This window comes from Flavobacterium sp. M31R6 (assembly GCF_013284035.1).
Classification (GTDB): Bacteria; Bacteroidota; Bacteroidia; order Flavobacteriales; family Flavobacteriaceae; genus Flavobacterium.
Genome location: NZ_CP054141.1, coordinates 115343 through 230685 on the forward strand (window position 1 = coordinate 115343; position 115343 = coordinate 230685).

The 115343-nt window shown below is 33.8% G+C and carries 98 protein-coding genes and 4 tRNA genes (2 of these 102 running past the window's edge); 59 read left to right on the forward strand and 43 right to left on the reverse strand.

Features of this window, described 5'->3' with window-relative positions; all coding sequences use genetic code 11:
- On the forward strand, nucleotides 1–1106 hold the end of the coding sequence (locus HQN62_RS00495) for a TonB-dependent receptor (RefSeq protein WP_173502919.1). Its footprint begins 1309 nt before the window's first position; the window shows 1106 of its 2415 coding nt (coding positions 1310–2415); its start codon lies beyond the left edge, outside the window; it ends in the stop codon at nucleotides 1104–1106.
- Between the two features lie 66 nt (nucleotides 1107–1172).
- On the opposite strand, the gene HQN62_RS00500 is transcribed toward HQN62_RS00495, so the two are convergent.
- From HQN62_RS00500 to HQN62_RS00540, 9 genes are all read right to left on the reverse strand, one after another.
- A tRNA-Asp gene (locus HQN62_RS00500) sits at nucleotides 1173–1246 on the reverse strand.
- Between the two features lie 260 nt (nucleotides 1247–1506).
- Nucleotides 1507–1580 (reverse strand) — tRNA-Asp (locus HQN62_RS00505).
- A gap of 86 nt (nucleotides 1581–1666) precedes the next feature.
- Nucleotides 1667–2593 carry a DUF58 domain-containing protein gene (locus tag HQN62_RS00510; RefSeq protein WP_173502920.1) on the reverse strand — a complete coding sequence of 309 codons (927 nt, stop codon included), beginning with the start codon at nucleotides 2591–2593 and terminating at the stop codon, nucleotides 1667–1669.
- A gap of 215 nt (nucleotides 2594–2808) precedes the next feature.
- Nucleotides 2809–3126 carry a thioredoxin gene (gene trxA, locus HQN62_RS00515; RefSeq protein ID WP_077377586.1) on the reverse strand — a complete coding sequence of 106 codons (318 nt, stop codon included), beginning with the start codon at nucleotides 3124–3126 and terminating at the stop codon, nucleotides 2809–2811.
- Between the two features lie 300 nt (nucleotides 3127–3426).
- On the reverse strand, nucleotides 3427–4365 hold the full coding sequence (locus HQN62_RS00520) for an outer membrane beta-barrel protein (protein ID WP_116796916.1): 939 nt from the start codon (nucleotides 4363–4365) through the stop codon (nucleotides 3427–3429).
- Between the two features lie 178 nt (nucleotides 4366–4543).
- A complete protein-coding gene (gene dnaE, locus HQN62_RS00525; RefSeq protein ID WP_173502921.1) occupies nucleotides 4544–9067 on the reverse strand; it encodes a DNA polymerase III subunit alpha in 4524 nt (1507 codons plus the stop codon).
- Nucleotides 9068–9297: 230 nt separating this feature from the next.
- Nucleotides 9298–11673 carry a DUF2309 domain-containing protein gene (locus HQN62_RS00530; protein WP_173502922.1) on the reverse strand — a complete coding sequence of 792 codons (2376 nt, stop codon included), beginning with the start codon at nucleotides 11671–11673 and terminating at the stop codon, nucleotides 9298–9300.
- Between the two features lie 2 nt (nucleotides 11674–11675).
- Nucleotides 11676–13109, reverse strand: coding sequence for a proton-conducting transporter transmembrane domain-containing protein (locus tag HQN62_RS00535; protein ID WP_173502923.1), 1434 nt, complete (start codon nucleotides 13107–13109; stop codon nucleotides 11676–11678).
- A 22-nt stretch (nucleotides 13110–13131) separates the two neighbouring features.
- A complete protein-coding gene (locus HQN62_RS00540; protein ID WP_173502924.1) occupies nucleotides 13132–13437 on the reverse strand; it encodes a hypothetical protein in 306 nt (101 codons plus the stop codon).
- Nucleotides 13438–13539: 102 nt separating this feature from the next.
- On the opposite strand from HQN62_RS00540, the gene HQN62_RS00545 reads away from it, so the two are divergent.
- The 9 genes from HQN62_RS00545 (at nucleotide 13540) to leuB (ending at nucleotide 22241) form a co-directional block, all read left to right on the forward strand.
- A complete protein-coding gene (locus HQN62_RS00545) occupies nucleotides 13540–14463 on the forward strand; it encodes a LysR family transcriptional regulator (RefSeq protein ID WP_116796911.1) in 924 nt (307 codons plus the stop codon).
- A gap of 528 nt (nucleotides 14464–14991) precedes the next feature.
- Entirely contained in the window at nucleotides 14992–16386 is a 1395-nt protein-coding gene (gene leuC, locus HQN62_RS00550; protein WP_173502925.1) for a 3-isopropylmalate dehydratase large subunit, read from the forward strand.
- 164 nt (nucleotides 16387–16550) lie between these two features.
- A complete protein-coding gene (gene leuD, locus HQN62_RS00555; protein ID WP_116796909.1) occupies nucleotides 16551–17147 on the forward strand; it encodes a 3-isopropylmalate dehydratase small subunit in 597 nt (198 codons plus the stop codon).
- 54 nt (nucleotides 17148–17201) lie between these two features.
- Nucleotides 17202–17522, forward strand: coding sequence for an antibiotic biosynthesis monooxygenase family protein (locus HQN62_RS00560; protein WP_254454462.1), 321 nt, complete (start codon nucleotides 17202–17204; stop codon nucleotides 17520–17522).
- Nucleotides 17523–17537: 15 nt separating this feature from the next.
- Nucleotides 17538–18242: a class I SAM-dependent methyltransferase gene (locus HQN62_RS00565; RefSeq protein WP_217362504.1), complete on the forward strand. Its 705-nt coding sequence runs from the start codon at nucleotides 17538–17540 to the stop codon at nucleotides 18240–18242.
- A 4-nt stretch (nucleotides 18243–18246) separates the two neighbouring features.
- On the forward strand, nucleotides 18247–19038 hold the full coding sequence (locus HQN62_RS00570; RefSeq protein ID WP_173502927.1) for a methyltransferase domain-containing protein: 792 nt from the start codon (nucleotides 18247–18249) through the stop codon (nucleotides 19036–19038).
- 11 nt (nucleotides 19039–19049) lie between these two features.
- Nucleotides 19050–19556 (forward strand): GNAT family N-acetyltransferase, encoded by a 507-nt coding sequence (locus HQN62_RS00575; RefSeq protein ID WP_173502928.1) that lies wholly within the window; start codon nucleotides 19050–19052, stop codon nucleotides 19554–19556.
- Nucleotides 19557–19600: 44 nt separating this feature from the next.
- A complete protein-coding gene (locus HQN62_RS00580; protein ID WP_173502929.1) occupies nucleotides 19601–21124 on the forward strand; it encodes an alpha-isopropylmalate synthase regulatory domain-containing protein in 1524 nt (507 codons plus the stop codon).
- Between the two features lie 55 nt (nucleotides 21125–21179).
- Complete coding sequence (gene leuB / locus HQN62_RS00585) at nucleotides 21180–22241, forward strand: 3-isopropylmalate dehydrogenase (RefSeq protein WP_116796905.1); 1062 nt, start codon at nucleotides 21180–21182, stop codon at nucleotides 22239–22241.
- Nucleotides 22242–22355: 114 nt separating this feature from the next.
- On the opposite strand, the gene HQN62_RS00590 is transcribed toward leuB, so the two are convergent.
- Both HQN62_RS00590 and HQN62_RS00595 read right to left on the reverse strand, forming a co-directional pair.
- On the reverse strand, nucleotides 22356–22718 hold the full coding sequence (locus HQN62_RS00590; RefSeq protein ID WP_111408102.1) for an RNA recognition motif domain-containing protein: 363 nt from the start codon (nucleotides 22716–22718) through the stop codon (nucleotides 22356–22358).
- Between the two features lie 270 nt (nucleotides 22719–22988).
- Nucleotides 22989–23468 (reverse strand): DUF6252 domain-containing protein, encoded by a 480-nt coding sequence (locus HQN62_RS00595; RefSeq protein WP_173502930.1) that lies wholly within the window; start codon nucleotides 23466–23468, stop codon nucleotides 22989–22991.
- A 197-nt stretch (nucleotides 23469–23665) separates the two neighbouring features.
- Here HQN62_RS00595 and HQN62_RS00600 point away from each other — a divergent pair, with 197 nt between their 5' ends.
- From HQN62_RS00600 to HQN62_RS00615, 4 genes are all read left to right on the forward strand, one after another.
- Nucleotides 23666–24223 (forward strand): 30S ribosomal protein S16, encoded by a 558-nt coding sequence (locus HQN62_RS00600; protein ID WP_116796903.1) that lies wholly within the window; start codon nucleotides 23666–23668, stop codon nucleotides 24221–24223.
- Nucleotides 24224–24237: 14 nt separating this feature from the next.
- Nucleotides 24238–24762: a ribosome maturation factor RimM gene (gene rimM, locus HQN62_RS00605; protein ID WP_116796902.1), complete on the forward strand. Its 525-nt coding sequence runs from the start codon at nucleotides 24238–24240 to the stop codon at nucleotides 24760–24762.
- Nucleotides 24763–24815: 53 nt separating this feature from the next.
- The gene (locus tag HQN62_RS00610) at nucleotides 24816–25529 is read left to right on the forward strand and encodes a tRNA1(Val) (adenine(37)-N6)-methyltransferase (protein ID WP_173502931.1); all 714 of its coding nucleotides are present in this window, start codon (nucleotides 24816–24818) and stop codon (nucleotides 25527–25529) included.
- 378 nt (nucleotides 25530–25907) lie between these two features.
- A complete protein-coding gene (locus tag HQN62_RS00615) occupies nucleotides 25908–27320 on the forward strand; it encodes a carbohydrate porin (RefSeq protein ID WP_173502932.1) in 1413 nt (470 codons plus the stop codon).
- Nucleotides 27321–27465: 145 nt separating this feature from the next.
- On the opposite strand, the gene HQN62_RS00620 is transcribed toward HQN62_RS00615, so the two are convergent.
- Nucleotides 27466–27852: a hypothetical protein gene (locus tag HQN62_RS00620; RefSeq protein WP_173502933.1), complete on the reverse strand. Its 387-nt coding sequence runs from the start codon at nucleotides 27850–27852 to the stop codon at nucleotides 27466–27468.
- Between the two features lie 426 nt (nucleotides 27853–28278).
- Between HQN62_RS00620 and HQN62_RS00625 the strand changes: the two genes are divergently transcribed.
- The 3 genes from HQN62_RS00625 (at nucleotide 28279) to HQN62_RS00635 (ending at nucleotide 31117) form a co-directional block, all read left to right on the forward strand.
- Nucleotides 28279–29457, forward strand: coding sequence for an acyl-CoA dehydrogenase family protein (locus HQN62_RS00625; RefSeq protein WP_077374064.1), 1179 nt, complete (start codon nucleotides 28279–28281; stop codon nucleotides 29455–29457).
- A 92-nt stretch (nucleotides 29458–29549) separates the two neighbouring features.
- A complete protein-coding gene (locus HQN62_RS00630; protein ID WP_173502934.1) occupies nucleotides 29550–30332 on the forward strand; it encodes a DUF3050 domain-containing protein in 783 nt (260 codons plus the stop codon).
- Nucleotides 30333–30376: 44 nt separating this feature from the next.
- Nucleotides 30377–31117: an SGNH/GDSL hydrolase family protein gene (locus tag HQN62_RS00635; RefSeq protein WP_116796897.1), complete on the forward strand. Its 741-nt coding sequence runs from the start codon at nucleotides 30377–30379 to the stop codon at nucleotides 31115–31117.
- A 3-nt stretch (nucleotides 31118–31120) separates the two neighbouring features.
- On the opposite strand, the gene HQN62_RS00640 is transcribed toward HQN62_RS00635, so the two are convergent.
- The 7 genes from HQN62_RS00640 to trmB form a co-directional block, all read right to left on the reverse strand.
- On the reverse strand, nucleotides 31121–31438 hold the full coding sequence (locus HQN62_RS00640; protein WP_111408112.1) for a 2Fe-2S iron-sulfur cluster-binding family protein: 318 nt from the start codon (nucleotides 31436–31438) through the stop codon (nucleotides 31121–31123).
- A 51-nt stretch (nucleotides 31439–31489) separates the two neighbouring features.
- Entirely contained in the window at nucleotides 31490–31963 is a 474-nt protein-coding gene (locus tag HQN62_RS00645) for a hypothetical protein (RefSeq protein WP_116796896.1), read from the reverse strand.
- A gap of 294 nt (nucleotides 31964–32257) precedes the next feature.
- Nucleotides 32258–32497: a NifU family protein gene (locus tag HQN62_RS00650; protein ID WP_111408114.1), complete on the reverse strand. Its 240-nt coding sequence runs from the start codon at nucleotides 32495–32497 to the stop codon at nucleotides 32258–32260.
- 85 nt (nucleotides 32498–32582) lie between these two features.
- The gene (locus HQN62_RS00655; protein WP_116796895.1) at nucleotides 32583–33710 is read right to left on the reverse strand and encodes an Mrp/NBP35 family ATP-binding protein; all 1128 of its coding nucleotides are present in this window, start codon (nucleotides 33708–33710) and stop codon (nucleotides 32583–32585) included.
- Nucleotides 33711–33986: 276 nt separating this feature from the next.
- Nucleotides 33987–34319, reverse strand: coding sequence for an MGMT family protein (locus HQN62_RS00660; RefSeq protein ID WP_116796894.1), 333 nt, complete (start codon nucleotides 34317–34319; stop codon nucleotides 33987–33989).
- Nucleotides 34320–34325: 6 nt separating this feature from the next.
- The gene (locus tag HQN62_RS00665; RefSeq protein WP_116796893.1) at nucleotides 34326–34961 is read right to left on the reverse strand and encodes a LysE family transporter; all 636 of its coding nucleotides are present in this window, start codon (nucleotides 34959–34961) and stop codon (nucleotides 34326–34328) included.
- A gap of 60 nt (nucleotides 34962–35021) precedes the next feature.
- On the reverse strand, nucleotides 35022–35696 hold the full coding sequence (gene trmB / locus HQN62_RS00670; RefSeq protein WP_116796892.1) for a tRNA (guanosine(46)-N7)-methyltransferase TrmB: 675 nt from the start codon (nucleotides 35694–35696) through the stop codon (nucleotides 35022–35024).
- Between the two features lie 273 nt (nucleotides 35697–35969).
- Here trmB and HQN62_RS00675 point away from each other — a divergent pair, with 273 nt between their 5' ends.
- Nucleotides 35970–37562: a L,D-transpeptidase family protein gene (locus HQN62_RS00675; RefSeq protein ID WP_173502935.1), complete on the forward strand. Its 1593-nt coding sequence runs from the start codon at nucleotides 35970–35972 to the stop codon at nucleotides 37560–37562.
- 5 nt (nucleotides 37563–37567) lie between these two features.
- On the opposite strand, the gene HQN62_RS00680 is transcribed toward HQN62_RS00675, so the two are convergent.
- Together HQN62_RS00680 and HQN62_RS00685 are read right to left on the reverse strand one after the other, a co-directional pair.
- Nucleotides 37568–38080 (reverse strand): nuclear transport factor 2 family protein, encoded by a 513-nt coding sequence (locus tag HQN62_RS00680; protein ID WP_173502936.1) that lies wholly within the window; start codon nucleotides 38078–38080, stop codon nucleotides 37568–37570.
- 13 nt (nucleotides 38081–38093) lie between these two features.
- Nucleotides 38094–40553 carry an AsmA family protein gene (locus HQN62_RS00685; RefSeq protein WP_173502937.1) on the reverse strand — a complete coding sequence of 820 codons (2460 nt, stop codon included), beginning with the start codon at nucleotides 40551–40553 and terminating at the stop codon, nucleotides 38094–38096.
- 308 nt (nucleotides 40554–40861) lie between these two features.
- Between HQN62_RS00685 and HQN62_RS00690 the strand changes: the two genes are divergently transcribed.
- Both HQN62_RS00690 and HQN62_RS00695 read left to right on the forward strand, forming a co-directional pair.
- Nucleotides 40862–41398 (forward strand): porin family protein, encoded by a 537-nt coding sequence (locus HQN62_RS00690; RefSeq protein ID WP_116796888.1) that lies wholly within the window; start codon nucleotides 40862–40864, stop codon nucleotides 41396–41398.
- 192 nt (nucleotides 41399–41590) lie between these two features.
- On the forward strand, nucleotides 41591–43090 hold the full coding sequence (locus HQN62_RS00695) for a L,D-transpeptidase family protein (protein WP_173502938.1): 1500 nt from the start codon (nucleotides 41591–41593) through the stop codon (nucleotides 43088–43090).
- Nucleotides 43091–43349: 259 nt separating this feature from the next.
- On the opposite strand, the gene HQN62_RS00700 is transcribed toward HQN62_RS00695, so the two are convergent.
- The 8 genes from HQN62_RS00700 to HQN62_RS00735 all read right to left on the reverse strand — a co-directional run bounded on the left by HQN62_RS00700 (nucleotide 43350) and on the right by HQN62_RS00735 (nucleotide 50517).
- Nucleotides 43350–43664 carry an HPF/RaiA family ribosome-associated protein gene (locus HQN62_RS00700; protein WP_173502939.1) on the reverse strand — a complete coding sequence of 105 codons (315 nt, stop codon included), beginning with the start codon at nucleotides 43662–43664 and terminating at the stop codon, nucleotides 43350–43352.
- Between the two features lie 170 nt (nucleotides 43665–43834).
- Complete coding sequence (locus HQN62_RS00705; RefSeq protein ID WP_173502940.1) at nucleotides 43835–44296, reverse strand: hypothetical protein; 462 nt, start codon at nucleotides 44294–44296, stop codon at nucleotides 43835–43837.
- Nucleotides 44293–45066 carry an HNH endonuclease gene (locus tag HQN62_RS00710; protein WP_173502941.1) on the reverse strand — a complete coding sequence of 258 codons (774 nt, stop codon included), beginning with the start codon at nucleotides 45064–45066 and terminating at the stop codon, nucleotides 44293–44295. The genes HQN62_RS00705 and HQN62_RS00710 overlap by 4 nt, the downstream gene beginning before the upstream one ends.
- A 186-nt stretch (nucleotides 45067–45252) precedes the next feature.
- Entirely contained in the window at nucleotides 45253–46260 is a 1008-nt protein-coding gene (locus HQN62_RS00715; RefSeq protein WP_173502942.1) for a PDDEXK nuclease domain-containing protein, read from the reverse strand.
- A gap of 145 nt (nucleotides 46261–46405) precedes the next feature.
- Nucleotides 46406–46927: a threonine/serine exporter family protein gene (locus HQN62_RS00720; RefSeq protein ID WP_116796881.1), complete on the reverse strand. Its 522-nt coding sequence runs from the start codon at nucleotides 46925–46927 to the stop codon at nucleotides 46406–46408.
- Between the two features lies 1 nt (nucleotide 46928).
- Nucleotides 46929–47702, reverse strand: a complete 774-nt coding sequence (locus HQN62_RS00725; RefSeq protein WP_111408129.1) for a threonine/serine exporter family protein — start codon at nucleotides 47700–47702, stop codon at nucleotides 46929–46931.
- 520 nt (nucleotides 47703–48222) lie between these two features.
- Nucleotides 48223–50331 carry a prolyl oligopeptidase family serine peptidase gene (locus HQN62_RS00730; RefSeq protein WP_254454513.1) on the reverse strand — a complete coding sequence of 703 codons (2109 nt, stop codon included), beginning with the start codon at nucleotides 50329–50331 and terminating at the stop codon, nucleotides 48223–48225.
- 112 nt (nucleotides 50332–50443) lie between these two features.
- A tRNA-Ala gene (locus HQN62_RS00735) sits at nucleotides 50444–50517 on the reverse strand.
- A 126-nt stretch (nucleotides 50518–50643) separates the two neighbouring features.
- Between HQN62_RS00735 and HQN62_RS00740 the strand changes: the two genes are divergently transcribed.
- Genes HQN62_RS00740 through HQN62_RS00755 form a run of 4 tightly spaced genes read left to right on the forward strand, consistent with a single transcriptional unit; the run spans nucleotide 50644 to nucleotide 54824 of the window.
- Nucleotides 50644–51402 (forward strand): enoyl-CoA hydratase/isomerase family protein, encoded by a 759-nt coding sequence (locus HQN62_RS00740; RefSeq protein ID WP_173502944.1) that lies wholly within the window; start codon nucleotides 50644–50646, stop codon nucleotides 51400–51402.
- 2 nt (nucleotides 51403–51404) lie between these two features.
- Entirely contained in the window at nucleotides 51405–51575 is a 171-nt protein-coding gene (locus tag HQN62_RS00745) for a hypothetical protein (RefSeq protein WP_165818112.1), read from the forward strand.
- A gap of 23 nt (nucleotides 51576–51598) precedes the next feature.
- Nucleotides 51599–52603, forward strand: a complete 1005-nt coding sequence (locus tag HQN62_RS00750; protein WP_173502945.1) for a hypothetical protein — start codon at nucleotides 51599–51601, stop codon at nucleotides 52601–52603.
- Nucleotides 52563–54824 (forward strand): hypothetical protein, encoded by a 2262-nt coding sequence (locus tag HQN62_RS00755; protein ID WP_173502946.1) that lies wholly within the window; start codon nucleotides 52563–52565, stop codon nucleotides 54822–54824. The genes HQN62_RS00750 and HQN62_RS00755 overlap by 41 nt, the downstream gene beginning before the upstream one ends.
- A gap of 141 nt (nucleotides 54825–54965) precedes the next feature.
- Here HQN62_RS00755 and HQN62_RS00760 read toward each other — a convergent pair whose 3' ends face one another.
- Nucleotides 54966–55649 carry a ComF family protein gene (locus HQN62_RS00760; protein WP_173502947.1) on the reverse strand — a complete coding sequence of 228 codons (684 nt, stop codon included), beginning with the start codon at nucleotides 55647–55649 and terminating at the stop codon, nucleotides 54966–54968.
- A 96-nt stretch (nucleotides 55650–55745) separates the two neighbouring features.
- On the opposite strand from HQN62_RS00760, the gene HQN62_RS00765 reads away from it, so the two are divergent.
- The 5 genes from HQN62_RS00765 (at nucleotide 55746) to HQN62_RS00785 (ending at nucleotide 61677) form a co-directional block, all read left to right on the forward strand.
- Entirely contained in the window at nucleotides 55746–57287 is a 1542-nt protein-coding gene (locus tag HQN62_RS00765; protein WP_116796854.1) for a glycine--tRNA ligase, read from the forward strand.
- Nucleotides 57288–57596: 309 nt separating this feature from the next.
- Nucleotides 57597–58406, forward strand: a complete 810-nt coding sequence (locus HQN62_RS00770) for a LytR/AlgR family response regulator transcription factor (RefSeq protein WP_173502948.1) — start codon at nucleotides 57597–57599, stop codon at nucleotides 58404–58406.
- 175 nt (nucleotides 58407–58581) lie between these two features.
- Complete coding sequence (locus tag HQN62_RS00775; RefSeq protein WP_116796851.1) at nucleotides 58582–58839, forward strand: hypothetical protein; 258 nt, start codon at nucleotides 58582–58584, stop codon at nucleotides 58837–58839.
- Nucleotides 58840–58936: 97 nt separating this feature from the next.
- The gene (locus HQN62_RS00780) at nucleotides 58937–60982 is read left to right on the forward strand and encodes a tetratricopeptide repeat-containing sensor histidine kinase (protein WP_371811626.1); all 2046 of its coding nucleotides are present in this window, start codon (nucleotides 58937–58939) and stop codon (nucleotides 60980–60982) included.
- Entirely contained in the window at nucleotides 60982–61677 is a 696-nt protein-coding gene (locus tag HQN62_RS00785; RefSeq protein WP_116796850.1) for a response regulator, read from the forward strand. The genes HQN62_RS00780 and HQN62_RS00785 overlap by 1 nt, the downstream gene beginning before the upstream one ends.
- A gap of 68 nt (nucleotides 61678–61745) precedes the next feature.
- On the opposite strand, the gene thiL is transcribed toward HQN62_RS00785, so the two are convergent.
- The gene (gene thiL, locus HQN62_RS00790; RefSeq protein ID WP_173502949.1) at nucleotides 61746–62792 is read right to left on the reverse strand and encodes a thiamine-phosphate kinase; all 1047 of its coding nucleotides are present in this window, start codon (nucleotides 62790–62792) and stop codon (nucleotides 61746–61748) included.
- A 584-nt stretch (nucleotides 62793–63376) separates the two neighbouring features.
- Nucleotides 63377–67435 (reverse strand): T9SS type B sorting domain-containing protein, encoded by a 4059-nt coding sequence (locus HQN62_RS00795; protein ID WP_173502950.1) that lies wholly within the window; start codon nucleotides 67433–67435, stop codon nucleotides 63377–63379.
- A 182-nt stretch (nucleotides 67436–67617) separates the two neighbouring features.
- Between HQN62_RS00795 and HQN62_RS00800 the strand changes: the two genes are divergently transcribed.
- Nucleotides 67618–68550: a 1-phosphofructokinase family hexose kinase gene (locus HQN62_RS00800; protein ID WP_173502951.1), complete on the forward strand. Its 933-nt coding sequence runs from the start codon at nucleotides 67618–67620 to the stop codon at nucleotides 68548–68550.
- A gap of 115 nt (nucleotides 68551–68665) precedes the next feature.
- Here the strand turns inward: HQN62_RS00800 and HQN62_RS19075 are convergent, their stop codons facing one another.
- The 4 genes from HQN62_RS19075 to lepA all read right to left on the reverse strand — a co-directional run bounded on the left by HQN62_RS19075 (nucleotide 68666) and on the right by lepA (nucleotide 71102).
- A complete protein-coding gene (locus tag HQN62_RS19075) occupies nucleotides 68666–68893 on the reverse strand; it encodes a type II toxin-antitoxin system RelE/ParE family toxin (protein ID WP_173505491.1) in 228 nt (75 codons plus the stop codon).
- Nucleotides 68836–68967, reverse strand: a complete 132-nt coding sequence (locus HQN62_RS18995) for a hypothetical protein (protein WP_256412590.1) — start codon at nucleotides 68965–68967, stop codon at nucleotides 68836–68838. The genes HQN62_RS19075 and HQN62_RS18995 overlap by 58 nt, the downstream gene beginning before the upstream one ends.
- A 3-nt stretch (nucleotides 68968–68970) precedes the next feature.
- Nucleotides 68971–69192: an addiction module protein gene (locus tag HQN62_RS00810; RefSeq protein WP_173502952.1), complete on the reverse strand. Its 222-nt coding sequence runs from the start codon at nucleotides 69190–69192 to the stop codon at nucleotides 68971–68973.
- Between the two features lie 113 nt (nucleotides 69193–69305).
- Nucleotides 69306–71102 carry a translation elongation factor 4 gene (lepA, locus tag HQN62_RS00815; protein ID WP_100432924.1) on the reverse strand — a complete coding sequence of 599 codons (1797 nt, stop codon included), beginning with the start codon at nucleotides 71100–71102 and terminating at the stop codon, nucleotides 69306–69308.
- Nucleotides 71103–71543: 441 nt separating this feature from the next.
- Between lepA and dusB the strand changes: the two genes are divergently transcribed.
- Nucleotides 71544–72536: a tRNA dihydrouridine synthase DusB gene (gene dusB / locus HQN62_RS00820; RefSeq protein ID WP_116796843.1), complete on the forward strand. Its 993-nt coding sequence runs from the start codon at nucleotides 71544–71546 to the stop codon at nucleotides 72534–72536.
- 82 nt (nucleotides 72537–72618) lie between these two features.
- Here the strand turns inward: dusB and HQN62_RS00825 are convergent, their stop codons facing one another.
- Nucleotides 72619–73818, reverse strand: a complete 1200-nt coding sequence (locus HQN62_RS00825) for an ABC transporter permease (protein WP_116796842.1) — start codon at nucleotides 73816–73818, stop codon at nucleotides 72619–72621.
- A gap of 3 nt (nucleotides 73819–73821) precedes the next feature.
- Nucleotides 73822–74214: a 30S ribosome-binding factor RbfA gene (gene rbfA, locus HQN62_RS00830; RefSeq protein WP_100432845.1), complete on the reverse strand. Its 393-nt coding sequence runs from the start codon at nucleotides 74212–74214 to the stop codon at nucleotides 73822–73824.
- A 259-nt stretch (nucleotides 74215–74473) separates the two neighbouring features.
- On the opposite strand from rbfA, the gene mce reads away from it, so the two are divergent.
- The 8 genes from mce (at nucleotide 74474) to HQN62_RS00870 (ending at nucleotide 80710) form a co-directional block, all read left to right on the forward strand.
- Entirely contained in the window at nucleotides 74474–74875 is a 402-nt protein-coding gene (gene mce / locus HQN62_RS00835; protein WP_173502953.1) for a methylmalonyl-CoA epimerase, read from the forward strand.
- A gap of 136 nt (nucleotides 74876–75011) precedes the next feature.
- Nucleotides 75012–75085 (forward strand) — tRNA-Ile (locus tag HQN62_RS00840).
- Between the two features lie 166 nt (nucleotides 75086–75251).
- Nucleotides 75252–75980, forward strand: a complete 729-nt coding sequence (locus tag HQN62_RS00845) for a hypothetical protein (RefSeq protein ID WP_173502954.1) — start codon at nucleotides 75252–75254, stop codon at nucleotides 75978–75980.
- A gap of 92 nt (nucleotides 75981–76072) precedes the next feature.
- Nucleotides 76073–76360, forward strand: coding sequence for a helix-turn-helix transcriptional regulator (locus HQN62_RS00850; RefSeq protein WP_143376224.1), 288 nt, complete (start codon nucleotides 76073–76075; stop codon nucleotides 76358–76360).
- A gap of 101 nt (nucleotides 76361–76461) precedes the next feature.
- Entirely contained in the window at nucleotides 76462–77640 is a 1179-nt protein-coding gene (locus HQN62_RS00855; protein ID WP_173502955.1) for a VapE domain-containing protein, read from the forward strand.
- Between the two features lie 250 nt (nucleotides 77641–77890).
- Nucleotides 77891–78715, forward strand: a complete 825-nt coding sequence (locus tag HQN62_RS00860; protein WP_173502956.1) for a toprim domain-containing protein — start codon at nucleotides 77891–77893, stop codon at nucleotides 78713–78715.
- 226 nt (nucleotides 78716–78941) lie between these two features.
- Nucleotides 78942–79460 carry a BfmA/BtgA family mobilization protein gene (locus tag HQN62_RS00865; RefSeq protein WP_173502957.1) on the forward strand — a complete coding sequence of 173 codons (519 nt, stop codon included), beginning with the start codon at nucleotides 78942–78944 and terminating at the stop codon, nucleotides 79458–79460.
- Nucleotides 79460–80710, forward strand: a complete 1251-nt coding sequence (locus HQN62_RS00870; protein ID WP_173502958.1) for a DUF5712 family protein — start codon at nucleotides 79460–79462, stop codon at nucleotides 80708–80710. The genes HQN62_RS00865 and HQN62_RS00870 overlap by 1 nt, the downstream gene beginning before the upstream one ends.
- Nucleotides 80711–80867: 157 nt before the next feature.
- Here HQN62_RS00870 and HQN62_RS00875 read toward each other — a convergent pair whose 3' ends face one another.
- From HQN62_RS00875 to HQN62_RS00885, 3 genes are all read right to left on the reverse strand, one after another.
- Nucleotides 80868–82325 (reverse strand): hypothetical protein, encoded by a 1458-nt coding sequence (locus tag HQN62_RS00875; RefSeq protein ID WP_173502959.1) that lies wholly within the window; start codon nucleotides 82323–82325, stop codon nucleotides 80868–80870.
- A gap of 27 nt (nucleotides 82326–82352) precedes the next feature.
- Complete coding sequence (locus HQN62_RS00880) at nucleotides 82353–84092, reverse strand: hypothetical protein (RefSeq protein WP_173502960.1); 1740 nt, start codon at nucleotides 84090–84092, stop codon at nucleotides 82353–82355.
- Nucleotides 84093–84238: 146 nt separating this feature from the next.
- Nucleotides 84239–84643, reverse strand: coding sequence for a helix-turn-helix domain-containing protein (locus HQN62_RS00885; protein WP_173502961.1), 405 nt, complete (start codon nucleotides 84641–84643; stop codon nucleotides 84239–84241).
- 180 nt (nucleotides 84644–84823) lie between these two features.
- Between HQN62_RS00885 and HQN62_RS00890 the strand changes: the two genes are divergently transcribed.
- The 11 genes from HQN62_RS00890 (at nucleotide 84824) to HQN62_RS00940 (ending at nucleotide 105145) form a co-directional block, all read left to right on the forward strand.
- A complete protein-coding gene (locus HQN62_RS00890; protein WP_173502962.1) occupies nucleotides 84824–85384 on the forward strand; it encodes a hypothetical protein in 561 nt (186 codons plus the stop codon).
- 35 nt (nucleotides 85385–85419) lie between these two features.
- Nucleotides 85420–87036 (forward strand): hypothetical protein, encoded by a 1617-nt coding sequence (locus tag HQN62_RS00895; RefSeq protein ID WP_173502963.1) that lies wholly within the window; start codon nucleotides 85420–85422, stop codon nucleotides 87034–87036.
- A 32-nt stretch (nucleotides 87037–87068) separates the two neighbouring features.
- Nucleotides 87069–87422 carry a hypothetical protein gene (locus HQN62_RS00900; RefSeq protein ID WP_173502964.1) on the forward strand — a complete coding sequence of 118 codons (354 nt, stop codon included), beginning with the start codon at nucleotides 87069–87071 and terminating at the stop codon, nucleotides 87420–87422.
- 246 nt (nucleotides 87423–87668) lie between these two features.
- The gene (locus tag HQN62_RS00905) at nucleotides 87669–90857 is read left to right on the forward strand and encodes an Eco57I restriction-modification methylase domain-containing protein (RefSeq protein WP_173502965.1); all 3189 of its coding nucleotides are present in this window, start codon (nucleotides 87669–87671) and stop codon (nucleotides 90855–90857) included.
- Nucleotides 90854–92650 carry a hypothetical protein gene (locus HQN62_RS00910; RefSeq protein ID WP_173502966.1) on the forward strand — a complete coding sequence of 599 codons (1797 nt, stop codon included), beginning with the start codon at nucleotides 90854–90856 and terminating at the stop codon, nucleotides 92648–92650. The genes HQN62_RS00905 and HQN62_RS00910 overlap by 4 nt, the downstream gene beginning before the upstream one ends.
- 304 nt (nucleotides 92651–92954) lie before the next feature.
- Nucleotides 92955–94286: an SIR2 family protein gene (locus tag HQN62_RS00915; RefSeq protein WP_173502967.1), complete on the forward strand. Its 1332-nt coding sequence runs from the start codon at nucleotides 92955–92957 to the stop codon at nucleotides 94284–94286.
- Complete coding sequence (locus HQN62_RS00920; protein WP_173502968.1) at nucleotides 94279–96198, forward strand: ATP-binding protein; 1920 nt, start codon at nucleotides 94279–94281, stop codon at nucleotides 96196–96198. The genes HQN62_RS00915 and HQN62_RS00920 overlap by 8 nt, the downstream gene beginning before the upstream one ends.
- Before the next feature lie 69 nt (nucleotides 96199–96267).
- Nucleotides 96268–98163, forward strand: coding sequence for an SIR2 family protein (locus tag HQN62_RS00925; protein ID WP_173502969.1), 1896 nt, complete (start codon nucleotides 96268–96270; stop codon nucleotides 98161–98163).
- 66 nt (nucleotides 98164–98229) lie between these two features.
- Nucleotides 98230–100095: an ATP-binding protein gene (locus HQN62_RS00930; RefSeq protein ID WP_173502970.1), complete on the forward strand. Its 1866-nt coding sequence runs from the start codon at nucleotides 98230–98232 to the stop codon at nucleotides 100093–100095.
- Between the two features lie 242 nt (nucleotides 100096–100337).
- Nucleotides 100338–104024, forward strand: coding sequence for a YobI family P-loop NTPase (locus tag HQN62_RS00935; RefSeq protein WP_371811627.1), 3687 nt, complete (start codon nucleotides 100338–100340; stop codon nucleotides 104022–104024).
- Nucleotides 104025–104248: 224 nt separating this feature from the next.
- On the forward strand, nucleotides 104249–105145 hold the full coding sequence (locus tag HQN62_RS00940; RefSeq protein ID WP_173502972.1) for an Abi family protein: 897 nt from the start codon (nucleotides 104249–104251) through the stop codon (nucleotides 105143–105145).
- A 1062-nt stretch (nucleotides 105146–106207) separates the two neighbouring features.
- On the opposite strand, the gene HQN62_RS19055 is transcribed toward HQN62_RS00940, so the two are convergent.
- On the reverse strand, nucleotides 106208–107434 hold the full coding sequence (locus tag HQN62_RS19055; RefSeq protein WP_173502973.1) for a site-specific integrase: 1227 nt from the start codon (nucleotides 107432–107434) through the stop codon (nucleotides 106208–106210).
- 592 nt (nucleotides 107435–108026) lie between these two features.
- On the opposite strand from HQN62_RS19055, the gene HQN62_RS00950 reads away from it, so the two are divergent.
- Entirely contained in the window at nucleotides 108027–108233 is a 207-nt protein-coding gene (locus HQN62_RS00950) for a hypothetical protein (RefSeq protein WP_116796840.1), read from the forward strand.
- A 34-nt stretch (nucleotides 108234–108267) separates the two neighbouring features.
- On the opposite strand, the gene HQN62_RS00955 is transcribed toward HQN62_RS00950, so the two are convergent.
- Nucleotides 108268–108855, reverse strand: coding sequence for a riboflavin synthase (locus HQN62_RS00955; protein WP_173502974.1), 588 nt, complete (start codon nucleotides 108853–108855; stop codon nucleotides 108268–108270).
- Nucleotides 108856–108913: 58 nt separating this feature from the next.
- Between HQN62_RS00955 and pdxA the strand changes: the two genes are divergently transcribed.
- The 8 genes from pdxA to HQN62_RS00995 form a co-directional block, all read left to right on the forward strand.
- Nucleotides 108914–109963, forward strand: coding sequence for a 4-hydroxythreonine-4-phosphate dehydrogenase PdxA (gene pdxA, locus HQN62_RS00960; protein ID WP_173505492.1), 1050 nt, complete (start codon nucleotides 108914–108916; stop codon nucleotides 109961–109963).
- Between the two features lie 84 nt (nucleotides 109964–110047).
- Nucleotides 110048–110596, forward strand: coding sequence for a YceD family protein (locus tag HQN62_RS00965; RefSeq protein ID WP_173502975.1), 549 nt, complete (start codon nucleotides 110048–110050; stop codon nucleotides 110594–110596).
- 9 nt (nucleotides 110597–110605) lie between these two features.
- Nucleotides 110606–110803 carry a 50S ribosomal protein L32 gene (gene rpmF / locus HQN62_RS00970; protein WP_100432852.1) on the forward strand — a complete coding sequence of 66 codons (198 nt, stop codon included), beginning with the start codon at nucleotides 110606–110608 and terminating at the stop codon, nucleotides 110801–110803.
- Nucleotides 110804–110975: 172 nt separating this feature from the next.
- Nucleotides 110976–111974, forward strand: a complete 999-nt coding sequence (locus tag HQN62_RS00975; RefSeq protein ID WP_116796836.1) for a beta-ketoacyl-ACP synthase III — start codon at nucleotides 110976–110978, stop codon at nucleotides 111972–111974.
- A 22-nt stretch (nucleotides 111975–111996) separates the two neighbouring features.
- Nucleotides 111997–112476 (forward strand): acetyl-CoA carboxylase biotin carboxyl carrier protein, encoded by a 480-nt coding sequence (gene accB / locus HQN62_RS00980; protein ID WP_116796835.1) that lies wholly within the window; start codon nucleotides 111997–111999, stop codon nucleotides 112474–112476.
- 88 nt (nucleotides 112477–112564) lie between these two features.
- Nucleotides 112565–113911 carry an acetyl-CoA carboxylase biotin carboxylase subunit gene (accC, locus tag HQN62_RS00985; protein WP_116796834.1) on the forward strand — a complete coding sequence of 449 codons (1347 nt, stop codon included), beginning with the start codon at nucleotides 112565–112567 and terminating at the stop codon, nucleotides 113909–113911.
- A 467-nt stretch (nucleotides 113912–114378) separates the two neighbouring features.
- On the forward strand, nucleotides 114379–114879 hold the full coding sequence (locus tag HQN62_RS00990) for a hypothetical protein (RefSeq protein ID WP_173502976.1): 501 nt from the start codon (nucleotides 114379–114381) through the stop codon (nucleotides 114877–114879).
- Nucleotides 114880–115338: 459 nt separating this feature from the next.
- Nucleotides 115339–115343 carry the 5' end (the start) of a helix-turn-helix domain-containing protein gene (locus HQN62_RS00995; RefSeq protein WP_254454463.1) on the forward strand. 904 nt of this gene lie beyond the right edge of the window, so 5 of the gene's 909 nt are visible here — the first part of the coding sequence; the start codon lies at nucleotides 115339–115341; its stop codon lies beyond the right edge, outside the window.

Genomic DNA, 115343 nt, shown 5'->3' on the forward strand with positions numbered 1-115343 from the left:
TCAATAAAAAAATAAAATTTGATGCCGGTGTAAAAGGGTCTTTTTCCAATTTCGTCAATAGTGTAAATGTGGATAATCTGCAAGGAGAAAATTGGGTTCCCGACCCAACATTGACAGACAAAAGTCATTTGGACGAAAAAATTGCAGCAGTCTATTCTGCTTTTGAGTACACCATAAACGACAAAACAAGTTTGAAATTTGGGTTACGTTATGAATACACCGATTCTCAATTGGATACCGATACTCAGGGAAAAGTTGTAGACAAACAATATGGGATTTTTTTTCCGAGCGTTTTTTTAAGCCGAAAATTCAATGATGACTTTAATATGAATTTATCATATTCGAAAAGGATAACCAGGCCAACTTTTAATGATTTAGCTCCTTTTGTGATTTTTATAAACCCAACTACCTTTTTTTCGGGAAATTCGGCATTGCAGCCTGCAATTTCAAACTCATTCAAATACGACATTAATTACAAATCAACGATACTCTCTTTTCAATATACCGATGAACAATCTTCTATCGCAGCTTTTCAAGAACATATAGATGAAGATACAGGTAGACTCATTTTTACAGCAACCAATTTAGATTATACAAAATCACTTTCCATCACATTAGGACTGCCCATAAAAGTTAATGAGTGGTGGAAAATGCAAAATAATTTAATCTACATCAACCAAAAAATTAAGGGATTATATAATGGAGATACCGTTCACTTAGCTTTAGGAAATTTTCAGGCAAATACAACCCAATCCTTCAAAATAACAAAAACAATTTCAAACGAAACAACAATCTATTATTACGGCCCGAGTCTTTTTGGTACAGCAAAATTTGACGCTGTAGCTGGAGCTGATATCGGATTTCAGAAAAAATTCAATGAAAAATGGGGCACCTTAAAATTTTCGATAAATGATCTCTTTGATTCCAATAAATTTACAGGAGGAACAGATTTGCCAGATCAAAATATAAAAACCCATAACAAATTTGACTTTAGTAACAGAACTTATCTTCTTACTTATTCAAATACATTTGGAAACAGTAAATTAAAATCATCACGAGAACGCCAAACTGGATCTGAAGACGAAAGAAACAGAGTCAACAAATAGAATAAAACTAATTTTACATCCATAAAAAAAGCCTTTCCGTTAAGAAAGGCTTTAAACAATATGTTGCGGTCTGGACGGGACTCGAACCCGCGACCCCATGCGTGACAGGCATGTATTCTAACCAACTGAACTACCAAACCTTGTTTTATTGCGAGTGCAAATATACAATAGATTTTCGTTTACGCAACTATTTTATAACACTTGTATCAAAAAAAATATAACCCATTTAGAATCAACAACTCCCTTAAAATCAAAAAAGCTATCCACAAAGTGGAAAGCTTTTCATTGGTCTAACTACAAACCGGTCTCGTCATATAGGACGAGAAACAACACAACTAGCTTTAGATACCGTATTTGGGCAAAAAAGCCTTTCTGTTACGAAAGGCTTTTCCCAATATTGCGGTCTGGACGGGACTCGAACCCGCGACCCCATGCGTGACAGGCATGTATTCTAACCAACTGAACTACCAAACCTCTGCTTTATTGCGGTGGCAAAGATACAATAGATTTTCATTTACACAAGCCTTTTATTAGAGAATTTTAAAAAAATCTCCGCCTTACTACCCAAACTTTTGTTTTTCAATCAGGTAGGTCGTTAAAATTTTTTCAAAACTTTCGCCAACTCCCACAGGAATGTACTTTATTTTGTTTTGAGCACAGGTCAAAGCCAACTTTTTGAAGTAATCACCCACCTGTTTTTCGTATGCTGACTTCACATTATCGGCAAAAATGACTACCTCATCTTCCGTTTCTACATCAATAAACTTCCTAGGCGCATTGTCAAAATCAAATTTAAGCTCCGTTTCGTTGTCTACAACATGAAATAAAACCACTTTGTGCTTATCGTGTTTCAAATGTTGCAAAGCATTAAAAAGATCTTCTTCGTTTTCGGACTGAAACATGTCGGTAAACAAAATTATCATCGAACGACGATGGATTTTCTCGGCTATCTGATGCAAATAGGTAATCGTATCTGTCTGCTTTTTCTCTTTTGAGTTATCCAAAAGCTCCTCAAGCTTGTTCAAAATCATTCTATGATGGCGATCGCTTCCTTTTTCCGGCGCATAATACTCATAACTATCCGAAAACACACTTAATCCAACAGCATCACGCTGCTTTTTCAACAAATTCATTAAAACCGCCGAAGCCAATACTGAAAAACCTATTTTACTTTCGTAAAACTGCTGATTGTCCTTCAATTTAGGATAATGCATCGACGAGGAATTGTCAATAATAATATGACATCTCAAGTTAGTCTCTTCCTCAAAACACTTGGTGTACAATCGATCGGTTTTAGCAAACAACTTCCAATCGATGTGTTTGGTGCTCTCCCCTACATTATACACTTTATGCTCGGCAAATTCAGCCGAAAACCCATGAAACGGACTTTTGTGCATACCCGAAATAAAGCCTTCCACCACTTGATTGGCCAACAATTCCAAATGCTGAAAACTGGATATCTTTTCTACTTGCGATTCGATCTTCATATTCCAAATGTATAAAAAAGTTTAAACGTTTAGGATTATTACCCAATTAAATTCAAAAGTCAGATTTCATCTTGCCTGTTTATCTCGCACAGGCGGAAAGGCGCAAAAAAAACAAAGAAGCACTTTGCGTCTTTGCGCCTCTGCGAGAAATATCAAAACACAAAAAAGGCTTGACTAACGCCAAACCTTTTTATATAAATCATAATCGTTTCCGATTACAACAATGCGTCTAAACTATCTGCATACGTTTGTTTTGGAGCCACTCCTACTTGTTTCCCTACTACTTCTCCATTATGAAAAACCAATACTGTTGGAATATTTCTAACACCGTATTTTGCAGCAAATTCTTGGTTTGCATCTACATCAACTTTACCTACAACCACTTTACCTTCGTACTCGTTGCTAAGTTCGTCAATGATTGGTCCAACCATTCTACAAGGCCCACACCATGCTGCCCAAAAATCTACCATTACTGGTTGTGTCGATTTCAAAACTACTTCTTCAAAAGTAGCATCTGTTATTGCTAATGCCATACTATTTTTTATTTTATGTTTAAATGCTTTTTGTTTTAACTAGGGTACAAATTTAGAAATTAAAAACCAACCAAATACCATTCCCAAATTAGTTTTCATTATAAATGTATTACTAATTGCTATTTTAAAATTGATTTGGAGCTATTTCCCGCTGTACACTATATCTATTGTCCCGAACACCGGGACAACAGGATGCCGTTTCCATCGGGGCTAGGGCTTCAAGGATTTCAAGAACTTTTTTAGGTAATAAAAAAAGACCCTCTTTTCAGAAGGTCTTCATTCTATTTCAATTGTACTTGATTATAGACTGTATTTCAATCCAAAAGTCATTCCTAATCCACTAATTCCAACATAAGAACTAATATCATCAGTTGATTTAGTACTATCAAAACCAGCAGCGTTTGTTACTTTACTATTTGAAGTAGTATTAATTTGATCTACATAGTTAACATGACTAGCAGAGTAAGAAGCATCAGCACGGAAACCAGTAGGAGTATTTAATTTATCTACACCATTTTCAGTGTATTCTTTTGTTTCTTTAGTTTTCCCATGAACAGTAAAGTTACGGTATTCCAATTCAGCAAAAAGAGAAATGTTTTTTCCTAATTTATAAGATGTTCCCAAAGCAGCCATAAATCCAACAGTTGGATTTGGCAACACTACGTCTTTCGCATAAGTATTTGTTGTTCCAAGTGGATTAGTATAGGTTCTTTTTGTTTCGATTGTTAAATCTCCAACTACAGGAACAATAACACCTACTTTAGTGTAAGGCTCAAATCCTTTAGTTTCACCTAAAAACAAAACAACCGCAGGAGCTAAATCAAAAGCAGTGATATGTCCTTCAGCAGTACCTGTTACAAAAGTTGGACCAGCAGCCACTAATCTGTTAACAGTTTTAACCATAGTTTTATCATTTCCTGCAAAATAATTAAATCCCATCTCAACACCCAAACGTGGTGAAAAACGATATCCTACATTTAAACTTGTACGGAATCCTTCTCCAAAAGAACCGTGATTTGTTTCTCTAGAAACCAAAGTAGTTCCGTTTGCAGCATACACATCAGTGTTTGGCAATGCACCAGAAACAGTTGGAAACTCTGTTGCAGCCGTTTGAATAAAATAAGAACCTCCTAATTTAAAATACCAAGTTTCTGGCTTACTGTCTGCAGTACTTGTAGTTTGCCCTACCATAGTCATTGTAGAGACTAATAATCCGAATAATAATAAACTCTTTTTCATGATTTTTTGTTAATTAATTTGCGCAAACTTAAAATAATTTTGACTATTCTTTAAAATCACTTTAAGCGCCTCAACACCCAATTAACACTATTTTTAATACTTGATGCTATTTTTTACTATGCGTGCATAATTTTAACTAAAAAACATACTATACGATTGAAAATTTAACTTTTAAAAATCAATTTAATTTAAAATTAATCTGCATTTTTTCCAATTCAAACAATAATTCATTCGAAATTTGAACTTTTAGCTTTCTGCTCGGCATCGATAATTTGGTCACTACTTTTATTTCTTCCACTTCTGTGACTGGCTTTATTTCAGCCACTTCAGCTCCTTCTTCATTTTCATCCACAAAAGATTCCTCTTCATTTTCAACAAACTCAGGAGTAGCCTCAACGATTCGCTTTATTTTTTCAAGCTCCATAATTTCAAAAGCAACCGTATTGTCTCCTCTATGATCTTGAAAAAGACGATTCAGTTTATGGATAAATTCAGTCTCAATATCTTTTACATTCAACAAAAGAATCAACTTTTTGGCAAACGTGCTCAACACATCCTGCAAGTATTGCACCAGTACAAATTGCATTCTAGGATCTGTTTTTTTACCCGTATCTTGATTTACCCAACCTTCTTTTATCATTACCTTCATGAAAGTAAAATTGTTTTGAATAAAGAAATGCCTAAACTTCAAATACTCTTCCCCAAAAATCTTGAATTCATAACTCTCGTCATAACCCTCCAAAACAAAGGTTCCCCATCCTTTTCCATTCTTGGCCACACGATGCTGTACATTGGTAATGATTCCGCCGAAAGTCAAGTTCTTGCCCACATACGCTTCCATATTTTTAAGAGCTTCTAACTTGGCATTGCAAAAATATTTCATCTCAAATTTGTAATCATCCAGCGGATGCCCAGAAATATAAATTCCAACCACCTCTTTCTCTTTGGCCAGTTTTTCCATAGTACTCCAGTCTTCACAAGGAGGCACCACCGGCTCTGCAATCTGTACATCGCTGGTCTCACCAAACAAACTCACCTGTGATGAGTTTTCATTCTCCTGAAATTTGGATCCGTACTTAATGGATTTTTCATAGAATGTAATTCCATCACCTTCATCATGGAAATATTGGGCCCTAGTCGTTCCTTCGAACGAATCAAATCCTCCCGCCAGGATTAAGTTTTCCAATGCTTTTTTATTTGCTGCGCGCAAATCAATACGTTTGGTCAAGTCAAAAATAGACTTATATTTTCCGTCTTTTCTGTTTTCTACAATAGTTGCCACAGCACCTTGTCCCACTCCTTTTATGGCCCCCATTCCAAACCGGACAGCATAATCATCATTTACCGTAAACTTATAAAATGATTCATTGACATCCGGTCCAAGAACTTGCAATCCCATACGCTTACATTCTTCCATAAAGAAAGAAACCTGCTTGATATCACTCATATTATTGGACAAAACCGCCGCCATATATTCCGCAGGATAATGGGCTTTTAGATAAGCCGTTTGATAAGCGATCCAAGCATAGCAAGTGGAGTGTGATTTATTAAATGCGTAACTCGCAAAAGCTTCCCAGTCTTTCCAAATTTTTTCCAAAACTTTGGCATCGTGACCTTTCTCCGCTGCCTGGGCAACGAATTTCGGTTTCATTTTGTCTAGTACGTCCTTTTGTTTCTTACCCATCGCCTTACGCAAAACGTCAGCCTCACCCTTGGTAAACCCTGCCAAAGATTGGGACAAAAGCATCACCTGCTCTTGGTAAACTGTAATTCCGTAGGTTTCCCCAAGATATTCTTCACAGGCATCTAAATCATATACGATAGGTTCTTCTCCATTTTTTCTTCGAACGAAGGAAGGAATATATTCCAAAGGTCCCGGACGATACAAAGCATTCATCGCAATCAAATCCCCAAAAACTGTGGGTTTCAAATCCTTCATGTATTTTTGCATTCCGGGTGACTCGTATTGGAATATACCAACCGTTTCACCTCTTTGGAACAGCTCATAAGTCTTGACATCATCAATTGGAAAAGTATCGGGATCGAGCTGAATTCCGGTTCTGTACTTTACCAATTTTACGGTATCTTTTATCAAAGTTAGGGTCTTCAGACCCAAGAAGTCCATCTTTAGTAATCCGGCACTTTCAGCAACCGAGTTGTCAAATTGGGTTACATATAAATCCGAATCTTTAGCCGTAGTAACCGGAACGAAATTGGTAATATCCGATGGCGTGATGATTACTCCACAGGCGTGAATACCCGTATTTCGCATTGAACCTTCCAATATTTTAGCCTGCCGAATGGTTTCTCCCGCTAAACTATCTTCATTGGCAATGGCAATCAGTTCTTTTACATTTTCAAACTCGTCCGATCGTAATGCTTTTTTGACATCCTCTTCTTTTTCAGAAATAAAACGGGCCAAATTCCACTTGGAAGGCATCATCCCTGGAATCAGCTTCGCAATTTTATCGGCTTCAAAAAGTGGCAAATCCAATACACGAGCCGTATCACGAATGGCTGATTTGGTTGCCATTTTACCGTAGGTGATAATCTGCGCCACCTGATTGGCTCCATATTTATTGATTACATAATCCATTACACGACCACGACCTTCGTCATCAAAATCGATATCAATATCGGGCATAGACACACGATCCGGATTCAAGAAACGCTCAAAAAGCAAATCATACTTGATTGGGTCAATATTGGTAATTCCTAAGCAATAAGCTACCGCCGAACCCGCCGCAGATCCACGGCCGGGACCAACCGAAACATCCATTTCTCTTGCTTTGGCAATGAAATCCTGAACAATCAAGAAATACCCAGGATAACCCGAATTGGAAATGGTCAATAACTCAAAATCCAATCGTTCTTGAATCTCGGGAGTTATTTCGCCGTATCTTTTTTCGGCACCTACCATCGTAAGGTGACGTAAATATTTATTCTCGCCTCGAACACCACCATCCGCCTCATCTTCTGGTACCACAAACTCTTGTGGAATATCATATTTAGGTAGCAATACATCGCGATACAGAGAGTAAATTTCGACCTTGTCAACAATTTCCTGAATATTGGTGATGGCATCAGGCAAATCGGCAAAGAGTTTTTTCATTTCCTCTTCCGACTTATAATAGTATTCCTGATTAGGCAAACCATAACGATATCCACGACCACGACCAATTGGTGTCGCTTGTTTTTCACCATCTTTTACACACAACAAAATATCGTGCGCATTGGCATCTTCCTTATTTAGATAATAGGTGTTATTGGTGGCTATTAATTTTACATCATGCTTTTTCGAAAATTCAACCAATGTTTGATTTACCCGATTTTCATCCTCTTGATTATGACGCATTATTTCAAGATACAAATCGGTACCAAATTGTTCTTTCCACCAAATCAAGGCTTCTTCGGCTTGGTTCTCGCCGATATTCAGAATTTTACTCGGAATCTCTCCGTATAAATTTCCGGACAAAACCATAATGTCTTCCTTGTATTTTTCTACAATCGCTCTATCAATTCTAGGCACATAATAAAAACCTGCTGTGTATGCAATAGAAGCCATTTTGGCCAAATTATGATATCCTTTTTTGTTTTTGGCCAACAAAACTACTTGATAACCATTGTCTTTTTTGGATTTGTCCAAATGGTTTTCACAGATATTAAATTCACAACCTACAATAGGCTTGATTTCGGTTTCCGTTGGCTCTTCCCCATTTTCGATCAACTCCTTATTTTTGGCAGAAGCCGATTTGTTGTGATTCATTATCGCACTCACAAAATGGAATGCTCCCATCATATTTCCAGTATCGGTCATTGCCACGGCAGGAAATTTGTTTTTGGCTGTAATCGAAACCAAAGCACCAATAGCGATAGTCGATTGCAAAACCGAAAACTGTGTATGGTTGTGTAAATGCGCGAAAGACGCATCTATCAATACTTTTTTATTCTCTGTAAGTTCTTCTTTGGAAACCGAAACGGCTTGTTTTTCTCCAAATTGCAATCGGATTCTTTCGGAAGCTTCTTTTAGGTTAATGTGTTTTAAACCTATCAGCTCAATTTCATGTGGATTTTTACTTTTGAAATCCTTGAAATAACCTACCTCAACATCAAGCTCTTCTTTGGTAAAAATATCCCTGCGGATTAATTCCAGAAAACAACGTGTCGTGGCTTCAACGTCGGCGGTGGCGTTGTGCGCTTCCGCAAAAGGAACGTTGAACAGATAACTATGTAATTCTGTTAATGTAGGCAATTTGAATTTTCCACCACGTCCTCCGGGTAATTTCAATAACGAAGCAGTAACCTCGGTACAAGTATCCAGAATAGGCATTTCTCCCATAGGCGAAGCAACCCCCATTCGGTAGAATTCACAACCCATAATATTGATATCAAAACCTAGATTCTGACCCACAATAAACTTGGCTTTGCCTAAAGCAACGTTGAATTTCTCCAAAACTTCGGCTAAAGAAATACCCTCGGCTTCGGCCAATTCGGTCGAAATACCGTGAATTCGCTCGGCATCATAAGGAATATTAAAACCCTCAGGCTTTACCAAATAGTCCTGATGCTCGATGAGTTTCCCCATATCGTCATGCAACTGCCACGCGATTTGAATACATCTTGGCCAGTTGTCGGTGTCAGAAATGGGTGCGCCCCATTTCTTGGGTAATCCTGTGGTTTCGGTATCGAATATTAAGTACATAATTGCAAATGAAGTGATTGTAATTTTCTACAATTACAAAAAGTGAATTTCAAAATTAGTCTTTTTTTAGGGTATAGAAATGGGTAAGTTATCAACAAAAAAATAAAAAACTGAAACAATACACAATCGAAACTTATCCTGTTACTTAGCCATCCAGATTTGATTACTTTAATAAAAAAAAACTGTTTCAAATTTTTATGAAACAGCTTTTTTTTTACAGATTATATTTTTTAAACACTAAAAACTCCTGCTTCTTTTTTGGCTTTATTTCTTTTAGAGGCAAGGTTCCAATTTAGATTTTTTTGATATTGATAAATTGTGTTTTCCTCCAAAGGATTCATCACCATCAAATAAATCCATTGGTTATCCAGTAATCTTTTTATATTTTCATTTCTAGAAACAATTTCGGTTACTCTTGTTAAAGGCGCTTGGATGATTACCGACAATCGCAAAGGCTGATGGTACATTTCTTTATCTGATTGTCTTAAAGATTGTAGTGGGAGCCCCATTTTTATGTCACCACCATTTCCTTGCACCACTGCAAACTTACCCGTAATATTATGCGTTATTTTCGAACCTCCTCCAAAAACTTCATTATCAACCGTCGAAAAATAATAGTGATTATTTATCCATTGTGTAACGGTCATAGGGCCTTGCATAATGTTTTCAAGTGCTGATCCGCCTGCATCCGTTTCCCAATTATAAGAGTTTAGAAAACAACGTCCATCCAGATTATGATTTTTGGTTAAATTTCTTGGCCCTATAATAAATCCTGCGTTTTTTGCCAAACCCCATTCCGGTCTGGTTTCGCCCCAGTCATTAGCTTTTTTTTGCGCTTGCTTCACACTGTCCTCTGTTTTGATGCCAAGACGTTCTTGGGTAGCAGTAAGTTGTGCTTTTGCCAAATTAAATTTTAATTTTTCTACCCATTTTTTATGCAGATCCGGAGTTTCAGCGTCAAACAGCACAATTTCATCTGTAGTTGTATTGTGTTCTCCTCCAATAAAAGTGGTAGTCCCAGGGATTAGGATGTTATGATTTTCGAGAAGAGTCTTTCTGACTTCTGGCAAATTAGCGAGTTTGGCTAACATTCTGGCGTTATTCCTTCCGGGACTCGCAGCACATGCTCCACAATCTAAACTCGATCCAAAAGCGTTGTTAGCGGAATGGCTTCCATGCCCAATAAAGACAATGATTGGCGCAAATTCCTGCCATCCCATTATATCAAATGCTGATTTTACGATGGCTGCTTTTTCTGTTAATGAAATGTTTGGCTCGCTGTCTTCATTGTGATTACATCTTTTTTTAATTTCTGGAGTACAAATAGATTCATGGCCCTGGGCACCTTTTTGGGTTATTCTATATAAGTAAGCTGGTGCAATTGTTCTGGCTATTAAAGATATTCCGTAAAAAAAACCTGAACCTTCAACATAGCCAAAGGCAGATGGAAGCATATTTTTCATTCTTTTTAGAAAATATTCCTTAAAGTTTAAAATCTGATTCTTTTTTTGGTACGCCTGGAGTTTTGCCACATTTCCTTTTGGTGCGACTTCGGAAACTTTATACGCTGAATTTACAATAGGCGGACATGCTTTATGTATTATTCCATTATTTAGATTCTCATAATCCATTGCGATTCCAAAAAAACCTGCATAACCAAATGTTTCATAATTTCCTTTATTTTCTATATTTCTTCGAATTAATTCTGACCTTGTATCAATACAAAAAACCAGCTGGGCATCTGGAATTTGTTTTTTTGTTTGCGATTCCGACGTACTTATCTGTTGATTTCCTAACAGTTTCACAAGGCCACTTTGAAAACTTTTCTCCCATGCTTTTAACCATATATAATGTAATTTTGTAGTGGAAGAATTTACAAGAAAACTACTTTTTTCAGGTTCAATAACTGCTTTTATTTTTTGGGCTATCCAAAGTCTGACGCCTAAATAATCTTGTATATTTATAGGATAAACTTCTTGCCATTGTGAATTTGAGTCCGTTCTATGATTAATATATCCTGTCCAGCCAGGCAATGACGCTAAATGAAAAGTGCAGATTGCAATAAACTGTTTCTCACCATATTTATTTAATAATTCATTTAAAACTTCGATACTTGTTTTAGGAATTTCTGCCAAAGCCGTTTTTGGCATGTAGGTATCATAAACGGCTAATTTTCGCCATGCTCGATAAAAGCCTTCACTTTTATTGGGCATTTCCCATTCTGCCAAACCTTCGTCCAAAAACGCCGCTAACCACTTTGCCAAAATGCAGTCTAAATTATTATTGGAATTTATTTGGACAGTTTTTTTATACAGTTCCATTTGTAGCAAATATTCTTCTGGAGAGGCTAAAAGCTGGTTTTCTGCTAATAAATTTCGAAGTATCTTTTCATTAATTTCCCCTTTTTTCCATGCCTGACGAAAAAATGCCGCCTCTGGGTAAACATTGGCATCCAACAATTTTTCGGCTTGCTTTACAGCTTCTTCAAATGGCATTTGCTCATAACCTGCTAAAGGATTTGACGTAACAAACGAGTATAATGGCCAAGTTTTTCCAATAACTTGTGATGCTTCTGCTATACATTTTTGAATAATTGGATTCTCCATAATTATTTAGATTTAAACATTAAAACAGTTTTTTTAGACGGTTGCGTGATGTTCAGCAGTTTTACATATGCCTTTGGGTATTTATAGTAGATTCCTAATTTCATTATAAAAAACCCTGTCAGAAAAATAACTCCAAATATTATTTCTATTAAAGACAGCGGGACAGGAACTTCGCTCATTGGCATATCGTGCATCAATTCTGTAATTACTTTATAAATGAGGGCGTATATTGTTATTCCAGATAAAAACAGCAGCGGAGGCAAAATTGTTTTTTGTATTACACTTAAGCTTTGTTCTTTGACAATGTTGTACGTTGCTTGTCCAACCGTTATGGCAACAATAAGTGTTAAAAAAATACCACTATTCATTTTGATTCCTTTTCCAGTAAGATAAGCAAATATAAATGCGCCTAAAATACCCCAGAAAAGTACAATTACAGCTTGCAAAGGTTTTATTTTGACTTGTACTGGCCTAGACGGTCTGGCATACCCTATTTCTTCTCCTGCTGATAAAAACAAATAGGATTTGTAAAATCCGTGAAGAATTAAATGAACAACAGCTGCATTAAAAAATCCTAATCCGCATTGCATAATCATAAAACCCATTTGGGCAATCGTCGAACAGGCTAATTTTTGTTTCACATTTACTTGCAGCAGCTTTGCAAATTGTGCAATTACTGCCGCTAAACCTCCGACAACAAATAGAATAATCAGCGTATTTGATGCAAATAACAGGACTGAGAATAAGGTTAATAAAATTCCAGAACCATTTACAAATCCTGCGTGCATCAAGGCCGAAGCAGGTGTAGGTGCAGTCATTGCTGAAAGCAGCCACCGGTGAAATGGATATATTGCCGACTGAATGAGTGCTGCTGTAATAATACATAAACCTGACAATAAAGTGATGTGCTGCGGCAAACTGTTTACCTTAACAAGAATACCACTTAAAGTAAAACCTCCCGTTTGGAAAGCCAACAATAAAACTCCTGCACTCAAAAAGAAACTTCCTGCTGCAAAATATCGGAATGCGAATTTTGATGCCTCTCTTGCTTCGCCCCATCTGGAATCTACTCCAATTAACTGCGACATAAAAACTCCCATTAAAAACCAAGTGATTAATAAAAGTGCAATATGGTTTGCCATCACAAAAACCATAATAGACAAGGTAAAGCCTAAAGATAGCATTGAAAATTTAGTGTGGTATCTGAATCCTTTCAAGTAATTTTTTGAATAGTTGCTGATAAGGGCACTAAAAAAAGTTACCAGTGTCCAGACGAGCAATGTAAAACCATTAATTCTTAGAATATTGCCATACTCCCATTGGGAAACATTTGGATAAGTGCAAATTAGATAAGCCAGATTGCCCAGAAACAATAAACCCAGAAAATAGGACAGTATCGTGTTGATAAATTGAGGCTGTTGGTTTTGAGGTATCATTTTAAATTTTTATAATTAATTTTTATATAATGCTGATTTCAAGAATTCCATTTATAGCTATAGTGTTATGGTAGTTTTTAGCATTTAGCATAAACGTTTGGATTACGGTCTTTTCTTTTTCAAGCTGTTTAATCCGTTCTTCTATTTCCCCTAAATTATTTTCATGATTCTGTTCCCATTTTTGAAGTCTTTGTTTTTGATGAAAATTTATTTTTTCGTCAATCAGCGACATCATAATATCTGAAGCGTCAGAAACGGTAAAATCTCCTTTCACCAATTGAATTGTTTGCTTCATTTTGTCCGTTTTAGTTAATCCATTCGTGCTCATAGTTTTCTTTTTAATGATTAAACTTTTTATCTGGCACAAAGGTTACTCCTTTTGTTTATAAATTTTTATTTATATTTGTTATGAAATCCATAAACAATTTTTATGAATTATACTTTGCATCAACTACAAATATTTTTAAAAATTTGTCAAATACAGAGCATTACTAAAGCTTCCGAAGAGCTTCATCTTACTCAGCCAGCAGTATCGATACAATTAAAAAATTTTCAGGACCAATTTCCCATTCCGCTAACAGAAGTAGTAGGAAGAAAACTGTATGTGACGGAATTTGGAAAAGAAATAGCCCAAGCTGCTGAGAAAATAATAGAGGAAGTAAATGCTATAAATTACAAAACCTTAAACTATCAAGGCGAGCTTTCTGGAAGATTAAAACTTTCAATTGTCTCTACGGGTAAATATGTTATTCCATTCTTTTTATCCGAATTTATAAGACTAAATCCTGGAGTAGAACTTATTATTGATGTAACTAATAGATCCAGGGTTTTGGAAAGCTTAGAATCGAATGAAGTAGATTTTGCATTGGTATCGGTTTTGCCAAAAAAATTAAAAGTCAAAAATATTGAACTGATGCAAAACAGTCTTTACTTTATTGGAAGCAGTCAATTAAATTTTAAAAAACCAAATGACAAAAAAAACCTATTCGAAAATACACCTATAATATATAGAGAACAAGGTTCTGCAACCCGGACTGCCATGGAAAAATTTATTACTGCCAATAAATTTTCTGTTCGGAAAAAGATTGAACTTACTTCGAATGAAGCGGTAAAACAAGCAGTACTCTCTGGATTGGGATGCTCTATTATGCCTTTGATTGGCATAAAAAATGATTTAAAAAATAATGATTTGCAAATTATACCCGTAAAAGGACTTCCGATTATTACAACCTGGAACTTGATACAGCTCGAATCTAAAAAACTATCACCTGTTGCCTTAGCTTATCTTGATTTTGTAAATTCTAAAAAAGAAGAAATCATAAAGGAGAAATTTGCTTGGATAAATGATTATTGAACTTAATCAATTGCGTGTTTTATTCTAATTAATATAGAAACATATCTGCAATATTTTTTTAAAATATTTACTTAATATCAACTTTTGGATGTCGTAGTATTTGCGTTGAAAAAAGTGCTTTTTTAAAGTGCTTTTTTCCTAAAAAAGGAAAAAAGCACTTCTTAAAAACAAAGGAAACATCAAAATATATAACTGACATTTGTTACTGTTTTATTTTAAAATGTTACATTTTTTACATCAAAAACCGTTATTTTATAATACAATAGCGATAAATTTGCCAATTATTAAAAACAACAATAAACTAAGTGTTAGTTGTTCGATTAAAAAAAATGTATCGACTGTTGCAAATAGTACCCTTTCCAAAATAAAGCAGTAATAGTTTGCTCTTCAAAATACAGAAATGTTTGGGTATCGTATAAAACGAAATATTGCAATTGACGGCAACATATCTTTTTTTTACTTTTGAACTTCGATTATAACAGCATCAAGTTACTATTGTTATAACAATTACAATTAAAAAAAAACAAAATGAGTACTACATTATTCGACAAAGTATGGGATTCGCACGTGGTGCGTAAAATAGAAGATGGACCAGATGTGTTTTTTATTGACCGTCATTTTATTCACGAGGTGACTAGTCCTGTTGCTTTTTTAGGTTTAAAAGAAAGAGGTATCAAGGTATTGTATCCTGAGCGTACTTTTGCAACGGCTGACCACAACACTCCTACTATAAACCAACACTTACCTGTTGCTGATGCTTTATCTGCCAACCAATTGAAAGCGCTGGAAGACAATGCAGCTGAATATGGTATTTCACACTGGGGATTGGGACATCAAAAAAATGGTATCGTTCACGTTGTAGGTCCTGAAAACGGAATTACATTACCGGGTGCGACTATTGTTTGTGGTGACTCACATACTTCTACTCACGGTGCTTTTGGAGCTATTGCTTTTGGTATCGGAACTTCAGAAGTGGAAATGGTATTGGCTACTCAATGTATTATGCAGCCTAAGCCTAAGAAAATGCGCATCAATGTAAATGGAACTTTAAGTAAAGGTGTGGGACCAAAAGACGTTGCATTATATATCATTTCACAATTGACTACTTCAGGCGGAACTGGATATTTTGCGGAATATGCCGGAAATGTTTTTGAAGAAATGTCAATGGAAGGTCGTATGACCGTATGTAACTTGAGTATCGAAATGGGTGCCCGTGGTGGTATGATTGCTCCTGACCAAAAAACTTTCGATTTCTTAGAAGGTCGTCTATATGCTCCAAAAGGAGAAGCTTGGACAAAAGCAGTTGAGTACTGGAAAACTTTAAAAACCGATGCTGATGCCGTTTTTGATGCAGAATTGAACATCGATGCAGCCGATATTGAACCAATGATTACTTATGGTACAAATCCTGGAATGGGAATTGGTATCACAAAACATATTCCAAACGCCAACCAAGTGGAAGGTGGCGAGGAAACTTATAAAAAATCTTTAGCCTATATGGGCTTCAACGAAGATGACGTGATGATTGGGAAACCAATTGATTTTGTTTTCCTAGGAAGTTGTACTAATGGTCGTATTGAAGATTTTAGAGCTTTTACAGAAATTGTCAAAGGAAGAAAAAAAGCAGATAATGTTACTGCTTGGTTAGTTCCAGGTTCTCACGTTGTTGAAGCACAAATCAAAGAAGAAGGTCTTTTGGACATACTTACAGAAGCTGGTTTTGTATTGCGTCAGCCAGGTTGTTCAGCTTGTTTAGCAATGAACGACGATAAAGTTCCTGCCGGAAAATATGCGGTAAGTACATCAAACAGAAACTTCGAAGGTCGTCAAGGTCCCGGTTCAAGAACGCTATTGGCTAGCCCAATTATGGCTGCCGCTGCTGCCGTTACAGGAAAACTGACAGATCCAAGAGATTTGTTTTAAAAGATTTGAGATTGAAGATTAACGATTTTTGATTTCAGATTTCGTTAATCCACAAATTTCTTTTACAATACACAATTTAGATTACACAAAATAACATTAACGTTTTTCGATATCATTTCCCTTACGGCAAATCTAAAATCGTTAATCAAAAATCAAAAATCACAATGGCATACGATAAATTTAACATCCTTACGAGTAGTGCAGTGCCTCTACCAATAGAAAACGTGGATACCGATCAAATCATTCCTGCTCGTTTCTTGAAAGCTACTAAACGTGAAGGTTTTGGAGATAACCTTTTCAGAGACTGGAGATACAATGGAGACGATACTCCAAAAGCAGATTTCGTTTTAAACGATAAAACATACAGCGGAAAAATATTAGTGGGCGGAAAAAACTTTGGTTCGGGTTCTTCAAGAGAGCACGCAGCTTGGGCAGTTTACGATTACGGATTCCGTGCTGTTGTTTCTAGTTTCTTTGCAGATATCTTCAAAGGAAACTGTTTGAACATTGGTGTTTTGCCAGTTCAAGTAAGCCCAGAATTTGCTGAAACTATTTTCAAAGCAATCGAAGCAGATCCAAATACAGAATTGGAAATTAATTTGCCTGAGCAAACCATTACGCTTAAAGTAACTGGTCAAAAAGAATCTTTTGACATTAATGGATACAAAAAGAACAATATGATTAACGGATTTGATGATATTGATTACTTGCAAAACATTAAAGAAGAAATCACAGGGTTTGCAGATAAACTGCCTTACTAAAAAAAAAAATACAATTAGTTAAGAAACCCGACACATTTTTTAAATCTGTCGGGTTTGTATATAAAAATAGATATGGTTTTAGAAATGGCTGTTTTGCAGGTAATAAAAGGAAAAGAGCAAAATTTTGAAAGAGATTTTGCAGTTGCCAGCCATTTTATAGAATCGATTCCAGGTTATGCAAGTCATAGTTTGAGAAAATGCATTGAGGAGGAAAATAAATATCTTTTATTGGTTAATTGGAAGAAATTAGAAGACCATACTGTTGAATTTAGAGAATCAGAAGCCTATCTAGAATGGAAAAAATTGTTACATCATTATTACAATCCGTTCCCTATTGTGGAGCATTATGAAATAGTTTTGGAGAACAAAAAATAATTTTAAATCATGGACATGAAATCAACATTATCTGAAATACAACAGCGTTTTGACAATGAAGTAGCCCGTTTTTCTAATTTAGAAACAGGCCAAATCAGTACAGTTGATGCCACTTTGAGTTTAGAATTATTGACCCAAGCAGCTAGTGCCTGTTGTCCTGATGCCAAACAAGTTTTGGATTTGGGCTGTGGTGCGGGTAATTACACTTTAAAATTATTAGGGCTTATTCCCGATTTTGACTCCACTTTGATTGATTTGAGTCAACCAATGTTGGATAAAGCGAAAGAAAGAATCTTCAAAGCTTCAGAAGGAAAAATCACTACTATTCAAACTGATTTTTTGAATATGGAATTGCCGGAAGATTTTTTTGATATTGTAGTAACGGGAGCGGCGATGCACCATTTAAGATCTGATGAAGAATGGGAAACTGTTTTTTCTAAAATATATAAAAGTCTAAAAAAGGGAGGTTGTTTTTGGATTTCAGATTTAATAAAACACGATCATCCCGCAATTGACCAATTGATGTGGAAGCGTTATGCGGAATATTTAGAAGGTGTAGGAGGAAAAGCCTATCAAGAAAATGTGTTTGCTTACATTGCCAAAGAAGACACACCTCGTTCTGTAATCTATCAATTGGATGTGTTGAAAAAAGTAGATTTTTCGTATGTCGATGTTTTACATAAAAACAGTAATTTTTCTGTGTTTGGAGGTATAAAATAAATTTATGAAGGAGAACAAACACATACATAGAGACAATCAAGAAGCTAATAAAGTATACAATGACAGAAGTCTAGCAAATGACTACAGACATCTATCCTCTATTTTAAAACCAGGAATGAAAGTTTTAGATATTGGCTGTGCAACAGGTTTTATTTCAAAAGACATTGCAACTATAGTTGGAGAAAACGGAAAAGTTATTGGAATTGACAATACCGAAAGTTTAATTTTAAACGGAAGGGAATCGCATAAGGAAATAAAGAATTTAGAATTAATTTATATTGATTTATTTGATTTCAATCCAGAAGAAAAATTTGATTTAATTGTTTCTGCCAGAGTATTGCAATGGTTGAGTAATCCAAAAGAGGCTTTATTAAAAATGAAATCACTTTTGAAACCAAATGGTCAAATTTCAATTTTGGATTATGATCACACGAATCTAAATTGGAATCCGCCACCGCCAGAAAGTATGCAGACTTTTTACGATACGTTCTTGAAGTGGAGACACGATGCTGGAATGAATAATAGAATTGCCGAAGATTTGCCACATTTATTAGAAGAAGCAGGTTTTCATTCTGTCGAAAAAATAAATTCTGATGAACTTTATAATGACGAACGTTCAGATTACAAATCGAAAATAGGGATTTGGTCAAAAGTGGCAGGTTCACTTCAAATGGTAGAAGAAGGTTATTTGGACAATGAATTAAGATTGAAGGCCATAGAAGAATACAACCGTTGGATAGAAACCAAAGCGATTTCTATGACAATGAAATTAAATGAAGTGCGAGGAAAAATATAAAATTTTTAATAATGAATTTCAAACCCAGCACGATTGAAGATATAGACAGCATTTTTGAATTTTATGATATGGCAATAGCCTATCAAAAAACTAAGTTCAACAAACAATGGCAAGGTTTTGACAGAGCATTAGTGGAAAAAGAAATTGATGAAAACCGCCAATGGAAAATTATAATTGATAATGAAATTGCTTGTGTTTTTGCGATAACATTCGAAGACAAAAGCATTTGGAAAGAAAAAAATATCGACAAAGCCGTTTATTTTCATCGAATTGTGACGCATCCAAAATTTAGAGGTCATCATTTTGTAGAAAAAATAATCGATTGGGGATTGCAATTTGCAAAAGAAAATAATTTGGATTTTTTGAGAATGGATACTTGGGGAGATAACGATTCCTTAATTGAATATTATCAAAAATGTGGTTTTAATTTCCTTGGAGTTATCACCCCAGATTATGAAGGTTTACCCAAACATTATACAGGAATAACATTGAGTCTATTTGAAATTAAAGTAGAATAGTAAAAACATATAATACCCTTTTTAAAAGGAATACAAAAAGCAATATGGAAAAAAGAAAAATTGAAATAATGGATACTACACTTCGCGATGGTGAACAAACCTCGGGAGTATCTTTTTCTGCTGCAGAAAAGTTAACCATTGCGCAATTATTGCTAGAAGAACTAAATATTGACCGTATCGAAATTGCATCAGCTCGTGTAAGTGAAGGTGAATTTCAAGGTGTAAGCGGAATTATGTCTTGGGCTGAGGAGAAAGGATATACGGACAGAATTGAAGTATTGGCTTTTGTAGATGGCGGAATTTCTATCGAATGGATGAAAAAAGCTGGAGCCAAAGTTCAAAACTTATTGACCAAAGGTTCTTTAAATCATTTGACCCATCAATTAAAAAAAACACCGGAACAGCATTTTGCCGAAATTTCACAATCTATTGCTTTAGCAAATGAAAACGGAATTTCTACCAATGTCTATCTGGAAGACTGGAGCAACGGTATGCGTAATTCTCCTGAATATGTTTTTCAATATTTGGATTTTTTGGTAACACAACCCGTTAAAAGAATATTATTACCCGATACTCTAGGTGTTCTTATTCCATCGGACACTTTTGATTTTATATCTAAAATCACTGCAAAATACCCCAACATTCATTTTGATTTCCACGCTCACAACGATTATGATTTAAGCGTTGCCAATGTGATGGAAGCTGTAAAAGCAGGTATCAATGGATTGCACGTTACCGTAAACGGAATGGGAGAACGAGCTGGAAATGCTCCGCTTGAAAGTACTGTTGCTGTGATTAATGATTTTATGCCCGAGGTAAAAATCAATATCAAAGAATCCTCATTATATTCGGTAAGCAAACTTGTTGAAACATTTACTGGCTATAGAATTCCCGCCAACAAACCTATTGTAGGTGATAATGTTTTTACACAAACTGCAGGAATCCACGCGGATGGAGACAACAAAAACAATCTGTATTTTAACGATTTACTTCCAGAACGTTTTGGAAGAAAACGAAAATATGCTTTAGGAAAAACATCCGGCAAAGCCAATATCGAAAAAAATCTTCAAGAATTGGGATTGAAACTAAACCCCGAAGATTTAAAATTGGTAACTCAACGAATCATCGAATTGGGAGATAAAAAAGAAACTGTTACCAAAGAGGATTTGCCATACATCATTTCAGATGTATTGGACAGTCAGTCTTATGAGGAAAAAATAGTAGTAGAATCGTATGTATTGGTTCACGCTAAAGGATTACGCCCTTCGACTACTTTATGTTTAAAAATCGATGGTGAAGTTTTTGAAGAAAATGCACAAGGTGACGGTCAATTTGATGCTTTTATGAATGCTCTTTCCAAAATTTATAAAAACAAAAAGATGATTTTGCCTAAATTAGTCGATTATGCGGTTCGTATTCCTCCAGGCAGTAGCTCGGATGCGTTATGCGAAACCATCATCACTTGGACCAACAACGGAAAAGAATTTAAAACAAGAGGACTTGATTCCGACCAGACCGTTGCAGCTATCATTGCCACTCAAAAAATGTTAAATGTGGTGGTGATTTAAAATAAAATTACAATTGAAAAAAATCTATTAAAAATATAATTAAAAATTAACAACAATGAAATTCAACATTGCCCTTTTAGCCGGAGACGGAATCGGACCAGAAGTAATTAACGAAGCAGTTAAAGTTTCAGATGCCATTGCCAAAAAATTCAACCACGAAATCACTTGGACACCTGCTCTTACAGGTGCTTGTGCTATTGATGCCGTTGGTGTTCCTTACCCAGACGAAACTCATGAAATTTGTATGGCTGCCGATGCTGTTCTTTTTGGAGCTATTGGACACCCAAAATACGACAACAATCCAAGCGCACCTGTTCGTCCAGAACAAGGTTTATTGTTAATGCGTAAAAAATTAGGTTTGTTTGCCAATGTACGTCCAACCTTTACATTCCCTTCATTAATTGACAATTCTCCATTAAAAAGAGAACGTATCGAAGGAACTGATTTGGTTTTCTTAAGAGAATTAACTGGAGGAATTTATTTCGGAGAAAAAGGAAGAAGAGACGACGGAGAAACTGCTTTTGACAATTGTGTGTACACTAGAGCTGAAGTTCAACGTTTGGCAAAAAAAGGTTTTGAACTAGCAATGACACGTTCTAAAAAATTGTGTTGTGTGGACAAAGCCAATGTACTAGAAACTTCTCGTTTGTGGAGAGAAACTGTTCAAGCCATGGAAAAAGATTATCCAGAGGTTGAAGTTAGTTATGAATTTGTTGATGCAGTTGCAATGCGTTTGGTACAATGGCCAAACTCTTATGATGTATTAATCACAGAGAATTTATTTGGAGACATTTTGACTGATGAAGCTTCTGTTATTTCAGGTTCAATGGGATTAATGCCATCAGCATCAGTTGGGGAACACACTTCATTATACGAGCCAATCCACGGATCTTATCCACAAGCAACTGGACTAAACATTGCCAATCCATTGGCTACTGTTTTATCAGCTGCAATGATGTTTGAAGATGCATTTGGATTGAAAGAAGAGGCCGATGCAATCAGAGCCGTAGTCAACAAATCATTGGAACAAGGAATTGTAACCGAAGATTTAGTTGCAAAAGGATCAAAAGCATATTCTACCAGTGAAGTAGGTGACTGGTTGGTAGCAAATTTGTAGATATATTATTAATAGAGGTGCACTGAAGTGCGCCTCTATTAATACAAAATGGAATAGAACAAAAAAGGTGTCAATTTACATTGACACCTTTTTAATATATGATTGAAAAAAATATTAATATCTTCCTCCTCTGTCTCCACCACCACGGTTATCTCCACCACGGCTGTTTCCACCACCATAACCTCCGCGAGAATCACCTCCACGGCTGTTGTTAAAACTTCTTCTTTCGCCTTCTGGTTTTGGTTCAGATTTGTTTACAACGATCGCACGTCCTTGAACAGTAGCTCCGTTCAATTCGTCAATTGCCTTTTGAGCTTCATCATCATTTGTCATTTCAACAAAACCGAATCCTTTACTTCTTCCTGTAAATTTATCTGTGATAATTTTAACTGAATCAACTGCTCCGTAAGCCTCGAAAGACTCTCTTAAATCTGCTTCCTCAATACTGAATGGAAGACTTCCAACAAAAATATTCATAAGTACTTATTTATAATAATTGAAGCAAATGTACTCTATTTTTTTTCTAAACAACTATAAATTAGCTTATTTATGATATTATTTATGATATGCCCCCATTTTACTTTTTGACAAAACTCTATTTCAACAATGAAAAACTAACTTTTATTCCTTTATTAATTTAAGAATCAACCTAAATAGTTTCTCCAAGTCTCACAATTATTTTTTTTAAACAAAAAATATAATTCATTTTCTTTTGATTCCGAATCAATTTTTGCACTTAAAATATTTTTATTTTGTGGCTAGTGTTAATGGTACTTTGTAAAAAATCCCTTTTTGAAAATTTACATTTGGATTCGTCGAAAGATCTGCTGACACGTTTAATGCATTAAATTTAAATTCACCCGTAATAGTATGGTTTACCGCGTCTAATTCAGTGATTACAATTTGTCCATCACCACTATTTATGCCAGTTGAAAAAACAGTCTTTACATCCCCAACTTTTTCAACCAATGTTGCTTTATTAGCAAGGTCAATACCTAAAGGATACGTTTTAACCGATGTTGCCGAAGCTTTCAAGGTTAAAACTTCGTTTTTTTGATAGGCCTCTATAGTCAAAGAACCATCAGCAGCTTGAACAGCGGTAAATAAAGTGGCTCTCCAAACCACATTGTCTTTTAATCCTTGAACAGCAGGATTATTAAATTTAACTTGATCCTCGCAGGATACTAAAATAAAAAACAGGGCTATAATCGAAAAGAACCTACTCATAAAATTGATTTTGATTCACAAAAATAAAGGTTTTGGAGCTCATTTGCGAGTTTTCTTATTCAAAAGAAAACTAAAAAAACAGCTAACAAACTATTAATCATTAAAATAATAAACTTTTTAGATAGTTTCGATAAAAGATGTATCTTTGCACCCTTAATTAATCGAGGTCGAGTACCTCAAAATTTAATCATACGATTATGTCAGTAAAAATTAGATTACAAAGACACGGAAAAAAAGGAAAACCTTTTTACTGGGTTGTAGCTGCAGATGCACGCTCAAAAAGAGATGGTAAATACCTAGAAAAAATTGGTACTTACAATCCAAACACAAACCCTGCAACTATCGATTTAAATCTTGATAGCGCAGTAAAATGGTTGCACAATGGTGCACAACCAACTGATACAGCAAAAGCTATTCTTTCTTACAAAGGTGCTTTATTGAAACACCACCTAGATGGAGGTATTCGTAAAGGTGCTTTGACTCAAGAACAAGCTGATGCAAAATTAGCTGCTTGGTTAGAAGCTAAAGCTGGAAAAGTTGATGCTAAAAAAGAAGGCTTAACTAAAGCGCAAGCTGATGCTAAAGCTAAAGCTTTTAAAGCAGAACAAGAAGTAAATGCAAAACGTTTAGCTGCTGCTGCACAAGCTGAAGCTGATGCTATTGCTGCTGCAACTCCTGCTGTTGAAGAAGAAGTTGTTGCTGAAGCTGAAGAAGCTCCTGCTGCTGAAGAAAATAACGAAACAACTGAAGCATAATTTAGAAGGCGAAAATGCGTAAAGAAGATTGTTTCTATTTGGGTAAAATCGCCAAAAAATTTAGTTTCAAAGGGGAAGTTCTTGCTTATTTAGACACGGACGAACCTGAGTTATACGAAAACTTGGAATCAGTGTTTGTTGAATGCAACAAACACTTGGTTCCTTTTTTTATTGAAAACAGCTCATTACACAAAAATGATTTCCTCAGAATTCGTTTTGAAGATATCAATACCGAAGAGGAGGCCGATACACTACTAGGAAACGACCTGTATCTTCCTTTGAAAATGTTACCTAAACTTTCAGGTAATAAATTCTACTTTCATGAAGTTATTGGCTTTGAAGTAGAAGACAAACGTATTGGATATGTTGGAGAAATCCAATCCATCAACGACACCACTGCTCAACCTCTTTTTGAAGTACTCAAAGGAGATACCGAGATTTTAATCCCAATGATTGACCATTTTCTTGTAAAAATTGACAGGGAAAACAAAAAAGTAATTATGGATTTACCGGAAGGATTGATCGAAATGTACCTTTAGAAAGTTTAATCGGTAATTTACCTATTCGGTTAATCGAAAAATCTAAAATCTTTATGTCTAAATTCCAATTCAAACAATTTTCTCTGCAACAAGATCGTTGTGCAATGAAAATTGGAACTGATAGCGTATTATTGGGGGCATGGACTCCGATAGAAAACAATCCTTTTAGCATTTTGGATATTGGAACCGGAACCGGAATTATAGCTTTGATGCTGGCGCAAAGAAGTTATGCCGAGCAAATTGATGCACTTGAAATTGACGAAAATGCTTATGAACAAGCTGTGGACAATTTTGAAAATTCACCTTGGGGAGATCGTTTATTCTGCTTTCACGCTGGAGTGGATGAATTTGTAGAAGAACCCGAAGATGAATATGACTTAATCGTTTCCAATCCTCCCTTTTATACCGAAGATTACAAAACTGAAAACCCACAACGTGATTTGGCTCGTTTTTCTGATGCTTTGCCTTTTGAAGATCTAATTGAAGCAGCAGCATTACTACTTTCTGAAAATGGAATATTTAGCGTTATTATTCCTTTTAAGGAAGAAGAAAACTTTATAGCTATTGCCAAAGAATACGAATTACACCCCATTAAAATCACTAGAGTTAGAGGCAATCTGACTTCGGATATCAAGCGTAGTTTATTGGCTTTCAGCCGAAATGAAAGTGACACTATTTTGACAGATGAACTGATTATCGAAACAGGCAGACATATCTATACTCCTGAATACATCGAATTGACAAAAGACTTTTATTTGAAAATGTAGTCTTTTTTAATTTTCACATCTTCCCTTGTCAATTCAAAATATTATTCTCGTTTTAGCCCCTTGACAGCATCCTTTTTTGAACACGCCAAACTGATTTTCATTCAAAAAAATAGTTACGCTACAATACTTCACTATAAACTATTTTTGTTTTTTTGTGAGAAAACGAGTTATCTTTCCGTATCAACCCTTTACTATTAAATGTTAAAATTTTACAAAAAAATTCATATATTTGATTGGATTGAAACAAATTAAGACTTTCACATTGTCATTATATAACTCATAAAAACAATTTCAGGACAGGTTTAGTAGTCATTAATACAAAACCACAATAATCAATTTTTAAAAAGTAGCTAAAACTCATCTTAAAAATAGAACCGAATGAAAAAACATTTACTTCTCATAACTTTTTTTTTATTGTCACTAAAATTTTTTGGTCAAAGTCCAGCACCAACTATTTCTAATAAAAAATTTTCAATTGGAAGCTACGGGCGAGCAGGAATAGCGTATAGTCTTGGAGCTCCAGACACTGAATTTCCACAATCTCTCAATTTAAATGGGATGGGATCTATCGGAGGTAGATTTGAAGAAAACGATTATTTTGAGTTAGCTGCTGCAATGCACTTTACTCCAACTATTGCCAGCAATGACACTACCCGAATTAATGTTCAGGCACGATTTGCATTTTATACTACTCAAGGTCAATTAATAGGAAACGTATCCAACAAGTCTATTGGAGGAATTACAACCGCTTTACCTGAATTATTTGCCGAAGCCAATAATATAATGGGCACTAATTGGAGTATTTGGCTAGGAGCACGATTATTTCGAGGTGATGATATACATATTATTGACCATTATTATTTTGATGATCATTCAGGGCAAGGTGTTGGAATAAGACACAAAAACACTCAGTTTTCTGTAATTTTTACCGGTTCAATAGATACTACATCGACATTACCTCCCAATTTCTACCTTAACATTGTGAATGGAACTCCTTCCTTGGGATTACGCAACAGATATGTCTCTATATTAGAACATACCTTAATAACTAAGAAAGGTTATGTAAAATTACTAGGTGAATTTCAAAGACTCCCTTCAGGAACTTCTAAAGACGCAACCACAAAATACAATTACCCTGCTGATATTGGCTATGTTGTTGGTGCCAAATATTTTAAAAACATTTCATCCAAATTACCGGGTTCCTTTAATGCGATAAGTGCCCGTTATGGTACCGGAATTGCCAATGGTGGTGATGGAGGCAGTAGTAAAACTTATATAACTTATGGAGGACCAAACTTGGAAACAAATAGTTTCAGAAAAGCCTATTCACTTGCCCTTACAGAAACTTTTTTATTGAATTTTAACAAAAATTATTCTCTGAATGGATATGCAATTTATACTAAAAGCAGAGGCGCTAGCGACAGTCTAAACACCACTACAGATTATCTGGGCAAACAAATATTATTCAACAGAAAACAGGATATCGCTTTTGGAGCAAGAGGCACTTGGTACATCAAAAATTGGTTGCATTTACTTCATGAAGTTGATCTGGCTTGGCGAAAGGACGGTACGCAGGATTTTGCACAAATGACCAAATTCACTATTGCTCCAACATTAGTCCCAACATCAGAGCGAGATGTTTGGGCAAGACCGCACTTTAGATTTGTTTATAGCATAGCGCATTATAACAAATTTGCATCCAACAACCTCTACTCACCATACCTGACTCAAAGTGGTATCAAAAGCTGGGGACAATATATAGGGGCCAAAGTTGAGTGGTGGATATGGTAAATAAGAAAACCCTAGCATCTTGAGATTAAAAAATCACAAAATTACTAGGGCTTAAAATTAATTACAACAAAATTCATTTTGTCAAAATCATGCAGTAGGTTTAAAACATAATTTCTTGACTTAAAGATTCTTGATATGCTATTCACTACTTTGCTATGCAGAATGTGCTTTCTGGATCAACATCTCCATCTGGTATATTTTTACAATGAAAAGTTCTTTTAATCGTAAAACAATCACCATCTATACTCATAACATCTACCGCTATCCTATCACCAACCTCGATTTGACTCTCCACACTTTTTTTAGTACAAGTGACTTCATATTGACAATCAGTCACCCACTTTACACTCCATGACATTTGTAACACTCCATTATCATAACTTTCTTGAGTATTGCCTTTTATTACAAAAGTTTTTTTAGGATAATCTGGGTTGTATGCTTTTATGTTTTTCAATTTAGCACAATCTAAGGCTTGTGAATACCCTATTGCTCCTACTACTAGAAATAAAATAAGTACAATTTTCTTTTTCATAATTTTGATTTGGGTTAATTTGAGGGAAAAATAAAGAATTAAAAACTATTCATTTATTTAGCAATATTACAAAATTGTGTAGCTCAATCCAACACTTCCTCTTCACTTTCTTGATATAACATAACTACCTGTTAATCTATAATATACATCACAATACTGTGTATTAGATTACTTTTTTAATAAAATAAAAATAGTTTATAACGGAAATAATGTTTGAAATTCTTTAATTATTTTAAACTAATATTTCCTTCATCAGCTCCAGCTGTTTGACTGTAAATTATTTTAGCATTACGAAACGCTTTTAAATACATTACCATATACTCAGTTCTATCAAATTATTTTTTCTATAAAAATTATTTTATAACAATTTATTTTAGTTTTGTTATATTTCTTTATGTAGATTTGTAACAATAAAACCGTTATATCATGAGACCAGATTTATTCCAAGCCCCAGATTATTACAATCTAGATGATTTATTAAGTGAGGAACACAAACTTGTTCGTGACTCCGCCCGTGCTTGGGTAAAACGTGAAGTTTCTCCCATTATAGAAGAATATGCCCAAAAAGCTGAATTTCCAAAACAAATTATAAAAGGACTCGGTGAAATAGGTGGTTTTGGACCTTATATCCCCGTAGAATATGGTGGAGCAGGGTTAGATCAAATCTCTTATGGGCTAATTATGCAAGAGATTGAACGAGGTGATTCAGGTGTTCGTTCAACTTCGTCAGTACAATCTTCGTTGGTAATGTACCCTATTTGGAAATATGGAAATGAAGAGCAAAGAATGAAATATTTACCAAAATTAGCCACAGGAGAATTCATGGGTTGTTTTGGTTTGACCGAGCCTAATTATGGTTCAGATCCAGGAAGTATGATTACTAATTTCAAAGATATGGGCGACCATTATCTTTTGAATGGTGCGAAAATGTGGATTTCGAATGCTCCATTCGCAGATATTGCCATTGTTTGGGCAAAAAATGAAGAAGGAAGAATACACGGATTAATCGTAGAACGTGGAATGGAAGGTTTTACAACTCCTGAAACGCATAACAAATGGTCACTTCGCGCTTCCTCTACTGGAGAATTGATTTTTGACAATGTAAAAGTACCAAAAGAGAATTTATTACCTAATAAATCTGGATTAGGAGCACCGTTAGGTTGTTTGGATTCTGCTCGTTATGGAATTGCGTGGGGCGCTATTGGTGCTGCAATGGATTGTTATGACACTGCTTTGCGTTATGCCAAAGAAAGAATTCAGTTTGACAAGCCTATTGCGGGAACTCAATTGCAGCAAAAGAAACTAGCCGAAATGATTACCGAAATCACCAAAGCGCAATTACTAACTTGGAGACTTGGAGTTCTAAGGAATGAAGGAAGAGCAACCACTGCCCAAATCTCTATGGCTAAAAGAAACAATGTAGACATGGCAATTCATATTGCCCGTGAAGCTAGACAAATGTTAGGAGGAATGGGAATTACCGGAGAATATTCCATCATGCGCCATATGATGAACCTAGAATCAGTAATTACATATGAAGGAACTCACGACATTCATTTATTGATTACAGGAATGGACATCACTGGAATTCCTGCTTTCAAATAGAACTAAACAACTATTAAAGTATTTATAAAATTGATAGTCAAAGCTTCTTGGTAACGAGAAGCTTTTTTAATTTTACACTAAAAAGAAACTCAATGAATATTGCAACAATCAACTCAGGCATTCAAACGCAAAAACAACAATTATTAAACCATTCTTTATACAAAAAAATAAATACTCTTGAAGATTTACATCACTTCTTAGAAAACCATGTATATGCAGTTTGGGATTTTATGTCTTTGTTAAAAGCTTTGCAAAATAAATTAACCTGTACTTCAACACCTTGGTTTGCGACACCAAATCCTGAAACCAGATATTTAATCAATGAAATTGTGCTGGCAGAGGAAAGTGATTTAAGCATCGACGGTCGACGTTTAAGCCATTTTGAAATGTACATAGAAGCAATGCAAGATTGCGGTGCCAAAACAATTGGTATTGAACTTTTTTTAGAAGAGGTTAATTCACTTCACAATATATTTGTTGCCATCAAAAAAAGTGATCTACATCCAAATATAAAAGAGTTTCTTGACTTTACGTTTAGAGTTATTGAAGAAGGCAAACCGCACAAAATAGCCGCAGCATTTACCTTTGGTAGAGAAGATTTGATTCCGAAAATGTTTACAGAAATCTTAAAAAATTTTCAGTCCAAATTCCCTGATAATGATTTAAGTAAATTACTTTATTACTTTGAAAGACATATCGAATTGGATGCTGATGAGCATGGCCCAATGGCAATGAAGATGATTACCGAACTATGTGGTGAGGATTCAAAAAAATGGTCGGAAGTGGAAGAAATTTCGATTCTGGCTTTAGAAAAAAGAATAGGTCTTTGGGATGCTATTGAAGAACAAATTCTCCTAAAAGCCGAAATGGTTTAATAAAATAAGTAACCTAAGAATCGTTTAATTGTAATTTCCTAAAAATGGTTTATACATTGAAAATATGCGTATTATTCTTAAGCCTTCTTTTGATAGATTGCCAATCTGACAATACTGATATAAAATCCGTTGCGCCCTCACAAAACCCTAAACCAACTCAACTAACATTGGCCACTAAATCAGAACCCATTAAATATTTGGCTTTGGGAGACAGTTATACAATAGGGCAAAGTGTTTGTGAAACCTGCCGATTTCCAGAACAATTAAAAGCCAAGCTCTATAATTTAAACACTCGAAATAGCATTTCGTTAAACATAATTGCAAAGACAGGATGGACAACCAGTAATTTAATATCGGCAATAAACAGTCAAAATCCAAGTAATGATTATGACCTAGTTACTTTACTCATTGGGGTGAATAATCAATATCAAGGGAATTCTTTTTCTGAATATGAAAAAGAATTCCCTGATTTAGTAAATAAGGCTATTTTATTAGCAAAAGGTGACAAAACAAATTTAATAGTAGTCTCTATTCCAGATTATGCATACACGCCATTTGGCAATGGAAATAAAAGAGTATCTACAGAAATAGATCAATATAATTCTTATGCACAAAACTATTGTGCAGAAAACAGCATAATATTCGTAAACATTACAGACATAACCAGACAAGGCTTATCAAATCCTAGCCTAGTTGCATCAGACAACTTACATCCTTCTGAAAAAGCATATACTTTATTCGTAGAACGCATTTTACCAAAAGCAGTCGACGTTTTACAAAATTAAATATTAATTCTCTGGGGCCAATTCCAATTCCAAGCCTTCGAGACTCTCGGTAATCGGGATTTGACAACCCAAACGACTATTTGATTTTACATAAAAAGCTTCAGATAACATAGCTTCTTCATCATCACCCATAGCCGGCAACGGAACATCATTAAGAACATAACATTGGCAAGAAGCGCACATTGCCATTCCCCCGCAAGTTCCCTCAACCGGAAGCTCATAGGCTTTGCACAATTCCATTATGTTCATCGCCATATCTGTTGGGGCCTGTAATTCATGAACAACTCCTTCTCTATCTTTAATTTTTATTAAAACGTCCATTATATAATTTAACTTTTATTAAAAAAATCGAAGCTGTTTAAAACTTCGATGTTAATCTTTTACTGTAAGATCTAGTGCGTAATCTTTATTATTTTCGTTATTATGAATTTTCAAACCAATAACATCAGCTTGATTCACTACGAAAGTGACTTTCACAGCGGGCGTATAAGATCCTTCAAAAGTTTTAAATATTAACTTTCCCTCATACGTTAAATTCAACAAACCATTTTTTTCCGTTTTTGTTTTAGTCAATATTTGCGAATCTAAAACTGCTGTAATATATGCGCTTTTATCTAACATTTTAGCCTTGCCCCCGCTTAATTCAGTCAAAAATTCAGCATTGGCAATCTTTAATTGTCCCTGTCTATTTGACGATATATCAACCATTGAAGAAAAGTTTAATTCAGTCCATTCTTCATCAACATTAACATACGTTTTGGACACATATGCCTCTTGAATTGGTTCTTGGGCATAATTTTTATAGAAACACAGAAATAGAATAATTAATAAGTACTGCTTTTTCATAATTCAAATTTTATAGGTTAGTGCTACAAATGTAAATTTTTATTTGAATTTTCAAATAAAAAAATCTTGAATTATTCACATTGTTTTTTGCGCAAAACAAAATAAACAGCGATTTTATTGGTAATTCATTAATAATAATCTTTAAAAAAAACCTTTTCGTTGATTTTTAACAAGTATGAACCATCTATTTAACAAGAGCGAACATGACTTTTATCATTTTATACTTGGCTTTTTTTTATTAAAGAGTCATTTTTAAGATTAATAAAAACAAACAATATTCTATTTTTCAATGCATTACATAATATTAACAACCGTTTCTATTTGAGGGGCATACTTTTTAATGGTAGTCTCCACTCCGGCTCTTAACGTCATCTGATTCACACTACAACTTGTACACGCTCCTTCAAGGCGCACTTTTACGTGTTTTCCTTCATCAATTGAAATAAGCGTAATGTCTCCACCATCTGAATTCAGAAAAGGTCTGATTTCTTCCAGTGCTTTTAGAACATTATTAGTTAATTCTTCTGTTTTCATAAGTTGATATCTATTATTCTTTTTCGGTCTACCGATATTTTCAGGAATTAATCACACATTAGTGATTGCTATTCATCCTTCAATATTATTTCTTAACAGCCGAACATCCGGCCATTGTAGTGATTTTGATTGCTTCAGTAGGTTCCAAATTTTCATTTCTATTGACAACTTCACTAACTACGTTTCGTGTTATCTCGTCAAAAACATTTTCAATAATAGAACCTGTTTGTAATGCCGCTGGACGTCCATAATCTCCCGCTTCGCGAATAGACTGTACAATTGGCACTTCTCCAAGAAAAGCAACTCCTAGATCCTGAGCAAGATCTTTAGCTCCCTCTTTTCCAAAGATATAATATTTATTGTTAGGCAATTCTTCTGGTGTAAAATAGGCCATGTTTTCTATAATTCCCAAAACAGGAACATTTATCGCTTCTGATAAAAACATGGAAACTCCTTTCTTGGCATCTGCCAGTGCAACAGCTTGTGGAGTACTAACCACAACAGCACCAGTAACAGGCAATGATTGCATAATTGATAAATGAATATCTCCTGTTCCAGGTGGCAGATCAATTAACATGAAATCTAATTCCCCCCAATTGGCATCAAAAATCATTTGATTTAGCGCTTTAGAAGCCATCGGACCTCTCCAGATTACAGCTTGACTTGGCGAGGTGAAAAATCCGATAGAAAGCATTTTTACTCCATAACTTTCAACAGGTTTCATCTTCGATTTCCCGTCAACCTCTACCGAAATCGGCTTTTCATTTTCGACATCAAACATGATTGGCATCGATGGACCGTAAATATCAGCATCCAATATCCCTACTGCAAATCCCATTTTAGCTAATGTTACCGCCAAATTTGCCGTAACAGTAGATTTTCCTACACCTCCTTTTCCTGAAGCAACTGCAATAATATTTTTTATCCCTGGTATAGCTTTTCCTTTAATTTCATTCTTTTCTGGAACTTCTACTTTTATGTTTACTTTGATTTTAGCATCTGGAGACACTAATTCATGTATCGTTTTTCTAATGTCATCTTCAGCTCTTTTCTTGATGTGCATTGCCGGTGTATGCAATAACAAATCCACAACAACTTCATCTCCAAAAGTAACCACGTTTGCAATAGCGCCACTTTCTACCATATTTTTACCTTCACCAGCAATAGTTATTGTTTCTAATGCCTTAAGAATATCTTTTCTATCTAATTTCATGCGTAATTATTATTTTTTTATTTGGAACATGTAGTACCTTCTCCAATCTATTTATCTTTTTTGAATCGGGCGATTTCATTATAAATGGTTTAAAAAAAGGCTGTCTTTATTTAAACTAATTTTAGATTGCAAAGATAACGGATTAAGTTCTTATTCTAAAGGATTTGAATTGGATTTATTGATAGTGGTTGATAATAACATCTATAATCTCAACAGTCATTTTTGCAATCCTAAAATCCTTAAAAAACAATAACTGCGAATAGAAGTAATACCGAATTAAACCTTCATTTCAGGATCCCAAAAAACGGACTTAAAATTCATGATTTGATTATCCTCAACAACAATACCCTCACTTTCCAGTAATTGTTGCATTAGATTCGTTCCGTCAAAATGGTGTTTACCTGTTAACAATCCTTTTCTGTTGACCACTCTATGTGCAGGAACATCTTCAAGATTATGTGCTGCATTCATTGCCCAACCTACCATTCTGGCAGAACGCGCAGCCCCTAAAACTTTGGCAATTGCGCCATAGGAAGTGACCTTTCCGTATGGAATTTGTCTGACGACAGCGTAAACTCTTTCAAAAAAATTATCGTTTGTTGCTTCCATTTTGTTTTATCCAAAATATCCTTTAATGAGTTTGAACAGTGTAACTATCGAAACTAACCCAGTAATTGAACCAATAATATAATTTCCATTATTGATTAAAAAAGAGGATTTTGCTTCCCTTTTCTTGAAGTATATGATGTAGAGATAAAAAACCAGAAAGGAACCTGCGACTACTCCTCCCACAAAAGCAAAAATAAAAGATTCTAAAAAATAAAAATACCCATACGTAGAAAGTGTAATGGACACGAAAACATAATATGGAATGGGGAATAAATTCAATGCCGACAGCAACATTCCCAAAAAAAACCGATTCGTTTTACTGCGAACTTTGGTTTCCGATTTAGGCAATTTTGGTTTTTTGGCTTTCCAAAAAAAATAAATGGTCAGTGCAATAAAAATAAATAGTCCAATTTCTTGAAGACTACTGATAATATCCGGACGGCTATTAATAAAATTAGCAAATAATAAAGCTAAAAATGTCTGAAAAAAAACAATTATTGTAGCACCAATAGCGAAAGAAATGGCCTCATTCCTACCGTCTTTTAAGCTTACTTTTGCAGCTGTCATATTAATCAAACCAGGAGGTGTAATACCAATTGCTGCAACAATAAATCCGAGAAAAAAAGGCAATAGTAGAGTCATACTTAGTTTGCATTTTCAGTTTGCAGTCTCAGCTTACAAACTGAAAACCATCTTAGAAAACTATTTGATTTTAAAACGAATATACGTAATTGCTTTGTTAATTTCCAAATATTGCTTCTCATAAAATGTCTGAAAAGCAGTAACTTCTTCAGGACTTCCCTCATTTACATACACATTATGATTAGCATACAAAACCTCATGTCCTTCTCCATGAAGCAGTCCCAATGTGTAGCCATGCATGAACTCACTATCGGTTTTAAGATTGACAACTCCTTCCTTCTTCAAAATTTTCTTGTACAATTGCAGAAATTCTGAATTAGTCATTCTATGTTTTGTTCTTTTGTATTTTATTTGGGGATCTGGAAAAGTAATCCAAATTTCATCAACTTCATTTTCAGCAAAAATATGGTTGATTAATTCGATTTGAGTTCGAATAAAAGCCACATTTTGTAATCCTGTTTCAACCGCAGTTTTTGCACCACGCCAGAAACGAGCTCCTTTGATATCGATTCCCACGAAGTTTTTATTTGGGTATCTCTCGGCCAATCCAACAGAATATTCTCCTTTGCCACAACCCAATTCAAGTACCAATGGATTTTCGTTTTTAAAAAAATCCGAATTCCACTTCCCTCTTAGCGGAAACAAATCTCCGACTACCTCTTCTCTTGTTGGTTGAAAAACATTAGTGAATGTTTCGTTTTCCTTGAACCTTTTTAATTTATTTTTACTTCCCACGATATATTTGCTATTTCGGCAAAATTAAGGAATTATTTAAGACCGAAAACTTTGATGAAGAAAAAATGAAGATTTAAATCATGCCCTAATATTTTTAAGCAGAACTTCTTTATACCTAAAAAACATATTCAATCTCCTACTTTCAAGCCCTTTTTTTGAACCAAAAAAAGAGATGCTGAAAAAAACAACTGAAATTATTCAACAGTAAACTTCAACTACATTCACTTTTAGCTAAAAATATATTTATGTACCTTTATGTAAAATAATCTTTTGATGAAAAAAAAAGTTTTATTAATAACAATTATAGCATTGACTCTTTCCCTCGTTTCTTTCTACCGTTACAGCGAAGAAATTCTAACGGCTGAAGACACTTCTTCTGCCCAAACACAACAGTTCACAAAAATTAATATTGACAGAGCTACCATTGCTCGTTTTTTCACCCAATACCCTTCTCTAAAAAAATACCAACCAGATGTTAATACCATATACGCAAAAAGAAAATTTAAGCCGATTTGGTATAATCGCACAGAACTTATCGAATTTGCCAATGTACTATATGCTAAAGTAAATCTTCTTGATGAGGAAGGATTAAATTCTCAATTACCCTATAAAGATAAATTTGACAAGATTTTTGATCAAAACTCAGCTGATAAACCTTCCCAAACCGATACCGAAATAATGCTATCCACCGTATACGTTTTTTATGCCCAAAAAGTATTTCATGGAGTGGACACAAAAAAAATACAGGAAACTGGGTGGTTTATCCCTAGAAATAATATTTCTTATGTAAATCTTTTGGATTCTTTATTAGTTAATCCAGAATTACTAAGTAAAAATGAAAATCTGGTATTTAACCAATACTATAAACTTCGAGATGTTTTAAAGAAATACCGACAAATAGAAAAAGAAGGCGGTTGGAATCAAATAGACTCGATTTCTGAGGCACAGGAATTGAAACCAAATGACAGCTCCAAAATCATTGGTCAAATAAGACACTGGCTTACCATTAACGGGGACTTAAAACGAGATTCCAAACTTAATGTGTACGATGATGAGATGATGGCCGCTATATTGAATTTTAAAAAAAGGAACGATTTTAAGGTTAATTATCCCATTACCTATAGACACATCAGACAAATGAACATTCCTGCCGAAGAACGCATTAAAATCATCATGATAAACATGGAACGTTGCAGATGGATTGATCCAAAATTGGCCAGAGCCAATGAATATATAATTATAAATATTCCATCCTTTAAATTAATTTATAAAAAAAACGGCAAAAAGGAACTGGAATCGAATGTGTTTTTAGGTCAAATCATTACCGAAACAGTAGTTTTTAGTGCCAATATGAGCAGTATTGTGTTTAGTCCCTATTGGAATATCCCCAAAAGCATTGTTGAAAGTGAACTAAAAATACAAATAGAACATGACAAAGATTATCTGGCCAAAAACAATATAGAATGGAACAACGGTAACCCCAGACAAAAACCCGGAATAAATAATTCTTTGGGACTCGTTAAATTTGTTTTTCCAAATTCCAATAACATCTATCTCCACGACACGCCAGCCCGAAGTCTATTCGACATGGAATACAGAACATTTAGTCATGGCTGCATTAATTTAGAAAAAGCCAAAGAATTGGCCATCTTAATTTTAAAAGATGACCCCGACTGGCCTATTGACCGGATCAATGATGCAATGAAAGGGGTAAAGGAAACCACTTGTATACTCAAACATAAAATCCCAATCCATATTGGCTATTTTACAGCTTGGGTTAACGATTCTGGAGAGATCTGTTTTTATAATGATATCTATTTAAGGGATGACCATCTGGCAGAATTAATATTTTCAGAAACACCCTAATGTCATTATTGTTTCTTTGCCTGAAGATTTTTTATCACGACATCCTCAATCCCTTCTTTAATTTTCACCACTTCATTTGTATTCTCATTTGGAACGGTCATAGACAAAACATAGTGTTTAATTTTCCATTCTTTACCTGTCTTTATCAAAACACCAGAACCTCTACAAATTTTCATTTGAGTATTCAACAGTTCGTCAAACCAAGCCAGTTTACCTGATTTATCAAAATAAATGTGACGCTCCAATGCTTTAAAGTCCCAAGCTTTGCCTCTGTCAAAATAAGGTTTTGCAAAGGCCTTAAAAGCTTTCAAATCCCAATTTTCGGTTGGATCTGTTCCGATGTAAATCGCATCATCTGTCATCATTCCAAAATAGACTTCGGCATTGGCCTCTGCCGCAGCTTTGTGCCAAGCATCAAGGGTTCTGTTTACCTGTTCTTTTTCACCGGATTCTTTATAGTGCAAAGAATCAAAACTCACTAATGTCAATACTGCTAAACTTAAAAAGAGTGCTCTCATATTTTTACTTTTTTTATTTCTTTGGAAGACTTCCCATTTTAATTTTCATTTCACCATTTTTCCCGTCCACAACCAACAAATGCAACACTATTCCTTTGTATCGTTTGGCTTCTCTTTCTTTTAGATCTTTAATTTTATAATCATCCTCTGGATTTCTTAACGGAATCGTCAACCCTAAATTAGTTCCTTTCTTGAATGAATAAATACCCTCAACATCAAAATTCAGCACATTTGAACTCACTTTAAAATAATCAACATTTACAAAGCTACCGCTCATATTCAATCGTCCTGACAAATCATTAAAAACAATATGTTTTACATCTCTGTTTGGAAAAGCAAACTTGCCAATTTTTATTATTGGCATAAAATTGTTCAGTTCCCCTTTTTTGATATCATAATACAAATTTCCTTTAGCCGAATCGTCAACCAAATCTCCATTTTGAGTCATTTTTACCGACATGTCAGCCGTTGCCGAAAGATTTCCTTTTATATCATTAGGCTGAAAGGATGTAATTCCGAAATTTTTGAAAGATGTTAAAAATTGAGGAATATCAACCGTTGCAATGTTTACATTTGTTTTTACATCAAATAAATTACCGTTTGGAATTAACTGGGAAGCAAATGTGATTTTGCCTCCACAGGATTCAATTGCTCCTTGTTTGACAAAAAATTGTCTATTCTTGGCCACAATAATAATTTTGGCATTCTTGGCCGTCAAATTAGAATACACCATCTTGTCAAGATTCAAATTTAAAACCACTTGACATTTTTCAACAAGCGTTATCCGTTTTTTAATATCTGATTTGCTGGCTACTTTTTTAACTTCATTCGTTTTTTGACTATGGGCCAAAACACTTATGAATTTTTTCACATCCATAAAAGGGCTGTTGATATTCAAAACAGCCACCATTTTTGCAGGATCATTATAATAGAGATTAAGAAAATTATCAATTTTCCCATCTAAGAAAAAAATATTTTTATCTCTTTGGTACTTAATATTTCTAATAAACAATGCCTGGTCCGTAAAATCAAGAAGAACATTGGTTTGAAAAGTAATATTCTTAGATCTTAAAAGCATATTAGCCTTTTCTATATTCACTTTCCCCGTAAAACGAGGTTTTGAAATTCGCAAAGCCACAATATCAACATTGAATTTAAAATCGACGTTTGCCGTTCCTCCATTAAACTTTATAAATTGATCACCAAAAATATTTCCCAATTTCTCGACATCAAACTTAGAATGCAAGTCTCCTGTTGCAATCGGTTTTTCTAAATTATTAATTGCTGCATTAGGAATAACTACTGGAATCCCCTTGTAGTTTCCTGTGAAATTTTTAATGATAACAGCCGAGTTGATGTCATTATTCCCTAAACCGTTCTTGAAATTATTGATATATCGTCCTTCAAAACTACACTCTTTGGTTTCCCCTTCTGAAGAAACCAAGACATTATCCTTGATTTGGGCATCCACAATAATTTCGGGATCTCCTTCTGCATTCATGTCGCCAATAATACTACATTGGGCATCAAGAGGCTTAGTTATATTAAAATGATTTAGAATTTTAAACAAATGTGGATCCAACAAATGAGCGGCATTCAGCCATAAAATAGTCGTTTTTATGTTGATATTCATTATTGGATGATCCTTGTTCAGACCAAAACTCGCTTTGATGTCAAAATCATCGTCGCCAATCCCAAGCCCTTCAGTAACTACGTCAATTTTATTTTTCGCCTTAGAGAATTGAACTGCCAGTTTTCCTTTTACTCTTTTGTCTTTTATAAAACTTCCGTGTTTGGTATTGAAAGCCATGCTTTTTGCAAAAACATCCAGAAACAAATCTGTTTCCCAGCCATCATCTTTATAATTTATTTTACATTTTAAAGAATTCACCTCAAAGTGGAACAATTTATTTCTTTGTAAATTTTGGGAAATAAAAACTACATTCTTAAAATCAACTTCTCCGATTTCAGTTTCAGTTTTGCTTTTTGGCTCATTTGTTTTGGGTTTTGGTTTAAAAATATTCGAATTGGAAACGCCATTTTTATCTTTAAACAAATCGATTTTAGTATCAATCAAAACTACTTTTTCTATATCCACTTTTTTATGCAATAAACTCAGCACATTCAATCGCACTTCGATTTCTTCCGCCTTAAGCACACTCCTTTTATGAACGGCATACAAACTGTCCTGCAGTTCAACTTTTTTCAAAACCACCGTAAAATTGGGAAAACCTATCAAGAATTTGTAGCCCACATCTCCAATACTGGCATGCCCCGAAATATTATCATTAATTTTCTGATTGATTTCGGTCATTATGTGCTCTTTATTTTGAGTAAAATAAATCCTCAATCCAATAAAGAAAATAAGTATTAACCCTAAAAAACCAACAATAAAAAAACCGGTTCTTTTTAAAATCTTTTTAAATCTAGTTGTCTTTGAAAATTCTTTTCCTTTTTCTATAAATTCTTTCATACCAGTTATTTAAAATTTTATATATCTATATAAAAAAAATTGCTTTTAAATATTTTGAATTGAATAATCCGCAAAACAACTCGACCTGTATCAAAGTTAACATAATATATTACAAAAACGAACGTTATATCTTAAAAACTTTAACATTGTAGTGCAAGATACTCAACTATTCAAACACTGTCTTTGTCCAAATTATCGCACCTATTTAAAGGTGTTTTTGTAGTATATTGATGAAAAAATTGAAAAATTGTACTACTTTTGATGTCAACAAACTCTATAAATGAGTTACTAATTTAAAAACAAAAAATATGCGATCATTAAAAATTTTACTGTTAAGTGCTTTCATAGTATTAGTATCTAATGCAGTTTCAGCACAAGCTTGGGGAATTAGAGCAGGAGCCAACTTTTCTGATATTAGTGGAAATGGCTGGAATACAGACGCCAAAACTGGTCTTTATGTTGGCGTTTACAAAGAAATTCCATTGATAAAAAGCTTGCTTTTCATACAGCCTGAAGTACAATACTCACAGGAAGGATTTTCAACTAAAAATGCAAAAGACACAAAAATAGATTATCTTACTGTGCCTGTTTTAGCAAAAATTTATGTTGTTAAATTATTAAGCTTTGAAACCGGACCTCAATTTGGATTTGCAGTTTCAGACAATGTAGACTATACTGATGTAAACAGTTTTGTGCCTTCATGGGCTTTTGGTACGTCTCTTAACCTACCTTTAGGATTATCTATAAATGCTAGATACATCACAGGTTTGGATGACACGTTCGATAATCCAACGCTTTCAGGAAAAAACCAAGTTTTTCAAATTGGTGCCGCTTTCCAATTTTAAAAAAACACCAACCTACCACCTAAAAGTTGCCTTAAAGTTCATTTCTTTAAGGCAATTTTTTTTGTACATTTATAGTTGTGTCTCAAAAAAAACTTTCTTTATGAGAAAATCTCTTTTGTTGCTTATCCTATTTATTTTCAGTTTCTCCTTTTCTTCTATTTCCTGTAAAAAAAGGAAGATCCCGTTCTAAAATTGCCTCATAAAATCAGTGCTTTTAACAAAGTAAAAAGCCTGTCTCCATTTGACAGCACTCTGGTCAGCTCCTTTTTTATAAAACATCCGAAACTACAAAAATACCAAGAAGAAACAACCGAATTGTATCGAAAACGCAACTATCAATACATTTGGTTTGACTCCAAAGGCATACTGGAAGTTAGTCATTTGCTGTATAATAAATTAAACAATATGGAAGATGAAGGAATAAAAGCCGCCATTCCATACAAAGAAAATCTGGACACGCTTTTTCAGAATGCGACCGAAAATCAAAGCGCGAATGTCAATGATGAATTATTGATTACATCGCTTTATTTTTTTTATACCCACAAAGTTTTAAAAGGAATTGACGATAAAAAAATTGCCGAATTGGGTTGGTATTTACCCCGAAAAAAACAATCCTACGTTAATTATTTGGATTCAATAATTGCCAACCCTTCCCTAATTGACAAAAACGAAAAAGAAGTATTGAATGAGTATTACAGCCTCAAAGAAGTACTCCATAAATACAGAAAGATTCAAAAAAACAATTCTTGGAATCCCATAGAACTAGATTCCAGTCGTACTTCCTTGAAGCCTGGAGATTCTTCTCAAACTATTGCCCAAATCAGACAACGGTTGTTCATACTGGAAGACATAGCAGCAGACTCAAAAAGCACCCTATATGATGACACCCTTTCTGTTGGAATTCTGAAATACCAAAAACGAAATGGCATAAAAGAAAACCAAACGATTACACAAAAAACCATAGCCTCTTTGAATGTTCCAATAGAAAATCGGATCAAAACCATTATGGTCAATATGGAACGCTGTCGATGGATTGATGCCGATGTTGCTAAAGCCCCAGAATTGATAGTGGTAAATATCCCATCCTATCGATTGACTTTTTTCAAGGAAGGAAAACCTGTTTTAACCTCCAATGTGGTCGTGGGAAAAGACATGAACAAAACCGTCATTTTTAGTGCCGATATGCGTTATATCGTTTTTAGTCCCTATTGGAACGTTCCCAAAAGTATTATCGCAAAGGAGATTAAACCCGGCATAGCCAAAAACCCAAACTATCTGTCCAAACACAATATGGAACGGTATAATGGAGGTATTAGACAAAAACCCGGACCAAAAAACTCATTGGGATTAGTGAAGTTTCTGTTCCCAAACAACAATTCCATTTACCTGCACGACACCCCTTCCAAAAACTTGTTCGATGAAGAAAAAAGAGCTTTCAGCCACGGCTGCATACGAGTTGCGAAACCAGTAGAGTTGGCTAATGAAATACTAAAAAACGATAAAAACTGGACACCCGAAAAGATTGATGCCGCCATGCATAAAGGCAAAGAATCCTGGTACAGGCTCAAGAATAAAATTCCGGTGTACATTGGTTATTTTACTGCTTGGGTGGATAACGAGGGGGTTATTCATTTTTATGACGATGTGTATCAAAGAGATGATCGATTAGCAACGATGTTGTTTGAAGAATAGTTTTTTTGACAGACCAAATATTGATTAAACCTAGAATAAGCATTACACTTTATTTCGTAGAGAAACGCGAAGAACCCGCAAAGTTTCGCAAAGTTTTTTAAGTTCAATCTCAAGGATTCATTTTTTTCTTTGCGCATCTTTGCGTCTCCTTTGTGAATCTTCGTGACATCTATTCCTATTGCGGTATCTCAGTTAAAACAACAAAGGCTGTCCCGAAAGACAGCCTCAATTTATTCTATTTATTTATGTTTTTAATTGCTTAATGCGCTTTCTGCTTATCGAATGTAGTGTTGAGTACTTTTTTGATTTTATCCAAAGCTCCGTTGAATGCTTTTTCGATAGAATCGGCGTGTTCTGTAACGGCAATAGGCTGCATATTGGCTGGACGCGCTTCAATAAGACAACGCTTGTCGTTTACCCCAGATTTCGCACTGTTTTCATCCCCAAAATGTACTTCTACACGAGTCACTTTGTCATCAAAACGGGATAATACTCTTGTTATTTCAGTAGAAAAATAAGATTCTAATCTTTCGCTTCCTTCTACATTCTTGTCTGTGTTGATTTGTACTTTCATATGTCTATTATTATTAATTTTTAATGCTTATTCTCAAAGTTAAAAATTATTCCCTAAAACGGTCCCGTTTTAGTAAAACATTATGAAAGAAAAAAGTTGTTTTTTGATTTAAAGACAGAAGTGTCTGAAAAAGAAATTTAGTTACTATTTGGCTGGATTTAAATAAAGTATCATATTGTAGAATACTTAATTTCAAAATAATTTTTCATCGCCTTTTGCATAATGGCTTTATCAAGTTTAAGTAATTCCTCTTTTACATCCCAATCTTTAATCATTTCTTCATCTTTTATATCAAGTTCTTCGCCTTCCAATTTTCTAGTTAAAATATCGCTTAATAAAATTTGGTCGCAAGAATAATAATTTGGATAATAAGTTTCTATGAAAGGCCAGTAATTCACATTTCTTTTTCCAATTTCTGATATACTATTTTTATCAAAAATAGGTTTAATAAAATGTACATTTTCGAGTGCAAGGACACCTGTATACTGAGCTACAAATTCAAAATCATCCAATAGTGTCCCAAAAGATGAAGCAATCAAATATTTTTTTATCGCATCTTCTTTTGAAATTCCTCGTTCATTTCCTTTATGCTGACCATTCTTGTAAATAGCAAATAATTTCAGTTCTTTCATTTCTCGAAAATAGTATCAAGATGATATTCTAAAAATTCTTTTCTTGGCAAATATTTTATTCCATCAATAATTCTTTGATTTTCAATCGTAGCAAAATGACTTTGATAAAACGAAGTCTCCTTTTTCTTTTTTATGCCAGTTGACAATATCACTTGGTAGTTTGAATTTATACCAATCAATCCTTTATCGAATGCTTTGTCGTAAAGGGCAGAAAGACAAATTCCGTTTTCAGGATTTAGTCTTTCGTTTTCATTTTTTGACCAAGGAACAATATGGCTTGCCAATAATAATTCAGGAATATCAATTCCAGTAATGGCGCATTTGGTGGTGTAATTAGTTAAAACCATTTGCCTGAAAACAGATTGGTTCACTCTAGTTTTTACTTCTCGAATCACGTTTTCTCCTTTTAGTCCTTTTAAGTCGAAAAGAATTTCTTGATATTTGTTTTCTATTGAAGTATTTTCTTTTTGAGCCAGAATTTGTTCACTTAGAAAAACTAATTCTTCTTGATTATGAAAGAATTCGTCCCAAATTGGTTTTACTTGATTCATCCCTCCTTTTAAACCTCCAACTCCTCTTTGTTGATGATATGGATCTATACTTGCAAAATTTCCTAATCGCATTCCAATCGAACTCGGTGTTCTTCCTAAAATATTTGCCAAAGCAATAACTTTTGGATTACCCTTATGTGTTTTCCCAAATTCAATTTTTAAATACAAATTAAAAGCAAGTATTAATTCTTCTCGAGTCCAAAGATTTTTTTGTGCCATATTGTTATTTAATCGGTTATAAACAAATATAAATCTTTATACTCATAGTTTATAAAAATAGTTTTGCGAGGACAATTGACCTGCTTACAATTGTCCTCATTCATAATTAGTTTTCAACGTGTTTTCAGACCAAAAAAAACGCCAATCTTTCGACTGGCGTTTTAATACATATTACTCTTTTTATAGTTATTCTTTTGTTTCGTCAAAATTTTCTAGCTCTTTATTGACTTCATCTAATAGTTGTTGCTCCGTAGGCAAATACAATTCGTATTGACTCGCCACTATGGTTTTATTATTTTCGGGCAAAGTAAATTTCACAACACCATCATTTTTTGTGGCACATAGTAAAATTCCAATTGTTGGATTTTCGTGAGCCAGCTTTTCCATCCGATCATAATAGTTTACATACATCTGCAATTGCCCTATATCCTGATGCGTGAGTTTATCTGTTTTGATTTCGACGATTACAAAACATTGCAAAAGTCTATTGTATAAAACTAAGTCTGTAAAAAATTCATCACCCTCAATGTGAATCCTTTTTTGTCTTGCCACAAATGAAAAACCGTTACCCATTTCTAATAAAAACTCCTGTAAATGGGTTATTATGGCTTGCTCCAAATCTTTTTCGTAGTAAGAAGCTTCCCGTTTTAAGTCTAAAAACTCTAAAAACATGGGGTCTTTTATAATCTCTTTAGCATCCGAAGGCAGTTTTTCGTTTTTGGCCACGGCAAGCACACTTTCTTTATCGTTGCTTATCAAAAGGCGTTCCCAAAGATTACTGCAAATTTGGCGTTCGAGTTGTCTTGATGTCCAATTGTTCTTAACGCTTTCGGCACTATAAAAATCTCTTTTGTCTTGATTATCAATAGAAATAAGTAATTTATACTGCGTCCAACTCAATTGCGTCCGCAGTGCGGACGCAATTGGATAAGTACGATAAAACTGTCGATACCGTTCTAATTGTCTAACCGAAAAACCACTTCCATAATCTGGCTGTAATTGTTTGGATAGAAATTTAATCAAATATGCCCCGTAATCCGCTCTGTCTTTCCCTTGTTGTTCTTCCTCAAAAATACGTCGTCCAATATGCCAATACATGATCGTACGCTCATTATCAACAGCCCTAACGGCTTTGTCTTTCGCATTTGCTATTATTGCTTTTATGTCAGGAATTATAGATTGATTCTTTATCATTTAGAGTGAATTTATTTACAATAATACAGAAAAAATTTATAAAACATAAAATAATTGCTTCTCTTTAAACAAATTACAAATGAATACCCATCAACAAAAAACGCCAATCTTTCGACTGGCGTTTTGGGTTCACAAAAGGCTTATTTTAAATTTCTTCTTCTAAGTTTTCGAGTTGTTTTTCTAAAACTTTATCCGCTTTGATTCGCTTCACGGTTTCCTTACGGGTGATGAGTAGCGGGATGGCGACCCCTGCGGCCAAAGCCAAGATGATAAAACAAGCTGAAAGACCGTTCTTGACGGTTTCAAAAAAGAGTTTGGTATAGACATCCGGATCTTGTTCGGCAGTTAATTTCATTACTCCTACCATGGCTTTGTAGGCAAAAAATCCTGGTATCATAGGGATCAATGCCGGAAGCGCAAAAGTCATGGGTGGCGCTTTGCGATAGTGTGCCGCCAATACACTAGAAAAACCGATAAGGCTCGCACCGCATAAAGCCGCGAAAACCAACCCAACTTCGAGTGATATTAAATAAAATTTGAGCAATCCGCCCAAGGCTGCGATGATGTATATAACTCCTAAAGTACGGCGAGGCACATTGAACAAAACGGCAAAACCGATACCTGCACAACCCAACCATATTCCTTTTTCTAATAATGCAAAATCCATTTTAGTGTAAATTAAAAATTAATAATGAAACCATCAATCCCAAAGCAATGGCAAAGGCGATGACCAAAACATTTACGCCTCTGGTGGTTCCGTTTAATATATTTCCGTCAATCAGGTCCGAGAAGGAATTGATCATAGGTACGCCGGGAATTAAAAACAACACCGAAGTGGATAAGGCATGTATAAATTCTCCTTCGGGATTTAGAAACGAATAGAGCCCTACCAAGAAAGAAGAGGTTAAGGCCGCAAAGAAAATGCATACATAAAAATTGAATTTGAGTTTCATGGTTTCCTGTCTCACAAAAAGCCCCAAGAAACTTCCGGAAAAGCAAAGTATCATTTCGATTAATCCACCACCGAACAATCTACAAAAGGAAGCTCCTGCCAAGGCCACCAAAAACAAAACTGCAAACCTTGGATATAATGGTTTTCGGTCTAGCAATTTCATTTCTTTATTGATGCGCTCCACGGACCATTTTTCTTCCACAATTTTCCAACTCATCGTACTGATATCCGAAATGAGATTAAAATTGAGGTGCATATTCGGCACCCATTTTACACTGGTAAACGTTTTGATATTGTCTTTATAGGTTAAAGTAATCATCAAAGCATGATTGGTAATCATTAAATCCGAATCGCAGCAAAAAGCACCTGCTATTCTGCTAATGGTGACTTTGACACGTTCGGTATTGGCTCCTGAAACCATGAGTAAGGAACCTATTTCCAGGAGCATTTCTCCCAGTTCATATTTGTTTGGTTTTGCAACTAATTCCATATAAATGCGGTTGTTAATTTTACTCTCAAATTTAAGGATTTAACCCCTTAAAAAGACTGATTTATAACCCTAAAACCTTAATTTATTTGGAGAATAAATAACAAGTGATTTCTATCGATTTCGCTTATGGTTAAGGGCAAAAAAAGTATCAAAAATGGAGTTGGTTTGATGTTTTTGGAGCTACTATTTGGTTTTTTGGAGGCTTTTTTACGAGTTATAAAACACAAAAAACGTCAGACTGACGACTGATGTTTACCAAAAGCGTATTTTTTTGGGTGTTATTTTATCTAATTATTGCTTTTTTTAGGGTTAAAAGAGGATATTTTAATCTTTTGGATAAATAAAATCTTCTTATGAAAAGGGATGCCCTAGCCCTGATGGAAGCGAAAAGCCTTTTGAAATAAAATGCCCTTTTTCTTGAATAAAAAGAGCGACCAGCGGAAGTTCCTTTTTATTCTTAGAAAAAGGGCGTTTTATGAAAAAGCTTGCAGCGTACAGCAGGATCAAGCTCCTTATTAAACTATGGATTACTTATTGTTGACAATGTTGTAAATCCCATATTATAGAGTGTGAAAGCTTGGATGTCGCAGATTTCCTGAATGGTTGCTGCGAGTGATTTTCCGGCGCCGTGGCCTGCGTTGATATCGATTCGGATTAAAACGGGATTGGTTCCTGTTTGTTTTTCCTGCAACTCGGCAGCAAATTTAAAGCTGTGTGCTGGAACTACCCTGTCGTCGTGATCGCCCGTGGTGACCAGAGTGGCGGGATATTGAACTCCTGGTTTCACATTTTGAACTGGGGAATACGATTTTAGGTACTCAAACATTTCCTTGCTGTCTGCCGAGGTTCCATAATCGAAAGCCCAACCGGCTCCAGAGGTAAAGGTATGGTAGCGCAACATGTCCATCACGCCCACGGCCGGCAAAGCGACTTTCATCAAATCGGGACGCTGTGTCATGGTAGCGCCTACCAATAATCCGCCATTGGATCCGCCACGGATGGCAAGATAATTAGGAGAGGTATAGTTTTGTGCAATCAGGTATTCGGCTGCAGCTATGAAATCATCAAAGACGTTTTGTTTTTGTGTTTTGGTTCCTGCATCGTGCCATTTTTTGCCATATTCTCCACCTCCACGCAGGTTGGCGACTGCATAGATACCGCCATTTTCCATCCAAACGGCATTCGAAATACCAAAGCTTGGCGTCAGGCTAATGTTGAACCCGCCGTATCCATAAAGAATGGTTGGGTTGTTTCCATCGAGTTTCAGTCCTTTTTTGTGGGTGATTATCATTGGGACTTTGGTTCCGTCTTTGGAAGTATAAAACACTTGGGTAGAAACATAATCCTCGCTTTTGAAATCTACTTTCGGCTGATCATACACTGTAGATTTTCCGGCTTTTGGCTCAAAAGAATAAATAGTTCCCGGTGTAATATAATTGGTAAAAGAATAATAAAGTATTTTCTCTTCTTTCTTGCTTCCAAATCCAGTGGCTGTTCCTAATCCCGGTAATTCAATTTCGCGCACTAATTTACCCGAGTAATCGTATTGCTTCACAATCGATACGGCATCTTTCATATAATTGGCGAAGAAATAACCAGCTCCTGTTGTTGGTGTCAACACATTTTCGGTTTCAGGGATAACATCTTTCCAGTTCTCTGGTTTTGGATTGCTAATATCAACACTCACAATGCGTTTGTTGGGTGCGTTTAAGTCGGTTTCTATAAATAATTTTCCGCCTTCGTTTTCTATGATGTTGTTGTCACTGTTAAAATTATCCACAATCGTTATAATAGGACTGTTGGGTTTGGTCAAATCCTGAATATACAATTCGTTTCCGTAAGTGGAATTGGCAGCCGTAATCACTAAATAATGGTTGTCCTCGGTTACACTTCCGCCTACATAACGACGTTTTTGGTCTGCGCCAAAAATGACTTGATCGTCTTTTTGTGCCGTTCCTAATTTATGGTAATACAATTTATGTTGGTCGGTTTTGGCTGATAGTTCGCTTCCCTCTGGCTTGTCATAACTGGAATAGTAGAATCCTTCGTTTCCTTTCCAAGATACTCCGCTAAATTTAATATCAACCAAGGTGTCTTCCAATTTCTTGAAGTTGTTGACATCCATCAAGATTACTTTTCGCCAGTCACTTCCACCTTCGGAAATGGAATAGGCTACTTTCGAACCGTCTTTAGAGAAATCAACTCCTCCTAATGAAGTTGTTCCTAGTTTTGAAAATGTATTTGGATCAAGGAAAACTTCTTCCTTGCCTTTGGAATCTTTACGATACAAAACAGCTTGATTTTGTAATCCGTTGTTTTTGTAATAATAAATAAAATTTCCTTCCTTGAATGGAGCGCTTATTTTTTCGTAATTCCACAATTTTTCGAGCCTCGCTTTTAATGCGTCCCTAAAAGGAATTTGCGATAGATAATCGTAGGTCACTTTGTTCTGTTCTTTCACCCAAGCACCTGTTTCCGCCGATTTGTCGTCTTCGAGCCAACGGTAGGGATCGCTTACTTTGGCATCGAAATAAACATCAACCGTTTCCCCTTTTGCAGTTTTGGGATAAGTTATTGGAGTTGGTTTTTGGTTTTGCCCCAAAGAAGCCAATGAAGAAGATACAGCCATCAGAAATAGGATTTTTTTCATAAATTATTAGGTTAAGTACCTAACAAAAATAGGGAAAGTTTTTTCAGAACAAGACATAAAAAAAACCCAAACAATGTTTGGGTTTGATATGTGGAGAATATCGGATTCGAACCGACCACCTCTTGCCTGCCAGGCAAGCGCTCTAGCCAAATGAGCTAATCCCCCAACGATGCCGCAAATATAACATATAATTATAGGAATATGCAAATTTCAAAAAGACTATTCTTTAAATCCAAAAAAAATAACATTTTGCTTCGGTTACTTTTTTAACTTTACATCAAAATACACCTTATGCTTACACCTGATAAAAACGGAACACTCTTAACAACCATAGAAAACAAAATCGCTACGGTGCAGTTTGGTCATCCCGCTAGTAACTCTTTCCCCAGAGTATTGTTGGATCGATTGACCAATGAACTTACTTTTTTGAGTGATAATCCCGAAATTTCAGTAATTATTTTAAAAAGCGAAGGTGCCGGGGCTTTTTGTGCGGGCGCTTCCTTTGATGAATTGCTGGCAGTAAGTACTCTTGATGAAGGTACTCGTTTTTTTTCTGGATTTGCCAATTTGATTAATTCCATGCGCTCTTGCAAAAAAATAATTATAGGACGCATTCAAGGAAAAGCTGTAGGCGGCGGTGTTGGCATTATTGCAGCTTGTGACTATGTAATTGCAACCCAAGAAAGTGCTGTCAAATTATCAGAATTGGCAATTGGAATTGGCCCATTTGTGATAGAACCTGCCGTAAGCAGAAAAATTGGAAAAACAGCAATGTCCGAAATGACTTTGGCCGCACACGAATGGAAAGCCGCATCCTGGGCTCACCAAAAAGGATTATATGCCAAAGTAATGGAAACTCAGGAAGAACTGGACCTTGAAATAACCGCTTTCTCTAAAAAATTATCCCATTACAATCCAGAAGCACTTGCCGAAATGAAAAAAGTCTTTTGGGAAGGAACTGCACATTGGGATAAACTTTTAAAGGAAAGAGCAGCCATTTCCGGTAGACTAGTCTTATCCGATTTTACAAAAAACGCTTTAATTAAATAACAATGACTGCTTTCATTTTACTCCTTCAAAAGGTAAACATTAACGAAAAAATTAAAAATGCTCCCAATGATGGCTATCAAATTGGTGTTCTTATTGGTTCCTATCTGCCTTTTGTTATATTGGTTTTATTAGCCTATTGGACTTACACTCGAGCCAAAAACAGAAAAGAGTAACCCCTTTGAAAAACAATTTCTCTTTGAAAAAAATAATTCTTTTTGGCGTTATCCTCTGTCTCTTTATTTCCTGCCAACAACAGGAGAAGCCTACAATCTCTTTTTATTATTGGAAGACCATTTTTAGGCTTTCGCCAAAAGAAAAAAACACCTTGACTACAAACGAGGTTAAGAGACTTTACATTCGGTATTTTGATATTGACTTAAGTCCACAAACTCAAAAACCATTTCCAAGGACTCCTATTCGTTTTGAGAATACAACTTCTGGTTATGAAATCATTCCCGTTGTGTATATCAAAAATAAGGTGATGCTCGACAAGAAATTAAATGTGTTGGATTTGGCTCAAAAAACAAATAGTTTCATTCAGCAAATCAACTTAAAAAACAATATTACCATTCAGGAAATCCAAATCGATTGTGATTGGACTCTTGAAAGCAAAGACAATTACTTGCGATTTATAGATGCTTTTAAGAAGATTTCCAATAAAAAACTATCGGCAACCATTCGACTCCATCAGATAAAATATTTCAAGAAAACAAAAATCCCAAATGTAGACCGCGGCGTCCTTATGTACTACAATATGGGTAAAATAGCCACCGATTCTTTAAATTCGATATACGATTTAAGCATTGCCAATCGTTATTTATCAAGTTTAAAAAACTATCCTTTACCTATAGATATTGCATTGCCTATTTATTCATGGGGAATTCACATAAGAGACGGTAAAATAATTGGTTTAAGAAACAAAATTAATGTCAAAAATCTAAAAAATAACAGTAGTTTTGTTCTTACAAAAAAGAATTGGTTTGTAGTTGCACATTCCGATTTTAAAGACGGTGTTTTTTACAAAAAAAATGACCAAATAAAAATAGAAACAATATCAGAAAATGATTTGCTTGAAATGGCAAATAACCTTGAAGAAAATACAGTTCAAAATCCAAAAGAAATTATCTTTTATGATCTTGACGAATTCAATTTAAAAAATTATGAAGAAGGACTTTTTGAAAAAATTATTGATTGCTTTTAGCGCCCTTACTCTTTTAGTTTACGGTACTATTTATGCCTGTGCAGATGGAGATTGGGGTTGGTCATTTGACTCCAACTTCACGCCAGAAACCTTTGTGGACAAGTCCTACTCGCCTCTTTTCTTATCTACTGATATTTTTTATGGAATTGGTTTTGACACTGAACATCGCACACGATTTAACTCCGAGAATATAAAAGACTGGTCGACGTATCTAGAAGGTAAAATAAACGAGAAAGACTTAACTTTTTTCCTGACTGACTCAAGCAGTACAGATGTAGCCGATTTGAACATTTATTATAAGAAAGGAAAAACAAATAAATGGACTGAAAAATGGAGTAAAAAATTTGAAATAAACGATAGTAAAATAAAGAACTTTCTATTGTTTTTGAATGATGCCCAAATTGTTGAAACCTATTCTACGCAACAATTCGATTCTTGGAATTATGACGAAACAACAAAACCTCAGCTTTTAACTGATACTAATTGGATCAAATCAATAGAAAAAAAATACGGTGACACTAAAGATCCTTTCCTAAAAAACAGGTATTGGTTTCTGGCCATAAAAGCTAGTTTTTACAGTGACAAACAAGTAAACGGAGTTACTTTCTTTAACCAAACAGAAAAATTAGCGCCCAAAAACACTCTATATTACAGAGCATTGGCCTATATCGCAGGAATTGAATACAAGCAAAAACATTATGCCAAATCCAATTTTCTTTACAGTCAGGTTTTTGACAAATGCCCTTCTATGAGAGTGGTTTCGGCCTATTGCTTTCATCCACAAGAACAAAAAGACTGGAAACAATCTTTGTCAATGGCTAAAACCGATGATGAAAAAGCAGCACTTTGGGCCATACAAGGCTATTACAATGACGATGAGAAAGCCATAGCCGAAATCTATAAACTGCAGCCAAAAAACCAACACCTTGATTTTTTATTGACCCGATTAATCAATAATCAGGAAAATAAAATAGATCAATCATTCAAAGACAAAACTGTTCTTGAAAACAAAAAAAGAACCAAGGACAGCATCAACAAATCGACTATCAATCTGGTTACCAAAATTGCAGAATCGGATAAAACATCCAAACCTTATTTATGGAATGTGGCTGCTGGTTATCTGGAAACACTAAACGGAAATTTCAAACAAGCTGATAAAGATTTTGACAAAGCCGAAAACAAAATGCCCAAAACCCCTTTGGCCATTAATCAAGTACGATTGTTACGTTTTGTAAACAACCTCAGCAAAATCGACCAACTGAATCCAGAAAACGAAAAAACCATCTTGGCTGATTTATCTTGGTTGTATTTTGAATTGCCTGAAGACTCTGTTGAAAATTTCCGTTATGAAAATGCTTCCGCATGGAGCAAAAACTATTTGGCAGCATTATACCGCTCTCAAAAAAATACCGTAATGACCGAAATTTTCAATCACGATTCCGGTTTTTATGACAATGAGAAACAACTTCTCGAGATGAAGGCTTTTTTATCCAAAACAAACAAAACCGAAATCGAAAAAATTGGCGCTTCTTTTTACGAAATTAAACTGGCTGATATTAACTATTTTCAAGGAGTTAAAGCCACTTTTGCAAACAAAATCCCCGAAGCCATTGCGTTTATGAAACAATCGGATAAGCTCCAAAACACCGTTTTTTATGGAAATCCATTTCTGGGCAACATCAAAGACTGCCACGATTGTGACCATCAGGCCCCTCAAAAAAAGAAGTACAGTATGCTTGATTTCCTAACCATTATCCAAAAAATGCAGGACAATGTGACCAAACAAGTCGATGTGTACAATAATAGTCTTTTACTTGGAAATGCGTTTTACAACATCACGCATTTTGGCAACGGCCGACTGTTTTATGAAGGTAATATTGCCGGATACGGTTCTACTCCCGACTTTTTCAGAGATCCAATTCGAGACATGATTACCAATAGTTCTTTGGCGAAAGCCTATTATGAAAGAGCATTTTTAGCTGCTAAAAACAATGAACAAAAAGCCAAAACTCAATACATGATGGCCAAATGTGAACGAAACGATTATTACAACAAAAAATACTATTCGCTTAATTTATCCACTTGGGATATCCAAGACGACCAAACCAATTTTATAGCTTGGCAGGGCTTCAAAAACATAAAAGCCAATTACTCAAAAACCAAATACTATAAAGAAATCATCAACGAATGCGGCTATTTCAAAACCTACGCCCAAAAATAGACGAGATTTCACGCAAGGATTTTACTTAATCTGTCTCTCGCAAAGGCGCTAAGACGCAAAGAAAATGGGTTTAAACTTTGCGCCTTTGCGTCTCTGCGAGAAAAATAATCTCAAACTTAAGAGAGTTATATTCAAGAAAAATCAAGAATGCGCCATTGCCATGCAAACAATGCTAATCTTGGCCCCTGGAATTTTCAGTAATGCTTTTGAACAGGCTTCGAGAGTGGCGCCTGTAGTCAGCACATCATCAATCAGCAGATAATGTTTATTAGCATCTTCTTCCGTGAACGCAACATCAAAAACCGCTTCAATACCTTCCGTTCTTCCCAAAAGGTTTTTCTTTGATTGTGTTTTAGAATACACTTTCCGCTTTAGAATGGTGTCGTTCAACGGAATTTTAAAATTCTCGGACAAGGCCAGTCCAAAATTCGTAACCTGATTATACCCTCGTTCTTTCAAACGTTTTTTATGCAATGGAACGGGAATAATAACATCAACATCCTTGACAACTGAACAGTCTTTTAAATCGGATGCATACCATTCGCCCAAAAAACTTCCTATTTCTTCATGGCCTTTGTATTTCAAATTATGAATCAGCTCCTGAACCATTCCTTTCTTATGAAAATACAATAATGCCGAAACATGTTCAACCGGTATTCGACCATAAAACTTTTTGAATGCTTCATTTACGGGGTTCAAATGATGGTTCGTCAGAGGTAATTCATGTCGGCAAACCGTACAAATTATATATTCATTAGTACCTATAAATGATTTACAGCCAGCGCAAACCTTTGGAAAAAATAAATTAATCAAGGAATTAAGCATAAAAAAATTGATTTATCCATAAAAATAAGAAAACCTCCTATTCAAACTTCATTTTTTTTCTTTTTTTAATTTCCCTTTTTATATTTTTGCATCACTATGGCAAAACAAGAAGATTTATTTAAGAATGTAGTTTCGCACGCAAAAGAATACGGATTTATTTTTCCGTCAAGCGAAATATACGATGGTTTAAGTGCAGTCTATGATTATGCACAAAACGGAGTAGAATTAAAAAAGAACATACGCGAATATTGGTGGAAATCGATGGTTCAAATGAACGAGAACATCGTAGGATTGGACGCGGCAATATTGATGCACCCAACAACTTGGAAAGCATCTGGTCACGTTGATGCCTTCAACGATCCATTAATAGATAACAAAGATTCCAAAAGAAGATACAGAGCCGATGTTTTGATTGAAGATTATGCTGAAAAGTTAAATCTAAAAGCTAAAAAAGAAATCGAAAAAGCGAAAGCGCGTTTTGGAGAGGCTTTTAATGAACAAGAATTCATCACAACCAATGCTAGAGTCGTAGAATATCTATCCAAAGAAAGAGAAATTCTGGAAAGAATGGGACGTTCTTTAGGAGCTGGTGACTTGGAAGATGTAAAAGCATTAATCGAAGAACTGGAAATTGCAGATCCTGAAACAGGTTCTAGAAATTGGACTGAAGTGCGTCAATTCAACTTGATGTTTGGCACCAAACTAGGAGCTTCTGCAGATACGGCAATGGATTTATATTTACGTCCTGAAACGGCACAAGGTATTTTTGTAAATTTCTTGAACGTACAAAAATCAGGAAGAATGAAAGTTCCTTTTGGAATTGCCCAAACAGGAAAGGCATTCAGAAACGAAATTGTTGCTAGGCAGTTCATCTTCCGTATGCGTGAGTTTGAACAAATGGAAATGCAATTTTTTGTGCGTCCAGGTGAAGAAATGCAATGGTACGAACATTGGAAAACCACTCGTTTAAACTGGCATTTATCTCTAGGATTAGGAAGAGAAAACTATCGTTTTCACGATCACGAAAAATTGGCTCACTACGCTAATGCAGCTGCCGATATCGAATTCAATTTTCCTTTTGGATTCAAAGAATTAGAAGGAATTCACTCGAGAACTGATTTTGACTTAAAAGCACACGAACAGTTTTCAGGCAGAAAATTACAGTATTTTGACGCTGAATTGAACCAAAACTATGTTCCTTATGTAGTAGAAACTTCTGTTGGTTTGGACAGAATGTTCTTGGCTGTTTTCGCTACTTCCCTAAAAGAAGAAACGCTAGAAGACGGGTCAACCAGAACAGTATTAAAATTACCAGCAGTTCTAGCGCCAACAAAAGCTGCCGTTTTACCTTTGGTTAAAAAAGACGGCTTACCTGAAATTTCCAAAAAAATCATTGATGATTTAAAATGGGATTTCAATGTGGCCTATGATGAAAAAGATGCAGTAGGAAGACGTTACAGAAGACAAGATGCGCTGGGAACTCCATTCTGTATTACAGTGGATCACCAGACAATTGAAGACCAAACGGTAACCATTCGTCATAGAGATACGATGAAACAAGATCGTGTAGCTATTGCCGACTTAAAATCAATCATCGAAAATGAAGTTTCGATGAAAAACTGGTTAATGAAAATGTAATCATTTCATTATAATATATAAAAAGTGCTTCTCAATTGAGAAGCATTTTTTTTGCTTATAAATCATTGAAAAACACTTATCATTAAGCGTATACATTTAATTAACAACTGGATACAATTTAGTTTTTAAACAATTTTTAGCCAAATTGTATTGAAAAAAGATAAATTTGACTACTTTTATTTCGATTTATAACACAATTATCTATTTTTTTACTTCAGTCATTCTATTCTTTTTGGAGCATTATTTAAAATAAGAAAGTTATAAATTTAAAAAAGACAAAAATAAAGCATTAAAATTAAGTTTTAAAAAATGAATTACACCTACATTATTATAGATGACGACCCAGAAAGCGTTTTGAAAACAAAGGCAATTGCCAGCGAATTTTCGGAATTAAATTTTCTTGCTTCCACTGATAATTATGCTGATGGCGTAAATCTAATTTTAGAGCATATGCCCAAGCTCATCTTCTTAGAAATAGATCCAATCGATAAAAACAGTAATCTCTCCTTACAACTAATCAATGGATTAATGATGTATTTAAAAGAATTACCCAAAATTGTCATTACCACAAAGAAAAAAGATTTTGCTTTCGACTGTATCAAATATGAAGTCATCGATTATTTATTGAAACCCTTATTAGTTATCGATTTTGTAAAACTGATTCATAAATTAAATAAAATAAATACAGAAGACGAAGTTGTTCTTGTTCAAAATCCAAATGCCCGAGAAAAACGAAATCTAGAAAATGTAGAATCAAAAAACAACAAAAAATCATTTATCCTATGCGTCAAATCCTATGGCGACCATAGATATATTGATTCTGATGAGATATGTTATTTTCAAGCCGACAATAATTCTACCGATATTCATTTAAAAAACGGCGAAATGATAACGGCTTTCAAGACACTGAAACATTTTGAAACCGTCTTGACCAATCCTTTTATACGAATCCACAATAGTTATATTGTAAATCGGAATTTTATCTCCAGAATTCATACCGGAAACTCTTTGTGCTACATCAAGAAAACCACAATAAAGCTTCCATTCTCGAAATCTTACAAAACCAATATTGACTTTATAATTAGTGAATTTGCCAATGAAAATTATATCGAAACCTAAGAAATAGTCGTTTGCCCTGAATTGCTATCCATTCACTATCAAACGAATACCATTGACCATAAACGCCTTTTTTTGAATTGATTATTGCGGCTTCCTGTTTAGTTTTACAAAAGAATTCCAACACAAACGGAATTAAAAACGTAAAAAATAACAACAACATAAAAGCCCAAAAATCATGAAAAAAGCTATCTTAACTATCGGATTATTTACATTAGTATTGGCAACAACTTCATTTGCTTCTCCAAAAATTTCAACTTCTTCAATTGCTGATAATGCAGTAATTACATCAATTGATGGGAATGGAGGACAAGATTCAGGAAGAACTAGAAAATTAGATTATATCGGTAATTCTTCTAACTCTGCGATGAAACAATTATCCGATATTGATGGAAATGGAGGGCAAGATTCTGGAGGAGGAAAAAAAATAGACTAAAAAAGATTTTAAATAATAAGAAAGGCTGTCATTTATTTGGCAGCCTTTTTTTTATATGAAAAGTTTTAGTATTTTTGATTCAACTCAAATGCTCCAATTGAATAAAATTAACTACATACTAATCCTTTTTTTGGTTATTTTTTTTGGTTGCAACAAGAAAAAAGTTGCTATAGAAAACTCTAATCCTAAAAAAGACAGCCTTCCTATTTATCTTACTCTGGCTAATGACGACCATTTGCCTTTTACTTATAAAAAAAAATACAATCAAAAGGCATTTGATATTATTATGAATCAAAAAGATGATTCCATTAATAAAATTAATCTCTTTAAGGTTGCCAATCGCTATTACAATATGAACGATTGGAATGGTTACCGTGAAACTTCCAAGCTTATTTTGGAACGTTCTCAAAAAAGTCATGACTCTGCAAATATAGCCAAGGCTTATACATATCTAGGGGATTATTATAGTGCACAAGCCATATCTGACAGTGCCTATTTGAATTACTTTAAGGCAGAAAAGTTATACCTTAATCTTAACAATAATTACAATCTAGCTAAAACAATTTTTAGTAAAGCAAATTTACAATTCAACGAAAGTGACTATTTTAACAGTGAAATAGCGGTTTTCAAAGCGTTGAAAACTCTTAAAGGAGAAAATGCGAATGATTTACTTTATGAATCCTATAATCTTTTGGGTATTTTATATAATGAAAGAGAAGAATTTGACAGAGCTTTAGAATACCATAATAAAGCCTTGGCTATTATTGATAACCAATCTTTTCCATCAGTTTTGCAATCCAAAGCATCTTCATTAAATAATATGGGGTATGTCTATTTGAATTTGAAAAATTACAAGCAAGCCAAAAGCTACTTCGAAAAAGGCTTAGAAGAAGAAAATTTATTTGTGGATAAGCCCAAATTATATGCCATGTTATTGGATAATTTAGCCTATGCTAAATTCAAACTTAAAGAATCAGAAGGACTCCCATATCAATTTTATAGAGCACTAAAAATTAGAGATAGTTTACATATTACCTCTGGAATTATTATCAACAAAACCCATTTGTCTGAGTATTTTGCTTCCAAAAATGATACTTTCAAAGCTGTGCAATATGCAAAACAAGCACTTGCTCTTTCCCGCAGCACCAATCGATTGAGAAGCATACTTGAAGCGCTTAAGCAAATAGAAGCTGTAGATCCAAAAAATGCTTCTAAATATTCTAAAGAATACATCCTTATCAATGATCGCCTACAAAAAGCAGAACGCAAAATGGGGGAGAAATTCTCGAGAATAGAATATGAAACCGATGAAATCAAAGTGGAGAACACGAATCTAGAAGGCCAAAATAAGAAACTTTTGTTAATCTTTGGTTCTTTTATAATCTTGGCAATATTATTGTATACTATTAAATTACAAAAAGTTAAGCAACGTGAACTGCTATTCAAACAGCAACAACAACAAGCCAATGCCGAAATCTATAATCTATTGATTAATCAACAAAACGCTATTGAAATCAATAGTATTAAAGAGAAAAAAAGAGTAGCCAGAGAATTACACGATGGTGTTCTAGGCAGAATGTTTGGTGTTCGAATCAATCTAGATAGTTTAAACAAAATCAAAGACGATTCCGGAATCGAAAGAAGACTGAACTACCTGACTGAACTCAAGAACATTGAACAAGATATTCGTGAAATTTCACACAACCTGAACAGAGAAAAATCAGAATTAATTAATAACTTCGTTGCTATAGTAGCTAATTTATTTGAAGAACAGAAAAAAACATACAGTACAAAGTTTCTTGCCCATATTGACCCTGCTATTAAATGGGATTTTATTGACAATACAGTAAAAATTAATATATACCGTATTCTTCAGGAATCCCTTCAAAATTGTAATAAATATGCTAATGCCACAAAGATAAAGGTGGAATTCAAAAAACAAAATGACAATTTAATATTAAAAATCAGCGATGATGGTGTTGGGTTTAATATCAATCGTGCAAAAAAAGGTATAGGTCTCCAAAATATAAAAACAAGGACCATAGAATGTGAAGGAACGCTCGAAATAAAATCAAAAAAAGAAGAAGGAACTACCATAATAATAGTAATCCCAATTAAAAAAACACAAAAACCTACAACATAATGACAGTTGATTCAAAAGTGGAAAAATTAATTAAAAAGAACATTTTAATAGTAGATGATCATCCCTTTATAATTGACGGATATAAAAACGCCATTACTCGTTACAAACCCGACATTTATGAATACTCCTTTACCCAAGGTAAGGACTGCGAGACAGGTTATAATATTATCACAAATCCTGAAACTGCTCCTTTTGATGTCGCTTTTTTAGATATCAGTATGCCTGCCTTTGAAGAAAAAGGAATTGTTTCCGGTGAGGATTTAGCAAAATTAATTTTAGAATTGATGCCCAATTGCAAAATTATTTTGCTCACGATGTACACTGAATTACTCAAAATAAAAAACATAATTGAGACTATAAATCCTGCTGGACTGGTTATAAAAAATGACTTAACCTTTGATGAATTACTTTTTGGCTTTGACATTATATTGAAAGATGAAATATATTACAGTCATTCTGTGATTAAAATGGCGGATCAAATAAACAATGATTTTGAAGGTATCGATCAGTTTGACAAATTAATTTTATTCCATATTTCAAAAGGAACAAAAACCAAAGATATTCCACAATACATTCCTATTTCACTGCACGCCATAGAAAATAGAAAAGTAAATCTAAAAGAATTATTTAAAATTGAAGATGGAAGTGATATTGATTTGATTCGGGAAGCAAAAGTTAGGGGAATTATCTTTTAACTTTTTCAATAAAAAACAGAAAAGCGACACCAAATAGTGTCGCTTTTCTGTTTTTTATGTCTTATCTATTACTCGCTTATTGCATCCCAACCTCTTGCCTTCAAAGGAATTTTGGTATTAGCACGAGTTACCAAATGAATTCCTTCACTTTCTTGAGTCATGTGCCCGATAATGCTGAAATTTGGATTCCCTTTTATTTTATCAAAATCTCCCATAGCAATGGTAAAGAGCAATTCGTAATCCTCACCACCGTTTATAGCAACTGTTGTACTATCGATATTAAATTCTTCGCAAACGTTGATGAACTGAGGATCTAATGGCAATTTATCTTCATATAGATTACAGCCAACACCTGATTGCTTGCACAAATGCATAATCTCCGAAGACAATCCATCGGAAATATCAATCATAGAAGTTGGTTTAATTTCCAAAGCATGCAATAAAGTGCGTACATCTTTTCGGGCTTCCGGCTTCAATTGGCGCTCGATCAAATAAGTATAGGCATCCAAATCAGGTTGCGAATTAGGGTTGACCTGAAAAACTTGTTTCTCTCTTTCCAATACCTGCAATCCCATATAAGCCGCTCCAATATCTCCTGTAACTACCAATAAATCGGTTTGTTTGGCGCCGTTTCTATACACAATTTCATCTTCATCAGCCTCGCCAAGAGCGGTAATGCTAATGATTAATCCTTTTTGGGAAGAAGTCGTATCGCCACCTATTACATCTACTTTGTACTCTTGGGCTGCGTGGGCAATTCCCTCGTACAATTCTTCCAATGCTTCTAACGGGAAACGATTGGACACCGCTATCGAAACCGTGATTTGTGTTGGTCTGGCGTTCATTGCACAAATGTCGGAAACATTGACCACGACAGATTTGTATCCTAAATGCTTTAAAGGCATATAGGCTAAATCGAAATGCACACCTTCGATCAATAAATCGGTAGAAACAACTACTTTTTTCTCTTTGAAATCCAACACAGCTGCGTCATCACCAATTCCTTTTAGCGTGGAAGGCTGAGTGATTTCGAAGTTTTTTGTCAAATGGTCTATCAAGCCAAATTCTCCTAGTTGGGCTATACTCGTTCGTTGCGGGGTTTTATCTTCAATCATTTTGTCTATTTATTGCTATTTTGGTTTTACCAAGGTTGCAAAGGTACGAAGTTGATGATTTAATAACTATAAACGGGAGTTCGATTATTTTTTTGGAGCAGAAAGATTTGGCTTTTTGGGAAAGATCGTCCCGCTTTCCGTTACAATCTCCCGAAAAAAAACGGGAGGATTTTCACTGCAATCGGGGCTAAAGGAAAGCATTTTGTCTTTTTGGCATCATCTAAGAAAGAAAATTTCAATTTATTTTGATCTGGATTGCACAATTGCACACAGATTATAAGGATCAAACGAATTGGTGCAGATTAATATTTGGCAATCCTAACAGGTCTTCGAGACCTGTTAGATATTGAAACAGTTGTCTTACTAATTAACAAATCATACCTAAACGTTAAAAAAACTGTTAGAACAACTAAACATCTTGTGCTACAGAAATGCTGCGCGAAGGATGGAAGCAAGTTACCGAAGTAACGCGGACAGCCTGACCACATAAAGGGAAGGAGCCAAATAACCGAGTTGGCGAGTTGGCTCCTTCCCTTTATGTGGTCAGGCCCAAATGAGCTTAAGTAAACTAACGAAGTACACAATTATCGCTTCATACTAAAATGGGATTTGAAAACTTGGGGTATCCCATTTTGGGTGTAAAAAACCTGGAACCAATAATCGGTGGAGGGAAGTGGATGACCGTTGTAATTGCCATCCCAACCGGAACCTGAAGGTCTCAGTTCTTTTAGGAATTTACCATAGCGATCGAAGATATTTATAACAGCATCAGGCTGAAAAGCGAGATCGGGTATATTCCAAGTGTCATTAAAACCATCATTGTTTGGGGTAAAAAATTTAGGATATTTGAGCACATTGGCAATTAAGACCCGGTTGTCACAATTCCCTTTAGTATCTTTTACGGTGATGATGTGTTGTCCAGAACTTACATTGGAAAAAACATTGCTGGTTTGAAAATTGCCGTCATCCATTTGGTATTCATAGATTCCAAAACCATTGGTCAGGGTCACGACTATGTCTATATTGTCTTCGAAAGCATCGGTCACAGTTATGGTTGCAATTGCTGGGCTGGATTTTTCGACGGTAACCGTAGCTGGATTGTAACCGCAATCATCGCCAATATTGGGTGTTTTTTTGGATATGACAACAGTATAAATTCCTTCTTGAACAGCTGTGTAATTAGCCCCTGTGCTTAATTTATTTCCATCCAAAAACCAATCGAGGGTATAATTGTTTGAATTAAGCCCGGAACTCAATTGTGCCGAATTGATTAGTGTTCCTGTTTGGTAATCGACACAGATTATACCGCTTTTTAAGGGTAAATCTTTCAAAGGATAAATGGTAATATTAAAATCATCTTGGGAAGCACAGTTGGAATTAGCTGGAGCCGGAGCATAGATGTACATTGTTTGACTAGTGTTTATTTGTTGCCCTGCCAAATAGAGCGTTCCGGTAGCATTAGGTCCGCTATAATAATCCCCTTTTGACAAGGGCGGCAATGTGTAGCTTTGGCAAATGGCAACATCAGGAGTGCTCACCAATATGGGTGCTGTTGAAATGGTAACAGAAAAACTCTTTTCGCTGGAACAAGTCAATCGATTCCCAACTATAGCGTAAACATAAATGGTCTGTGAGATTGTCAAGACTGTTCCTGCAGGAATAACGGAGCCTTTCCCTTTGGGTTGTGAATAATAATTCCCCAACTTTAATGGTGGCAATGTGTAGCTCTCACAAACACTTACGTCGTTGAAGTCGCCAACATCTATTCCATTGGCACTGACCTTAAAAAAAGATTCGTTGCTGCATTTTGTAAAATCAGCCCATTCATTGTATATAAAAATAGTTTGAGTGGTTGTTATGACGGTTCCTTCGGCAAGTTGATTTCCCAATCCATGAGGTCCTCCTGTAGCGGTATAATACACGCCATTTTTCAGTTTAGGCAATTTGAAATCGGTACAGGTGACCACATCCGTAAAACTATCGACCGGAGGGAGTGGCCTGATTTGGACAATAAAACTATGCTCATTAGTACAATCTGTTCCAACTGAATAAATATAAATCGTCTGTGTTTCAGTAATGACATCACCCGCTTTTAATGAAAGTCCGCCACCATTGGTTTCGGTAAAATAATTCCCATTAACCAAGGGCGGCAATGCATAACTTTGACATTCCAACCTATTGCTTGGCGTGTCGACCAATGGTAATGGTTTTATGGTAATTTGATATTTTAAGTTATCGGTGCAATTGGGAGAAGTTGTAGTGGCAACATAATAATAAACCGTTTGTGAGTTGGTAATGACCGTTCCCGCCGGAATACTTTTGCCCTGACCACTCGGACTGTCATAATAACCGCCTATGGCAACTAGCGGCAACGTATAGCTTCCGCATTCGGAAATGGGAATAAAAGCCGAAGAATTAACAATATCAACTTTGAACGAATTCTCATTGGTACATTTTCCATCATTTACATAAATAAAAAGCGTTTGGCTCGAAGTTATTCTATCCCCAGCAGTCAAAGGAGTTCCCAAACCTCCGGACAAAGTGTAATAATTTCCATTTGCCAAAGGAGGCAGCGTATAAAAATCACAAGTCACCACATTACTGGGCTTATCAACCAAAGGCAAGGGATGAACAACAAAAGGGATTGCTTCGTCACGGCAAACTACACCATTAATTACGGCATAATAATAAATGGTGTTGTCTGTTGTATAGGTAGTCCCAACTGAAATAGTATTGCCTCTTCCTCCAGCCTCCGTAAAAAATCCACCCACAACTACACCGGGCACTATGTATTTACCGCAGGCTTCCTTAGGAAAATCAATTTCGTAAACAAAGGTTAGCTTAAAGGAATTCTCATTGGTACATTTGTTTGTTGGTGTTGGACCACTGTAAATATAGTAGATACCTGTTTTGGTGATAATGTCTCCTGCATTCAGTTTAATTCCTGTTCCATTTGATCCCGTATAATAATCACCATACGTAATTGGAGGCAATGTGTAGCTGTTACATGCAATCACATCAGCAATGTCATCTACTGTGGGAAGCGAATAAACTATTATATTAAAGTTGACGGTTTTGTAACAACCAGAACTTGTACTATTTTCTATTCGCACCCAGATGGTCTGCGGTGATTGGGAAAGAGAAGTAACGAAAGTAGCTGGGGTTGCTATACTGTTCGTAGCAGTGTTTGCTTCAGCTTGGCTAGTATAATAGCTAATTTTGTAATCCGAAGGATTTAATCCGTTCAGAATAGGGGCTTCTTGTACTGTTAAATCAACGGGTACTCTTCCAAAATTGGTATCACAAAAACTCAAGTCTGGAGGTTTCACGACATTGATTGGCGCAGTTACCAATAAATCAAACGGAAGCAAATTATTGCAAAACGTGTTCCTGTTGTAAACATGTACCGCCTTTATATATATCGTTTGGTTACCGGCACTTGTAAAAGAAGCCAATTGATTGTCGGGTATGGTAGGTCCATTTGCATTGGCGGCAGCCAAAGAATCAAAATATTCAAGATTATATTCCGCCGGATTGAGCCCCAAAGTAATTAGATTGTTCTGCGTTAAGTCATATTGATAAGTAGGGTTTCCGGTATAGCAGGCGATTAGATTTTTGGGAGGTTTAATGACCAAATCAGTAATAATCACCTCGTCTTTTATCACACAACCAGAAAGTGTTGCCGTTACGCCATAAGTCCCTGCTTTATTGAGTGCCAAAGAAGAACCTCTTTCTCCTTGAATCTCAGCTCCATTGAAAGTCCAAACGTAATCATAATTCCCCACAAGCCCCGATTGGAGAACGATTCTTTCGCCTTCGCAAATAGCTCTGTCGGGACCTAAATTCAAGGTGGTCATAAAACTTCCCCCTTTTATGAAAACTGCCGAATCATAATTGCTGTCATTATAATCGCCAATTGCCAACTTTATACTGTAAGTCCTATTTGGAACCACTGTTGACGACGCCGTCAAAACTTTGGTTTCACCCCTCATATTTATGGCCGACTCTCCTGGATTGATTACATTATAATGGTCAAATAAATTGGCATTGGCAGATAAACAGGAAGAATTAAATTGCCCATCTCGAATATTTTTGACAGAAACAGGTGTAGTTGTTCCTGGAACTACAGCCAGATTTTTTGAGATTCCAGTGGTTAAATCAGTTAGTATAAATGCAAAAACATCGCTAAAACCACATTGAAATTCGCCATATTCATTGGAAGCAAAAAGGAAATCAAAGCTAAAATTACTCGACAAAGGAGTAAAATCAAATTGAATATAACTCACATCTGTAATGGGGATCATTTGCCCATTACTATCGCTTATAGCTTGCAAATCGGCATCGCTTGCTGTGTTTAATTGACTGCTTTCATTAGTTCCGGTATAAATTCCTTCGGTATATTTTGCCATTCCATTCCGAATAATAATTCCGCTAGAAATCGGGAAATTGGGATCGGTATTAGTGAATTTGCCAATGCCTTGGTGGGACGAAAATTTAAAGTTGCTTTCATTGGCGCAGGCATTTTGCATTAATTCTTCCCGAACCAGTTCAGGTATACCCAAAGATGTAGTATCGACTATGATCCCCTGTGACAAAGATAGAGTCGAATAAAATAATAAAAGTAGAAATAGAGGCGTTCTCATAATTCTGATTTTATTAATTTGGGGTGCTTAAAGATACAAATGATTTTATTTTTAATGTAATGAATTTCAGTATTTTAGACTGTTAAAATCATTTACAATTAATTATTGCACAAGAACGATTATCCATACAAATTTTAGTAAATTGCATATTCACCTTATTACTATTACTTAAAAATCAAAAAATGAGTTCATTTGATATTGTCACCCTTACTGTAAATCCTGCTTTGGACAAAAGCACCCATTTTAAAGGCTTGGTTGCCGAACAAAAAATACGTTGTTCCGAACCAAGGTTTGATGCCGGAGGTGGCGGAATCAATGTTTCCAAAGCTATTTCACGTTTGGGAGGATCTTCCTTAGCAGTATTTACTTCTGGTGGACCGTTGGGCAAAATGCTGGAAGAATTGGTTGCCAAAGAATCAATTGCCTTTCAAGCCATCCCCATTCAAACTTGGACTAGAGAAAGTTTTGTAGCGGTAGATGAGAATACCAATTCGCAATATCGCTTTGGGTTTACGGGAGGTGAAATAACGAATGAAGAGGAACAAGCCGTACTTAACGCCATAGCCAACTTAAAGCCAAAATTCTTGGTAGCCAGTGGTAGTCTAAACGAAGGTTTGTCGCCTGATTTTTATCAAAAAGTAGCTGAAATTGCCAAAAAATCAAATTCAAAATTAATAGTCGACACCTCAGGAGAAGCCTTGAAAAAAGTATTGGAAACGGGTGCATACCTCATCAAACCAAATGTGGGAGAACTGGCTAAACTAGTTGGTGTTGAACGACTGGAAATGGAAGAAGTCAATGAAGCTGCTAAACAAATCATTGCCAAAGGAGGCGCCGAAATTGTAGTAGTGTCACTTGGTCCGCAAGGAGCAGTTCTAGTAACCAAAGATAGCTATGAGTTTGTTCCGGCTCCCAATGTTGCCAAGAGAAGTACCGTTGGTGCCGGCGACAGTATGGTTGGCGGAATGGTTTGGGCGCTTTCGCAAAATAAAAGCTTGAAAGAAGTCATTCGTTTGGGAGTAGCCTGTGGTTCTGCTGCCACAATGAACGAAGGAACCCAATTGTTTAAATGTGCAGATGCACAACGATTATTCAATTGGTTGAAGGATAAATAAGCCCCTAACCCCTGAAGGAGAACGAAAAACAAAAAAACCTGACAATTTTATCATCGTCAGGTTTTCTCTTTATTTTCATAAAAGCTAAATTTATTTTTGCAGAAAAAATAAGTTATTAATTTCGTTTTTTCCAAATCTCCGGATTTCTTGAAGTATGAAAAACGGCAAAAACAGTTATGGTTTTTAACTCCTCATCAATTGTATAATGAATTAGAAAAGGAAATTTTGAAATCTTACGACATCTGACCTCGTTATATTTTACAGCAAAAGAATATGGATTCTCTCTTAAAGAATTGATTTGTTTTTTCGTTTGGGTTTTATAACGAAACCTAATCCTTTCAATTGCATCTCATACCATTCAGAAGCTTCTTGAATGTCATTGAAAGCATCAATATGTATTTTTACGGAGTAAATCAAAAATTATAGATTTTTAGAAACTTCATCCCAATCTAAAAGTCTTTCTGGATTTGCTTTTGCTTTTGTCATTCGATTTAAAACAATTCGTTGATGCTTAACAGGAATCTCAGTATCTTCATTCCAAATGGCTTCATTAACTTTCAATCTGTCTTTAGGCGATAGTTGCTTCACTGCTTCAATCAATTGATTAACGCTCAAATCGATATTTAATTTTATAGTTTCCATAAAAACAAAATTAGAGAAAAAACAATTGTCACTAACAAAAAAACCTGACAATTTTTACATCATCAGGTTTTCTCTTTATTCTTTGTTCTTTCTTCTATTCTCTAAAAAAAAGATTAATCATTCAATTTCAATACCGCCATAAACGCTTCTTGCGGAATCTCCACATTACCTACTTGGCGCATACGTTTTTTACCTTTTTTCTGTTTTTCAAGCAATTTACGTTTACGGGAAATATCCCCACCGTAACATTTTGCGGTAACGTCTTTACGTAAGGCTTTAATCGTTTCACGGGCAATTATTTTAGCACCAATCGCAGCTTGAATCGGAATATCAAATTGTTGTCTCGGAATCAACTCACGTAATTTCTCGGTCATTTTCTTTCCGATGTTATACGCATTGTCTTCGTGAATCAACGCAGAAAGTGCATCAACCGTTTGACCATTCAATAAAACGTCCAAACGGACTAATTTTGAAGTTCTCATTCCAATTGGAGAATAATCAAATGAAGCATATCCTTTAGAAACCGTTTTCAATCTGTCGTAAAAATCAAATACAATCTCTGCCAAAGGCATATCGAAATTTAACTCCACACGCTCTGTTGTCAAATACGTTTGATTGGTAATTTGACCCCGTTTTTCAATACACAAACTCATTACGTTTCCAACAAAATCAGATTTGGTAATGATAGTCGCTTTAATATAAGGTTCTTCCACTCGGTCCAAACGAGAAGGTTCTGGTAAATCTGATGGATTGTTAACTACAAAAGCATCTTCTGGATGTTTTTTGGTGTAAGCCAAATACGAAACGTTCGGTACTGTAGTGATTACAGTCATGTCAAACTCACGTTCCAATCGCTCTTGAATAATCTCCATATGCAACATTCCCAAGAATCCACAACGGAAACCAAACCCTAAAGCTGCAGAACTTTCAGGAACAAATACTAGAGAAGCATCATTCAATTGCAGTTTCTCCATAGAAGAACGCAAATCCTCATAATCTTCAGTATCTACAGGATAAATCCCAGCAAACACCATTGGTTTCACATCTTCAAAACCAGTAATCATATTGGTAGTAGGCGTTTTGGCATCCGTAATAGTGTCACCCACTTTTACTTCTTTGGCTTCTTTAATTCCAGAAATCAAATACCCAACATCTCCTGTTGAAATCACATTTTTAGGAACCTGATTCAATTTCAATGTCCCAACTTCATCGGCAAAATACTCGTTTCCGGTAGCCATGAATTTTATTTTTTGGCCTTTTTTAATTTCTCCATTTTTTACACGGAAAATTACCTCAATCCCACGAAATGGATTGTAATGAGAATCAAATATCAAAGCCTGAAGAGGCTCATCTTTCACTCCTTTTGGAGCTGGAATTTTTTCAATAATCGCAGCCAATATATTTTCTACACCAAAACCAGTTTTACCCGATGCATGAATAATATCTTCCAACTTGCATCCAAGCAAATCAATAATATCATCGCTTACTTCCTCAGGATTAGCACTTGGTAAATCCACTTTGTTCAAAACCGGAATAATTTCCAAGTCATTCTCTAGTGCCAAATACAAGTTAGAAATCGTTTGTGCCTGGATACTTTGCGCAGCATCCACAATCAGCAACGCACCTTCACAAGCCGCAATAGAACGCGAAACTTCATAGGAGAAATCCACGTGCCCCGGAGTATCGATAAGGTTCAAGATATATTCTTCGCCTTTATACGTATATTCCATCTGTATCGCGTGACTCTTGATCGTAATACCACGTTCACGTTCCAAGTCCATATTATCAAGCAATTGCGCCTTTTCTTCACGAGCCGTTACCGTTTGGGTTGCCCCCAATAATCGGTCCGCCAATGTACTTTTTCCGTGATCAATATGTGCAATAATGCAAAAATTCCTAATATGTTTCATGTGTAACTTTTATTTACTTTTTGGAAACATGCAATGCTCCGCAAGTCATCTTCTACTAATATCAAATTTATTTGGGCGTGACGGCAGAAAAAGCCGTCGGGCTATTCGCTGCAAATGAAATTCACTGAACTCCTATTAAAATAAAAGTTTAGTGAAGTAATCTTTTCCTTTTTAAAGAAAAAAGGGAAAGGATTTCCGCTGCTATCCCTCACGCAAACGCCGTAAAGCGACAATTAATCTGCAAATATACTCTAAATTCAACAGTTTCAAAGTTTCAAAATAGGAAACTCAAGCATTTACCCAAAGTCTTTTCAAATTGTAATACATATACTCCTTAATTAGTTAGCAAATTATTCAAAATCATCTTCTTAGTTATCTAATATCATTAAGTTTTTTATCCTTTCGCTTAAAAGATGTAATTTTGCAAAAAATTTAAGGACGATGATTAAGATTGGCAACATTATATTACCAGAATTTCCCCTACTGTTAGCACCTATGGAAGATGTGAGCGACCCTCCATTCCGCAGATTGTGCAAACAGCATGGTGCCGATTTAATGTACTCCGAATTTATTTCTTCCGAAGGACTAATCCGAGACGCCATCAAAAGCCGAATGAAATTAGACATCTTCGATTACGAAAGACCTGTTGGAATTCAAATTTTTGGTGGAGACGAAGAAGCAATGGCGTTGTCATCCAAAATAGTTTCTACCGTAAACCCAGATTTAATAGACATCAATTTTGGCTGCCCTGTCAAAAAAGTCGTTTGCAAAGGTGCCGGTGCCGGAGTTTTGAAAGATGTTGATTTAATGATTCGCTTGACACAAGCCGTTATTGATAGTACCCATTTACCTGTTACCGTAAAAACGCGTTTGGGTTGGGATGACAGTTCGATAAATATTGATGAAGTTGCCGAGCGTTTGCAGGATATTGGTGTTGCCGCTTTGAGCATCCACGCCAGAACCCGTGCACAGATGTACAAAGGCCATTCCGATTGGTCGCACATTGCCCGTGTGAAAAACAATCCGAGAATCACAATGCCTATTTTTGGAAATGGCGATATTGATTCACCCGAAAAAGCATTGCATTATAAAAATGAATACGGTATCGACGGAATAATGATTGGTCGTGCTGCAATCGGTTATCCTTGGATTTTTAATGAAATCAAGCATTACTTCAAAACCGGTGAACATTTAGCAAAACCAACCGTTGCCGATAGAGTTGAAGCCGTACGAAATCACCTTACTTGGGCAATGGAATGGAAAGGCGAAAGACTCGGTATTGTTGAAACAAGACCTCATTACACCAATTATTTCAAAGGAATTCATTCTTTCAAAACTTACAAACAAAAATTAGTTACCCTAGACCGTCCAGAAGAATTATTCGCTGCGCTGAATGAAATAGAAGAGGCTTATTCTGGATATGAGGTTGTTTAAAAGCTTAAACACGAATTCCACTAATTTTCACGAATGAATTTGTGTAAATTAGTGGAATTCGTGTTTTTTCTTAAATCTTTGCTTAATCCAATAATTTCTTGCTCACTCGGCTGCTTGCTATTAATGATGCAATAAAACCAAGCGTGACAATAGTAGCCATAACAATAAGTACGTTTTCCATTGTAAAAACCACTGGATAAGCCAATGTAGGAGTTATCATTATCAGCTCATATTGTTGTTGTAATAACACAAACACAACACCCAATAACAATCCGATAATCCCTCCGAAAAAACTCAATAAAGTTCCTTGCAGTAAAAATATATTTCTCAAATCCTTGATGCCGGTTCCTAGATTAAAGAGAGTTTTAAGATTTCCTTTTTTATCCAAAATCATCATGATGAGCGCACCAATCAAGTTAAAAAGCGCCACAACAATTACCAATGTAAATATCAAATACACCGCAATATTCTCTGTATTCAACATTTTATACAAGGCTTCATTCAGCTGTTCCTTGTTTTTTACGGTAATTTTATTCTTGAAAATCGATTGGAGTTTCTCAATAACAGCACTTTCGTCAGCTCCTTGTTTTAATTTAATCTCAAGACTGGAAATCTGATTAGACTTGTATTCCAATAATTCTTGTGCCAAACCTAAATCGGCAAACACATATTTAGAATCCAAATCTTCACTGATTGCATAAATTCCAACCGGAAAAACATCTGTTTTGTTAAAAGCCTGAGCTGGATTTTCAATAGCTCCCCTACCTGGTTTTGGAACAAAAACCTCAAAGGCATTATTGTAGTCCAGTAAACCCATCGAGAATTTTTGAGCAATTCCATAGCCAACAACGACCTGATAAGTATCCGGTTTCAGCCATTGTCCATTATATAGTTTTTTATTATAATCGCTAACGGTGTTAAAAGTAGAATCAACTCCCTTAAGAAAAGTAACCTCTTGTTTTCCATTAAACGTAAACAATACTCTCTCTTCAATAACTTTAGAATAAGAAGCGAGACCTTCAATTTCCGCAATCTCTTTTTCCTGTTTTGGTACAATAAAAAAAGATTTTCCAAGCGTACTGCTTACTTTAAGATCAGGGTCAATATCATTGGTAAACGAAAGACTAAATTCTTTCAACCCCGTAAAAACCGAGAGCACGACAAATAATGCCATGGCTCCCACAATAATTCCCATACTGGCAATACGATTAATAATATTGATAGCATTATTTTTGCTTTTGCTAAAAATATACCGCTTGGCTATGTAAAGAGGAAAATTCAAATCTTATTGAAATCTGCGTTTGTCCAACAAATCTCTATTCTCTATAGGATTTTCTTGATTCTTCAAGGCATTATCAATCTTCTCTATATAATCCAAAGAATCATCAATAAAGAAAACCAAATTAGGCACTTTACGCAATTGCAAACGTACTCTTTGAGATAAATCGTGTTTAATCAAAGTCGAATTAGCCTTAATCCCTACCAATGTTTCCGCTGCTTTTTCTTGAGGGAAAATACTTAAATGCACCGTGGCCACAGACAAATCTGTAGTCACGACAACTTTGGATACTGAAATTATCAAATTCGTAATTCCATTTTTTCTCACTTCACCTTGCAAAATATCAACCAAATCTTTTTGGATAACCCCGCCTATTTTTTTCTGTCTATTTGTTTCCATAGTGCAAAAATACTATTTTTTGAGAGACAACCCTACAAAGTCATAAACTCATAAAGTTTTTTATATTTGTTTTATGATTTAGGAGCAGAATCAAAAGCGAAAGATTAGGCTTTTTCAGGAGGCAAAGTTCCTGCTGTCCGCTATATTCCATCTCGCAGAAAAAACGAGATGGGATGCCACTTCCATCAGGGCTAAAGACAAACAATAGTCCTTTTTTGGGAACAATTCAAAAAAAATAAAAAACACAAACCATCACACAATGAGAAAAATAGAACACATTGGCATCGCAGTCAAAAACCTTGAAGTATCCAATTTGTTATTCGAAAAACTATTCGGTGCACCAGCCTACAAACAAGAAGAAGTCACCAGCGAAGGCGTAAAAACTTCCTTCTTCATGAATGGCCCCAACAAAATAGAACTTTTAGAAGCCACCAATCCCGAAAGTCCCATAGCCAAGTTCCTTGAAAAAAAAGGAGAAGGAATCCACCACATCGCTTTTGATGTTGAAGATATCTTTTCCGAAATCCAGCGCCTCAAATCAGAAGGATTCACCGTCCTAAACGAAATCCCAAAAAGGGGAGCCGACAATAAATTGGTAGCTTTTTTGCATCCAAAAGGCACCAATGGCGTATTAATTGAACTCTGTCAAGAAATAAAATAAAAAAATTCAAAATTTAGTCAATTCATAATCAGTCATTTTCAAAACAGATTTCTCCGATCAATAAACTATCCGAAAATCTACCTTAAAAATACTTGTAGTAATAAAATAATTGTAGTAATATTGCAAACTCTTAACCGGTCCTATAGCTCAGCTGGTTAGAGCACCTGACTCATAATCAGGTGGTCCCTGGTTCGAGCCCAGGTGGGACCACTAGTAAAATCAAGCCTTTACAGCAATGTAGAGGCTTTTTTGTTTTCATCAGTACAATATATGTATAACAAATTGCTGATCTCACAAAGATAGTAAACTTTTCATTCTGTTTCAATTAGCTGTATTTTTTAGTATTTTTACTTTTCAATTAAAAATAATTACAGTTATGGCAAAAATAATTGAAAAAATTTTTTTCTTTCTTCATCAACAAATACAAAAGGTAAATTCTATAATAACCTCCAAAAAGGTTCCACTTATTTTAGCCCCGCTATTACCTATTTTGGTAGTTATCGTCAGTGCTTTTCAGTTATACAATGGTGATTTTATTCCATTCCATTTAATAATTCTAATTTTTGGAGTTGTTTTTTCATTTTTACTTACAGTATCATCCATATATTTTTTAAAAGGAGATAATATTTTTAATCGATATAATAGACAAAAGTCAAATAGTAATTTATCTCAGTTCCAAAATACATCAAAGTCTTCAAACAATATGTCTGAAAAAAAAGTAGCTGATTTAATTGATGCTAATAGAGAAGCAATAAATTACTATTATGTTGAATTTAAAAAGATTGAACTATTTAACGATGACACATTATTAATTGACTTTCAAAGTTTGATTGCTAATTGCTTAAAAAAATCTAAGAACAATTATTTTTTTAAATTAGAAATTAGTGCTCAGGAAACACACGCTTTTATCAATGAATTTATGATTCCTTTCTTGATAAAATTAGATTCAAACCGTGTAATACCTAAAAAAAGTATAGCTTCTCTGTTACAATATAAAAAAGCCGGTAAATATATTCCTGTAAATGAAAAATCATTATCCGATAAAAATAGAATAACCGTTACCCTTTGTCAAAAAAAGGTATATGAAAGTGTTCAAAAAATGTAAATTCCCCGAATTATTATGTGACCAAGTCGCAATTCCACGTTTCATCTAGTTTCATTCCAATAGTTTAGCCTCATAATTCTAAAACAAAAATTATGAACCCACAAAAAATTATTGAACAGTTAAATGAAATTAAAATGATGATTACAAAAGGTAATCAGTTCCAAAAAGAGATTTTTACTATTAAAGATCTCATGAACTATACAGGCTTTTCAGATAGTACGATTCACAAATTATCTGCTAAAAAATTAATCCCTCATAACAAGCCAACCAACGGGGCTTTATTCTTCGATCGAGTTGAGATAGTTGAATGGATTAGAAAGCACAAAGTCTATTCAGATGAGGAAGTTTTGTCTAAATTTTCCAAGCAGTTAAAAAAATAAGCGTTCAAAAATGCACTTTTGAACGCTTAGAAATTTTTATATGTAACTCAAAAGAGTATATGCAAATATAAGCATTATGCTCATTCATCAATTATTTATTTATGGAAGAAATAAGCGTATATGATGTGTCATCACGCAAGGATTCTGTGTATGATAAAATTCAGGAAGAATTATCTAAGTATTTTAAAATCAAGTTTAATGAAATTGCATTGGAGTACGAAATTTTCGATGCAAACTCTGCATGTAAAATCGATTTTAACGAGTCCTCTCTGTTGATACATCTTCATAGAGAAAAATTAAATGTTAGCCCCCAAGTTTTTAAAACCTATTTAAAGTCGCATTTTGTAGAACGTATCAATCCGCTGATAGAGTATTTTAAAAGCTTACCGCCCTGGAACGGTAAAGATCATGTCAAAAGGTATGCCGACTATGTAAATACGGACGACAACGAATTGTTTTACCTCCATCTTCTTAAATGGGCAGTTCGTGCTGTTAAAACGGTATTTCTGAAGGAGGCTATAAATAAACATGTATTGGTTTTAGAAGGAGGTCAGAGTTTTGGTAAATCTTATTTTTTAAATTTTCTATGTCCAACCCAACTTGAAAAATATTTATATACAAATTTAGGAGTAGGAAGGGATGAACGTATCAAGTTGGCTAAATCTTTGATTATTAATGTTGAAGAATTAGATGTAATGGGAAAATATGATATCAATGCTATTAAAGCACTGATAAGTCAAGTTTCTGTTAATGAGCGGTTACCATATGGAGATAAATCAACTTTACTCTATCGCACTTGTTCATTTTTAGCGTCAACAAATCGTGCGGAATTTTTATGTGATGACTCAGGTTCTGTAAGGTGGATTATTTTTAGCGTCATTGAGAAGATTGACTTTTCCTATAGTAAAGAATTTAATATAGATGATTTTTGGTCACAAGCTTACCATATTTTTAAATACCAAAAAGACTTTAAATCCGATTTAACTCAGGAAGAAATAAAAGTCAATGAATTGAGAAATGAACGTTTTACTATACAAACAGTAGAGAATGAATTTGTTTTAAAATACTATTCAACTAGTGATAATCTTTCAGATTTTAGGACACCATCGGAAATTGTAACAGAACTACAGGTTATGGGGCATAGATTAAATGCTCAAAAAGTTGGCTCAGCACTAAAAAAATACAATTTTACCAGAATCAAGCATGCAAAACGTCAAGTATATGGATATTTAGCAAAAACCAAATTTAGGGATTCGCCTTGGGGATTTACAGATTCTTAAAATATACTTACCTAGTTACCTAATTATTGCTTAATTAACTGAATTTGTGTAATTTATTTAGGTAGGTAACCTATGATAATCAATACTTGGCTTACCTAAATTAGGTAAACTAGGTAAATCAAAAATAAAGCACCTTTTTTTTAATATGTTTATTATAGCTGTCCAATTTCTTTAGGTAGCTAGGTAGGCAAAAATTCAAATTATAGTGAACGATATAGAGAAATTAAGAAATATTCCAATGATCAATATTTTGAAAAGATTAAATATTGAAGCCATTGAAAAGAAAAAAGAACAGTTTTGGTTTAAAGCTGATTGGAGAAATGAGCAAACTCCTTCTGTAAAATGTGAGCATAATCTTTTTTATGACTTTGGTGAAGGTTTTGGAGGTAATACTGTGGACTTTATTATGAAGTATTTTTCCATTGGTTTTTTGCAAGCGGTTAGGTGGCTACAAAGTGAGGATTCTATTTTTTCTTTTGACCAGCCTAAACAAAATGTTTTTCTGGAGATGAAAAAAGAAAAGCAATATCGTGTGGAAAGAATTCAACTTTTACAAAATAGAATTTTAATTGATTATTTAAATACAAGAAAATTGAACATTGAAATTTGTAAAAGGCATTTACATGAAGTGTATTATAAAATAAAGGATAGGAAATATTTTGGGGTAGGATTTAGGAATGATCAAAATCAATTTGAAATTCGAAATAAATATGCAAAATTATGTTTAGGAATAAAATGGTTTACATGGATTAACAAAAGCAATAAATCCCTAATAATCTTAGAATCATGGTCGGATTTCATTTCATTATTGACGTTGTATCCAAAATGTGAAAAGTCAAAAGATTTCTTGATTTTAAATTCTCTATCAATGCTTTCGAAAGCAGATCAAGTATTAAATGTTTATTCTGAACTTTTGTTTGCGCTCGACAACGATGTTGCGGGTTCGAATGCAACAGAAAATTGTTTAAAGAAGTGGAATTCAACGGGAGCAAGATGTAAAGATATTAGGTATCTGTTTCATGGTTCAAAAGATATAAATGATTTCTTGATTTTAAAAACTAAAACAAGTGGTTAGACTTGTGTGTGAATATCACTGTTTAAAAGAGTTTATACTAGTAATGTAATTAGCTAGTAATGTAATTAGCAAGTAGGACAGGGGCGGAAAAACCCCTATCCTACTTGCTCTGCGAGGCCAAAGCCTTGAAAATAAGGCTTTCTTTAAGAATGAAGTTTATAAGATTTTATAATTTAAATATAATAAATACGTAACCACTTGATTAACAGCATTAAAAATTATAATTATGACTAAAAAAAGTATTATTATAGATGAAAAAGCGCATACAGAACTTGGGAAGTTATCTGAAAGTTTACGAATGAACTTAGGGGTTCTTATACAAGAAATGATTTATTATTTCAAAAAAACAGGTATCGATCCCAAAGATGCTGTAAACAAAAATCCAGCTTTAATGGTTGCCGCTTTAGATAAAAGGATAGTCTCTTTTTTAAAAGTTCAAGAAAGAGATATTTTGAAACCATTAAGACAAGATGTTTTTAATTATCAAAATGCCCAAAAAGAAGAAATATCAAAGCTAATTATTTCGATAAATAAACTCTTAGATCAACATTCGGAACGAACAACTGAAATAAAAAAAGCTCATCTTGAGAATCTGAACAAAATAAATAGCAATGATGGGGAAAGAACTAAAATGATAATTTCTGAATTACAAAAAAATAGACAAGCGATTTTGCTTATTTGCCAACTATTAGACGAAAAAAACAAATCGGGCACTATGGGTAAAATTAAATCTCTTTTTTCATAATGCCAATATCTAAACCTCATAGTACACTTGGAGCAGACAATAAAGGAAGTTGTTCCAACTTAGCCATTTACTTAGAAAAGGAAAATGAAGAATTAGACAGAATCATCAAAAAGTCTTCCTCAATGAGTGAAATATCTCAGCTAGAAAACAGGAAACAATGGTTCTTTACAGCTTTAGAGATTAATATCAGTACGATAGATGTTATTAGTGCTATCGATAATAATAAAAGAAAATTAGGAGCTAATGATGCTAAATATTTTGCTCCAACAATTAGCTTCAGCGAGAATGAGTTGAGTCATATTGCCTTTCTGGCTACAGGCAAAAAAGAAGTTACAAGTATTTTGGAATTAAACTCATCTGAATTAGAGCAATTTAATAATCTTATAAGAGAGTATGGACGCAAAGTAATGGATAACTATGCTTTGAATTTTAATCGTCAAGACAAAGGAATTAAAACGGGTGCTGATTTAGTTTATTTTGCAAAAATTGAGCATTTTAGAAAATACAAGGGTACAGATAAAGAGGTTATTAATGGAAAGGAAATTTCTGGCGAGTATAAAAAGGGTCTGCAATCTCATATTCACATAATTGTTTCCAGAAAAGATAAAACACAAATATTAAAATTAAGCCCTACTTGTAACGAAAAACAAACCAATAGAAAAATTGGTAATAACGAATATCAAGTGGGATTTGATAGAGTGAAATGGATCAATTCGAACGAAAAAACTTTTGATGAACATTTTAATTATAAACGAAAAGAACTTGAAAAATTTCAAAATCAAAATATTTTAAAAAATGGAAGTCCTCAAGACAAACATGAAATCAATAAAAAAATAGAAATAGAATCGAATAATAGGGATGATATAAAAAAGCAAATTAGGAATGCTCATTTCAATGTTTTGATGACAAAACCAAACAATTTAAAAGAGTATCAACAGCGGATGATGAAATTTGAAATTCAGGTTTTACCCACAATAAATAAAGATGGTTTTATCCAGGAGAATCACTTTTTTTACGAACTATCAGGTATAGATTTCAAAGCGAGTGAAGTTAATCAAAACTTAAAACTCCATGAATTATTTAGTACTGATAGCAAAACGACGAAGCAAGTGCAACAAACTGAACCATCATTAGAGGATTGGAAGATTAATACCGAAAAATTAACATCCATTTTATCATCTCTTGCCTTTGAAATCGCTCCAAGTCTTGATGATGAATTACCAAAAAGAAAGAGAGCAATAAGAAAGTGAATAAATGTAAAAAATAAACATTATAAAAAAAAAGATAAGCAAAGTGGTAATTTTAAAAGAATTATTAGAACATAGTTTAAAATCCGATTTTGACCAAGAGCTGTCATATATATGTGAAGTTGTATTTAATGAATTGCTGAAGGTCATTCTTTATAAATTAAATAGTATAAAACGCACTTTCTCCAGTTTGCCTTTCTGTTTCATTATAAAAGCTTTCCGTTTCTAAACGATAGGCAGCTTGATTTTTAATATGTCCTTCATAACCTACATATTTTAATATTAGGATTGACACTAACATGTGAATTCTGTCAGCTTCCAAGTGCAGATCTTTAATCCTATTTTTTAAAACACCTTCCTCATATGGGGTTTTGCCATGAAAAAATAAGTTTCGAGTATTTAACAAAACACTATACTTTTCCGGTAGGTTGACTTTATAACGCTCAAAAGCAAGAATAAATTTATCTTTATTAAAAGGTGTATTTAAATAAGTGATTTTTTTTGTTAAGGATGAGTATTCCAATTGTGAAAATTTATCCTTTTCTCGGTTTGCAATATCATGGAATTCCTTCAAGATTGGAGTTAATTGTTCAGTTTTTTTAATAGGTTTAAAAAAAGCTTTATTTTCCGAGTGAATTAGTGATACAGCGGTTTCAAGAGCTACACTAAAAATAGAACATCGGATTAACGGAGATTTTATTTCATTTCCGTCCACCAGTAATTCAATTGCTCTTTCAAGTTCCGGTTTTGATTTTAACTCATTAACAATGGTAGATAAAATCTTTTCGGAAAACAATAAAGGTGTTAGTTCTGGGTAATTACTAGGATCAGTATGGATGAAACTTCTAAACTGTTGAGGGTTTATTATTTCAAAATTTGTAATAACAGAATCGCCAAATAATTTATAGTAGATATACTTAGCAAGTTTAAAATCGTTTGATGTATACGAGAAAAAGTAATGCTCGTCCTGATGCCAGTTGCCAGTCAAAAAGCCAACTGATTTTAAAATCAATTCACAGTCTTCTCTAAAGCTTTTAAAATTTGTCACATCCAAGCACTCGATTGTCAAATAAGTTTTGCTATTTGATCTTTCGTTATGTCTAAAAACATGGTATTCAATATTTTCAATATTAAGGCGAACAAGCCCTAAAGCATAGTGTGTCCCATCACAAGAATAACCTGCTCCGAGAAATATTGTTCCAAAATCTTCGTCATTAATTTTCAAGATTAAACGAAAATTTGATGCAGATGATAAAGGAAATTGTTCATCATAAATAGTGGTTATTTCTCCTGTTATTTGATTTGTAGGGACAAATCTTTTTCCTTTAACTTTTGTGACACCTTTGGGCGGAATTACAAAAATTCTATCAGTTGAAATAAGTTTACAATTTTTATTAAAACCCAGTTTTTTAAAGGTTATGTTATTTGGGTCTAAACTATTTTGTAATTCTAAGTTAAAGTCAATATGTTTGTTTCCAGTTCCTTTAGACAAACTAATTTTAGCCTCATTAATTGGAAAACCTAAATCGTGGGAGATAATAAATGACTCCTTTTGAAATATTTTTTCAATTATTTCAGTTTCGCTTTGAATACTTTTTGTGTATTTTTCTTCTATCACATTATAGCTGTTAAGTGAATATAAATATTAGTCTTCCAACCATTTAATATCTTTAATTCGATTTGGAATTAAACCGTCTTTAATCTGCACGGCAAGTGCATAATTGAATGTTCTCAGGAAATTGTAACCTTTATGATTTGCCTTGTTTGTATAGTCTGACATACTAAGATATAATTCTAATAAGCCAAAAAAATCAATCTTCTTGTCTTTTAAACTTTGTTCCATTTCCTGTAAATCACTAATATTTATAATGATTAGATCTTTAATATTATGTTCTTTAGTTTTTTTATTAATTTTTTGCTTTTCAAGGAGTTCATTAAATTTTCGCTTTAACACAAATGGAACAATACCAGAACTAACTATCGGATCATTAACAATAATTATTGGATAAATTTGAACTTTCCGTTGATAGTTAAAGTGTAAGTCGTCAATTTCTGATTTATAAATGTGAAACTTCTTTAAAGTTTTTTCAGCCAATTGGGATAAGCCATAATCTTTATTGAATTTTTCAGTATCGAGGTTTTTGAAGTCTTCAATGGTAGCAACAGTCTTGTAGCCATGATCTAGTGGGATGAAACCACTTTTTACTTCGAATAGTGCCACGTTCTGCTTTTCTCGGATATAAAAATCTGCATATTCTATTTCTGTTCCTTCAATATTAAATTGGAGCTGATTGGTTGATTTTAATATTATGTCTGGGCGAGTTGAAAACGATTCTTTTAAAATATCCTCAGTGAATGGCTCATAGAAATCAGTTCCAATAAAATTTCCCCAATCTTTCCTTGTGCAGACCTCATTAGGTTTTAAATAATCGAACCAAAAATCATTGATAAATATTGAATATGTCTTTTCAATGTAGAAGCCTTCATCGTACATTATATAACTAACTATATCTTTATTTTCCTTTATTTTACATTTAAACAAAGGACTCTTTTTTAGCGGGAAAAAATCAAAAGTACGTAGGTCATCCTTAGTAGGTATTGGATACTCAACTTTTGTGCTAAATGAATCAAGGATTTTTATGGCATCAACGTTATCTTTGGGAATGTTAATGTAACGCATCCCTAAAACTTCATCATAACTTTTAATGAACGTCCAGATAATATGTTTTAAAAATTCTTTTGTACTTTCAACTTTATAGAACCAGGTTATAAAGTTTTTGAAATGTTTTCCAAATAAATGATGCTGTTCAATTTTATTGAACAAAAAATATGATTTATAAAAGATATTTATCGCATTCGAGCATTCGTTATATTGATTGTGGTGCAATTCTCTAAACATAAAGAATTCAAAGAAATCTGTTCCAAGTTGCTTGTAACCTTCCTCTCTATAATTTTTATCTCCAGTTAAAATTTGTTCGTTTGCAATTAGTAAAAATTTAAAAATTCGTTCCCTATTATCAAAGTTATATTCAGGTTCTTCAGAGGTGAAACCTTCATTATTAATAATTTCCTGCATTGCGTAAAGACAAGTTACCCGTGAAAATAAATTATGGTTTTTAGGTGTGAGTGAGTATCTATTAATTAAAGTTCTACAAAAAGATAAATGTACAGGATTATTTTTGTCTAAAAAAATAGTTTTCAAGCATTCTATTTGCGTTTCTCTTGAATCATCAAAATGGTTAGAATCTGGACGTTTTAATCTAGTATTGATAGCAACTAAAGTTGCAATAAGTTCCTCTTTAGGAATGTCAAGGATTAGATCAATTGGATTTTCAGGAATCGGATTTGCATAAAAATCAGAATATTTAATTAGATAACCCCACATATATTGTCATTTTTTATGGATTTAATCTTTCTAAATCTGTATTTCTTTGCTGCAAATTCAGCAAACAGATATTACCAAATATAAGCATATTAAAAGGCTCAACTAATTAGTTGAGCCTTAATTATGAAATAAGAATTAATCCCAAATTATTTATTGATTAGTTTTTCAAGTCTTTGCATCATTTCATCTTTCTCTTTCAACATACGCTCAAACAAAGCAATCTTTTCTTCGTGAAGTTTTTTGATCTCCTCAATCGGATTGTTATTAAAAACTTCAATTCTGTTATTGAACATTGCATTATCCGAGAAATTACATGAAATTAAATTCACTGCCTGTTCCTCATCAAAGTTTTGAAACGCTTCCACAGGAATTTTTAATGAATTGGAGATTTGATTAAGTATATCATCTTCAATTCTATCTTTTTGCTCCAGCATTGAAATTTTCTTTTGATTCCAGTCATTTCCCAGATCAAAAGCCAATGCCTCTTGTTTGATTCCAAGCATTTCTCTGAAACGTTTTACGTTTCTTCCCTGATGTATTTTCTGTTCCATAATGAGTATCAATTTTCTGAAGGCTCAAAGATAAAGCCATTTGGATTAAAAATTCTGAGTTTCAAAGATAAAAAAATATCCTGTAAAATATCCTTTTTATCAGATATTATATCCGCTTTTCGAATAGATTATCCTTTTTAAAGAATGGAACTTCGCTTGTGAATTTAAAATCTTCCCACTATGAAAAAGAATAAAATATCCTTCGAAACAAGATTTTGGGCAGGGTTTGTGGCAGGAAATCCATTTGAGGCATTTGACGCTATTTTTGACTTTGCACATCTTGATTATTATAAACAGAATTTAAGTGAAGCGGTACTTCACTGTTATAAGGGAAAAGTCTACAAGCAAGAAACCCCCTGTAATGTTTTCGTTTTTTATACTGCTGTCTCCTCTTTTCTCAAAGTCTGTTACTACCTGAAAGAAAAAAGTAAAAAATGGAAAGTAAAACAGTCATCCCGCACTGAAACGGTATTTCATCTTTCTTCCCTGACCAAAGAAGAGTTCGACAATCCTTTTTTGGTGCTTCAAAATGCATTTGAAGAGAGAACACCGCAAGAGTTTGAATTTTTCTTATCTGAAATCACTGAACTTTCATTGTCTCCCTATTATGTAGATCCTGACTCCGACCTTACGACACCTTATATTCATTTAATCAAAATGCTCGATGCAGGGGAACTGATGAGAGAAAGAGGTGTTGAGAAAATCAAGAAAAATGAACAGGTTGAACCTTCAGCGGAATAAAATATCCTTTATCTAATCTTCAAAAACACAGTATTATGAAAACTTCAAAAAAACTTTCATTTCCAAAACTCGAAAACGAGTATTTGGAAAATATAATCAGACAATTAGTCTATCAGTATAATGTTATTCAAATATTTTTTACCAGACAAAAGTATTCAGGATTTAGCTGTCTTATTATCAATATTGAAAGCAATATAGACGCTCAGAAACTTCAGCAGAATAAATGGGTAAGAAAAATTAAAGAACACCTTCAGATTAATCTAGCTTTTATCTTCTCATCAAAACTTCGTCATAACTATTCTTTAGGTTCTCCTTTCATTGCGTTTTACTGCCGTGAGTCTGCTGTTATTTACCAGAATAATGAGTTCGAAAATTCTATTTTTAGAACAGAGGAATGGCAAAAATTCAAAAAAAGGTTCAATGAGTATGAAAATAATTTTTACCACGATCATGATCTTCATGCGTGGCAGATTAAAAATCTCATTTCAGAAGGTTCTTCAAACAGCGTTTTTACATCCTATGCAAGACTTATTGAATATGATCTTGATTATTTAGAAGAACTGTACATAGGAAGTAAATCTGTTTTGCAGAGCTTAGATGATAGGATCAATAATCTTATCCAATATATTCCTGATATTCAAAAATATTTTATCAGAACCCCTTACAATAAATTTTATCTGACGGATTTATTTAGGAAAGCAAAAGAAGCTTCCGCGGATGATGATATAATTTATAAAGAAGAAATGTATGAAGCAGTTGGAATTGCCCAGAAAAGTCTCTATTTTCTTGTGGAAAAAAGGCTTGCCGAATTAAAGAAGCTTATAAAGAAAGGACTGCATGAAAGTAATGAGGCTGTATGTGAAATTGAAAAGGAGCCGAAGAATATAATTTTAGATACTGCAATAGAAACTATATTAGAAATGGCAGAAGTTGAGGAAATCTATTTATATCATCAAATTACCTATGGTGAAAAAACGACTTATTATCTGATGCTTATAGCTGTCGGGACGGGTAATGAAAAATTAAAATTAATCACTCAATCTTTAAAAAGTAAAATAGGAGAAAAACATGATTTTGTTTTGTTAAGCCACAGTCGTTACTGGATACAGACTAATCTGTATCAGAATCAGAGGTTCTTTTCCAGCATTATTCAAAACGAATATCTGATATATTCATCGAGTAAATATCTTCCTGAGTTTCACTGGGAGGTTCCTCACAATCCTTATCACGCTGATCTGCATTTTTATTATAAGCCGACCAAAAATATTGCCCTGCAATTTTTTGCAATAGCCAATGATGATAAAGAAAACTATCAAGGTTTAGAATACTTTTTTTCATTATTTTTCATGTCATTTTGCAGGACGTACATTTTTGTAAAAACGTATTACCTGCCTAATTATCTTTCTAATCAAACATTATGGCAGTTATGTCTCTATGCAGATTCAGACATACGAAAGTATAATTATCTAATAGAGCAGTTCTGGACTGATTTCTTTCCTTATTTAGATAAGCATATGACCCTTCATCATAAGTTGTCTAAGCTCAAAAAAGAAGAGGCTCTTCAGATGAATGTTATTGTTGAGAAACTGATGTATGAATTGCACAATTTGGTTATTGAAGGCGGGTTATTATCGAGCTTTGAGCAAGACTGATACATTAATTTATCGATTTAAAAATAAAGATCATGGAAAAAGATGAAATTGAAAAGTTAGAGACTATTAAAAGATTAACCAACAGCTGTCTCAGTACTTTGAGACCTGTTGACAATAAAAATAGGATTCACAGTGCTGAAATAAAAGTATATGATTATTACGAACTTGCCTCAGTCATAAGAAACCTGATGAAATTATGTATCGTGGCTTTGGATCATGATGGGGCTGAAGTTCCTAATACAATAGAAAATAAGTCGATTGATGTTGGACTTATTCTTGGAATTGCCTTGCAGTTATTTCCAATTGATGAATTCGAACTGCTAAATGAAATAAGCATATTATTTCCTGTAGATCAGAATTCGAAAAATTCATTTTTGGAAGAATAAAACACGGGATTCATATAAAATCCATCAGCGTTATCTTAGAAAATATTTAAGCAATAAATTATGTTAGAAACAATCAAAACAAAAATCAAATAAACTTTGACAAAAGGATGTTTATATTACATCGGTTAGTTCGTTATACTAACTCGGCTATTTCGGGGTTTTTAAAAAAAAGTTGCGAATAACAATGTGTTTTTATTAATTTAAATTGTGTATTTTTAAAAAATCTATAATAAAAAGCGTTACCAAATGTCATTATTCCAAAAATCTGTTGTTCTAAAACATTTACAATCCCAAAATAAAACTGTTTTACAGGAGAAATGGCAACAGTTCCAAAATCATTTCCACAATCTGACCATTCAGGAAAATATCCGCAACAGCAAGGAAGAACAATATCAGGGAGAATTCCTGATAGACTTGTTTGTGGCTATTTTGGGTTATACCAAAAATCCACAGCCGGATTTCAATCTGACTACAGAATACAAAAACGTAAAAGACAGCAAAAAAGCCGACGGTGCGATTGTAATCAATCAAAAGGTAACTGCCGTAATTGAGTTGAAAGGTACCAACACAACCGATTTAGGAAAAATAGAAACTCAGGCTTTCGGTTACAAAAACAACCAACCGGATTGTGTGTATGTTATTACATCCAATTTTGAAAAACTTCGTTTTTATATAGACAATGCCATTGAGCATTTAGAATTCAACCTTTTCAAGCTCACGCAGGAAGAATTCAATTTGTTGTATTTGTGCTTGGCTCATGAAAACATTTCCAAAGACATTGCCCGAAAAATCAAAAACGAATCGGTAAGTCAGGAAGATGTCATAACCAAAAAACTGTACAAAGATTACTCGCTTTTCAAAAGGGAATTATACCAGAATATGGTGGCTTTGAATCCCGAGTATGAACCGCTGGAATTGTTCAAAAAGTCACAGAAATTATTGGATCGTTTCTTGTTTGTTTTCTTTGCCGAAGACAGAAACCTATTGCCGACCAACCTAATTTTCCGAATCAATAAAGAATGGAAACAATTGCGTGAAATGCGTATTGAAGTTTCGTTGTACGACCGTTACAAAATCTATTTCAACGATTTGAATTCTGGTGCCAAGGTATCTTTGCCGGCTTTTAGCGAAACCGTTGCGATGGTGAAGGAAGAACACCAGATTTTTGCCTACAACGGCGGTTTGTTCAAACCAGACGAAATGCTAGACAACATTCGCATTGACGATGTTGTATTGTTTTCCCACACCGAAAAACTGAGCCATTACGATTTTGCCAGTGAAGTCGATGTAAATATTTTGGGACATATTTTCGAAAATTCCCTGAATGAGCTCGATGAAACCAAAGCGCAACTCGAAGGTCAGGAAATTGACAAAACCAAAACCAAACGCAAGAAAGACGGGGTTTTTTATACTCCCAAATACATTACCAAATACATAGTAGAAAATACCATTGGCAAACTTTGCATCGAAAAGAAAACCGAATTACAGCTGGTGGAGGAAGACTACACCACCGACAAAAAACGCCAAAAGAAAACAATGCAGGGATTGGTGGCCAAGTTGGAAGACTATCGTAAATGGTTATTGCAACTTACCATTTGTGACCCTGCTTGTGGTTCTGGTGCGTTCTTGAACCAGGCATTGGATTTCCTGATTGAAGAACACCGCTATGTAGATGAATTGCAGGCCAAACTCTTTGGCGACGCTTTGGTATTGAGCGACATTGAAACCAGCATTTTGGAAAACAACCTTTTTGGGGTGGATCTCAATGACGAAAGTGTGGAAATTGCCAAACTCTCACTTTGGTTACGCACCGCACAGCCCAACCGAAAGCTGAACGATCTGAACAGCAATATTAAATGTGGTAACTCGCTGATTGACGATCCCGAAGTGGCTGGTGACAAAGCCTTTAATTGGCAGGAAGCTTTCCCACAGGTGTTTACTAAAGGAGGTTTTGATGTGATTATTGGGAATCCGCCTTATGTTCAACTCCAAAGCATGGGTAAAATAAGTGATGTACTCAAAAATTGCGGTTATGAAACCTACGATAAGGGAGGAGACCTTTATTGTATTTTTACTGAACGTGGTTACACTTTACTAAAAATGGGCGGTATACAATCATTCATTATGCCGAACAAATGGATGTTAGTAGCTTACGGAAAACCACTGCGAAAATTCCTTTCAAAAACAGGTTTACGTCAAGTACTTAATTTTGGAGATATTCAATTTTTCCAAGAAGCGACTACTTATGTATGCATTTTCGTTACGCAAAAAAGCAAACAACAAGAAGAAGTCAAAGTCTTGTCACTCAATAATAAAACTTATAAAAGCGATTTTCTAACAGAGATTAAAAGCAATATTTACAACTATCCTTCCTCTAAATTTGATGAAGCTGAGTGGAGCATTCAACCTTATAATGATGCACTGAAGTTAGAGCAGATGAAATTGAATGGAATATCTTTAAAAGATTTACCAATTTCAATCTACAGGGGGATACTTACAGGATATAATGATGCTTTTTATATAGATGAGGAAACTAGGCAGAGACTTATAACTACAGATGCAAAAAGTGCCGAACTCATTAATCCAATGGCGCGTGGACGAGATATTTCTGCATATTCCATTACAGATCACGAATATTTGATAGGAACATTTCCTGCTCTAAAACTGGAAATTGAAAGTTATCCAGTCATTAAAGAACATTTGCTTTCATTTGGGTATGACCGGTTGAAACAAACTGGAGACAAAGGAGCACGTAAAAAGACAGGAGGAAATTGGTTTGAAACTCAGGATAGCATTAAGTATCATAAAGAATTTGCAAAACCAAAAATAATCTATCCAAATATGACTTCTGTTTTCCCTTTCATGTACGATGAAAGTGGAATGTTAGCAAATCAGAAGTGTTTTATTCTAACAGCACAAGATGATTCTATTTCATTACAGTTTCTCACTGCTGTTTTTAATTCTTCCTTAGCCAAACTTTGGATCTGGTATAAATGTCCTGAACTTCAAGGAGGAACACGTGAAATTAGTAAAGTTTATTTCGAACATTTTCCAGTTCCTAGTGCAAACATGGAGCAGACTTCTATACTTGCAAAATATTCCGCAGAGCGCACCCAATTAACTGTCGTATCGCGTGAAGTTGTCGAAAAATTCCAACGAACCATTCTAAGAAAATTTGAAATAACAGATTTACCCAAAAAATTACAGGATTGGTATTTATTGGCTTATGCCGAATTCATAAAAGAATTAGCCAAAAAGAAAATAAAACTATCCCTTTCCGAAGAAGCAGAATGGGAAGACTATTTCAATCAGGAAAGTAAAAAAGCACTTGACTTGAAAAATCAAATCGATACAACCGACAAGGAAATTGATAAAATGGTTTATGAGTTATATGGGTTGAGTGAGGAGGAGATATTAATAATTGAAGAAAAATGAGTAAAGTATTAAATTATAAATATATCATTTATCCTTTTGTTGCAATTTTTTTAGGATGCCTTGCTTTTTGGTATTCCCCTCCATTTGTTCCTGATTGTTTTAAAATTGAATCCTATGGGAAAAGATATGAACTTTTTAATCTGATTATTGGTTCGCTTGTTTCTATTATGGGGATTTATATTACAGTTTCTCTAGTGGCTTATGAATTTTTTAAACAAAAATCTGGGGTAGATTTTAATAAATCTTTTTTGATAAATTCATTAAGTGCATATTATATAAGTTTTTCAGTATTAACAATAATTGTGGCATTTTTATCTAGCATAATAGTTCCTATAGACAATCTATCAGCTAATGAAATTTCGATAATTTATTTTAATATATTCCTTTTTGTTTTAATTATATCCTTTCTGATTCCAGTTGCATTTAATTTGTTTTCATCATTGAAACCTGAAAAGTTAGCTTCCGAAGAAATTGATAAAATCGATTCTAAGTCAATTTTTATAAGCAATAATGGAATTAGCGATATAGATAAATCGGCAGAAATATTTGAAAATGACCATTTGATAAAAGTAACTAATATTGTAATTGCATTGATCAGTGTTTCAGAAAGTATAAAAGCACAATTAATTATCAGAAAAACTACCAGTAAATTATCAAATCTGATTATAGACGGAAAGAATCCGAAAGACAAAGAATATATAATTGAACGATTAATAACTTTCTATATTAAAATCATTGATTTTGCTCTACTTCAACCAAATAATGCTGGGATATTAAGGTGTATTTGGAACTCAATTGAAAGTATGTATTTTGATTTAATTAAAAAAAAAGAGACTTCATTTCATTATGAGAAATTTAGAGAAAAATTCTTTGAAAGATATATTAGTAGGCTTTTCACTCATAACAAAGAGGAAGAAATTATAGAGGGTATAGAAACTGTTAAAAATATTATACAAAATCAGTTAATATCTAATATGTCTGAGGATAAAGAAATACTTCATTTGTATGGTTTTATCAATGATTTTGAACCTGATTTTAAGAATTTGGATGATTATTCGGATGCAAATATCGAAGACTCTAAACATTGGGATGAAATAACACACAATACCCTTGATTTATTTTCCATTATTATAAACAAATCTATTGCATTTAAAAACCTTGATTTACTAAATAAATGCTTTGAAAAACTAGATGAGTTGAGCTTTCAAATTTATCTTAATGAAATAGGAAAATACAAATCAGCTTTTCTTCATATTAAAATAGCAACAATAATTTCTGATTATGCTTGCCGTGCTTTTCAAAAGAATGTTTTTGAAGAAGGAAGTGATGCTAAAAGAATATTGCCTATTCATCTTGAAATGCTTATTAAAAGTGAAGTAGTTTCAGCAAGAATGGTTTTGCAGAAATATTGCTATTTGCTAATTTATCTACAAAAGCTAAATAAATTGGATAGATGGTTTTTAGGTGGTATTAAAATGAATGATTTTATGGTGTCGGAAGGTGACTTAGGACATATTGCAAGAAGATGTGCTTATACTTATAATCAAAATAAAATCACGCAAAGTTGCTTAGATGATTGCATAGAGACTTATATTATTTTGAAAGAATATTATGAATCTCATAAAAATGATAATTTTGATTTATATATGGTTTTAAAAGATAGATTAAGTTCTATTTTAGGAATTTTGTTGGACTGTAATGTTGAAAATGAAAGTCTAATTGAAAGATTAAAGACTCAGATAGAAAGTTTTACACCGAAAGAAGATTATTTTTTGGAAAAATTAAGTATTTAGGTATATCGGAAATGGAAAATTTAAAAATTAGTAGAACGATTAAACTTATCGTATGAATGCGTCCTGCTCATGAACACCAACACTTGAATTACGGGGATTACTAAACAATTATAACGATGTTCAAGCAACTCTCGAAAATACCGAAAGGGAAGAATAATTATTAAAAACGGAACTTACAAAGAATCGACTGGTTTATAAGTTGTATAGTTTAGGTCAAGAGGAGATTAAAATTGTAGAGAATAGTTAATTTGTATGCTACAGACACTTAATAGTCTGGTAATACAATCAAAATATAAGATACGAAATGAAACATTTTTTTTACAAAGGAAGTCAAGACACACTATTAAAGGAGTCAGATTTTGAAAAAATAAAGGAGAATATTAAAAAAGATTTATCTAAAATACTGGATACTAGAAATCTTTCTTTTTTAATTGGTTCAGGCTGTTCATTAGGAAAGAATGGTATTCCAACGATGAAGCAATTAGCAGATAATCTCTTTGAACCTAAAGCTGATTTGAATGAAAATTTAAAAGATAAAGTTTTTGAAGCTAAACATATTGAGATTCTAGAAAAATTTAAAATCAATTATAAAAATGAGCCTTTTAGATCAAATCTGGAGACTTTTTTGGGAACATTGTACAGTTATAGGTTTTATTTAGAGAAACTCCAAGAAGCAGAGGAAATGGCTTTCGATACGGATTTAAAGGATTTAAATTTGATAATAGAAAGAACCAAGGACTATATCTTATATGAATGTTTAAACGAAAAAAACAAAGGTAATGATGGTAATATTGTTGATGTATATCAGCAGTTTTACAGAAAACTTTCCTTAAGGGATAGTAATTTGCAGAAACCAAATGTCTTTACAACTAATTACGACTTGTTTTCGGAACGTGCGATGGACAATCTAGGGATTTCGTACACCAATGGGTTTTCCGGGTTTGTGGAACGTTTCTTTAATCCTTCGATTTTTAATTATGCCCTTGCTGAACAAATGGACATTAGTTCGCTAAAATGGAGTGTTATTGATAGCTTCATTTATTTGTTCAAAATTCATGGATCGGTTAACTGGGTCGAAAAGGAAAGTAATAATAAGCTTTTTAGTATTCAAGAACTTCAAGATGTAAACTACGCCAAGCTTAAAACCGAAGCAAATTATATGATCTATCCATCGCCACTAAAACAAAATGCCAGTTTAGGATCACCCTATGCTGATTTATTTAGAGAATTTCAAAAAAGGATCACACAAAAGCAAAGTACATTGGTAACTATGGGATTTAGTTTCGGTGATGAGCATATTAATAATATTATCTACCAAGCATTAACTATACCATCCTTTAGACTGGTAATATTTTCAGACATAGGAAATCATGTTGACGGTAAATATGAAGCTAGTCGAAAAAATATTGAAAAGCTAAAGGACTTAAATGATCCTAGAATATGGATAATTGGTACAGATGCCGAATATGATGGTCTATTGCAGGAAGGAAAAATAATAGAGAAGGATCATAAAGAATTACATTTTTTTGACACGATTGCAAATGACTTGTTTCCTGACTTTACACAAGATGATATTGATGAAGCCAATAAAAAGCTAATAGAATTAATCAGGACTAAAGGAAAGGGAAATGATTAAAGATGACAAACAAAGAGTAATTGGAAAACTAATCAGTATAAATTCCGATAAGTTCACCGTTGAGTTATTGAATCAATCAATAAATTTTACCATAAATGGATTTGAGGATATTTATCAGTATGCTCAGATCAACGGATATGTGGTATTACCTTATCAAGATTTTTACATTATTGCTGAAATTTTTGGAGTTAGAGAACGAGATTCCGATATAAAATGGCAAGGAGAAAAAGAGCAAATTCTCAACAAATCCAATTCAGTTAAATATCTCGATATAAACCCTATTGGAACTATTCAAAAAAGGAAATTCAGATATGGGGTGTCTATATTTCCAACTTTATATACAGATGTTTTGTATATCAAAAAAGAAGAATTAGATACTATTTTTGAATACAATGACGATTCTATAAAAATAGAAGAAAACAAAGATTCTACTAAATTAAAACTACTAGAAATAGGGACTTCAACGATATTTCCTGATTATAAAGTAAAAATAAATATCAATGATTTTTTTGGTGCACATTCCTCAGTTTTAGGAAATACCGGAAGTGGAAAATCATGTACCATTTCGTCTATGATTCAAACTCTTTTTCAAAAAGATAATTATAGTGCTGTGGGTGCATCGTTCCTGTTTTTTGATGTAAATGGAGAATATCACAGAGCCTTCAGTCAGTTAAATAACAGTGATATTGATGTGAAATATTTTTCCATTAATGGAACAAGAAATGATGAATCATTCGAATACATGAATGAAATAAAAAGAACTATTGAATATGAAAATTTCAAATTACCACATTGGTTCCTGAATATCGATGAATGGGCGTTACTTTTGCAAGCTACTGAAAAAACCCAGTTACCAATTTTGAGAAGTGCTTTAGGCTTTTCACAAAATATGGATGACATTTCGAAAAATCATTTATATGCAAGCAATATTATGTATGTTTTTGAAAATTGGGATTCGCCAGTTGCAAAAAGACAACGGATAGGTTCTCTTGTTGAAAAGGCAGGATTTACAGATGTTGACATGTCAAAATACGACGCTCGATTTGGAAATTTTCCTCCAGGTGAAGAGGAAAAATTCAAACAAGCCGTAAACAATCATATTAATATTGATGAATTTATTTTTCCAAAATTTAATTACGAAAAATTTGATTTTGGTTCGCTAGGTGAACATTTGGACGAGGCCCTATTATATGAAGAGTATCATGGTAATAAGCAAATTAGAGACTATTGTTCAAGTCTAATTACACGATATAAAAGTTTAAGTGAAAGGGAAGAATTCAATTTTTTAACTCAAAACAAAAATGAAATCGGCAAAGAAATCTTTTTAGACAATTTATTAGGATTGAAGGATAAAAAAAAGAAAACCCAAATTACAATTATAGATTTAAACTCAGTCGAAGATGAAGTTGTTGAGGTTGTTTCTTGCGTCATTACTAGATTAATTTTTGAAAGACTTAAAACGATCCCTAAAAGAAATTCCTTCCCAGTCAATTTGGTTTTAGAAGAAGCACATCGTTATATTTCCGAACATAAAAATTCTCACTTTGGAGAAGCTAACAAAATTTTTGAAAGAGTTGCTAAAGAAGGAAGAAAATATGGTTTGTTCTTAATGGTTTCTTCTCAAAGACCAAGTGAGTTATCAAAAACTGTTTTGTCTCAATGCAGTAATTTCATCGTGCATAGAATTCAAAATCCAGATGATTTGAACCACATAAGGCAAATGACACCACATATTTCAGCCAATATTTTATATCGTTTACCATCAATTCCTACTCAACATGCATTGGTGTTTGGTAGTTCTGTTCAAATACCAACTCTTTTTAAAGTAAATGATGCTAATCCATTGCCAAATAGTGCAAATAGTGATATTATTAAACACTGGTTTATACCTAAAAATAATTTTGTAGAATGATTTATTACTTTAATTGAGATCATTAGAATTATAAAGAAAATCGATACAGTAAGTTTATAATTGATTAACATGGAAAAAGAAAAAATTTTTGAATTAATCAGAAAAGAGGAAATCTTATTATTTGCAGGTGCAGGTTTGTCAAGGTATGCTGGATATCCTTCAGGCAAAGAATTGGCAGAACGAATGCATGCCGGATTAACACCAAGCGAGCAGGAGGAAATTGAGTTAACTTTTAATTTACTTCAAGTTACAGAAGATATCTACAATATTAAAAACGGGAATAAAAACTACTTAATTAATATTTTAAAAAATGAGTTTCAAAAAGAACCTAATTCCACTGAAACTCATCAACTTTTGGCAAAAATTCCACAAATCAAAACGATTATAACTACTAATTACGATGATCTTTTTGAAAGAACAAACAAAAATCTGGAAGTGATTCGTAGAAGCTCTGATTATTCAATTGCTAATACCAAAAAACAAGAATTATTTAAAATACATGGTGACCTTACTGATACTAAAAATATTATTTTAACAAAGTCGGATTACAATAATTTTTTCATTGAAAACAAAGATGAAACAATTTTTTGGACGGCAGTCAAAGATAGGTTAGCTTCCAAACATATTTTATTCATTGGGTATGCTTTAGAAGATGAAAACATAAGGTTTATGTTTGAAAGAATATTGAGAGAATTAGGCGACGTGAGAAAAGAATTGTTTTTTGTAGCTCCATCAATTAATCTACCCACAAAGAAATTTTTAAATCGAAAAGGTATTAATTATATAGAAAGCTCTGGGGAAGACCTAATTAAAGAAATAGATGAAGATTTAAAATTAAATTATATTCCTGGACTAACTAAAGGGGATGGTTCTGCAGATACGGCATTTAATTATGGGTTATTAAATCAAATCGACTTTCAAATTAGCAAACGCAAAGATGCTTTACAAATTGGCAAATTTTCTTCACTACAAGGTTTAGGAAGATCGGAAATAAAATTTAATCTCGAATTACCAGACGACAAAAAGGATAAAATATTAGATGCACTCAATGGTAAAAATTTTGATGATGTCATATTGGATGCTGAAATCATCAAAGACTTTAGTCATTTTTTTAACGATATTCGGATTTCGAATAGAGACAATATTAAAAAATTATGGGTAAAAAAAGTTCCTCATATTCATGGTAATTTTGAATTTGTTTTTGAAGATGGGTTTGAAATGGACAATTATAAAATGGAGATTTTTATAATTAATCCTGAAGAAAACAAATCTCATATAAAAATTGTGTTTATTGATTTTACGGTAATTATTGAAATTATTTTTAATGACGACAATACGCAATATAAAATTAATATTCATCCAAACAAACTGATTTCTTCTGTAAAAAGTGGTTTAAACTTTTACAATATAATTTCAAGAATAGTTAATAATCAAACATTTAAACTCTTTAAAGAGAACAAACTATTTTATGCCTATGACAATAGAATCCAATTTGAAGAAGATACTTTTGACGCCAAAACTCTTTTAGATTACTTTCAGAAATTAAAAAAAATTGAGCAACATTTTAACGTGAAATTTTCTAATCTAGACTTTAATCAGATAAATGAAAAGATTGTGGAGAAAGTAATAGCATATATAGAAAATAGAGCTCTTATAGTTAAATTTGACGGATTAACTTTCGTAAATAAAAATAGAGATGAGATAAATAGTTTATTAGAAACATGTAAAGACAAAGGAGTTTTCCTAGCGTCGGAAAATATTAAGTCGACTTATTCTTTACATGGTTTGGATTTTGAAACAGGTTATTTAAACCAAATTATTGTAGATGCTTTTATAGTGAATAGAGAAGATTTAATAAAAAACAATACGAATAAAGTTGAGTTAAAAAGTAGATCTGAATCTATGCAAATTCAATTTTGTGAAGAGAAAGACATGCTTTTAAATCAACATAATTCAGAGCAGTAAACTAATAAATGTTTTCATATAACATTTAATTAGGTTGATATAATTAATAGTTGACTAATATAACAAATGGAAAACTTAAAAGAATTAGTAGAACGATTAAACTTATCGGATGAATGCACCGATTTGGAAGCAAAACGAGCTTCCGAAATAGGTAAATCAGTGCTGGAAACCGTTTGTGCTTTTAGCAACGAACCAGGTCTTGGTGGTGGTTATTTGCTATTAGGGGTTGAAAGAGAAGATGAGGTTACAAGCTTGTTTCCAAGCTATATTGTTTCTGGAATCCCTCAAGAAAATCTTGATAAGATACAGGCCGATTTAGCCAATCAGTGTGCCGAAAACTTTAATATTCCTATTCGACCTCAAATCACAGTTGAAAAAACGACTGCAGATAAATATGCGATTGTAGTTTTTGTTCCCGAACTAAGTCCGGAACAAAAACCGCTGTTTCTTAAACACAAAGGCTTGCCACAAGGAGCTTATCGACGTATTGGTTCTGCAGACCACAAATGCACTGAAGATGATTTGGTGATTTTTTACCAAGGAAACGAAACCTTGGATAAATCCATTATTAAAGATGCCGATTTGGATGATGTGTCGGAGGAAGCGATTTCCCTTTATAGACGATTCAGAAAAAATGTCAATCCTTCTGCGGAGGAACTTACCTATGATGATAATGATTTGTTGAAAGCGTTAAACGCAATCCGAAAAAGCAACGGAATCTTTCAGGTTACCTATACCGGATTATTATGCTTTGGATCAAGAATGGCACTCCGTAGATTGTTGCCTATGGTAAGAGTCGATTACATTCGTGTAAGCACCAACAAATGGATTGAAGACGCAGACAAGCGTTTTGATGCAACGCTCGATATGAGAGGTTCCCTTTTGGAATTGGTGCAACGTATTATTTCAACAATTTCAGATGATTTACCCAAAGGTTTTGTACTAAACGACAATAACATTCAGGCCAAAAATATAGGGTTGCCAATGCGTGTTTTACGTGAAGCCGTGGTGAATGCGCTAATCCATCGTTCATACAGAGAAAATAGCCCTATACAGATTATTCGATATCCAAACAGAATTGAGATTATAAATCCGGGGTTTTCATTAAAAACCGAAGACCAATTGGGCGAACCGGGTTCTGTAAATAGAAACCCTTTTATATCCGCAATTTTCCACGAAACCAACTTAGCTGAAACCAAAGGAAGTGGTATTCGTACTATGAGAAGCTTGATGGAAAAAGTCGATATGATGCCTCCTACTTTTGAAAGCAGTAGAGAAAACAACACTTTTACGGTAAGGCTCTTATTGCACCACCTGCTAAATGAAGAAGATATTCATTGGTTAAATAGCTTCAGTAATTTCGATTTGAATGATAATCAAAAACGAATTTTGATTTTCGTTCGGGAAGTAAATGCAATCGATAATTCAACTGCCAGACAAATCAATGGTTCCGATATTCTTACGGCAAATGCCGATTTAAGAAAATTAAGGGAATTGGATTTATTGAATCAAAAAGGCAAAAGTAAATTCACATATTACACCACTTCGGAACTTCTGAAATCCTATATTTCCAACGAAGAGGAAATCCTTAGTGCACTACCTCTAGACCTTAGTGCACTACCTCCTGCTCTTAGTGCACTACCCCTCGAGGATGACATTCCTAGTGAATTAAAACAACTGATCGAATCATTAGGAAAAAGAACCAACGATAAGGAAAAAATAACAGATGTTATTCTGCGTTTATGTGCACATAAACCCATGAAAAGTAAAACAATAGCGCAAGTTTTGGGGAAATCTGAAAAATATATTTTTAGGGAATTTTTAAAACTGTTATTAGATGAAAAAAAATTAAATTATACCATTCCAGATATGATTAATCATCCCAATCAGGCTTATATAACAATTGTAAAAACAGACGAAAAAGCAGAATAAGATAGCTTAGTGCACTAGTTAAAAGTATTTACTGCACAACAATACTTATTGAGAAAAGTTAGAAGCGATTTAGAGAATTGCTAACTAAATTTTTCGTGTGTGTTAAGTTTATATTTTCTGGGTGAAAGATAGTTTTTAGAATGAAGAGCAAAGATGTCGTACATCCGACATTTTTAGAATATCTTTTAAACACATTCTTTGTGTAAGTATATAAACAAGTTTTCCAAAATTATAAAAAGAATATGAAAAGAAAGTTACTGCTAAAAATAAGAGAATGGCTCTTCTGTATCATTCATTTATTAACCAAGTGCTATAGAAAACTTAATGGGATTCATAAATTCGATAACAAGCAAGGTTTGCAAGACTTTGCTCCTAAAAGACTTCGAGGAAATCAAGATAAATACAGCGAAAGTTTAAAGTATTCAATTGACAATCCAAATATCAAAAACGTTGCTCTGTCAGGTGCTTATGGTTCCGGAAAAAGCTCTATTATAAAGACTTTTGAATATAAATATTCTCACTATAAATGTTTGAATATTTCTTTAGCAACATTTGATGAGAATGTGCCCAATAATAAAGAAATTGAATTTTGCATTCTAAAACAGTTGTTTTACAAAGTCGAACAAAATAAAATACCCGAATCACGATTTAAACGTATTGAAAACCACAAATATATTGGTTGGAAGGCGTTTGCTTTTTTGTTATGGCTTACTTCTCTTGCGCATTTTTTAGAAATAGAATCTCTGAATAAAATTACTGAGCTATTTAATGTGAATTATTATAGTAAGGTAGCAACAATATTTTATTTCTTTTATTTAATTGGTGGAATTGCATTTTTGCTGTATAAAATGATGGGATTTGTTTTGAATTTTAAATTGACAAAACTTAGTTTTCAGAGTGCAGAGATTGAAAATGCAGATACTAAAAAAAGTAAAGATTTTGAAAATGAAATAGATGAAATTTTGTATTTTTTTGAGAGGAATATTGTTGATATTGTGTTCTTAGAAGATTTGGATCGATTTGGAAATACGAGCATTTTTATCAAACTCCGTGAAATAAATTTTTTGATAAACAATTATGAACCTATAAAAAAGGACAGAAAAGTGACTTTTGTTTATGCTGTTCAAGATGACACTTTCAAAAAAGATGAAAGAACCAAATTCTTTGATTTTATTATTCCGGTAATCCCAGTTATAAATTACAGTAATTCTGGTACAGAATTATTAAACAAAATTGATATTAAAGAAGACAAGATTGAAAAGTCTTTTATAGACGAAGTGTCTCTTTATTTATCAGACAAAAGAACGTTGATTTCTATTGTCAACGAATATAAAATGTATAAAAAGATTATTGGTACAGATTTAGACAAAAGAAAACTTTTGGCTATGATGATTTATAAAAACATTGAACCTACCGACTTCGATAAACTAAACAATCAGGAAGGTTTTGTTTACAGTGCTTTTAATAAAACTCATCTTTTAATTAGGTCTTCAATTAACAAAATTGGCACTGATATAACTGCATTAGATGAAAAATTAAAAACCACAAATTATGAAGCTTTAAATAATATAAAAGAACTTAGAAGTTTATATATACTTGAGTTTTATAAAAAGATACCGCAAAATCAAAACATTCTCTGCCTCTACATAAATGGCAAACAATGTCGCATAAACGATTTAATAGAAGACATAAACTTTGAACTATTCTTAAAAAGTTCAAATGTAGTTTATTATTACACTGGTGATTATGGTGGATTGCAGACCAACAATAGTAATATTTCTTTTAACCAATTAGAAGGTGAAATCGGCAACTATAATGAACGTTTAAAAACAGTTCAAAATAAACAATCTGAGCGTTTAAATGAAATAAAAACAGAATTAGATAAATTAAAAAAAGAAAAAGAAAATCTAAAATCAAAAAATTTATTTCAAATTTTAAAAACCGAAAATTCTAAAAATTATCTTTCGCATGTTTTAAAAAATAATTCCTTACAAAATCAAAACCTGGTCAATTATCTTTTGAGAAACGGTCACATTGATGAGAGTTATTTGCATTATATATCTCATTTCTATGCTGGAAGTATTAGTAAAAATGATCACGACTTTTTATTATGTTTTACTAATGGAACCGTTCAACCCTTTAGCCATAAATTAGACGAACTGGATAATTTATTTTTAAAACTAAAAGATATTCCCGATTACTTTGATAGAATACAAATTTTAAATTATTCGCTTTTAGATTATTTAATCAAAAATAGGCGGGAAAAAACAAGTGATGAACTACGAAGAGTTTTAAAATTAATAATCATCAATACTCCTCATCAGTTCATTGATGATTATATTAATTACGGAGAAGAAAAAAATATAAAAGATTTTATAATCGGGCTAAATTCTCAATGGGAAATAAACAGAGAGTCAGGTTTTTGGTCCCAAATTTTACCTATATATACTCTTGAAAAACTGAAATTTTATCTGAATTTATTGTTTTCTTGTGCTGGCAACAAAAAGGTAAAAGAATTTATTAATCGATTTGATGTTGAGAAACAAATACCAATATTTTTATCGGAATTAGAAGATGTTGCTTATTTTGAGGATAATAAAATCAAATTAATTGAATTTATTTCTGCGGAAAATGTAAAGTTTGGAAATCTTAAAGAAATCTCTAATAAAGAAATCTCTGACTTCATTTATAATAATAGTTATTATCAGATAAATGAAAAAATGATTGAATTGATTATAAATCGATATGCGACAAATGCAATTGATTTGGAATTGTTAAAAACAGCCAATTATACAACAATAAAAAATTCGGGTGCTACAAAATTAATTCAATATGTCAACTTAAATATTGAATTTTACATTAAAACGATTTTCTTAAAATTAGAAAACAATTGTAACGAATCTGAAGAAGTTATTATTGATTTACTGAATGATAATTATGAGGTTTTCGAACTAGAATTATTAATTGAAATCATTAATAAAAATCAGACTCCAATACGAGATATTTCTAAAATTAATGAAGTCAACTTATGGACTGAATTATTGCAAGACGATAAAATTGCTGTTACTTGGGAAAACTTGTTGTATTACTATAAAGAGAAAAAAGAATATGATGTCACTTTAAACGATTATTTGAATAATGAAAAACATTATGATAAATTAAGCAAAACCAAAATAAATAAAAACTTTGATGAAGAAAACTCTCCTTTTGTTAAAGATTTTCTTATTGAATTATTTACGAGTGATTTGAAAACAGAAAGTTTTGCAAAATTAATTTCGTCATCGCCATATTTCTACGAGGGGATAGAAAAATTTAAGACAATCTCTAATGATAAAATGAAATTGTTGATCCAAAACAGAACAATTCGTTTAAACAAAACAGTTTGTAAATCAATCAGCGAAAGCTTCCCCGAGCTACTTATTTCATTACTAGAAAAGAATAAGGATGAATTCATAAATAATGTGGGAGATTATACTTTAGACTCTTCGATTATTATAAAATTAATCGATTCTGAAATATTTGATTCTAAACAAAAAATAGCGGTAATAGATAACACTCCAGAGTCCATACTTATGGAAAATCAAAGCATTGCTATAAAAGTTAGTCATTTATTGTCGCAAAACCCGAAAACACAAGTAAGCATAGAGCTATTAAAAGTGTTACTTACACAAAGCCAATCGATCGAAGACAAAGTAAAGTTGTTTAATTTATACTATATCGATTATGACGGATCTGAATTAGAAAATATCATTGAATTACTTGGTGAACCGTACTCAAAAATAACAAAAGGGAAGAGGCCTCAATTTAATAATAATAGTTATAATCTTGATTTTGTAACAAAAATGAGAGGTATTTTCATTAGAAATTTTGAAATTATAGATAATAATAGATTTATTCAAACAAGCTCAAAAAAAGTATCTAAAATATAAATGAAACCATATTTCCGAAGTCTCACGACTTCGGATTTTTTTGTTTTAACAAAACCATATTTTTTAAAGAGATACGAATAAGCTCTGACACTATGATATTGTTGATAAATACGATTAATTGTTAAAAAGTTTGCGTAATAATATGCTTCTGTATATATTTGTCCCAATCGTACCAGTAGCGCTTCCCGTAAGAACAGCCTTCTGGTCTTTTTTTTTATAACTACATGGCTAACAAAGATCCAAAAACAGTAACGGAACAAATTGAATTATTAAGACAAAGAGGTTTGTTATTTCATAATGAAGAATTAGTGCCTCATTTCCTTGAAAACATTAGTTATTATCGTTTAAAAGGATATTGGTGGGAAATGCAATCTAATAAAGTACAACACAAATTTGACGATAACAGTTACTTTGAAGAAGTTATAGATTTATATAATTTCGACAGACATTTACGTCTACTGATGTTTGATGCAATAGAAAGGATTGAAGTGGCTTTGAGAACAAAATTAATTTATCATTTATCACTGACTTATGGCCCATTATGGTATTTAGATTATTCCATTTTTACAGACGGAATAAATCAAATGTCAATAGCTGGTCATTTAAGTAATGAAATTACAAGAAGTAAAGAACAATTTATAATAGAGCATAAAAGTAAGCACAAAAATGAATTACCCGAAGCATGGAAAGCATTGGAGGTCGCATCAATGGGGTCATTATCTAAAATATATAAAAACCTAAACCATCAATTACCAGAAAAATCCACAATTGCTTTACAATTTGGGTTTAATTCTCACAGCGATTTTTCAAGTTTTCTAGAAGCAACTACAGTAATAAGAAATGTAATAGCGCATCATTCCAGGTTATGGAATAATAATATTACAATTAAATATTTGTGGCCAAAAAATTTAAAAAAAAATCCTATCACTTATATTCCAGACGAAAATCAAAGAGCTAAATTATTTCCTTTATTTTCACTAGTAGTTTATACATTAGAAAATGTTAGTCCAAATAGTTCTATCAAAGGTAAGTTCTATAGTTTATTAGATGAGTATCCAAACGTTCCTGTACACAAAATGGGTTTCCCGGAAAATTGGCGAACGCAACCAATATGGGTATAATAGAGAATACCTCAATCAGCACATAAAATAGTCGTTTGTTATACAATTCCAAAATTTCAATGGAATGTAGAATGCTATAACATCATCACGTTAAACATCACGGGCAATCAAGCGGTCTCACTCCAGTCGTTTGCTTTGTTCCGTTCGGCTGTTCCAGTCGGTCGTCGGTAGAAAAAGCCTCCTCCCTCCATTCCACAGTCCGCTCGTCAGCATAGCGTCGGCCAGCCCTGAAAAAGGGCAGGCCACCACTATGCTTCCTCGCCCTCATCTCCACACGCTCTCTTCCTGCGTTCGGCGGGGCTATCACATCCACAATACAGTCCCACAGAAAAAGTGGGACAGTATTCATGTCTGTCGCCCCTAGTTTTTTCGGCGGTTGCTCCTTCGCACAGCCATCGGAGTTTGCGCCGTTATCACTTTGCACTTGAATAAGGAACTCCCCGCAGAAAAAGCGGGACTGATTTTATAGTTACCCCGCCGTTTCACGCTCATACCCGCTACGTTTCGCTCCGTGCCTCCGCTGTACTTCCGCATCTATGGTGGCAGTTCGATTGCCGCAACCCCGCCACTGCGCTCCTCATCCGCAAAAAAAGTTCCTTGCCACGAAGAAGGGGCGTCACTTTTCTTGCTTCTTGCGGTGCTTGGGGGTGTTAATCGCCGATTACAGGAGAACTTTCCCGAAAAAGTAAATCAAGAGCATCGTGCTAAAAAAAATAAAAAAAGAAAGTAAAGCTAAGTTCCGGTTTCAAAAAGTAAAGTTCAAGCCCTCCGGGTTTTTGAAAAAATCTCCACCCTCACATTTCCATATCAACAGCCGATTATACTATGACACTTCCGATTCTTAAAAACTGTTGAGGTAGTATTTTTTCAAAAAAAACTTGACTTATTTTGAAACCTCCACTAATGCGAGGACTTTCTTTTTTTTCTTTTTTTCTTTGTGAAAATTATAAAGGAAAAAACCGTGGATCGATAATCCTTCTGATTATAAAAAAGTAAATTTATCAGAAACTACATTTACATTCGTAAAAAATGAAGTTTTTGTATTATAAAGTTGAAATAATTTTAGATTAAGTTCTCAAAGGCGAAATCTAAATCTGTAGTGTTGAAATCTTCCAAATAAGTTTCAGTTGTTTTAATAGATTGATGTCCTAAGGCTTGCTTAATCATAACGGTATTGATACCTTTTTTTAAAGATATTGTTGCGAAGGTGTGTCTAGCAGTATAAAAAGTCACTTTGTTTTTAATACCACATTGGAGTGCAATAATGTTGAGAAGTTTTCCATAATAATTTAAAACACTTTTTTTTCTATCTCTCAATTCTTCTTTTGTGTATAGCTTTTCATCTTTGTCTAAAATTGGGAAAATATAATCGGTATCAAATGGTCGATAAATTTTAAAGTAGTTTAGAATAGTTTTCGTATAATTATTATTTGGAATTTTTACATTTAATTTTACTTGCGTTTTATTTCTAATATACGAAAAACTGCTTAAATCAACATCTTCCCATTTTAACTCAGCTACATCTGTGAAATTCATGCCTCGGCAGTAAAAACTAAATAGATAAGCATACAATGCTTTCGCACCCTCTTTGTTTTCAGATATGTCATAGTCCAGTAATAGTTGTAAATCTTGTTTACTTAAAGCCTTCTTTACTTTACTGGATTTCAATTTTGAAATTATATAATCTTTAAAAGGATAAAATTCACTAGAAACAATTTTAGATTTTATTGCTGAGTTATATATTGCTCTAATATTGCGCATATATACGCCAATACCACCATCGTTACAGTCATGAGCTCGTAAATGAGATTCAAAAGCTATTAGAAAATCGTAATTAATTTTTGTAAAATCGTAAGTTATAATTGTTGATCTAAATCTCATAAGAGCAGAAATGGTGTCACGATAGGAACAGCTTGAACTTATTTTTCCAGATTCTTTTAATTGAAGTTTTCTCTCCTCAAAATAAGCGATAAAGCTTAGTTTTTTAACTTCTTCAGGTCTAAATAAAGAGTCAAATGATTCAAGAGAATAGCTATGACCTTCCTCAATCATTTTATTTAATATTTTGGAAGCATCTTGTTTTATCGAATTTAATATTCGATTACATTGCAAATAATTTGGGAATTTAGATGTAAATTCATTTGCTTTGTTGTTCCAAAATTTTGGTAATACATTGTAAGGGGTTTTGTAGAATTTCGATTTTCTGTTTATCGTTATTCTTAAATTAATTGGAAAAGTGCCATCATTAAGCATTGTTTTTTTTAGGATGATTTTTACACTAGCTTTCATTTTTAATATTTTTAAAAGTTCAACATACGTACAACAAATGCATACATATTGTGAAGTAGGATGAAACAAAAATATTTTTTAAAAATGATAAATAGCTATAATACAGTAGCTTTGAAGCTAAATGCAATTAAATACAAACAATAATAGTCTATCTCATAATCAGGTGGTCCCTGGTTCGAGCCCAGGTGGGACCACAAAAAACCCCTCATATCGATTGATATTGAGGGGTTTATTTTTTTTTAGAATCCACAAAGAGTCTTCTCTTATACACTTTAACCACAAAAACATACAATTCATCGTAATCCTGACTAGAAAATATCATAAGTACAAAAAAAACAGTAACTTAGTTGTAGTAATCACCCCAAGGTTACAAACAAGATCTACCTTGTTTTCTTGTAAGTATTAGATTAACTTTAGCTTAATAAAGTTAATTTTAACGTCAAAAGTATCATTTTATAGAATTATCGTTTGTCTCTCAAAAAATATATCTATAACTTCGCGGCATTAAATTATTTATATAGTGTTAGGAGTTTTAAATCAAAAAAGTTCTTTTATTATTTAATAAAAATGATTTATTACTTTATATAAATTTATGAAAATTATCAAAAATAAATTTTTACTCTGCATTTTACTCCTCCTTACAGGAGTAAGCGGATATTGCGATGACCCACCTCCTCCAGAAGAAATCCCACCAGATTTACCAATTAATGAAAATATCAATATTTTACTATTTATAGCCTTGCTATTTGGTTTCTATATCATTTACAAACACATTCAAAACAAAAAAGCGTCAATTTAAATTGACGCTTTTTTTATACCAGCTAAATTGCAGTTTATTTATTCCCATATAACCTGGAAACATACTTCCCAATTACATCAAATTCCAAATTTACTTTGGTTCCAACAACAAACGAATTAAAATTAGTATGTTCGTGTGTATAAGGTATAATTGCTACGCTAAAATTACTTTTACCTGAATCCACTACAGTCAAGCTAACCCCATTTACTGTAATAGAACCTTTTTCTATTGTAATATTTTGCAAAGCAGAATCATACTCAAAGGTATAAAACCAACTTCCATTAGTTTCTTTAACCAAAACACAAGTACCTATCTGGTCGACATGACCTTGTACAATATGCCCATCCAGGCGATCCCCTAATTTCATCGCTCTTTCCAGATTAACACTGTCCCCTACCTTCCAACTTGAAATATTGGTCTTATTTATAGTTTCCCCTATTGCAGTAACCGTATAATGATGCCCTTCTATGGCAACCACTGTTAAGCATATTCCGTTATGAGCAACACTCTGATCGATTTTCAACTCTCCCGTTATCGAAGATTCAACAGTAACATGAATATTATCCTGCTCTTTTTTAACTTCTTGGACAATCCCAAGTGTTTCAATAATTCCTGTAAACATTTCTTATTTTATTTTACTAAATTTGCACTTCAAAATTAGCAATAAATAACTAGAGGACATTATGAAAAAAGCAGAAAATATAATCGTAGGAATTTCAATAGGAGATTTAAACGGTATTGGAAGCGAAGTCATTCTAAAAACATTCGAAGACTCTCGCATGTTAGAATTATGCACTCCTGTTATCTTTGCCAACGTAAAGATACTTTCGTTCGTCAGAAAGAATTTTGAATCCACTGTCGCCTTACACGGTATCGACAAATTGGATCAAATTGTGATCGGCAAAGTCAACGTCTTCAATCTTTGGAGAGAAGGAATTGATTTAAACCTTGGAACAAATGATGAAAAAGTAGGTGAATATGCTATAAAATCATTCGTAGCCGCCACCAAAGCACTAAAAGAAGGCGTTATAGACGTATTGGTCACAGCACCTATAAATAAATACAACATTCAATCAGAAGAGTTCAAATTCCCAGGACATACTGATTATTTAAACCAAGAACTAGAAGGTGATGCCCTAATGTTAATGGTGCAAGACAACCTAAGAGTTGGTTTATTAACAGATCACATTCCTATTAATGAAGTGGCTTCACATTTAACCGAAGAGTTAATCTTTAAGAAAATCGAAACCATCAATCGAACTTTGATTCAGGATTTTAGCATCAACAAACCCAAAATTGCCGTATTGGGACTTAATCCACATTGCGGAGATGGCGGAGTTATTGGAACCGAAGATGACACTGTATTGAAACCCGCATTGAAAAAATTATTCGAAAAAGGAACTTTAGTTTTTGGCCCTTTCCCGGCAGACGGTTTCTTCGGCAGCAATCAATATGAAAAATATGATGCTGTTATTGCAACCTATCACGATCAAGGCTTAATACCTTTCAAAACATTATCATTTGGTAATGGAGTAAACTATACCGCTGGGTTGAACAAAATAAGAACTTCCCCAGATCATGGAACTGCTTATGATATTGCCGGAAAAAATATAGCCGACTATAATTCTTTCAAAGAGGCTGTTTATCTTGCTATTGATGTGTATAATTCAAGAAATCAATACGCGGAAATCAGCGAGAAGCCTTTAAAAACAAAAGAAAAACAGTTATAAACAAAAAAAGGTGAATAACATTATTAGATTTCCAATTATTTTATATCTTTGCACTCCCGAAGTTTAGGGCAAATTGTTGTTGAAATGAGCAAGACAAAAGAATATGTAATTCCTTTCGTAGGATTGAAGCTAGGGAAACACAAATTTGAGTATCAAATTAATAATGCGTTCTTTGAAATCTTTGATTATAACGAATTTCAAAATTCAGATATCAAAGTAAATGTAGTTTTAGACAAAAAAAGCAACTTATTAGAGATTAGCTTCAAACATCAAGGAACCGTCAACGTACCTTGCGATCTTACAAACGAAGATTTTGATTTACCAATTAAAGGTAAAATAAAATTAATTGTTCGATTTGGAGATAGTTATAATAATGACAATGAAGAGTTGTTAATATTGCCTTTCGGAGAATTTGAAATAGACATCACTCAATATATATATGAGATGATTGTACTTTCAGTACCCTTAAGAAGGGTGCATCCAGGAATAAAGGATGGCAGTTTAAACACAGAAGCTTTGACGAAACTGAAAGAATTGACAATTAAAGAGCAGAAGAAAGAAAAAGAAGAAGAAAAAGAAGAGAATATAGACCCACGTTGGGACAAATTAAAGCAACTATTAACGGATAAATAATATAGTAAAATGGCACATCCAAAGAGAAAAATCTCGAAAACTAGAAGAGACAAAAGAAGAACACATTACAAAGCTACTGTAGCTCAAATCGCCACATGTCCAATTACTGGAGAAGCACATTTATACCACAGAGCTTACTGGCATGAAGGAAAAATGTACTACAGAGGACAAGTTGTTATCGATAAATCTGTCGTAGCTCTTGCTTAATACGTTTTTGTAAATAATACTGGAACTCTCACTTCGTGAGAGTTTTTTTTGTTGTTTATAATTTCCTTAAATAAGAAAACTTAAAACTATTAGTTTAGTTTTTTTATTGTAATTTTAGAGACTTTTAAAAATTTTGCAAATGGCAACATTTGGCAATAAATAATCGCATATAATGAGTACAATTACAGCCGCAATTACCGCAGTTGGTGGTTATGTTCCGGACTTTGTTCTTTCAAACAAAGTTCTCGAAACTATGGTCGATACAAATGATGAATGGATAACCACACGCACCGGAATTAAAGAAAGAAGAATACTGAAAGATGCCGATAAAGGAACTTCTTTTCTTGCTATAAAAGCTGCAGAAGATTTAATAGCAAAAGCAAACATTGACCCTCTCGAGATAGATTTAATTTTAATGGCAACTGCAACTGCAGACATGCCAGTAGCCTCTACAGGTGTATATGTAGCAACCGCAATTGGAGCAACAAATGCATTCGCTTATGACTTACAAGCCGCTTGTTCTAGTTTCCTTTACGGAATGTCAACAGCAGCTGCTTATATCCAATCTGGAAGATACAAAAAAGTGCTACTTATAGGTGCCGATAAAATGTCTTCAATTGTAGATTATAAAGACAGAGCAACTTGCATTATTTTTGGAGATGGCGCAGGAGCTGTTTTGTTTGAACCAAATTATGAAGGTTACGGCTTACAAGATGAATACTTACGAAGTGATGGTGTTGGTCGTGATTTCTTGAAAATTCCAGCTGGAGGTTCCCTTCTTCCAACAACTATGGAAACCGTAAATGACAACAAGCACAATATCATTCAAGATGGAAAAACCGTTTTTAAATATGCGGTTACCAATATGGCAGATGCAAGTGAATTGATTCTTAAAAGAAACAATTTGACTAATGAAGATGTGAATTGGTTAGTACCACACCAAGCTAACAAACGTATTATTGACGCTACAGCTCATCGAATGAACTTAGAAGATGCCAAAGTATTGATGAATATTGAAAAATATGGAAATACAACTTCGGCTACATTACCTTTAGTACTATACGATTTTGAACATGTTTTCAAAAAAGGAGACACTATCATTTTCGCTGCTTTTGGCGGCGGTTTTACCTGGGGATCCATTTACCTAACTTGGGCTTACGATAAAAAATAAAATAAACTAAAAAGAAATAATTATGGATTTAAAAGAAATTCAAAATCTAATCAAATTTGTAGCAAATTCAGGTGTTGCAGAAGTAAAATTAGAAATGGATGATGTTAAAATCACCATCAGAACTACTTTAGAAGGAAACGTTACCGAAGCAACTTATGTACAACAATTACCTGTACAAAACGCTCTTCCTCAAGCTGCCGCTCCACAACAAATAGCTCCTGTTGCTGCTGCCCCAGAAGCTCCAGTAGTAGAAAACGCACATTATGTTACTATAAAATCACCAATTATTGGTACTTTTTACAGAAAGCCTTCTCCTGACAAACCAATGTTTGTTGAAGTGGGTAAAACAATTGCTAAAGGTGATGTTCTTTGTGTTATTGAAGCGATGAAATTATTCAATGAAATTGAATCTGAAATATCTGGTAAAATTGTAAAAATATTGGTAGACGATATGTCTCCAGTAGAATTTGACCAACCTTTATTCTTAGTAGATCCATCATAAGAAATTTTGAATGATGAATTTTGAATGATGAATTTATCTCATTCAAATAATTTAAAATTTATAATTTATAATTTACAATTTCAAGAAGATGTTTAAAAAAATACTAATAGCAAATAGAGGAGAGATAGCACTACGTGTCATTCGAACTTGTAGAGAAATGGGTATCAAAACGGTAGCTGTTTATTCTACTGCAGATGCCGAAAGCTTGCACGTGAAATTTGCTGATGAGGCCGTTTGTATCGGACCACCTCCAAGTAACCTATCTTATTTAAAGATGTCCAATATTATTGCCGCTGCCGAAATCACAAACGCAGATGCAATTCACCCTGGTTACGGATTCCTTTCTGAGAATGCAAAGTTTTCTAAAATTTGTCAAGAACACAATATAAAATTCATCGGTGCATCTCCAGAAATGATTGACAGAATGGGTGATAAAGCTTCTGCAAAAGCCACGATGATCGAAGCTGGAGTTCCTTGTGTACCAGGTTCAGTTGGAATCTTAGAATCTTTTGAACAAGCAGCAGAATTAGCCAATAAATTTGGATATCCTGTAATGTTAAAAGCAACTGCCGGTGGTGGAGGTAAAGGAATGAGAGCTGTTTGGGCTCCAGAAGATTTACTAAAAGCATGGGAAGGTGCGCGTCAAGAATCAGCAGCCGCTTTCGGAAACGACGGAATGTACCTTGAAAAATTAATTGAAGAGCCACGTCATATCGAAATCCAAGTTGTTGGTGATTCATACGGTAAAGCATGTCACCTTTCAGAAAGAGACTGCTCTGTTCAACGTCGTCATCAAAAATTGACCGAGGAAACTCCTTCTCCTTTCATGACCGACGAATTGCGTACAAAAATGGGCGAAGCAGCTGTAAAAGCAGCAGAATACATAAAATACGAAGGTGCTGGAACTGTAGAATTTTTGGTTGACAAACACAGAAACTTTTACTTCATGGAAATGAACACTCGTATCCAAGTAGAGCACCCTATTACAGAACAAGTTGTTGATTATGACTTAATCCGTGAGCAAATCCTAGTAGCTGCCGGTGTGCCAATTTCCGGTAGAAACTATCTTCCACAATTGCATGCTATCGAATGCCGTATCAATGCTGAAGATCCTTATAACGACTTCAGACCGTCTCCAGGAAAAATCACTACGCTACATATGCCAGGTGGTCACGGAGTACGTCTTGATACACACGTGTATTCAGGTTATACGATTCCGCCAAATTACGATTCGATGATTGCCAAATTAATTACTACAGCCCAAACTCGTGAAGAAGCTATCAGTAAAATGAGAAGAGCATTAGACGAATTCGTAATCGAAGGTATCAAAACTACCATTCCATTCCACAGACAGTTGATGGATGATGCCAGATACATCGCAGGGGATTACACCACTGCCTTCATGGACGATTTCAAAATGAACGACCCCGAATAAATTAATTCAAATATCCAATCCCATTCTCTCAACAGAATGGGATTTTTTTTGGCCTTATACCAACCAGAACAATTCTCTTTAAAAAGTATTATGGCGTGCCACCATCTAGAAAAAGGGCTATATACTTTGTCGTCATTGCCCTTTTTCTAGCTGCTGTCAGGCTATCCGCGCTACTTCGGTAGCTTGCTACTATCCTTCACGCGGCATTACCGAAACACTAGATGTTTAGTTATTCTAACCCGTTTTCTTTAACCTGTTAGGTATGATTTGCCAATTATTAAGAAAGGTTTTAATGCCAAACAGAAAAGACGCGAACGGAAGTAATAAATTACACCAGAATTGATTTGAAATCCATTCTATTAAAAAAATAAACGGTATGTTTGTCAGACAAAGCTCCTTAAATTTGAGTAGGTATGTACTATTGTTACTTATATATACTAATTGTGTGTAATTATAAAACCAAAAATATGAATAGAATAAAATTGATGTTAATGATGCTTTTATGCTTGCCAAATTTTATTTTTTGCCAAGATATTATAGATTACTCTAAAGTAAAAACAAATTCTGGGGAAGTAAAAATTCCAGGAAATTGGGAGCAATTAAATAAAGCAGATGACTCTGGTCAAACTTATCTAAAAAACAAAGATGGAGTAATTATAGCAATTGCTCAAAATCCTAAAAAAGCATATCCTTTTTTTAAAAGCAATGAATCAGATTTTGAAAACGTAAAATTGTTTTACACATGGGATTCAGACTATTATAAAGAGAATAAATTCAAAACAGAAAAGATTAAAGAAAATACTGAATTAGAATATATAATTTGGAAATATAATGACAAGAAACTCGATAATGTATTTCTATTCGGTTCGACTAAAAATAATTTTTTAAATCTTCTTGTTTATACTAATAATTGGAGTGAAGTTGAAAAGATAATTTTTTTAGAAAATCTATATAAATTAAATAAATAACTACATACAACATCTATTACAACGGATTTGGGCAATTGGCTTAATGGAAAGTTAGTTTTGTATTTGAACGTTTTGGCAAATCCGAATAATAGGCATAATTTAACACCAAACCCGCTGTAGTAACAAATTGCTATAGGCAATACGAAATGAGAGGAATAACAAATTTTTATTACAGAAACAATTTTCGAATTTAATTATAGATTGTGATGATAGGCACAACAAAAAAACTAAATGGATAAACCCACCTTTTTAAACAATATTAGTACGATTACCATTTTTATAATGCTACTTCTTGCCTTTTTTTTGTTAACCGTAAAAACAAAAAATGAACTTTCAAATAGATTTTTTGCAAGTTTTCTTCTGCTTACAGCATTTGATTTAAGTAGCTTTTTTACCGAAAAATATTTTGAGACCAATTTAAATTTTGAGCTTTTTAGAATGACAACTAGTTTGCTAATTATGCC

Bases quoted from the DNA above. Each gene is read 5' to 3' on its own strand.
- HQN62_RS00510 (WP_173502920.1), bottom strand. From the start codon at position 2,593: ATGAAGATCGAATCGCAAGTAGAAAAGATATCCAGTTTTCAGCATTTG.
- trxA (WP_077377586.1), bottom strand. From the start codon at position 3,126: ATGGCATTAGCAATAACAGATGCTACTTTTGAAGAAGTAGTTTTGAAA.
- HQN62_RS00520 (WP_116796916.1), bottom strand. From the start codon at position 4,365: ATGAAAAAGAGTTTATTATTATTCGGATTATTAGTCTCTACAATGACT.
- dnaE (WP_173502921.1), bottom strand. From the start codon at position 9,067: ATGTACTTAATATTCGATACCGAAACCACAGGATTACCCAAGAAATGG.
- HQN62_RS00530 (WP_173502922.1), bottom strand. From the start codon at position 11,673: ATGGAGAATCCAATTATTCAAAAATGTATAGCAGAAGCATCACAAGTT.
- HQN62_RS00535 (WP_173502923.1), bottom strand. From the start codon at position 13,109: ATGATACCTCAAAACCAACAGCCTCAATTTATCAACACGATACTGTCC.
- HQN62_RS00540 (WP_173502924.1), bottom strand. From the start codon at position 13,437: ATGAGCACGAATGGATTAACTAAAACGGACAAAATGAAGCAAACAATT.
- HQN62_RS00545 (WP_116796911.1), top strand. From the start codon at position 13,540: ATGAATTATACTTTGCATCAACTACAAATATTTTTAAAAATTTGTCAA.
- leuC (WP_173502925.1), top strand. From the start codon at position 14,992: ATGAGTACTACATTATTCGACAAAGTATGGGATTCGCACGTGGTGCGT.
- leuD (WP_116796909.1), top strand. From the start codon at position 16,551: ATGGCATACGATAAATTTAACATCCTTACGAGTAGTGCAGTGCCTCTA.
- HQN62_RS00565 (WP_217362504.1), top strand. From the start codon at position 17,538: ATGAAATCAACATTATCTGAAATACAACAGCGTTTTGACAATGAAGTA.
- HQN62_RS00570 (WP_173502927.1), top strand. From the start codon at position 18,247: ATGAAGGAGAACAAACACATACATAGAGACAATCAAGAAGCTAATAAA.
- HQN62_RS00575 (WP_173502928.1), top strand. From the start codon at position 19,050: ATGAATTTCAAACCCAGCACGATTGAAGATATAGACAGCATTTTTGAA.
- HQN62_RS00580 (WP_173502929.1), top strand. From the start codon at position 19,601: ATGGAAAAAAGAAAAATTGAAATAATGGATACTACACTTCGCGATGGT.
- leuB (WP_116796905.1), top strand. From the start codon at position 21,180: ATGAAATTCAACATTGCCCTTTTAGCCGGAGACGGAATCGGACCAGAA.
- HQN62_RS00590 (WP_111408102.1), bottom strand. From the start codon at position 22,718: ATGAATATTTTTGTTGGAAGTCTTCCATTCAGTATTGAGGAAGCAGAT.
- HQN62_RS00595 (WP_173502930.1), bottom strand. From the start codon at position 23,468: ATGAGTAGGTTCTTTTCGATTATAGCCCTGTTTTTTATTTTAGTATCC.
- HQN62_RS00600 (WP_116796903.1), top strand. From the start codon at position 23,666: ATGTCAGTAAAAATTAGATTACAAAGACACGGAAAAAAAGGAAAACCT.
- rimM (WP_116796902.1), top strand. From the start codon at position 24,238: ATGCGTAAAGAAGATTGTTTCTATTTGGGTAAAATCGCCAAAAAATTT.
- HQN62_RS00610 (WP_173502931.1), top strand. From the start codon at position 24,816: ATGTCTAAATTCCAATTCAAACAATTTTCTCTGCAACAAGATCGTTGT.
- HQN62_RS00615 (WP_173502932.1), top strand. From the start codon at position 25,908: ATGAAAAAACATTTACTTCTCATAACTTTTTTTTTATTGTCACTAAAA.
- HQN62_RS00620 (WP_173502933.1), bottom strand. From the start codon at position 27,852: ATGAAAAAGAAAATTGTACTTATTTTATTTCTAGTAGTAGGAGCAATA.
- HQN62_RS00625 (WP_077374064.1), top strand. From the start codon at position 28,279: ATGAGACCAGATTTATTCCAAGCCCCAGATTATTACAATCTAGATGAT.
- HQN62_RS00630 (WP_173502934.1), top strand. From the start codon at position 29,550: ATGAATATTGCAACAATCAACTCAGGCATTCAAACGCAAAAACAACAA.
- HQN62_RS00635 (WP_116796897.1), top strand. From the start codon at position 30,377: ATGGTTTATACATTGAAAATATGCGTATTATTCTTAAGCCTTCTTTTG.
- HQN62_RS00640 (WP_111408112.1), bottom strand. From the start codon at position 31,438: ATGGACGTTTTAATAAAAATTAAAGATAGAGAAGGAGTTGTTCATGAA.
- HQN62_RS00645 (WP_116796896.1), bottom strand. From the start codon at position 31,963: ATGAAAAAGCAGTACTTATTAATTATTCTATTTCTGTGTTTCTATAAA.
- HQN62_RS00650 (WP_111408114.1), bottom strand. From the start codon at position 32,497: ATGAAAACAGAAGAATTAACTAATAATGTTCTAAAAGCACTGGAAGAA.
- HQN62_RS00655 (WP_116796895.1), bottom strand. From the start codon at position 33,710: ATGAAATTAGATAGAAAAGATATTCTTAAGGCATTAGAAACAATAACT.
- HQN62_RS00660 (WP_116796894.1), bottom strand. From the start codon at position 34,319: ATGGAAGCAACAAACGATAATTTTTTTGAAAGAGTTTACGCTGTCGTC.
- HQN62_RS00665 (WP_116796893.1), bottom strand. From the start codon at position 34,961: ATGACTCTACTATTGCCTTTTTTTCTCGGATTTATTGTTGCAGCAATT.
- HQN62_RS00675 (WP_173502935.1), top strand. From the start codon at position 35,970: ATGAAAAAAAAAGTTTTATTAATAACAATTATAGCATTGACTCTTTCC.
- HQN62_RS00680 (WP_173502936.1), bottom strand. From the start codon at position 38,080: ATGAGAGCACTCTTTTTAAGTTTAGCAGTATTGACATTAGTGAGTTTT.
- HQN62_RS00685 (WP_173502937.1), bottom strand. From the start codon at position 40,553: ATGAAAGAATTTATAGAAAAAGGAAAAGAATTTTCAAAGACAACTAGA.
- HQN62_RS00690 (WP_116796888.1), top strand. From the start codon at position 40,862: ATGCGATCATTAAAAATTTTACTGTTAAGTGCTTTCATAGTATTAGTA.
- HQN62_RS00700 (WP_173502939.1), bottom strand. From the start codon at position 43,664: ATGAAAGTACAAATCAACACAGACAAGAATGTAGAAGGAAGCGAAAGA.
- HQN62_RS00705 (WP_173502940.1), bottom strand. From the start codon at position 44,296: ATGAAAGAACTGAAATTATTTGCTATTTACAAGAATGGTCAGCATAAA.
- HQN62_RS00710 (WP_173502941.1), bottom strand. From the start codon at position 45,066: ATGGCACAAAAAAATCTTTGGACTCGAGAAGAATTAATACTTGCTTTT.
- HQN62_RS00715 (WP_173502942.1), bottom strand. From the start codon at position 46,260: ATGATAAAGAATCAATCTATAATTCCTGACATAAAAGCAATAATAGCA.
- HQN62_RS00720 (WP_116796881.1), bottom strand. From the start codon at position 46,927: ATGGATTTTGCATTATTAGAAAAAGGAATATGGTTGGGTTGTGCAGGT.
- HQN62_RS00725 (WP_111408129.1), bottom strand. From the start codon at position 47,702: ATGGAATTAGTTGCAAAACCAAACAAATATGAACTGGGAGAAATGCTC.
- HQN62_RS00730 (WP_254454513.1), bottom strand. From the start codon at position 50,331: ATGGCTGTATCTTCTTCATTGGCTTCTTTGGGGCAAAACCAAAAACCA.
- HQN62_RS00740 (WP_173502944.1), top strand. From the start codon at position 50,644: ATGCTTACACCTGATAAAAACGGAACACTCTTAACAACCATAGAAAAC.
- HQN62_RS00745 (WP_165818112.1), top strand. From the start codon at position 51,405: ATGACTGCTTTCATTTTACTCCTTCAAAAGGTAAACATTAACGAAAAA.
- HQN62_RS00755 (WP_173502946.1), top strand. From the start codon at position 52,563: ATGAAGAAGGACTTTTTGAAAAAATTATTGATTGCTTTTAGCGCCCTT.
- HQN62_RS00760 (WP_173502947.1), bottom strand. From the start codon at position 55,649: ATGCTTAATTCCTTGATTAATTTATTTTTTCCAAAGGTTTGCGCTGGC.
- HQN62_RS00765 (WP_116796854.1), top strand. From the start codon at position 55,746: ATGGCAAAACAAGAAGATTTATTTAAGAATGTAGTTTCGCACGCAAAA.
- HQN62_RS00770 (WP_173502948.1), top strand. From the start codon at position 57,597: ATGAATTACACCTACATTATTATAGATGACGACCCAGAAAGCGTTTTG.
- HQN62_RS00775 (WP_116796851.1), top strand. From the start codon at position 58,582: ATGAAAAAAGCTATCTTAACTATCGGATTATTTACATTAGTATTGGCA.
- HQN62_RS00785 (WP_116796850.1), top strand. From the start codon at position 60,982: ATGACAGTTGATTCAAAAGTGGAAAAATTAATTAAAAAGAACATTTTA.
- thiL (WP_173502949.1), bottom strand. From the start codon at position 62,792: ATGATTGAAGATAAAACCCCGCAACGAACGAGTATAGCCCAACTAGGA.
- HQN62_RS00795 (WP_173502950.1), bottom strand. From the start codon at position 67,435: ATGAGAACGCCTCTATTTCTACTTTTATTATTTTATTCGACTCTATCT.
- HQN62_RS00800 (WP_173502951.1), top strand. From the start codon at position 67,618: ATGAGTTCATTTGATATTGTCACCCTTACTGTAAATCCTGCTTTGGAC.
- HQN62_RS00810 (WP_173502952.1), bottom strand. From the start codon at position 69,192: ATGGAAACTATAAAATTAAATATCGATTTGAGCGTTAATCAATTGATT.
- lepA (WP_100432924.1), bottom strand. From the start codon at position 71,102: ATGAAACATATTAGGAATTTTTGCATTATTGCACATATTGATCACGGA.
- dusB (WP_116796843.1), top strand. From the start codon at position 71,544: ATGATTAAGATTGGCAACATTATATTACCAGAATTTCCCCTACTGTTA.
- rbfA (WP_100432845.1), bottom strand. From the start codon at position 74,214: ATGGAAACAAATAGACAGAAAAAAATAGGCGGGGTTATCCAAAAAGAT.
- mce (WP_173502953.1), top strand. From the start codon at position 74,474: ATGAGAAAAATAGAACACATTGGCATCGCAGTCAAAAACCTTGAAGTA.
- HQN62_RS00845 (WP_173502954.1), top strand. From the start codon at position 75,252: ATGGCAAAAATAATTGAAAAAATTTTTTTCTTTCTTCATCAACAAATA.
- HQN62_RS00850 (WP_143376224.1), top strand. From the start codon at position 76,073: ATGAACCCACAAAAAATTATTGAACAGTTAAATGAAATTAAAATGATG.
- HQN62_RS00855 (WP_173502955.1), top strand. From the start codon at position 76,462: ATGGAAGAAATAAGCGTATATGATGTGTCATCACGCAAGGATTCTGTG.
- HQN62_RS00865 (WP_173502957.1), top strand. From the start codon at position 78,942: ATGACTAAAAAAAGTATTATTATAGATGAAAAAGCGCATACAGAACTT.
- HQN62_RS00870 (WP_173502958.1), top strand. From the start codon at position 79,460: ATGCCAATATCTAAACCTCATAGTACACTTGGAGCAGACAATAAAGGA.
- HQN62_RS00880 (WP_173502960.1), bottom strand. From the start codon at position 84,092: ATGTGGGGTTATCTAATTAAATATTCTGATTTTTATGCAAATCCGATT.
- HQN62_RS00885 (WP_173502961.1), bottom strand. From the start codon at position 84,643: ATGGAACAGAAAATACATCAGGGAAGAAACGTAAAACGTTTCAGAGAA.
- HQN62_RS00890 (WP_173502962.1), top strand. From the start codon at position 84,824: ATGAAAAAGAATAAAATATCCTTCGAAACAAGATTTTGGGCAGGGTTT.
- HQN62_RS00895 (WP_173502963.1), top strand. From the start codon at position 85,420: ATGAAAACTTCAAAAAAACTTTCATTTCCAAAACTCGAAAACGAGTAT.
- HQN62_RS00900 (WP_173502964.1), top strand. From the start codon at position 87,069: ATGGAAAAAGATGAAATTGAAAAGTTAGAGACTATTAAAAGATTAACC.
- HQN62_RS00905 (WP_173502965.1), top strand. From the start codon at position 87,669: ATGTCATTATTCCAAAAATCTGTTGTTCTAAAACATTTACAATCCCAA.
- HQN62_RS00910 (WP_173502966.1), top strand. From the start codon at position 90,854: ATGAGTAAAGTATTAAATTATAAATATATCATTTATCCTTTTGTTGCA.
- HQN62_RS00915 (WP_173502967.1), top strand. From the start codon at position 92,955: ATGAAACATTTTTTTTACAAAGGAAGTCAAGACACACTATTAAAGGAG.
- HQN62_RS00920 (WP_173502968.1), top strand. From the start codon at position 94,279: ATGATTAAAGATGACAAACAAAGAGTAATTGGAAAACTAATCAGTATA.
- HQN62_RS00925 (WP_173502969.1), top strand. From the start codon at position 96,268: ATGGAAAAAGAAAAAATTTTTGAATTAATCAGAAAAGAGGAAATCTTA.
- HQN62_RS00930 (WP_173502970.1), top strand. From the start codon at position 98,230: ATGGAAAACTTAAAAGAATTAGTAGAACGATTAAACTTATCGGATGAA.
- HQN62_RS00935 (WP_371811627.1), top strand. From the start codon at position 100,338: ATGAAAAGAAAGTTACTGCTAAAAATAAGAGAATGGCTCTTCTGTATC.
- HQN62_RS00940 (WP_173502972.1), top strand. From the start codon at position 104,249: ATGGCTAACAAAGATCCAAAAACAGTAACGGAACAAATTGAATTATTA.
- HQN62_RS19055 (WP_173502973.1), bottom strand. From the start codon at position 107,434: ATGAAAGCTAGTGTAAAAATCATCCTAAAAAAAACAATGCTTAATGAT.
- HQN62_RS00950 (WP_116796840.1), top strand. From the start codon at position 108,027: ATGAAAATTATCAAAAATAAATTTTTACTCTGCATTTTACTCCTCCTT.
- HQN62_RS00955 (WP_173502974.1), bottom strand. From the start codon at position 108,855: ATGTTTACAGGAATTATTGAAACACTTGGGATTGTCCAAGAAGTTAAA.
- HQN62_RS00965 (WP_173502975.1), top strand. From the start codon at position 110,048: ATGAGCAAGACAAAAGAATATGTAATTCCTTTCGTAGGATTGAAGCTA.
- rpmF (WP_100432852.1), top strand. From the start codon at position 110,606: ATGGCACATCCAAAGAGAAAAATCTCGAAAACTAGAAGAGACAAAAGA.
- HQN62_RS00975 (WP_116796836.1), top strand. From the start codon at position 110,976: ATGAGTACAATTACAGCCGCAATTACCGCAGTTGGTGGTTATGTTCCG.
- accB (WP_116796835.1), top strand. From the start codon at position 111,997: ATGGATTTAAAAGAAATTCAAAATCTAATCAAATTTGTAGCAAATTCA.
- accC (WP_116796834.1), top strand. From the start codon at position 112,565: ATGTTTAAAAAAATACTAATAGCAAATAGAGGAGAGATAGCACTACGT.
- HQN62_RS00990 (WP_173502976.1), top strand. From the start codon at position 114,379: ATGAATAGAATAAAATTGATGTTAATGATGCTTTTATGCTTGCCAAAT.